Origin of the sequence: Methylobacterium indicum, assembly GCF_017347565.1 — a bacterium.
Classification (GTDB): Bacteria; Pseudomonadota; Alphaproteobacteria; order Rhizobiales; family Beijerinckiaceae; genus Methylobacterium; species Methylobacterium indicum.
This window is the reverse complement of the sequence record NZ_AP024145.1, coordinates 3,672,501-3,787,843: the sequence shown is the minus strand read 5'-3', so window position 1 is coordinate 3,787,843 and position 115,343 is coordinate 3,672,501. Positions and strand designations below refer to the sequence as shown.

Sequence of the window (115,343 nt, the reverse complement as noted above, 5' to 3'; positions counted from 1 at the left end):
TGCCGGGCACGGCCTGACGGTCGACAGCGTCGGCCCGGTGGCGGCCCTGCCGCAGGTGCGCGAGCTCAACATCGGCCACGCCCTGATGGCCGAGGCGATCTTCGACGGGCTGCCGGCGGCGATCCGGGCGATGCGGGCCGCGATGGACGCCGCCCGCGTCGCGAGCGCCGCATGATCGTCGGCATCGGCTCCGACCTCTGCGACATCCGCCGCATCGAGCGCTCGCTCGAGCGCTTCGGCGACCGCTTCACCCACCGGGTCTTCACCGAGGGCGAGCGCGCGCGCAGCGACCGGCGCGCCGCCCGGGCGCCCTCCTACGCCCGGCGCTTCGCCGCCAAGGAGGCCTGCTCCAAGGCGCTGGGCACCGGCATGAGCCACGGCGTGTTCTGGCGCGACATGGAGGTGGTGAACCTGCCGGGCGGCCGCCCGACGCTGCGCCTCACCAACGGCGCGGCGGACCGCCTCGCCGCCCTGATGCCGCCGGGCCACCGCCCGGTCGTCCACGTCACGCTCACCGACGATCCCCCGCTCGCCCAGGCCTTCGTCATCATCGAGGCCCTGCCCGAGGGGCAGGCCCCGGCCTGAAGCGGCGCGCCGTCGCCGGAGGCCGAGGGCCGAACGGACCGATTCGCCCCGTCCGCCGCGCCGCGTTGCGGGCGGGCAAGCGTTGGTCTAGACCCCCCGCACCGCGCAAAAAGCCGGCCGCGTGCCCTCGGCGGGTGCCCAGGCGTATTCTGCACGGACCGCCGGAGAGACGAGCATGGATCGCGCACGCACGGACCAGGACCTGAAACGCGGCAAGGAGGCCGGCCTCTGGGACTCGATCAAGGAGACCGTGAAGGTCGGCGTCCAGGCGCTGCTGATCGCCCTGGTGGTCCGTACCCTGCTGTTCCAGCCGTTCAACATCCCGTCCGGCTCGCTGATCCCGACCCTTCTGATCGGTGACTACCTCTTCGTGTCGAAGTACTCGCTCGGCTACTCGAAGTACTCGCTTCCCTTGAGCGAGTACCTGCCGTTCGAGGCCAAGGGCCGGATCTGGGGGGCGGAGCCCAAGCGCGGCGACATCGTGGTGTTCAAGCTGCCGAAGGACAACGCCACCGACTACATCAAGCGGGTGATCGGCCTGCCGGGCGACCGGATCCAGGTGATCGAGGGCGTGCTCAACATCAACGGCCGGCCGGTCAAGCGCGAGCGCATCGCCGATTATTCGACCACCGACGCCTTCGGCCAGCCGACCCTGGTGCCGCAATACCGCGAGACCCTGCCCAACGGCGTCACCCACGAGATCATCGAGCGCGACGGCGACCGCGGCCTGTGGGACAACACGCAGGTCTACACCGTGCCGGCGAACCACTTCTTCATGATGGGCGACAACCGCGACAACTCGACCGATTCGCGCGATCTCGGCAATGTCGGCTACGTGCCGTACGAGAACCTGATCGGCCGGGCCGAGGTGATCTTCTTCTCGATCGACGAGGGCGCGGCCGCCTGGCAGATCTGGAACTGGCCGTGGACGGTGCGCTGGAACCGCATCTTCAAGCCGATCCACTGACGGGAGTCCGAGCGTGAGCGACGCCGAGCCCGCACCGCAGGCCGATACCCGGCTCGAAGCCTCCGTCCCGGCATCCGGGACGGGCGAGGCCCCGCCGCGGCGCAAGCGCGGCATGCGGCGCCGGCCCGACCTCTCGGTGCTGGAGGAGCGCATCGGCCACCGCTTCGCCGACCGCGACCTCCTGGTGCGGGCGCTGACCCATGTCAGCGCGACGAACGGGAAGAACAGCTACCAGCGCCTGGAATTCCTCGGCGACCGGGTGCTCGGGCTCGCGGTGGCCGACGGGCTCTACAACGCGCTGCCGGGGGCCGACGAGGGCGACCTGTCGCGTCGCCTGTCGAGCCTGGTCCGGCGCGAGAGCTGCGCTGCCGTCGCCACGGCCTGGGATGTCGGCCCGCACCTGAATCTCGGCGGCGGCGAGGTCCATGGCGGCGGACGCCGCAACGGCGCGATCCTCGCCGACGTCTGCGAGGCGATCCTGGGCGCGATCTTCCTCGATGCCGGCTACGGCGCCGCCAAGGCGGTGATCGACCGCGCCTTCGAGGCCGACCGCCAGACCGAGGGCACCCGCAGCCGCGACCCGAAATCGGCGCTCCAGGAATGGGCGCAGGCGCAAGGGTGGCCGACCCCGACCTACGTCGTGGTGGAACGGTCCGGGCCCGACCACGCGCCGCAATTTCACATCGAGGCCCGGGTCACCGGGACCGCGCCCGGCCTCGGCATCGGCGGCTCCAAGCGGCTGGCCGAGCAGACGGCCGCGCGCGCGCTCCTGGTGCGCGAGGGGCTGTGGACCGGGGACGAGCCCGGGGAGCAAGCAGAATGATCGACGACGACACCACCCCCGATGCCGGCCCCGACGCGGCCGGCGCTCCCGAGAATGCCGCGCCCGACACGGCGCCGCCCAAGGACACCCGCGCGGGCTTCGTCGCCCTGATCGGCGTGCCGAATGCCGGCAAGTCGACCCTGCTCAACAGCCTCGTCGGCACCAAGGTGTCGATCGTCTCGCGCAAGGTGCAGACCACCCGGGCGCTGGTGCGCGGCATCGCCATGGAGGGCAACGCGCAGATCGTCCTCGTCGACACCCCCGGCATCTTCGCGCCCAAGCGCCGGCTCGACCGGGCGATGGTGACCTCGGCCTGGAGCGGCGCGGCGGATGCCGACGCGGTCTGCCTGCTGATCGACGCCCGGAAAGGCGTGGACGAGGAGGTCGAGGCGATCCTCACCCGGATGCCGGAGCTCAAGCGCCCGAAATACCTGGTGCTCAACAAGATCGACCTGATGGCCCGCGAGCGGCTCCTGGCGCTCGCCGCCGCGCTCCACGAGCGGGTGAAGTTCGAGCGCATCTTCATGATCTCGGCGCTCACCGGCGACGGGGTCGACGACCTGCGCCGCGAGCTCGCCGGCCGGATGCCGCCGAGCCCCTGGCTCTACCCCGAGGACCAGGTCTCCGACGCGCCGCTGCGGATGCTCGCCGCCGAGATCACCCGGGAAAAGATCTACGACCGGCTGCACGAGGAACTGCCCTATTCCTCGACCGTCGAGACCGACCAGTGGCAGGTCCGGCCCGACGGTTCGGTACGGATCGAGCAGACGATCTTCGTCGAGCGCGAGAGCCAGCGCTCGATCGTGCTCGGCAAGGGCGGGCAGACCATCAAGGCCATCGGCCAGGCCGCGCGGATCGACATCGCGGAGGCGGCCGAGACCAAGGTCCATCTCTTCCTGTTCGTGAAGGTGCGGGAGAACTGGGCCGACGACCCGGAGCGCTACCGCGAGATGGGCCTGGAATTCCCCCGCGGCTGAGGTGACGGACCCAATCGCCCGGCCGGGCGTCTACGGCCATCCGCCCGCCGAGCTCGCCGCCGTCCCGGACGGCGCGGTGCAGCTCTCCCCCCTGGTCCCCGGAGGCGAGTCCCTCGAGGACCTCGCCCCCGGCGCCCTCGACAGCCTGACCGTGCTGGCCCCGCCCGGCACCTTCGAGCGTCGCCACACCCTGGCGCTGGCGCTGCGGGCGCTTGCGCCCGGCGGGGCGCTGACCGTGCTCGCCCCGAAGGACAAGGGCGGCTCGCGGCTCGCCCGCGAACTCTCGGGCTTCGGCTGCGCCCTCGACGAGAGCGCCAAGAGCCACCACCGCATCGTCCGCACGGTGCGGCCCGACGCGCCGACCGGGCTCGACGAGGCGATCCGCGAGGGCGCGCCGCGGCGCGACGACGGTCTCGGCCTGTGGACGCAGCCGGGCATCTTCTCGTGGAACCGGATCGACCCCGGCACCGCCCTGCTGATCGACACCCTGCCCGCCCTGTCCGGGCGCGGCGCCGATCTCGGCTGCGGCCTCGGCATTCTCGCCCATGCCGTGCTGGCCTCGCCCAAGGTGACGACGCTCGCCCTCGTCGACAACGATCGCCGGGCCGTCGAGGCGTCCCGGCGCAATGTCGACGATCCGCGCGTGACGGTGACATGGGCCGATGCCCGCGCCGCGAATGCGGTGCCGGAGCGCCTCGACTTCGTGGTGATGAACCCGCCCTTCCACGACGGCGGCGCCGAGGACCGGGCGCTCGGCCAGGCCTTCATCCGCCGCGCCGCCGCCGCCTTGCGGCCGGGCGGCACGCTGTGGCTCACCGCCAACACCCACCTGCCCTACGAGGCGACGCTGGGAGAGGTGTTCAAGGAGGTGACGCAGCGGGCCGCCGCCCACGGCTACAAGATCCACGAGGCGCGCAAATGAGCGCCAAGGGCAAGGTGGCGTCGGCCCGGCTCGACCGGCTGCTCGCCAATCTCGGCTACGGCTCGCGCCGCGAGATCCAGATGCTGGCCAATGCCGGCACGATCGTGCTCGACGGCGCCCCCTTGCGCGACGCCGACCGGCGCATCGCCCTCGACCCGGACCTGCCGTCCCGCCTCACCGTCGGCGGCAAGAACCTCGACCCGCTGCCGGGGCTCGCCCTGATGCTGCACAAGCCCCTCGGCGTCACCTGCTCGCACAAGGAGGCGGGCGCGCTGGTCTACAGCCTGCTGCCCCCGCGCTGGCGCCGCCGCGAGCCGCCGCTCTCCACCGTCGGCCGCCTCGACAAGGAGACCTCCGGCCTGCTGCTGCTGACCGACGACGGCGCGCTGCTGCACCGGATCATCTCGCCGAAGGCCAGCGTCTCGAAGCGCTACCAGGTGACCCTCGACCGCCCGTTGCGCGGCGACGAGGGTGCGATCTTCTCCTCCGGCACCCTGATGCTGGAGGGCGAGGAGAAGCCGCTCCTGCCGGTCGCGCTCGAGGTGCACGGCCCGACGAGCGCCGCCGTGACCCTGACGGAAGGGCGCTATCACCAGGTCCGGCGGATGTTCGCGGCGGTCGGCAACCACGTCACGGCGCTCCACCGCGACCGGGTGGGGGCGCTGGACCTGCCGGCCGACCTGGAGCCCGGGCAGTACCGGGTGATGGGGGAGGGGGATGTGGCGCGGGTGTTCGGGCAGGGGTGAGCGGGTAATGCCCGTTCGCTGAGGCCGTGGACGCCGGGAGGCCGCGGTTTCTGTCTCGCTTCGACGCGCCAGCTGGCTTGCCGCATCTCTCCGATCGGTTTTGTCGGACGCGACCCGTGGCAGAGCCGGGGTTCGACCACCCGAACGAGCGGCCTGTGCGATGCCGCACCAGGCCGCAACGTTGGCTGCTGCCAAGTATCCAATAATCATTGCGCCGCTGCCGCAGCCCGTTCATCCATACGACATCGCTCCCGGCCCGAGGACGACGATGTCGAGCGGCACCGCGACATTCTGGATCATCATCGCTGTCGTGAGCGCCTCGTTCGGTGCCCTGCACGGGTTTCTGTTCGGCGACGGACCGAAGCTCGCGGGCCTCCTGTATGGGACCTGCATCGGCCTTCTCACCATCGCCTACCAGCGGGGCGTCTTCCTTGCCGGCTACAGCGAGCGGCTGCGGCGGCTGCCGACGCCGGCCTATATCGTGGCCGCCGAGATCAGCCTGGTATTCGTCATCGTCGCCGGGATGGCCCTGACCGGGCTCGTCCTCCGGACGCTCGGCATCGTCGACAAGCCGCTCATGGAGGCGATCACTCCGAAGCTCTCGACAATTCCCTTCGCGCTGGTGATGTCGGCCATCATCGTCTCGGTCCTGCGGGTGCGCGACCTGATCGGCGGCGAGACGTTCCTGAACCTCATCCTTGGACGCTATCACCGCCCGGTCCGGGAGGAGCGCATTTTCCTGTTTCTCGATCTCGCCGGCTCGACGGCCTACGCGGCACGTCACGGCGATCTCGCCGCGCAGGAACTGCTCAAGGCGGTGTTCTCGGCGATCGCCGAGCCGGTGCGCCGGTATCGTGGTCAGGTCGACGACTATGTCGGCGATCAGGTGATCGTCTCCTGGCCGCTCGCGCGAGGCATCGAGCAGGCACGATGCGTCGCTTGCGTCTTCGCGATCCATCGAGCCCTCGACGACGATCGGGCGCGCTGGCTTGCCCGGTTCGGTCTGGTGCCCGAATTGCGCGCGGCGCTGCACGGCGGCAGCGTGGTGACGGCGGAAGTCGGCGTCGACCGGCACAAGATCGCGTATTTCGGCGATGTCATGAACGCGACCGCCCGGCTTGAGGGCCTGTGCCGGGAGACCCAGCGCGCCGTGCTGATCTCGGAGGCCGTCCTGGCCCGGCTGCCGGTCCTGCCCGAGGGCATCGAGGCCGAGGCGCTCGGTTCGTATCACCTTCGGGGGCGCAGCGAGACGATGGCGGTGCATGCGCTCGCGGACCGGCGCAGGCCGCTTTTCGTCGGCGCCCGTGCGGAGGTCGATGCCGACCGCCGGGCGGCAGGACGGGTCTACGCGGCCCTGCGCGGCTGAGGCGCGTCGCCCCCGGCAGGGCTGCATCGGCCCGCATGGCAGGCCGATGCGTCCTACACGGCTCTACCCCAGGGTCGTCAGATCCTGAAACCAGTGCTGGGCCTGGGTGTACCCCTTCACCTTCCCCGAGAGCGCGTGCGGGTTGGTGTCGTGCACGACCCAGACCTGCACGGCGTCGTCCACCACGATCTCGTGGATGCGCGCCAGCATCTTGTCCTGCTCGGCGGGGTCGAAGCTCGCCCGCACCGCGTCGCAGAGCGTGTCCACCTCCGGGTTGCGGTAGTGGCTCCAGTTCACGCCGGTCGGGGCGACCTGCTTCGAATCGTAGAAGCGCAGGATCGCGTAGAGCGGATCCGAGGTGACGTAGGCGATGTTGCTGCCGGTGACGCCCTTCAGCGACGGGTCGGCGGCGCCCTGGCGCCAGGCGGTGTAGGCGACCTCGAGCTCGACCGCCCGGAACTCGACCGCGAGCCCGACCTCGGCCCAGCTCTGCTGCACGAACTCGTTGATCGGCAGCGACAGCATCTGTCCCGAGCCGCCGGTCGGGATGAGAAAGGTCGTGCGCAGCGGGTTCCGCACCGAGTAGCCCGCCTCCTGCACCAGCTTGCGCGCCTGGTCGATGTCATACCCGATCTTGAAGCCCGGCTTGCCGAACCACGGGCTCGACGGCTGCACCTGTCCCACGGCCGGCGTGGCGAGGCCGCCCATCAGCGCGGCGACGCCGTCGCGGTCGATGGCGAGGTTGGCGGCCTTGCGCAGGCGCAGGTCGCGCCACGGGCTGCCCTCCAGCATCGACAGGTGGTAGTTCCAGACATGCGGCGTGTCGTTGCCGGTGACCCGCATGCCGGCACCCTTGAGGCGCGGCACCGCGTCGGGGGCGGGCAATTCGATCAGGTCGGCATTGCCGGAGAGAAGGGCGTTCGCCCGCGCCAGATCCTCGGGAATGCAGGCGAGCGTCAGCTTGGCGAGCCGCGGCATCCGCTTGGCGTTCCAGTGGGTCTCGTTCGGCACGAGGTCCAGGCGCACCCGCGGCACCAGGGCGGCGAGCCGGTAGGGGCCGGTGCCGGAGGGCTGGAAGGCGAATTTCGTCCAGTCCCGCCCGACCGCCTCGTACTGCGCCGGCGACGAGATCAGGAACCACAGCATCTGGTAGGGAAACAGCGCGTCGACCGCCTTGGTGGTGACCTGCACCGTCATGGCGTCGAGCTTCTTGTAGGACGCCACCGAGGGCAGGCGCGGGCGCACCTGCGAGGCCTGGCGCTGGTCGTAGTGGGGCGCCTTGGCGTCGAGCACCTTGTCGAAGTTCCAGATCACCGCGTCGGCGTCGAAGGCCGAGCCGTCGTGGAACTTGACCCCCTCGCGCAGGCGGAAGATCCAGTTGCGGCGATCCGCGGCGTCGCTCTCCCACGCGGTGGCGAGCCCCGGCACCAGCTTGCCCGGCCGGTCGGCGACGTCGAGCTCCCAGGCGACCAGGGGATCGTAGAGGGTGAGCCCGGTGAACTGGTAGCCCCCCGCGCCGCGGTCCGGCTGGCCGGTGGTGAGCGGCAGGTCGAACAGCGAGATGCCGTAGGTCAGGCTGCCCGACGGCGCCCCCGCCGGGCCGGCCGGGGCGGTCCCTTGCGCGAGCGCGGGACCGGTGGGGCCGAGGGCCGCGAGGGCCGAGGCTCCGGCGAGCAGCTGGCGGCGCGAGAGGGAGGCGTGACTCATCGATGGACCCCGGCAGGCGCGCGGCCCGTCCGGCCGCGTTACGCGCCTGACGTCTGCAAGGAGCATGCAAGGTCATAGGGATGCGCCGCGGGCGGAGCGGCGAGGCGCCACCCTTGGAATCACTCGCATAAAGACATCTTTATATCTTGATTGCCTCCCCGCCGGCCGGCTGCTATAGGCGCTGCCGAACCGGACGACACGGGAGACGGACCAATGCCGAGCGCGCAGGACTACATCGTCAAGGACATCGCCCTGGCCGATTTCGGCCGCAAGGAGATCGCGATCGCCGAGACCGAGATGCCCGGCCTGATGGCCGTGCGCGAGGAATACGCCGCGAGCCAGCCGCTGAAGGGCGCCAAGATCGCCGGCTCGCTGCACATGACGATCCAGACCGCGGTGCTGATCGAGACCCTGAAGTCTCTCGGCGCCGACATCCGCTGGGTGTCGTGCAACATCTACTCGACCCAGGACCACGCCGCCGCCGCCATCGCCGCCGCCGGCATCCCGGTCTTCGCCATCAAGGGCGAGACCCTGAAGGATTACTGGGACTACACCGCCAAGCTGTTCGAGTGGCATGACGGCGGCATGCCGAACATGATCCTCGACGACGGCGGCGACGCCACGATGTTCGTGCATCTCGGCCTGCGCGCCGAGAACGGCGACACCGCCTTCCTCGACCAGCCGGGCTCGGAGGAGGAAGAGATCTTCTTCGCGCTCCTCAAGCGCATGCTGGCCGAGAAGCCGAAGGGCTGGTTTGCCGGCCTCGCCGAGTCGATCAAGGGCGTCTCGGAGGAGACCACCACCGGCGTGCACCGCCTTTACCTGCTCGCCAAGGAGGGCAAGCTCCTCTTCCCGGCGATCAACGTCAACGACGCGGTCACCAAGTCGAAGTTCGACAACCTCTACGGCTGCCGCGAGTCGCTGGTCGACGGCATCCGCCGCGGCACCGACGTGATGATGGCCGGCAAGGTCGCGATGGTCGCGGGCTTCGGCGATGTCGGCAAGGGCTCGGCCGCCTCGCTCCGCAACGCCGGCTGCCGCGTGCTGGTCTCGGAGGTCGATCCGATCTGCGCGCTCCAGGCCGCGATGGAGGGCTACGAGGTCACCACGATGGAAGATGCCGCGCCGCGCGCCGACATCTTCGTGACCGCCACCGGCAACAAGGACGTCATCACCCTCGACCACATGCGGGCGATGAAGGACCGGGCCATCGTCTGCAACATCGGCCACTTCGACAACGAGATCCAGGTCGCGGGTCTCAAGAACCTGAAGTGGCAGAACATCAAGCCGCAGGTCGACGAGATCGAGTTCGCCGACGGCCACCGCATCATCCTCCTGTCGGAGGGCCGCCTGGTGAATCTCGGCAACGCCATGGGTCACCCGTCCTTCGTGATGTCGGCCTCGTTCACCAACCAGACGCTCGCCCAGATCGAGCTCTGGACCAACCCGGGCAAGTACGAGAAGAAGGTCTATACTCTGCCCAAGGCCCTCGACGAGAAGGTCGCGGCGCTGCATCTCGAGAAGATCGGCGTCAAGCTGACCAAGCTTCGCGACGACCAGGCCGCCTATATCGGCGTGAAGGCCTCCGGTCCGTTCAAGCCCGAGCACTATCGTTACTGATCGACGTCGAACCGTCGAGCCATCGAAGGGGAGCCCGGCCGAGAGGCCGGGCTCTTCTTTTTGCGTGTGCGATTGCCTTCACCGGTTGTGTGTTGATTGTCCTATGTAATGTTCCGCCTTTGTTCTGTTATCGGTGTGGCATTTCTGTGCTCTTGACGATGCTCCGCGCGGGCATCGCCCGCCTCGCCGCAATTCACCCCTTCCGGGCCGAATCCGCCGCGCGCTAAACTCGGGGCGAATCTGTGGTGAGGGGTGCCGATTCGCGGTCGCGGGCGGTCCCGGCGTTCATCAGGCGTAGCGTTGAGGTCGCAAGGCGTGCCGGTCCGGTCGAGGGCCGGCGCGCCGGTTCGCGTGGAGACGGACGGGTCATGGGGGTTGGACGAACGTCGCGGCGGCTCGGCGGCCGCGCGGGCGCCGGCATTTTGGGCGGCGCGCTCGGCCTTGCCGCCGCCGCCCAGGCGGCGGAGACGGCCCCGGGGCTGCACGCGCACAACGCCGTGGGCTTCGCGGTGCTGATCGGATTGACGATCTTCGCCACCATCCTGTCGCTGCTCTACCTGCGCGAGCGGGCCCGCTGGACCCGGCGCGAGCACACCCTGACGACCGAGCTCGCCGAGCTGCGCGGCGCCCACGACCGGGCCGACCTGCTGCTCGGCTCCGAGCCGCAGGTCGTCGTGACCTGGGATTCCCGCGGCGAGCCGCGGATCGAGGGCGATGTCGGCATCACCGCGGACGGGGCGCGGCAGGGCTCGCCCCGCCGGGTGCTCGCCTTCGGGTCCTGGCTCGTGCCCGCCGACGCCGCCGCCCTCGACGCCGCGGTCGAGGCCCTGTGCGGGCGCGGCGAGCGCTTCCGCCGCACCGTCCACACCCTCCAGGGCCGCACCGTCGAGGCGCAGGGCCAGGCGGTCGGCGGCCAGGCGCTGCTGCGCCTGCGCGAACTCACCGGCGAGCGGCGCGAGCTGGTCGAGCTGCGCGCCACCCTGGAGGAGGCGCGCCACGGGCTGTCGGCGCTCGCCGGCCTCCTCGACGCGATTCCCCAGCCGGTCTGGCGCCGGGGCCGCGACGGGCGGCTGGCCTGGGCCAACGCCGCCTACGTCACCGCCGCGGAGGCCGGCGACGTCGCCCATGCGGTGCGGGAGGGCGCCGAGCTGCTCGAGCGCTCCGCCCGCGAGGAGGCCGAGCGCCGCCGCGCCCGCGGCGCCGGCAACCCGCTCCGGGTCTCGGCCGTGGTGGCGGGGGCCCGCCGCATCCTCGACGTCACCGAGGTCGCGACCGAATCCGGCACCGTCGGCATCGCGGTCGACGTCTCGGAGCTCGAGAGCGTGCGCGCCGACCTGCAGCGCCAGATGGACGCCAACGTCCGCACCCTCGACCAATTGCCCACCGCCGTCGCGATGTTCGACGCGCGCCAGCAGCTGATCTTCCACAACGCCGCCTATCGCCAGCTCTGGGACCTCGATCCCGGCTTCCTGGAGAGCCGGCCCCTCGACGGCGAGATCCTCGACACCCTGCGCAACGCCCGAAAATTGCCCGAGCAGGCGGATTTCCGCAGCTGGAAGGCCGGGGTGCTCGCCGCCTACCGGGCCGCGGAGGCGCAGCAGAACTGGTGGCACCTGCCCGACGGGCGGACGCTGCGCGTCCTGGCCGACCCGAACCCGCAAGGGGGGCTGACCTACCTGTTCGAGGACGTGTCGGAGCGGGTCCACCTCGAATCGCGCTACAACGTGCTGATGCAGGTGCAGAGCGAGACGCTCGACACCCTGCGCGAGCCCGTGGCGGTGTTCGGCACCGACGGGCGGCTGAAATTCGCCAACCGCGCCTTCACCCAGGTCTGGCGCATCACCCCGGAGATCCTGGAGGTCCAGCCCCATATCGACCAGGTGATCGCGGTCTGCCGTGCCTTGAGCCCGGCCGAGGAGCCCTGGACCCAGATCCGCGAGGCGGTGACCGGCCTCGTCGATGCCCGCCACGGCCTGACCTGCCGGCTGGCGCTCGCCGACGGCACCATGCTCGACTGCGCCGCCGAGCCCCTGCCGGACGGGGCGACGCTGCTCACCCACATCGACGTGACGGCGAGCGTCAACGTCGAGCGGGCGCTCACCGACAAGAACGAGGCCCTGGAGCGCACGACGCGGCTCCGCGACGAGTTCGTCCACCACGTCTCCTACGAGCTGCGCTCGCCGCTCACCAACATCATCGGCTTCACCGAGCTTCTCGGCGACGAGACCGTCGGCGCCCTCAATCCGCGCCAGCGCGAATACGCCGACCACATCATGCGCTCCTCGGCGGCGCTCCTCGTCATCATCAACGACATCCTCGATCTCGCCTCGATCGATGCCGGCTCGATGGAGCTGACGCGCGAACGGGTCGACGTGCAGACCACCATCGCGGCGGCGGTCCGGGGCATCGGCGACCGGCTGGCCGAGGCCGACATCGCCCTCGTCCTCGACGTGCCGGCCGACATCGGCAGCTTCGTCGCCGACGGCAAGCGCATCCGCCAGATCCTGTTCAACCTGCTCTCGAACGCGGTCGGCTTCTCGGCGCCGGGCCAGCAGGTGCGGGTCTGCGCCCGCAAGGACGGCGAGAGCCTGGTGCTGGAGGTGACCGACCAGGGCCGCGGCATGCCGCCCGAGGTGATGGCGCGGGTGTTCGAGCGCTTCGAGAGCAACACGCTCGGCACCCGCCACCGCGGCGTCGGCCTGGGATTGTCGATCGTGCGCTCCTTCGTCGAGCTGCATGGCGGGCGCATCGACATCGCGTCGGCCCCCGGGGCCGGCACCCGGGTCACCTGCACCTTCCCGGTCGGCGACGGCGAGGCCCACCTGGCGGCGGCCGAATAGGCCGCGCGGGCCGAATGGGCCGAGTAGGCCGAACGGGCCAAACCGGCCCGCGGGAGGGTCGTCCCGGGCGCATCGTCGCGGGGGGCCGGGGAGGGCCGGGAAAGTTTAAGGTTCATGCGCTATCACCGGCGGGATTGGCCCGGGACGGGCGCGTGAGCGAGGATGGCGGAGTGGACCAGGAGGGCATGGCCGAGCGCACACCCTGGGAGATCGTGCTGCCGGACGAGAGCGCGACCGAGGATCTCGGCCGCTTCCTCGCCGAGATCCTGCGGCCCGGCGATCTGGTGGCGCTCTCCGGCGGGCTCGGCGGCGGCAAGACGACGCTGGCCCGGGCGATCATCCGCGAGATCGTCGGCGATCCCGAGCTCGAAGTGCCGAGCCCGACCTTCACCCTCGTCCAGCCCTACGAGGGCCGGAACGGGCAGGCCGTGGTCCATGCCGACCTCTACCGCCTGCGCGGGCCCGACGAACTGGTCGAGCTCGGCTTCGACGAGATGACCGAGCGGGCGATCGCGCTGGTCGAGTGGCCCGACCGGCTGCCGCCGCGCCACGGCCCGACGCTCGCCATCGACCTCTCGCTCAAGCCCGAATTCGGCGACGACGCCCGGCTCGTGCGCCTGATCGGCGGCGGGGGCCTCGGCGGCCGCCTGATGCGGGCCCGGGCGCTGCGCGTGCTGCTCGACCGCTCCGGCTGGGGCGAGGCCGAGCGCACCCACATGCAGGGCGACGCCTCGAGCCGCGCCTACGAGCGCCTGACCAACCCGGACGGCGCCAAGGCGGTGCTGATGATCTCGCCGCCCAAGGCCGACGGCCCGCCGGTGCGCGACGGCAAGCCCTACAGCGCCATCGTCCATCTCGCCGAGAGCGTGCACGCCTTCGTGGCGATGGATCGGGGCCTGCGGGCGCTCGGCCTCTCGGCCCCGAAGATCCTGGGCGAGGACCTGGATGCCGGCCTCCTGATCCTCGAGGATCTCGGCAGCGAGCCGGTCGTCGACCAGAACGGCCCGCGGCCCGAGCGCTACGCCGAGGCGGTCAAGGTGCTGGCGCGCCTGCACGGCACCACCCTGCCGACCGTGCTGCCGGTGGCCGAGGGCCGCGACCACGAGGTGCCGCCCTACGACCGCGAGGCGCTGCTGTTCGAGGCCGAGCTGCTGCCCGAATGGTACGCGCCCTTCGTCGCCAACGCGCCGCTGGCGCCGGATGCCCGCGCGTCGTTCGTGGCCGCCTGGAGCGAGGCGCTGGCGGGGCTCGAATCCGAGGCCCGGACCTGGACCCTGCGGGACTACCACTCGCCGAACCTGATCTGGCTGCCCGAGCGCGACGGGATCGAGCGCATCGGCGTCATCGACTTCCAGGACGCGGTGCTCGGCCACCCGGCCTACGACGTCGCCTCGCTGCTGCAGGATGCCCGGGTCGATGCCAGCGCCGAGTTCGAGCTGCGCCTGCTCGGCCTCTACGCCCGCGAGCGCCGGATGCGCGACGCCGAGTTCGACATGCAGGGCTTCGCCCGCGCCTACGCGGTGCTGGCGGCGCAGCGGGCGACCAAGATCCTCGGGATCTTCGCCCGCCTCGACCGGCGCGACGGCAAGCCGGGCTACCTCGCCCACCTGCCGCGCATCGAGGGCTACCTCGCCCGCAACCTCGCCCACCCGGCGCTCGCCGGCGTCCGGGCCTGGTACGCGCAGCACCTGCCGCGCCTCTGCCCGGCCGAATCCTGACCGATCCTACGAAGCGCCGCCCCGATGACCGACACCCCGCCCCCCGCCGTGACGCGCGCCTTCGTGCTGGCCGCGGGCCTCGGCAAGCGCATGCGCCCGATCACCGCGACCACGCCCAAGCCCCTGGTCGAGGTCGCCGGCAAGTCGCTGGTCGATTACGCCCTCGACCGGATCGCCGAGGCCGGCATCCCCGAGACGGTGGTGAACGTGCACTACCTCGCCGACCTGATGGAGGCGCATCTGGTGCGCCGCCGCGGCGGCCCGGCCATCACGATCTCGGACGAGCGCGACAAGCTCCTGGAGACCGGCGGCGGGGTGAAGAAGGCGCTGCCGCTCCTCGGGACGGCGCCCTTCATGGTGCTGAATTCCGATTCGTTCTGGCTCGAAGGGCCGCAGCCGAACCTGCGCCGCCTCGTCGCCGCCTGGGACCCGGAGCGGATGGACATGCTGCTCCTTCTCGCCTCCGCCGCCACCAGCCTCGGCTATGACGGGCCGGGGGACTTCCACATGGACAAGGAGGGGCGGCTCGCCCGCCGGGCCGAGCGCGAGGTCTCGCCCTTCGTCTATGCCGGCGTCGCGATCCTGAAGCCCGAGCTCTTCGCCGACACGCCGGAGGGCTCGTTCTCCCTCAATCTGCTGTTCGACCGTGCGATCCGGGCCGAGCGGCTGTTCGGCCTGCGCCTCGACGGGCAGTGGCTCCATGTCGGCACCCCGGAGGCCCTGCGCGAGGCCGAGGAGCGGGTGAAGGCGAGCGCGACGCAGCCGTGAGGGGGCGGAGGCGTGTCCATTCGCAGCAGCCGGTCGTGTAAGGGCACGGGCCCATCTCCGATCCCCGCGGGCGGCAGGGCTGTTCGAGGGAAATTCCTTTTAAAATCAAGCGGGGGATCCCCTCTCCCGTATGGGAGAGGGGTAGGGGTGAGGGTGACACGCCTCCGACGAGAGCTCGGACCGTTGTGCTAGCCGCTCAACGCTTGGTGCTGAACTGAGAACCGTAGCACCCTCACGCGGGATCTTCGATCCCCCGGCCCCTCTCCCACACCTTGCAGCGATACCGGGCAAGCCCGGCATCGCCTGGAGAGGGGAGGCGCGCCACTCCTTTTCCCGGAAAGCCTTGCGCCCGCGGGGAGAGGGGAGACCCGCGCCTTGTCCGGTGACTGTCGGAGCCTGCGATCTCACTGGATCGCGCCGCCGATGCCCCCCACCAAACGGGACCCCGCCATGACCCCCGGCTTCTCGATCGGCCCCCTCGACGACCTCGGCGCGGTGCTGGCGCTCAACGCCGCCCATGTCGCCGAGACCTCGCCTCTCGACGAAGCGGCCCTGCGGGCCCTCCGCGACCAGGCCTGTCTCGCCGCCGCCGTCACCGGGCCCGAGGGCCTGTCCGCCTTCCTGATCGCCCTCGACCAGGATGCCGCCTATGCCAGCCCCAACTTCCGGTGGTTCCGGGAGCGCTACCCCCGTTTCGTCTACGTCGACCGGATCGTGACCGCCCCGGCGGCCCGCGGGCGGGGGCTGGCGCGCGCGCTCTACGAGGAGCTGTTCGCGCGGGCTCACGCCGAGGGCCACGTCCGCATCGCCTGCGAGGTCAACTGCCTGCCGCCGAACCCGGGCTCCGACGCGTTCCACGCCGCCCTCGGCTTCTCGGAGGTCGGCCGCGCGGAGATCCATGGCGGGGCGAAGACCGTGCGCTACCTCCTGCGCGAGGCCGCCCGGTGAGGGAGGGGCACGTCTTCACCATCGCGCCGGGGCTGCCCTTCCTCGACACCCTGGCCGAGGCGCTGCTCTCGGGCCGCCTCGTCGGCGACCTTGCGGGCGGGCCGTTCGGGCTCGCCGCGGTCACGCTCTACCTGCCGACCCGCCGTGCCGCCCGGGCGCTGGCCGCGATCCTCGCCCGCGAATGCGGCCCCGCCGCCCTGCTCCCCCGGATGGTGCCGCTCGGCGAGGCCGACGAGGCCGAGCTCGACCTGCTGTCGGCGCCGCCGGGCGAGCGCCGCGAGGAGATCCTGCGCCCGCCCATCCCCGCCCTGGAGCGCCGGCTGATCCTCGCCCGCCTCGTCCAGGCCTGGGCCGGCACCGTCGACCGCCAGCTCCTGCCGCTCGGCGACGAGGTGCCGTTCCGGGTGCCGTCCTCGCCGGCCGACGCGGTCGGGCTCGCCGCCGACCTCGAAGGGCTGATGGATTCGCTCACCGTCGAGGGCCTGCCCTGGGACGACATCGCGGGCGCCGTCGAGGCCGAGCATTCGCGCTATTTCTCCCTCACCCTCGATTTCGTGCGCATCGCCGCCGAGCACTGGCCCAAGATCCTGGCCGATCGCGGGGTGAGCGATCCGGTCGAGCGCGGCCGCGCCCTGGTGCTGGCGGAGGCCGCGCGCCTCGTCCGCGAGCGCCCGGCCGACCCGGTGATCGTCGCCGGCTCGACCGGCTCGGTGCCGGCCACCGCCCGGCTCATCACCGCCATCGCCGGCCTGCCCCGCGGCGCCGTGGTGCTGCCGGGTCTCGACCGCGACCTCGACGAGACCGGCTGGACCGCGATCGACCCGGCCGGCGACGGCGAGGCGGCGGCCCATGCCCACCCGCAGGCGGTGCTGCACCGCCTGGTGGGCCCGGGCTTCCTCGCCGTGACGCGCGCCGACGTCGTGCCGCTCGGCACGCCGGATCCGGCCGCCGCGGCCCGGGCCGGCCTCCTGTCCCAGGCCCTGCGCCCGGCCGAGACGACGGATGCCTGGGCCGACCTCGACCCGGCTCTCCGCGAGCGGCTGGCCCGCGACGGCGCCGCCGGGATCCGGGTGGTCGAGGCCGCCGACGAGCGCGAGGAGGCGCTCGCCATCGCGGTCGCGCTGCGCGAGGCGCTGGAGCGGCCGGACCGTACCGCCGCCCTCATCACGCCCGACCGCGCCCTGGCGCTGCGCGTCGCCGCGGAACTCCGGCGCTGGGGCATCGTCGCCGACGATTCGGCCGGCGAGCCGCTCGCCCGCAGCCCGGCCGGGCGCCTCGCGCGGCTCGCCGCCGACGTCGCGGTGCTCGACGCCAAGCCCGAGCGGGTGCTGGCGCTCCTCGCCCATCCGCTGGTGCGCCTCGGGCTCACCCGGCCGGAGATCGAGCGGGCGGCGAGCGCGCTCGAGATCGGTGTCCTGCGCGGTCCCGCCCCCGCCAAGGGGTTCGACGGCATCGCCGACGCCCTGCGGCTCGCCCGCACCGAGGAGCGCCCGCACGATCCCCGCCCGCGCCGGCGCCTGACGCCCGAGGATTGGGAGGCGGCGGACGACCTGCTGCTGCGCCTCACGGTCGCCTTCCGCGATTTCGTCGCCGACGAGGACGATTCCCCCGACGACCTCATCGCCGTCGCGAGGAACCACCGGGCCACCTGCGACCTGCTGATGGAGGGGCCGGAGGAGGAGACCGACGACGCGCCCGATGCCGACGAGCCGGATGCCTCGGTGGCGGTGCTCGACGCGCTCTTCGACGACATGGAGATGGCCCAGCCGGGCCTGCTCGCCGGCCGCTTCTCCGACTACCCGGCCTTCTTCACCGCGCTCGCCCGGGAGCGGGTGGTGTCCCGGCGCAACGCCAGCCCGCATCCGCGCCTGCGCATCCTCGGCCTCCTGGAGGCCCGGCTCCTCACCGTCGACCGGGTGGTGCTCGGCGGCCTCGACGAGGGCGTCTGGCCGCCCAAGGCCGAGACCGACGCCTTCCTCAACCGGCCGATGCGCGGCCGGGTCGGTTTGGCCCCGCCGGAGCGCCGCCTCGGCCAGACCGCGCACGACTTCGTCCAGGCCCTCGGCTGCCCGGACGCGATCGTCACCCGCGCCCACAAGCGGGAGGGCGCGCCGACGGTGCCGTCGCGCTTCCTCCAGCGCCTGCGCGCCTTCGCGGGCGAGGCGGCCTGGGCCGGCCTCGTGACGGGCGGGCAGCGCTTCCGGTCGCTCGCGGCCGCCATCGATGCCGGCACCGGCCCCGAAGACCTTCCCGTGCTGCCGCGCCCGCGCCGCCCGGCGCCCCGGCCCGACCCCGCTCTCTTCCCGCGCTCGCTCAGCGTCACCGAGATCGAGACCCTGGTGCGCGATCCCTACGGGATCTTCGCCCGCCACGTGCTCGGCCTCGACGCCCTGGAGCCGGTGGCGGTGCAGCCGAGCGCGAGCGACCGCGGCACCATCGTGCACGCGGTGCTGGGCGGCTTCGCCGAGCGGTTTCCCGAGGGCCTGCCGGCCCTGGACGAGGCCGAACAGGTCCTCTACGCGCTCGCCGCCAATGCCTTCGCGCCGATCTCCGACGCCTACCCGGAACTCTACGCCGAGTGGTGGCCACGCTTCGTGCGCCTCGCCGAAGCCTTCCTGGCCTGGGAGGCCGAGCGCCGGCCCGGCCTCCGGCGGGTCGAGCCCGAGGTCGGCGGGCGCTGGGCCCTCGCCATCCCGGGCGGCCATGTCCTGACCCTGCGCGCCCGCGCCGACCGGATCGAGACCCGCCGCGACGGCGGCCACACCATCATCGACTTCAAGACCGGCCAGCCGCCGAGCGCCCGCGAGGTCTTCGCCGGCTTCTCGCCCCAGCTGACGCTGGAGGCCGCGATGCTGCAGGCCGGCGCCTTCCGGGGCCTGGCGGCGGCCGCCGACACGCCCGACCTCCTCTACATCCGCGCCGGCGGCGGCAAGACGCCCCTCGATCCCGCACCCCTGAAGCCCCCGCGGGGCGACGGGCGCAGCCTGCCGGAGCTGGTCCAGGCCCATGTCGCGGGCCTGCGCCAGCTCGTCGGCGCCTTCATGGCCGGCGAGGCGTCCTACCTGTCGCGGCCCTACCCGAAATACGCCAAGGCGTATTCGGATTACGACCACCTGGCCCGGGTGCGGGAATGGTCGCTGGTCGAGGGGGAGGAGTGATATCGACGGTCGCCGAAAGCGGCCTTCGGTGCCGTTCACGGTCCGCGACGCCGACGGAGGCGCATGCCGAGCGGCCGGCGTTCCGTGATGGATCAGTCCTGTTCCGGGCCCGGTACGGGCCTGCACCCCTGCAGCGAAGCTGAGGGAGATCCGGGATCCAGCACGAAAAATCGCGAAGCGTCCGTCCGTCAGTCATGGTGCATCATGCAGAGCCGCTTCGCGGCACGTTCTCGCGCTGGATCCCGGATCTCCTTCCGCTGACGCTTCAGTCGTCCGGGAAAGGGTCGAGCCATCATGGAACGCCGGCGCGCCGGTACGCACGGTCGCCAGCGCAGTATACCGTGACCCTCTTACCTCGGCATTCGCCAAGCAGATTTGCTCAAACCGGATCTCACTCCGGGTCCCGCCCCGGAAAGACCGCGAACCCGTCCGCCCGCACCTGGTCGAGGATCGCCCGGTAGGCCCGCTCGCACGCCATGCCGGGGGCGATCCGGCCGTACTGCACCGCCTCCTGGGCGCTGCGCTCCGGCACCGGAGCGCTCCGCTCCGGCACCAGCGCGATCGGGGCGGCGGCCGGGGTGAGCTGGGCGCCGCGGCCCGAGACCAGGGTGGTGAGGATGCCGAACAGCTCGCCCCGGATCGTCGGCCGGCCCAGAACGGCGAGGCGGTACTGCCCCTGGAACTCGGTGACGAGGTAGATGTGGCCGGACTGGTTCGGGACCGCGACCGTGCCCGACTGGGCGAAGGGTGCGTCGAGCCGCTCGGCCTCGCGGAAGACGAGCCGGGCGCTGCCGGCGTCCCAGGCGATCTCGGTCACGTAGGCGAAGATGGCCCCCGCCTGCCCGAAGGACGGCCGGAGCGTCAGGTAGCGCCCCTCCAGGAAGGCCACCGCCGCCCGCGTGTAGGAGCCGAAGGCCTCCGGCGCCTCGCGGGGCGGGGCCTCCCGCCGCGGGGCGGCTTGCCGCAGGGACAGGCCGAGGGCCTCCTCCAGGCGGATCGTCGTCGCCAGGGTGAAGGGCCGGCGGCCGGACAGGGCCTTTTCCAGGGTCGAGATGCTGATGCGTGCCGCATCCGCCAGGGCGAGGCGCGACATCCGCCGCCGGGCCAGGGCCTCCCGCACCGCGTCGGCGACGGCCCGGCTCTGCCCCTCGGGCAGGGCGGCCTCGTCGGTCTCGCTCGCGATCTCGGGCGGCATGCGGTTTCGTCCCGTGGAGCCCGTGCGGGCCCCGGTCGGAGGCCGGGCCGATCCCGGACGGATCCGCACGAAACCGCACGGCCGGGAAACCGTCAAGGTGCGCCGCGTCATGGCGATGACCCCTCACGCTGGACCTTCGGGGGATCCTCGGCGACCGCCTCGACCACCAGGCGCTCGGGCCCCGATACCAGGGCGTCGAGGGGCCAGCAGGTCACGAGCGCCAGATGCCGGCCCGGGGTTGCCGGATCGAGGCCGGACGCGTCGAAGCGCACGATCCGCCGCCCGGTGACCCGGAAGCGCACGATCCTCCCGCGCACGGTCTCCACCTCGACCGGATCGCCGGGCTTCAGGTCGCCGAGGCGGCGGAACTGGGTGTCGCGGTGGGCGGCGTAGACCGCGACACCCGGCTCCCCCGCCTCCGGCGTGCCCTCGACATGGCCCGGCCCGAAGGCCAGCGCCTGCCCGCTCGACCCGGCCAGGGCGATGTGCGTCTCCCCGAGGGTCGGGAAGGTCAGGCGGGCGACCGGCACCGTGTCGGCGGCGGGCCAGGGGCGCACCGGCGCCCCCGCCTCGAGGCCGCGGGCGAAGGCGCGGGCGAGCAGCGCCTGCGCCAGGGCCGCCTTGGCGGGGATCCAGGCGCCCTGCGCCGCCAGGATCAGGCCGCCCGATGCGAGGGCGGCGGCGAGGAGCCGGCGCGTCCTCACGGCGCGACCCGCCGGCCGCGCAGGAGCAGGGCGAGGCCGAGGAGCCCGGCGCCGAGCATCAGCCGCAGCTCGAAATCGGTCGCGGTCTGCGGCAGGGCGATCGACCCGGCGGCCGTGGGGGTCAGCGCGGCCTTGCGCAGGATCGGGGCGGGGCCGGGCGTCCGCGGCTGGTCCGTGCCGAACACCGCCTCGAAGTCCCAGCCCGCCGGCAGGTTGAGCGGCAGATCGGTGCGGGCGAGGCGCGCGCCCGCAGGCCGCCGCGGCGTGGCGTCGATCGCGACGAGGGAGGTGAGCCGCGTCGTCAGGCCGTGGTCGAGGGCGAGGCGCAGGATCGCCGCGTCGGCCGCCTCCGGGGTCATCCGGCCGGTGATCCGTGCGGTCTCCGCCTCGCCGATCCGGGCCCGGGCCCAGACCTTGCCGATGCCGGCGCCGTCCTCGGCCTGAGACAGGTCCAGCACCGTGCGCCAGGGCCGGCCGCCGATCCGGCCGGTGAGGGTCAGGGTGCCCCTGGCCTCCCGCAGGCGCGCCGCGATCGTCACCGGCTCGCCGCGATAGAGGTCGGGCAGGGCGGTCGGGGTGGCCTCGGCCGGTTCCGAGAAGGTCGCCGCGAGGTCGGTGACGACCGGGCTCTCGAGCTTCGCCAGCAGCTCGCGCATCCAGTCGGCGACCTGGTCGACCGAGCCGATCAGCGTGACGGTGCCGCGGCCGAGCTCGGCGGCGTGGCGCATCAGGTGCCCGTTCGGGGCCGAGCCGATGCCGACCATGAACAGCCGGGTGCGTCCGCGCCCCTCGGCGATGGCCGAGAAGATCCGGCCCTCGTCGCCGATCGCCCCGTCGGTGAGGAACACGACCTGGCGCACCCGCCCGGTCTCCTCCGGGTCGGCGTCCCGCAGGGCCGCCTTGAGCGGCGCCAGCATCTCGGTGCCGCCCCGCGCCTCGAGCCCGGCGACGAAGCTCTTGGCCTGCGTCAGATGCGCCTCGTCGGCGGTGACGAGGTCGGGAAACACCGTCTCCATCGTATCGTCGAAGCGGATCACGTTGAAGCGGTCGCCCGGGCGCAGGCGGTCGAGGCCGACGAGCAGGCTCGCCTTGGCCTGGCGGATCGAGGTGCCGCCCATCGAGCCCGAATTGTCGATGACGAAGATCACGTCCCGCGGCAGCGCCGCCGCCTGAGCCGTCGAGACGGGCGGGGTCACGACCGCCAGCACCGCGTCGGCCCCCGCGACGTGCTCGCGGAAGAGGCCGAGGCCGGGGCTCGTGCCGGGAGCCGGCGTCCAGGTCAGCTCGAAGTCCCGGTTGGCCGCGGTGGCGCCGTCGCGCAACGCGATGCGGCGCTCGCGCTCGGAGGACGCCTCGACCGCGATGGCGTGGGTCGCGCTCTCGACCCGGCCGAGGGGAAAGCCGGCCTTGAGGTCGATCGAGAGGGTCAGCGGGTTGACCGGGGCGTGGCGGGCCGGATCGAGCACCGGGGCGGTGATCGCGTCCCGGTCGGGCACGGGATCGGCGGCGGGGCGGCCGCCGGCCGCCTCCTGCACGGCGGGCGGGGCCGGGTTGTAGCGCGGGGCGGCGACCGTCGGCAGGCGCAGGGAATAGGTGTCGCCGGAGCGGCGCACGCCCTGCTGGTACTGGATCTGGACCAGCACGGTCTCGCCCGGGCCGATATTGGCGACCGCGTTGGTGAAGAGGTTCGGCCGCTGCTGCTCGACGAGCGCGGCGGCCTTGCCCTCGGCCCGGGCGGCCTCGTAGTCGCGCCGCGCCGCCTCGCGCTCGCGGATGTCGGCGACGATCACCCGGTCGCCGACGACGAGGCGCATCGCGTCCACCGCCGCGTCCTCCGGCAGGGGAAACAGGTAGGTGCCCTCGACCCAGTCCGAGGTGGTGTTGCGGAACGCCTGGGTGATCGTCGCCCGCGCGGTCGGCCCGCTCACCGTGATCGCCGCGTCGGCGGCGAGCCGCGGCGCGGCGACCGGCGCGCCGTTGCCGTGGCGCAGGAGCAGGGTGCCGGCCTCCTCGGCCTTGGCCGGCATCCCGCCGAGCAGCGCCAGCACGGCGGCGACGAGCGGGCCGACGAGGAGGTTGCGGGGCATCGGGCGCGGGATCGACACGGGTATCACGGGAAGCCTCCATCCATGATCGACCGGCTCGGGGACCGGTCGATCAGGAGGCTCGCGCAGAGCCGAAAGCGTCGCCACGGGACGCTTCGCCCAGTGTCCGGCCGCACCCGGACGGGGGCGTCCGCGGCGGTGCGGGCGCGGGCGCGGCGGCGGCCGGGCGGTGAGGTGTCGTGCGGATCCGTGCGGGGGAGGGCGGGTCCGGCGAGGGTCAGGCCGCCCGCACGGTGGCGAGGAAGCGCGCGACCTCGGCCGAGAGGTGCTCGGACTGGCGCGACAGCGCGGAGGCCGAGGTGAGGACCTGGCTCGCCGCCGCGCCCGTCTCCTCCGCCGCGCCCGCGACGCCCGCGATGTTGCCCGTCACCTCGCCGGTGCCGGCGGCCGCCTGACCGACGTTGCGGACGATCTCCTGGGTCGCCGCGCCCTGCTCCTCCACCGCCGCGGCGATCGAGGTCGCCACGGCCGAGATCTCCTCGATCCGCGCGGTGATCCCGCCGATCGCCCCCGCCGCCTGACCGGTCGAGGCCTGGATCGCCGCGATCTGGGTCGTGATCTCCTCGGTGGCTCGTGCCGTCTGGCCGGCGAGTTCCTTGACCTCCGCCGCCACCACCGCGAAGCCGCGGCCCGCCATGCCGGCCCGGGCCGCCTCGATGGTGGCGTTGAGCGCCAGCAGGTTGGTCTGGCCGGCGATGGACGAGATCAGCCCGACGACGCTGCCGATGCGGGTCGTCGCCTCGGTCAGCGCCCGGACCTGATCGGCGGTCTGCCCGGCTTCCGCGACCGCGGCCCGGGCGAGCCGGGCCGAGCCGTCGACCTGGCGGCCGATCTCGGCCACCGAGGCGCCGAGCTCTTCGGCCGCCGCCGCCACCGTGCCGACATTCGACGACGCCTCCTCGGCGGCGGCCGCCACGGCGGTGGATTGGGCGGCGGTCTGGGTCGCGGTCGCCGTCATGGTCTGGGCGGTCGCCTGTAACTCCGTCGCCGAGGCGGAGACCATGCCGACGATGCCGCCGACGGCCTGCTCGAAGGCATCCGCCATCTGGCGCATGCCGGCCTTCCGCTGCGCCTCGGCCGAGTCGCGGGCGAGTGCGGTCTCCTCCTCGAGCTGCCGCGTGCGGATCAGATTGTCCTTGAACACCTGCACGGCGGCGGCCATGGCGCCGATCTCGTCCCGGCGGGCCTTGAACGGAACGTCGACCGTCGTGTCTCCGGTCGCCAAGCTGCCCATCATGCGGGTGATGCGCCCGAGCGGCACCGAGATGCGCCGCATCCCGTACAGCGTGGCACCGAGGCTGACGGCCAGCGACAGGATGATCGCGATCCAGGCCGCGATCGTGGCGTCGCGGGCGGCCACCACGCTCTCGTTCGCGTCCCTCTGCGCGCCGCTGTCGTTCAGCTTCACGTCGCGGTCCAGGGCCGCGCTCATCGCATCGTAGAGCGCCAGGTTGTCCTTGCCGATCAGGGTGACGAGGGCTTCGTCGGTCTTGTCGGAGGCGACCAGGCCCCTGATGGCATCGCTCGCCGCCTTGTACCTGTTCCAGCCGGCCACGAATTCATCGTACACAACTTGTTCATCCGCGGAAGAGATCAGCGGTTCGTAACGGGTGCGCGCCTGGGCGACGTGATCCAGGCTCTGCTCGTACTGGCGCAGATGCTCGGCCAGCAGTCGCGGATCGTGTGCCGCCGCGACGAGGCGATACTGCTTGATGCGCACCTGGTCGATCTGAGCGCGCATCTCGTTGATCGCGATGACCGAGGGCAGCCAGTTCGTCGAGACTTCGACGACGCTCCGGCGGATGGTCCCCAACTCGGAGATCGACAGCGCGCCCTGCGCGCCGGCGATGACGGCCACGCCGGCGAACAACCCGGCGAGGGTGGACTTGATCGAGAACGGCATGGACGGGGCGGGCGCGTGGATGGCCGATCGATGCGCCGCGCGCGCCCTCGATCAGGGTCGGGATGCCCGCAGCCGAACACCCTGGTATTAACAAAACCTATTGTTACAATGTTTCTGAATTTAACCGCGATCGATGTCGCTGAGATATTCTTGTCGAGTAAGTGTAGCAAAACGAACTGTTTTTATTTCGATATCCCTTGCGGTCTAGCCCGGCGCCTAGGTCCCGCCGGGGAAGGGATCGAGTTTTGGGTTGTAGGCAGCAAAAATACACGGAATGAGTGTGGGCGCGGGCGCCACTGCGACAAAAGAGCAGATGCAGAACTTATTTCAGGCGTCGCATCGCGCCGACCGCTGCGTCGCGCCCCGATGGAGCGAATCCCCGATCCGCGAGGGACGTACCGACCTCCGGCGGATGACGTATGACCCGGGATGAGGCCGGACGGAATTCGTCCGCTGGCCCCGAAGACGACGGCGATCGATGCCGTCTGCCTTGTCCCACCGCCGTCGCGCCGGTTCGACCCCGTACCGCTCCGAGGCGGATGGCCGGGGAGGGGACAGCCCCAGCCCCGGCTCCCCGGCGTCACGCCGCGGCGCGGTAGCCTTCGGCGCCCGCCAGGCTGGCGGACGGGTCGAGGCGCCCGGTCGCCCGCACCATGCCGTCGGCGCCGTCCAGCGTCCCCGGCACGAGGTCGAGGGCGAGGAAGCGCTCCGGCGCGTAGGGGCCGGGCAGCCGCAGGCCCCCGACCCGCTCGCGGGTGAAGCCGAACCGGGCGTAATAGGGCGCGTCGCCCACCAGGATCACGGCGCGGTGGCCGAAGGCGGCGGCGCGGGCAAGCGCCGCGCGCATCAGCCTGTTGCCGATGCCGAGGCCGTGGAGCGCCGGATCGACGGCGATCGGCCCGAGCATCAGGGCGGGCGTGCCGCCCGCATCGACGTCCCACAGCCGCACGGTGGCGACCAGGCGATCCTGCATCTCGACCACCAGGGCGAGGCCGTCCGACGGCAGGCGGCCCTCGCGCAGGCGCTCGCAGGTCTTGGTGAAGCGGGCCTCGCCGAAGCACGCGTCGAGCAGGTGCTCGCGGGCGGCGACATCGGCGGCGCGCTCGTCGCGGATCTGGATCATGGCCGTACCCTCCCGAGACTGACAGAAGACGGGCAAAGGACAGCCCTCGCACCCGCCGCATCGGCGGGCCGTCCGGGACTTGCGGATGGGTGGTGAAGAGAGGCGTCGAAGCGCCGGGCTCCCGGTAACGGCGAGCCCGGCGCTTCGTTCCGTAGGGTCAGCCCCGTTTTCGGCGCCGGCCCCGATCAGAGTCCCGGCTCAGATCACGTAGGACTGGAGCGGCGGGAAGCCGTTGAACGCCACCGCCGCGTAGGTGGTGGTGTAGGCGCCCGCGCCCTCGATCAGCACCTTGTCGCCGATGGCGAGCGAGACCGGCAGCGGGTACGGGGTCTTCTCGTAGAGCACGTCGGCCGAGTCGCAGGTCGGGCCGGCGAGCACGCAGGGGACCGTGCGGTCCTCGTCGTGCTCGGTGACGATGCGATAGCGGATCGACTCGTCCATCGTCTCGGCGAGGCCGCCGAACTTGCCGATGTCGAGATAGACCCACCGCACCTCGTCGGCGGCGTCCGACTTCTGCGAGACCAGCACCACCTCGGCCTCGATCATGCCGGCATTGCCGACCATGCCGCGACCCGGCTCGATGATCGTCTCGGGCAGCTGGTTGCCGAAGTGCTTGGTCAGCGCCCGGAAGATCGCGTCGCCGTAGGATTCCACGCCCGGTACCGCCTTGAGGTATTGGGTCGGGAAGCCGCCGCCGAGGTTCACCATCGAGAGATGGATTCCGCGATGCGCGCACTCGCGAAAAATCATCGCGGCCGAGGCGAGCGCCCCGTCCCAGGCTTCCGTGTTGCCCTGCTGCGAGCCGACATGGAACGACACGCCGTAGGCGTTCAGACCCGCGCGATAGCCGTGCTCGAGCACGTCCACCGCCATCTCGGGCACGCAGCCGAACTTGCGCGAGAGCGGCCACTCGGCCCCGGCGCCGTCGCACAGGATGCGGCAGAACACCTGCACCTCCTCGCGGGCGACCTTGACCGCATCGGCGGCGCGGGCGATCTTGTCGACCTCGGCCTGGCAGTCGACGGCGAAGAGCCGCACGCCGAGCTGAAGCGCGCGGGCGATGCAGCGCTCCTTCTTGATGGTGTTGCCGAACGACACGCGGTCGGCGGTGGCACCGGCGGCCAGCGCCATCTGGATCTCGACCACCGAGGCGGTGTCGAAGCAGGAGCCCATCTCGGCGAGCGCGCGCAGCACCTCGGGAGCCGGGTTCGCCTTGACGGCGTAGAACACCCGGGTGTCCGGCAGGGCGCGGGCGAAGGCGGTGTAGTTGTCGCGCACGACGTCGAGGTCGAGTACCATCACGGGACCCTCGTCCCGGCCGAGCTCGCGGCGCACGCGCAGGAAATCGCGGATGCGATCGGTCATGATCAGCCCCACCAAAGGTTCGAGAGGGCTCCCGCGGGAACCCGAAGTCGAGATCAAGACGGCGCGCGTCGGCCGTCCGGCGTCAGGGGGCGATGCGGCGCGGCGCGGACGTGCTGTGGAGACACGCCGTACGACGCGGGCGCAGAGCACCCGGAAGCTGCCTTTGCTTGGAACGGGGAAACCCGATCCGCACTCGGGGCAAGGAGAAACAAGCCTCTTCGGTGTCGGCCTTTGGAGGGCCGACGAGACCAAAAAAGCCCGTTCGTCGTTGCTTTAAGCTGCGTCCCCCGTGGAGAGCGGGGTTCGCCGGTTTTGCCTCCGGCTGCCGGTTGTTGTCGGGGTCCGGTGTCGCCACCTGGATGCCGGCCGGAGGGATCCACCCTTCCCGGCCATCGATCCTTTAAGACCCCTGGCGGCTGTCCGGCCTCTTGTCCGGATGCCCACCAACCGGCACGCGGCCACAGGCACGTGCGAAATTGGGCAAGGCGGTAGATACGGATCGTGCCCCTCGGCCGCAAGCCCCGGGATCCGGATTTTCGCCGGATTTCCCCGGCGTGGCCTGGGGGATACAGCGCGGGACGCTGCGGCGTCCCTTCCATGACGACACCGTCATGCCGCGGGGCCTTCTCAAGCGGCGCCGGACGCGCCATTCAACCCGGCGACAGAAAGCGGCTCGCGTTCAGGACGCGCGCCCTATCCTCCGGGACACCATGACGATCTCGCCCTCGCGCCGCGCGCTCCTCGCCGGCCTGCTCTCCTCCGCCGCCCTCAGCCGGGCGGCCTCCGCCCAGGTCGGGCCGACCCAGCCCGGCCCGAGCGCCCTGCCGCCGCCGGAGCCGGCCCCGGCGCCCTCCGGCCCGCCGCGCTTCCGCTTCGACGAGGTGGTGCGCCGGGCGCGGGCCCTCGCCGGCGCGCCCTTCGAGGCCAATGTCGCGCCGCTGCCGGCGCCGCTCGCTTCCCTCGACTACGACGCCTGGCGCGACATCCGCTTCCGGCCCGACAAGGCCTTGCTGGGAGACCAGGACGGGCCGTTCCGGCTCCAGCTCTTCCACCTCGGCTTCCTCTACACCCGCCCGGTGGTCGTGAACGTAGTGCGGGACGGGGTGCCGACGCCGGTGCCCTACCAGCCCGCCCTGTTCGATTACGGCCGCACCACCATCGACAAGCCGCTGCCGGTCAATCTCGGCTTCGCGGGCTTCCGGCTGCACTATCCCCTCAACAAGCCGGGGGTGCTCGACGAGCTGATCTCGTTCCTGGGCGCCAGCTACTACCGCTTCCTCGGCCGCGACCAGCTCTACGGCCTCTCGGCCCGGGGGCTCGCCGTCAACGTCGAGAGCGTCGGCGGGCCGGAGGAATTCCCGGTCTTCCGCGAGTTCTGGATCGAGATGCCGCCGAAGGGCGCCGACCGGGCGGTGATCTACGCCCTCCTCGACGGGCCGTCCTGCACCGGAGCGTTCCAGTTCCTGGTCTATCCGGGCGACGAGACGGTCGTCGACGTGCGCTGCACGCTGATCCCACGCCGGGAACTGGCGACGGTCGGCATCGCGCCGCTCACCTCGATGTTCTTCATCGGCGAGAACGACCGCCACCACTCGGACGATTACCGCCCCGAGCTGCACGATTCCGACGGGCTCCTGATGCAGTCGGGCGGCGGCGAGTGGATCTGGCGGCCCCTGCGCAACCCCAAGGAGCGCTGGATCTCGGCCTTCGAGGACCGCAACCCGAAGGGGTTCGGGCTGATGCAGCGCGACCGGGTGTTCGAGGACTACCAGGACCTCGAAGCCTATTACCACCGCCGCCCGGGCTACTGGGTCGAGCCGCAGGGCGAGTGGGGCGAGGGCACGGTGCGCCTCGTCGAATTGCCGACCGAGAACGAGACCCACGACAACATCGTGGCCTCCTGGCAGCCCAAGCAGCCCTACAAGCCCGGCGAGGCGGTGGAGCTGTCCTACAAGATCCGGTCGCTCGCCGAGACCGACGACCTGCATCCCGGCGGGCGGGTCGTGAACACCTACGTCGCGCGCACGACCGCCAGCGGCGGCACGGCGGATGCCAGCGAGCCGCGCACCCGGCGCTTCCTCGTCGACTTCTCGGGCGGCGACCTCGCCTACTGGCTCACCGATCCGAAGGCGGTCGAGATCGTGCCCTCGACGACGGCGGGCAAGATCATCGCGGTCTCCCTGGTGCCGAACCTGCACGTGAAGGGGTTTCGCGCGGCGATCGACGTGCGGCTCGACGGGGCCGGGCAATCGACGGAATTGCGCGCCTTCCTGCGCGCCCGCGGCCAGACGCTGACCGAGACCTGGACCTATCCGTGGAAGGCCGCGTGAGCGCTCGCCCCGCTCACGCATCGGCCGTCACCATCCGGCCGGCGATCCGGGAAGACCTCGACGCCCTGATGGCGCTCGAGGTCGCGGCCTTCGCCACCGACCGGGCGGAGCGCCGGGCGATCCGCCACGCCATCGGCTCGCCGTCGATCTCGCTTCTGGTCGCCCTCGACGGCGCGGTCCTGGTCGGCGCCGCCACGATCGAGCGGCGCCGGGGCAGCCGGCGCGCCCGGCTGTCCTCGATCGCGGTGGCGCCGAGCCGCGCCGGCACGGGCCTCGGCCGGGTCCTCCTCGCGGCGGCCGAAACCGAGGCCTTGGCGCAGGATTGCGACCGGCTGCGGCTCGAGGTCCGCGAGGATAACGGCGCCGGCATCCGCCTCTACGAGCGGAGCGGCTACCGCCGCTTCGAGACCGTGCCGGACTATTACGAGGACGGCACCACCGCCTGGCGCTACGAGAAGCCCCTCGCCGGGGAGGGGCGTGGCGGTCCCGCACCTGACCCATCCTGATACAACCACGGAACGAGCGGGCCGGCGGCGCTACCACTGTTCGCTCTTGACGCTGCGGAATGTGCCGATCCGATATGGTTTCTGATCGGTTACCGTTGGCATGCCGCACGCACAGATCCCGGGGACCGAGGCACAGGATGCCTCACATCGGGATGAGGTGCCGCCATGGCCACGACGAACGCCGAACTCCGTCGGACGATCTTCGCGCAGCGGAGCGGGATGTTCAGGGCGTCGGCGCCCGCCATCGTGCCCGACCGGTTCTCTCAGCGTTTCGAGCCGGATTCTCGACGTCCGGCGCACGGGCTGGACGGCTTCGCCGACCGTCCCGACACGCGCGAGGTGCGTACCATCGAGATCGTCCTCGTGTCGGATCGACGGACCGGGGGCGGCTGGCTCCGGGGGCTCGGGACCGCCGCGAAGATCCTGGCGGTACCGGCCGTCATCGCCGGCGCGCTCCTCGCCGAGCCGGTCTACGATTGCCGCAAGCAGAAGAGCTACGGGATGCTGTATTACGGCACCACCGTGCAGATGTGCGTGAGCGAGCGCCTGTCCGGCCGCTTCGGCGGCGTGCAGGCGGCCGTAGACCGGACGATACGGGCGATGTGAGGGACGCGACCTCTTCCCCGCCGAGCAGGTCTGTCTGGGGTCAGGAACAGGCGCGGGAAATATCCTCTCCCCGCGGGCGGGGAGAGGACTTCACCCCCCTCGTCGGGGGTGAAGTGAGCGCAGGCGAAAGCCGGAGCGAGGGTGAGGGGGTGTGTCCGGAAGAGCCTCCTTCGGAAACACCCCCTCACCCTCGCGGCGAACCTGCGGTTCGCGGCTCCCTGAGCCCCTTCGGAGCTCAGGCCTCTCCCCGCCCGCGGGGAGAGGAGATGTCCCGCGCCTCCCCGTTTCCCGGACAACCCCGCCTACGGAGGGGAGGGGGCAGGCGCATGGCGGAGAGAGGCTTGGGAGAGAAGCCTCGGGGCCCGTTCACTCGTCCGCGGCGAAGCGGCCGTGGCAGTGCTTGTACTTCTTGCCCGAGCCGCAGGGGCAGGGCTCGTTGCGGCCGACGCGGCCCCAGGTGGTGGAATCGTCGGGGTTGCGCTCCAGCACCGGCGCATCCGCGGCGAGGGCCTGGCCGGCGAACTCGTAGGCACCGCCGCCGCCGCCCGCCGCGCCCTCCGCGAAGGCGAACTCGTTCTCGCCGGTGACGGGGTCGAGGTGCTGGGCGAACATCGGCGGCAGGCTCGGCTGCTCCGGCTCCTGGTACATGATCTCGACCCGCATCAGCTGGCCGGTGACCTGCTCGCGCAAGGAGCCGACGAGGCTGTTGAACAGGTCGAACGCTTCCGACTTGTACTCGTTGAGCGGATCGCGCTGGGCGATGCCGCGCCAGCCGATCACCTGGCGCAGGTGGTCGAGGGTGACGAGGTGCTCGCGCCAGAGGTGGTCGAGGCTCTGGAGAAGCACCTGCTTCTCCACGTAGGCCATCACCTCCGGGGTGTTGCGGGCGGTGCGCTCGGCATAGGCCTCGTCGGCGGCCTTGCGCAGGCGCTCGCGGATCTCCTCGTCGGCGATGCCCTCTTCCTTGGCCCAGTCCTCGACCGGCACGTCGAGGTTGAGGTCGCGGGTGATGCTCTCGCGCAGGGACGCGATGTCCCACTGCTCCGGATAGGCGTCCTCCGGGACGTGGCGCGCCACCACGTCGTCGATCACGCCCTGGCGCATCTCGTCGACGGTCTCGCGCACGCTGTCCTGCGCCATGAACTCGCGGCGCTGCTCGAACACGACCTTGCGCTGGTCGTTCATGACGTTGTCGTACTTGAGCACGTTCTTGCGCATGTCGAAGTTGCGGGCTTCGACCTTCTGCTGCGCCTTGGCGATCGCCTTGTTGATCCAGGGATGGATGATCGCCTCGCCCTCCTCGAGCCCGAGGCGCTGGAGCATGCCGTCCATGCGGTCGGAGCCGAAGATCCGCATCAGGTCGTCCTGAAGCGAGAGGTAGAACTTCGAGCGGCCGGGATCGCCCTGGCGGCCGGAGCGGCCGCGCAGCTGGTTGTCGATGCGGCGGCTCTCGTTGCGCTCGGTGCCGACGATGTAGAGGCCGCCGGGCAGCGCCGTCTTGCGACCGGCCGCCGGGTCGGCGGGCTCGCCGGAGGCCAGGACCTTGGCGCGGTTCTGGTCGATCTCGGCCTTCAGGGTCGCGATGCGGGCGTCGCGCTCCGGCCCCTCAGGGACGTTGGCGAGCTCCTGCTCGATCCGCATGTCGAGGTTGCCGCCGAGCTTGATGTCGGTGCCGCGGCCGGCCATGTTGGTGGCGATCGTGATCGCGCCGGGCACGCCCGCCTCGGCCACGATGTAGGCTTCCTGCTCGTGGAAGCGGGCATTCAGCACCGCGAAGCGCTTGGTCACCCGGCCCTCGCGGGCCGCCGCATAGACGTCCTCCAGCGCCGACGGGTCGCTGTAGTCGAGCGGGGTGTAGCCGTGCTTCACCAGGAGGCCGGCGATGTGCTCGGAGCGCTCGATCGAGCCGGTGCCGACCAGCACCGGTTGCAGCCGGGCATGCGCCTTGTCGATCTCCTTGATGATCGCGGCGTATTTCTCGTCGACGGTGCGATAGACCTCGTCGTCCTCGTCGACGCGCTCGACCTCCTTGTTGGTCGGGATCTCGACCACTTCGAGGTTGTAGATCTCGTGGAACTCGTCCGCCTCGGTCGAGGCGGTGCCGGTCATGCCGGCGAGGTGCTTGTAGAGGCGGAAGTAGTTCTGGAAGGTGATCGAGGCCAGCGTCTGGTTCTCGGGCTGGATCTCGACCCGCTCCTTGGCCTCCAGCGCCTGGTGCAGCCCTTCCGAGTAGCGCCGGCCGGGCATCATGCGGCCGGTGAACTCGTCGATGATCACCACCTCGTCGTTGCGGACGATGTAGTCCTTGTCGCGGGTGAACAGGGTGTGGGCGCGCAGAGCCTGGTTGACGTGGTGGACCAGCGTGACGTTGTGGGCGTCGTAGAGGTCGCCCTCCTTGAGGATGCCGGCCTCGCGCAGCAATTCCTCGATATGCTCGTTGCCGTTCTCGGTCAGCGAGACGGTGCGCTGCTTCTCGTCGAGGTCGTAATCCTCGCGCACCAGCCGCGGCATCACCGCGTCGATCATGGTGTAGAGGTCGGAGCGGTCGTCGATCGGACCGGAGATGATCAGCGGGGTGCGCGCCTCGTCGATCAGGATCGAGTCGACCTCGTCGACGATCGCGAAGTTGTGGCCGCGCTGGACCATCTGGCCCAGCTCGTACTTCATGTTGTCGCGAAGATAATCGAAGCCGTACTCGTTGTTGGTGCCGTAGGTGATGTCGCAGGCATAGGCCGCCTTGCGCTCGGCATCGTCGAGGCCGTGCACGATGATGCCGGTGGTCAGCCCGAGGAAGCGGTAGACCCGGCCCATCCATTCCGCGTCGCGGCGGGCGAGGTAGTCGTTGACCGTGACGACGTGGACGCCCTTGCCCGACAGGGCGTTGAGATAGGTGGCGAGCGTCGCCACCAGGGTCTTGCCCTCGCCGGTCTTCATCTCGGCGATGCCGCTCTCGTGCAGCACCATGCCGCCGATCATCTGCACGTCGAAGTGGCGCTGGCCGAGCACGCGCTTGGCCGCCTCGCGCACCGTGGCGAAGGCCGGGACCAGGATGTCGTCGAGGGTCTTGCCGGCGGCGAGCTCGGCCTTGAGCGCATCGGTGCGGGCGCGCAGGGCCTCGTCGGACAGGGCGGCCAGCTCGGGCTCGAGGGCGTTGATGGCCTGGACGCGGGGTCGGTATCCCTTCACCCGGCGGTCGTTGGACGACCCGAAGATCTTCTTGGCAAGGGAACCCAGCATCGTGAACCTGCGATCGATCGTAGCGGTAGTGGCGCGCGCCGCGGGCGCCTTATAGGCCCATATAGGGAGCCGTGCACCCAAAAGGCAGTCGTCGCCCGGCACGAGCGTGGCCGTGCGGCGAAAGACGGGGGGAGGGGACGGCCGGCGCCGCTTGATTCCCGCCCCGGCACCGCCCTAGCTGCCGTGCTGCGATCAGCAGGACGACGGCCGGCGGGGAAACAACCGCGGCCCGGGGAGGAACACCATGACACGCTTGAGCCGGGCGCTCGCCCGCACCACCGCCCTCGCCGCCGGACTGGCTTTCGCCGTTGCGGCCCAGGCCCAGACCGCCGCGCCCAAGGGCGCCTCCGACGGCGTGGTGAAGATCGGCATCCTCAACGACCAGTCCGGCGTCTACGCCGATTTCGGCGGCCGCGGCTCGGTCGAGGCGGCCAGGATGGCGGTCGAGGATTTCGGGGGCAAGGTCCTCGACGTGCCGGTGCAGATCGTCGACGCCGACCACCAGAACAAGCCCGACATCGCCTCCAACATCGCCCGGCAATGGTACGACACCGACAAGGTGGACGCGATCATGGAGCTGACCACCTCCTCGGTGGCGCTCGCCGTGCAGGGCCTGTCGAAGGAGAAGCGCAAGATCACCATCGTGGACGGCGCCGCCACGTCCGATCTCACCGGCAAGCAGTGCACGCCCTACGGCTTCCACTGGGCCTACGACACCCACGCGCTCGCGGTCGGCACCGGCGGCTCGCTGGTCGAGACCGGCGGCGATACCTGGTTCTTCCTCACCGCCGACTACGCCTTCGGCACCGCGCTCCAGGCCGACGTGACGCAATACGTCACCCAGAAGGGCGGCAAGGTCGTGGGTGCCGTGCGCCACCCCTTGAGCGCCCAGGACTTCTCCTCGTTCCTGCTCCAGGCGCAAGGGTCGGGCGCCAAGATCATCGGGCTCGCCAATGCCGGTCTCGACACCTCGAACGCGATCAAGCAGGCGGCGGAATTCGGCATCGTCCAGGGCGGACAGCGCCTCGCGGCGCTGCTGTTCACGCTCTCCGAGGTCCACGGCCTCGGCCTCAAGGCGGCGCAGGGCATCGTGCTGACCGAGGGCTATTACTGGGACCTCGACGACCAGGCCCGGGGCTTCGCCAAGCGGTTCATGGCCAAGACCGGCAAGATGCCGAACATGATCCAGGCCGGCACCTACTCCTCGGTCCTGCACTACCTGAAGGCCGTGAAGGCCGCGGGCACCGACGACACCGACGCGGTGGCGGCCAAGATGCGCGAATTGAAGGTCGACGATTTCTTCGGCCGCGGCGGCACGGTGCAGGCCAATGGCCGCATGGTCCACGACATGTACCTGTTCCAGGTCAAGTCGCCGGCCGAGTCGAAGGCGCCGTGGGACTACTACAAGCTGCTGGCGACGATTCCGGGCGACAAGGCGTTCCTGTCGGCGAAGGCCAGCGGCTGCCCGCTGACGCAGTAAACGTCGACATTTCAGCAGCGGCATTTCCGCTTCACAGGGTCGTCCCGGGGCTCGCCGAAGGCGAGAGCCCGGGATCCAGAACCGCTGGTGATGCAGGATGAGGCGGAACGCGTCGCGCTCTATTCCGAGCGTCTTGCGTTTCTGGATTCCGGGCTCCGCTGACGCGGCCCCGGAATGACGCGGAGGATGCGAGAACCGCCGCGCCGAACAAGGAGGGGCGCCCCGTCCGGGACGCCCCGATCTATCACGCGATGTACTGGCCGCCGTTGATGGTCAGCGTCGAGCCGGTGATGAAGCCCGCCTGCTCGCCGGCCAGGAACTCGACCGCGCGGGCGATCTCGTCGGCCTCGCCGAGGCGGCCGACCGGGATGTGCGGCAGGATCTTGGCCTTCAGCACCTCTTCGGGGATCGCCTTGACCATCTCGGTGGCGATGTAGCCGGGCGCGATCACGTTGACGGTGATGCCCTTGTTGGCGTTCTCCTGCGCCAGGGCCTTGGCGAAGCCGATCACGCCGGCCTTGGCGGCGGAGTAGTTGGTCTGGCCCATCTGGCCCTTCTGGCCGTTGATGGACGAGATCAGGATGATCCGGCCGAAGCCCCGCGAGCGCATGCCGTCGATCAGCGGACGGGTGCAGGTGAACATCGAGTCGAGGTTGGTGCGGATCACCGCCTGCCACTGCTCGAAGGTCATCTTGTGGAACATGCCGTCGCGGGTGATGCCGGCATTGTTGACCAGGATGTCGATCGGGCCGAGTTCGGCTTCCGCCGCGCGGATGCCGGCCTCGCAGGCCGCGGCGTCGCCGACGTCGAACTTGAAGACCGGGATGCCGGTCTCGCTCTTGAAGGCCTGTGCGGCCTCGTCGTTGCCACCGTAATTGGCCGCGACCTTGTATCCGGCCTCCTTCAGGCCTTTCGAGATCGCAGCGCCGATGCCGCGCGTGCCCCCGGTGACCAGTGCGACGCGTTCTGCCATGTGCCCTCTCCTTGATGAGCGTTCGAGCGATCCGTCCCTCGGCGCGGTTCCGTGGTACTTTACGGAAAGCGGCCGATCCACAACGAAGGCGGGTGCTGTCCCGCTTCTTTAAGTACTAACTGTAACAGGGCGGCCGGGCTCCCGGCCGCCCTCCGTCGCGCCGCTAATATTTCAGCGCGACTTGAGCGATCGAGCCCGTATCAGCGCTCGAGGCACATGGCGACGCCCATGCCGCCGCCGATGCAGAGCGTGGCGAGGCCCTTCTTGGCGTCGCGGCGCTGCATCTCGTGCAGCAGGGTCACGAGGACGCGGGCGCCCGACGCCCCGATCGGGTGGCCGATGGCGATGGCGCCGCCGTTCACGTTGACCTTCGCGTCGTCGAAGCCCAGGTCCTTGTTGACCGCCAGCGCCTGGGCGGCGAACGCCTCGTTGGCCTCGATCAGGTCGAGGTCGGAGGCCTTCCAGCCGGCCTTCTCCAGCGCCTTGCGCGAGGCCGGGATCGGGCCGGTGCCCATGATCTTCGGGTCGACGCCGGCGGTGGCCCAGGAGGCGATGCGGGCGAGCGGCTTGAGGCCGCGCTTCTCGGCCTCGGCCGCCGACATCAGCACCAGGGCGGCGGCGCCGTCGTTGATGCCCGACGCGTTGCCGGCGGTGACGGTGCCGTCCTTCGAGAAGGCGGGCTTGAGCTTGGCCATGCCCTCGGGGGTCGCGCCCTCGCGGATGTACTCGTCGGTGTCGACCACCACGTCGCCCTTGCGGCCGGGCACGGTGACGGGGGCGATCTCGTCCTTGAAGCGGCCGTCCTTCTTGGCGGCCTCGGCCTTGTTCTGCGAGCGGGCCGCGAAGGCGTCCTGCTCCTCGCGGGTCAGCTGCCACTGCTGGGCGATGTTCTCGGCGGTGTTGCCCATGTGGTAGCCGTTGAAGGCGTCCATCAGGCCGTCCTTCAGCATCGTGTCGACGAGCTTCAGGTCGCCCATCTTCTGGCCGCCGCGCAGGTACTGGGCGTGCGGGGCCATCGACATCGATTCCTGGCCGCCGGCCACGATGATGTCGGCGTCGCCGTTGGCGATCTGCTGCATGCCGACCGCGACGGTGCGCAGGCCCGAGCCGCAGAGCTGGTTGAGGCCCCAGGCGGTCTTCTCCTGCGGGATGCCGGCGGCCATGGCGGCCTGGCGGGCCGGGTTCTGGCCCTCGCCCGCGGCCAGCACCTGGCCGAAGATCACCTCGTCGACCTCCTCGGGGGAGACCTTGGCGCGCTCGAGCGCCGCCTTGATGGCGACCGCGCCGAGCTTGTGGGCCGGCACGGTGGCGAAGGCCCCGTTGAACGAGCCGACCGGGGTGCGGGCGGCCCCCACGATGACGATATCTGCCTTCTCAGCCATGCGCCTCTCCTGACCCTCTCCCAGCGTCGCGGGCCGCCGCCGGCGCGATGACCCGGCGGCCGCGCACCCCGCGCGCTTTGGGGTTGGATGAAAGCTTTGCCCTCCGGGAAGTCAAGGCGTGCGCCGACCGTTATCGCGCTGGCAGCGCGGCCAGTTTGCGTGGACGGCGCGCAGATTGCTGTTTTCGCCGGCACACGAAGGCTTTAAGGTCGAACCATGAGACACGGTGAAAATTCGGCTCGCCCGGCGCCGTCCAGTTCCCGCCGGGTTCGCCAAGAGGGAGACAACGTACCGATGGCGGAGAGCGGCAAGTCGACACCCACCGTCATCAAGAAGTACGCCAACCGGCGTCTCTATCACACGGGCACCTCGACCTACGTCACCCTCGAGGACCTCGCCGCGATGGTGCAGGCCGGCGAGGACTTCGTGGTCTTCGATGCCAAGTCGGGCGAGGACATCACCCGCTCGGTGCTCACCCAGATCATCTTCGAGCAGGAGAACAAGGCCGGGGCCGAGAACCTCCTGCCGGTGGCCTTCCTGCGCCAGCTGATCCGCTTCTACGGCGACAGCATGCGGGCGATGGTGCCGAGCTTCCTCGAATACTCGATGGACCACCTCACCCGCGAGCAGGACGGCCTGCGCGAGAAGATGTCCCAGACCTTCGGGCCCACCGCCTTCCAGCACGCCATGGAGGAGCAGGTGCGGGCCAACATGAGCTTCTTCAGCGACGCCATGCGGATGTTCACGCCGTTCGGCCCGGGCGGCCAGCAGCCCGCCGGCGACAAGCCGGCCGAGGCGCCGGCTCCGGCGGCCGCGTCGCCCAAGGGCGAGCTCGACGACATCAAGCGCCAGATGGCCGAAATGCAGAGCCGGCTCGAAGCCCTCGCCAAGAAGTAACGCGAGAATGCGGGGGAGGGTGGAACACGGCAGGGCGCTTGCGACGTTGACGGCGCGTTAGCCCGCGGAGCCCGCGCCATGTCCCAGCCCGACACGATCGTCCCGGATCCGGATTCGCCCGGGCGGGCCCTCGTCCCGATCGAGACCTCCGCGCCCGTCCCGGCGGTGCCGGCCCGTCCCCTCGCCACCTTCCTGGTTCAGCTCATCGACGGGCCGGACGGGGGTTTGCGGCCCTCGCGGCGGCACCGCTCGCAGGTGGCCTCGGCCTGCTACGCGGCGGGCGGCGATCGCTGAGCCGGCATCCGGCTCTTTCGGACCTCACGCCCGCCCTGTCCCGGGCGTTGTCGGCAAGTCGCCCTCCTGTCGTGCACCGTCGTCGTCGACGGACGACGCTGGCCACTCGCTCTCCTCCCGCTCCAGCAGCGCCATCAGCGAGCGCAGGGTCGGGCTGGCCTGCCCCGACCAGACGAGGTGGGTGCGGCTGAGCCGCAGGCCGTCCGGCAGGGGGTGGCGCGCGACCGCGGTGGCGAGCACGGCATGGTCGAGCACCGCCGCCGGCACGATCGCGGCCCCTGTCCCGGCGGCCACGCAGGCCACGATGGCGTGGTACGAACTCATCTCCAGGATCCGGTCCGGCGACCGGCCCGCCTCGGCGAGCCACGCGAACAGGCGCTGGCGATAGGAGCAGCCGTGCGGGAACGCCACCACGGTCCGGGCCCGCTCCGGCTCCGCACCCACGCCGCTCGCGGTGATCGGCACCAGCTCCTCGTCGAAGGCCGGCACCGACGACAGCGGGCCGTGCTCGAACGGCTCGGACAGGAAGGCGGCCTCGACCTCGTGGCGCTCGCGCTGGCGCAGCATCGCCCGGGTGGTGCCGGTCTTGCGGCTCGATCGTCACGCCGAGAGGATCGGCGGAAGCCGGGCCCCGGCGGCGCTCTCGATCGAGCCGAGCCGCAGCACGCCGCGCATCTCGCGCTCTCCGCCCTGTGGCTGTGGCGGGCCGGGCGCCGCCCGGCCTGAGACGGGCCCCAAACGAGAACGGCGCCCGCGAGGGGCGCCGTCATCCCGTGCCGGTCGTCGGCGGCGCATGAGCGCCGCCACACCGCATCACGCGTCGGACTTGACCTTCAGGACCTGGCGACCCCGGTACATGCCGGTCTTCAGGTCGATGTGGTGGGGGCGGCGCAGCTCGCCGGAATCCTTGTCCTCGACGTAGGTCGGGGCCTTGAGGGCGTCGGCGGAACGGCGCATGCCGCGCCGCGACGGGGAGGTCTTTCGCTTCGGAACGGCCATTGGAACTTGTATCCCGTGCAACAAAACAGGCGCGAAGCTGCTCCCGGGCGGAGCCGCCGCGCGCGTCGCGATCCTGATCGGAGCGGGGTCTATAGAGGAGACGCGCGGTCCTGGCTAGGGGACCGATCCCAGAAATCCGCTCGAGCCCTCATACACCCATTAAGCTGCCGTTCAACGGCGAAGGTCGCATGATGGGTCCAGCCGCTCCGGACAGCCCAGGCCCGGGCCCCTCAGGGCGGCACGATCGGAGCTCTTCCCGATGACGCGCTTTCCCCGCCTGACCCGCGCCCTGGCGCTGACCGCCCTGCTGGCCGCGGGCCCCGCTCTCGCCCAGACCCCGGCACCCTCGACCCCGACGACGCGGCCCGCGCCCGCCACGACGGCCCCCGCGGCGCCGGTCGCCCCCAAGGCGCCCGAGGTCCCGAAGGCGGCGCCTGCCGCGCAACCGGCGCAAGCCGGCAAGCCCGCCCTCATCGACCTCAACAGCGCCTCGAAGCAGGAACTCGAGACCCTCAAGGGCATCGGCGCGGCGCGCTCCGAGGCGATCGTCAAGGGCCGGCCCTATCGCGGCAAGGACGAGCTCCTGTCGAAGAAGATCGTCCCGTCGAACGTCTACGAGGACATCAAGGACAAGGTCATCGCCCGCCAGAAGTCCTGACCGCCCGGTTTCCCGGCGCATCCCTGGCGCATCCTCGGGCCCGTCCTTGCCGGCCCGGGGGAGCGGTGCTAGGCGCCGGGGCAACCCCTCTCGACGTTGCCCCGGACGCGCCTCCCATGCCCCATCGCCTGCACCGCGGCGACCTGCCCGACGATTACGTGCCGGGCCCGGCCATCGCGGTCGACACCGAGACCCTCGGCCTCCAGCCCCACCGCGACCGGCTCTGCGTGGTGCAGATCTCCCGCGGCGACGGCGAGGTCGACCTGGTGCAGATCCCCAAGGCCGGCCCCGAGCCGGTGGTGCTCAAGCGGGTCATGGCCGACCCGGCGGTGACCAAGATCTTCCACTACGCCCGCTTCGACCTCGCGGTGCTCTACCATCGCCTCGGCGTGATGCCGGGGCCGGTCTACTGCACCAAGATCGGTTCGCGGCTCGCCCGCACCTATACCGACCGGCACGGCCTGAAGGACCTGGTGCGCGAGCTCCTCGGCGTCGACCTGTCGAAGCAGCAGCAATCCTCGGATTGGGGCGCCGACACCCTGACCCAGGCGCAGATCGACTACGCGGCCTCCGACGTGCTCCACCTGCACGCCCTGCGCACGCGCCTCGACGCGATGCTGGCCCGCGAGGACCGGACCGCCATGGCGCAAGCCTGCTTCGACTTCCTGCCGACCCGTGCCCGCCTCGACCTGCTCGAATGGGACGAGACGGACATCTTCGCGCATAGCTGAGCGGACCTGGCGAAACGCGCGCCGCTGCCGCCCCGCCGGATGCCGACGGCGATCGGCGGTTTCGCGGGAGACGCGGAGTCGAGACAGAAGCCTGGCCGTTCTGTTAACCTTCCGGCCATAACTTCGACACCGGACCGGGGCAGGGGTGGGGCGTGTCCCGCGCACCCCGCCCGGGTCTCGGCATGATGCAGGTGGCCACAACCTTGCTCGACGCGGTCCCGTCCCCGGCCGGCCCGGCCCTCGATTCCCGGCGCCTGCGCGCCCACACCCGCGCCCGCCGGCACAGCGCCCAGGTGCGCTGGCTGCGCCGCGCGATCCCCCTCGGCGCGGGGGCGGCCGGGCTCGCCATCGTGGTCGGCACCTGGCTCAACCCCTTCGCCGATCTCGGCGTCTCGGTCAGCCTCGGCGCGATCGGCGTCTCGGGCTCGAAGGTGACGATGGAGAGCCCGCGCCTCTCCGGCTACCGCTCGAAGGACAACCGCCCCTACGTCGTCACCGCGAAGGCCGCGCTCCAGGACGTGCGCAAGCCCTTCGTGATCGAATTGCAGAACATGCTCGGGCGCCTCACCACCGACGAATCGGGGGGGCTCGCCCATATCGAGGCGACGGCCGGCATCTTCGACACCCAGAAGGAGGCGCTGGAGCTGAGCCAGCACATCCGCCTCTGGACCGACAAGGGCCAGGAGGCGCGCCTCACCTCGGCCCATGTCGACTTCAAGGCCGGCGCCATGTCCTCGCGCGAGGCCGTCACCGTCACGATGCCGACCGGCTCGATCCGGGCCGACGGCCTCGAGGTGACCGAGAGCGGCAAGACCATCTCGTTCGTCGGCAACGTCAAGGCGGTCTTCTCCAACCACGCCCCTTCCGAGACCTCGGAGCAGGATCCGCCGCTGCGGACCACCGAGGCCCAGATCAAGGACGATTGAGCCCGTGCCCCGTCTCCCGGCCCTCGCGGCGCTCGGCTGCCTCACTGTCGCCGCTCTCGCCCTCCCGTCCGTGCCCCGGGCCGAGACCCCGGCCGCGCCCGCCGCCGAAAAATCCGCCACCAAGAAGAAGGAGGCCGGCTCCGGCTTCGGCGCCTTCGGCAGCGGCGGCGGCAAGGAGCCGATCAAGATCGACGCCGACCGGCTCGACGTGTTCGACCGCGAGAACAAGGCGGTCTTCGCCGGCAACGTCGTGGCGGTGCAGGGCGAGAGCACCATCCGCTGCTCCAGCATGACCGTGCACTACCAGCGCAAGGAGAAGGAGCCGAAGGGCAAGGCCGAGGCCAAGGGGTCGGACGGCAAGGGGCCCGACGCGAAGGCGTCCATTGCCCAAGCCGTGGACGCGAAGCCCGCGGAGGTAAAGCCCGTCGAGAAGCCCGTGAAGGTCGAGGCGAAGGCCGAGCCCAAGGTCGAGAAACCCGAAAAATCGTCCGATCCCACCGACGGCAGCGCGATCCGCCAGGTGGTCTGCGCCGGCCCGGTCACGGTGGTGTCGAAGGACCAGGTGGCGAGCGGCGACAACGCGGTGTTCGACCGGGTGGCGAACCGCGTCGTGCTCACCGGCAACGTGGTGCTGAGCCAGTGCCAGAACGTCACCCGCGGCTCGCGCCTCGTCTACGACATGAATACCGGCCGGGCGAACATGGACCCGGTCGCGGGCGGCCGCGTGTCGGCGATGTTCGTGCCGGGCGGCAAGGACGACAACGCCAAGGGCAAGCAGGCCGGCTGTGCGCAGCCGCCGGGGCAGGCGGGGAAGGCGGCGCCGAAGCCGCGGGGGTAGATGGGAGTTGAGGCGGATTGATCCTTGCCGCGGCCCTAGGCTCTGAACGTAATCAGCTTGAAGCCGGCAAGGGCTGCTGATGTCGCCGAGTTAAGGTTCGATAGACGAAATCTGGCGTCTCAGCTATTATAATGCTCTGTTATGAATGGTCTGAGCAAGACAAATTTATTATTAAACTCATTGTGCTGGCTTCGGATATTCAATATTTTGAATTCGGAAATATTTATAATGTATTTTTGAGATTGCTGAATGTTTTATTGTCTTGCTCCCTTCAATGAATAATTTTTCCCTAACTTCCCCTGACGCCACATAACGGCGCCGTCAACGACGTAACGCTCTTGCATTCTCGCTACAAATTGCGCTTACTCAGCCTATGGATAATATACATGGTCGTGTTATGGCTGGGCAGCCAAAAGATACCGCATCGGATCGCGATCAGAAGATCAAGGCCGCCGACGGGTTGAGACAAGAGATGGAGGTGCTGGCTTTTAGAGCACGCGATCTCATACTCGCGCAGCCGCCCATCACGCTTTTGAGCTATATTTTATCGCGATTCCACGTGGCTTTGTTGAGCCAAAGCACCGCTGGAGACACCGAAAATTCACCTCCTCGGCAAGAAATTGTAAAAAAATATCAACTTGCCCTTGAATACATGCACGCAGTCTGGAGTTGTCATTCGCATCTGATTGATAATGCGCAGGCGATCGATGAAGAAAAAGTCATCGAGCTTATGGAAATTTTGGCCGAACTCGAAAATAAAACCCTTTTTTATTCTATGGCAAGTGCTGCTGCCCGGGTCGACGATGGTAAAGGTGGGTATTCAGCTGATACCGAGTTCCACGCAAAAATATCATGGAGCCTAATTCGTGGCCATCGCTACCAAGTGCTTTAGGAGGAGTTTTTTCGTTTCGCACTTGAGCCACACAGTGATGCATTAAAGACAGCGTATGGTGTCGATTATGATGAGATTGCAGCAGGTATTCAGCGAATCGCGGATACATTTCGGTCTGGCGTCAGCAGAGCCGCAGAGGGAATACATGCCGCGATGGAAAAGATTCACGCTATAGCGGAGGCGCGCGGCGAAGATACAAAGACATTAATAGGACGAATGAAGATTGAAGAACCGGAATTATCTGCAAAAATTATCTACCAAATTCAGGGTGTTATTTTTGGCGGTGTGTGCAATCTGAGCCGACATTCTGGGCTTCCGGCTGCTCTGCTTGACGATATTTCATATATACCTGGCGAGAACACAAAATTTTTTGCCGAAGGCGAGTTTGCGGGCACACCAATGCGGACACTGCCAGCTCGAATCAAGCCAGGAATCAAGCTTGGAGGCGAGGTCTATGCAACCGACGGTCAGTTCGTTCGAGATTCCGCGTATCGCGCCATTCAATGGGGGTTGTGGAAACGATTGCCGTATCGCGATGATTGGATTAGCCGGCAAGGTCGCCGCGTTGAAGAAGCTTATACAAAAATATTCTCTCGGCAGCTACGAGATAGTAAATCATTCGAGAGCGTATATTACAAAGATGTGGCAACGGGCGAGTGGGCTGAGTGCGACTTACTACTGCTAGTTGATGACGTTCTGCTTGTAATTGAGGGCAAGGCCGGGGTGATGCCAATGCAGTCCCCTGCTACGAATTTTGCGAGCCATGAGCGAGTGATTAATGAACTTATTGGCAAGGCTTATAAGCAGTGCGCACGTTTCATCAATTATTTGGCAAGCGCGCCAGAGGTACCGCTGTTCTTGCTGCGCAATGGTGCGCACGTCGAGATAGCTAGAATCAAGCGCGATAAATTTCGGATAATTCTGCCGATCGGCCTCACGATCGAGGCCTTCACTCCGTTCTCAGCAATGGCCAAGGAACTGCCAGACATTACTCCGATCCTTGGAGCGCATCCTTTCATATCCATGTCCGTTGACGATTTGTTCGTTATCAATCGATTTCTGCCTACTACCGGCCAGCTAATTCATTATTTAAGTGTTCGTCAGCAGGTCGCAGGCATACCGAAGGCCATGTTGTTTGATGAAATCGATCATCTTGGTGCGTATGTTGTTCGCAATAGATTTGATATCGACTTGCGCAAACAGCTAAAAGACACTGATCAGATAATTTGGACTGCTTTCAGTGATATTGTGGATCGCTATTTCGAGAACGAGAACTGGGCCGAGCGCCCGGTGCCAACACAGTCTATGCCTGTCGGCCTAATTCGTATACTTGAAGCTATCGACCGGCGTCGACCCGTCGGATGGCTGCGGATTGATGCCATGCTCCGCGATTACGATCAGACGAGCCAGGAGGATATAGCACTCCTTCTTGAGCAACTTGAACCCACACTACGTGAGCACCCAACACGCCAATTTCTTGTAGGGAGCGATACCCCCTACAGATCTGGCTCTGCCGCGTGAGAATGGAACCGAGCGTTGAGGAAATCAAGTTCCAGGCGCAAGTTGCTTGTGCTGTTCTCAAAAATGATTCGACAAATATTTTAATTTTAAGCTACAAAAAATTTGATGAGATTGACGGTGTCCAGCATCAAAGTGTAAGATCTGCATCAATCCTGCAAGTTGACTATACTAAAATCCAGGCCGAGGCTGCTCGCCAGCGTCGAAGGACAATATTGCCTGGGCAGATGATTAAGAAGAATAAGGGTCGTAAAAAACCGGACAGAGGTAAATAGCTGACCATGTATTTGAGCTTGTATGCGACGGTGGTATGGAGGCCCGGTGGTTATCCCACCGGGCCGCCTCGTCTTACATCAAGCCGACACCAACGGCGTCCCCGTCTCCGCCGCGCTGTCGCCCTCGGGCGTCAGCACCTCCTGCCCCTGGGCCTCCACCACCGCCGCGGCGGTGATGTTGACGATGCCGCGCGCCGTCACCGACGGCGTGAGGATATGCGCCGGCTTCGCCGGGCCGAGGAGCAGCGGCCCCACCGGCAGCGCGTCGGCCAGGGTCTTGGAGAACTGGAAGGCGATGTTCGCCGCATCCAGGTTCGGCATGATCAGCACGTTGGCCTCGCCCTTGAGGCGCGAGCCCGGCAGCACCTTGTCGCGGATCGCCTGCGACAGGGCGGTGTCGGCCGCCATCTCGCCGTCGACCTCGAGGTCGGGGGCGCGCTCGCGCACCAGCGCCAGGGCCTGGCGCATCTTGCGCGACGAGGCGGTGTCGAACGAGCCGAAATCGGCATGGCTGACGAGCGCGATCTTCGGCGACAGGCCGAAGCGGCGGGCGGTGTCGCCGCAGGCGATGGCGACGTCGGCGATCTCCTCGGCGCTCGGATCGGGCCTCACGTGGGTGTCGGCCAGGAAGTAGGCGCCCTTCGAGGTGACGATGAGGCTGAGCGCCGCGAAGTCCCGGGCGCCCGGCGCGAGCCCGATGATGTCGCGGATCACCCGGAGCTTGCTCTCGAAGCGGCCCTCCAGGCCGCAGATCAGCGCGTCGGCCTCGCCGCGGCGCACGGCCAGCGCGCCGATCACCGCGTTGTTGGTGCGCACCAGCGTGCGGGCGCCGTCCGGCGTGATGCCGCGGCGTCCGGCGAGATCGATGTAGGTCTGGACGTAGGTGCGGTAGCGCGGATCGTCGTCGGGGTTGATCAGCTCGAAGTCGCGGCCGGGCTGGATCGCGAGGCCGAAGCGCTTGAGGCGGGTCTCGATCACGTTCGGGCGGCCGATCAGGATGGGCTTGGCCAGCCCCTCCTCGACGATCGCCTGGACGGCGCGCAGCACCCGCTCGTCCTCGCCCTCGGCGTAGACGACCCGGCGGGGATCCTGCTTGGCCGCGGTGAAGACCGGCTTCATGATGAAGCCGGAGCGGTGCACGAACCGGTCGAGGGACTCGGCATAGGCCTGCACGTCCGGCAGCGGCCGCTTGGCGACGCCGGATTCCATCGCGGCCTGCGCGACGGCGGGGGCGATGCGCAGGATCAGGCGCGGGTCGAACGGGCTCGGGATCAGGGAGTGGGGGCCGAAGGGCCGCGCCTCGCCGCCATAGGCGCGGGCGACGACGTCGGACGGGGTCTCGCGGGCGAGCCCCGCGATCGCCTTGACGGCCGCCGCCTTCATCTCCTCGTTGATCGTGGTCGCCCCGACGTCGAGCGCCCCCCGGAAGATGTAGGGGAAGCACAGGACGTTGTTGACCTGGTTCGGGAAGTCGGAGCGCCCGGTGCAGATCATCGCGTCCGGCCGCTTCTCCTCGGCGAGGTTCGGCATGATCTCCGGATAGGGGTTGGCGAGCGCCATGATCAGCGGCTTCTCGGCCATCCGCTCCAGCATCTCGGGCTTGAGCACACCGCCGGCCGAGAGGCCGAGGAAGACGTCGGCGCCGGGGATCACCTCGGCGAGCGTCCGGGCCTGCGTCTCCTGGGCATAGACCGACTTCCAGCGGTCCATGAGCGTCTCACGGCCCTTGAAGACCACGCCCTCGATGTCGGTGACGAAGATGTTTTCGCGCCGCGCCCCCAGCGAGACGAGCTGGTTGAGGCAGGCGAGCGCCGCCGCCCCCGCGCCCGAGGTGACGATCTTGACCTCGGCGATGTTCTTGCCGGCGAATTCGAGGCCGTTGAGGACGGCCGCCGCCACGATGATCGCCGTGCCGTGCTGGTCGTCGTGGAAGACCGGGATGTTCATCCGGGCCCGGCAGCGCTCCTCGACCTCGAAGCACTCCGGCGCCTTGATGTCCTCGAGGTTGATGCCGCCGAAGGTGGGCTCGAGCGCCGCCACCACGTCGACGAGCTTGTCGACGTTCTTCTCGTTGAGCTCGATGTCGAACACGTCGATGCCGGCGAACTTCTTGAACAGGACCGCCTTGCCCTCCATCACGGGCTTGGAGGCGAGCGGGCCGATATCGCCGAGCCCGAGCACCGCGGTGCCGTTCGACACCACCGCGACGAGGTTCTGGCGCGCGGTCAGGGTCGCGGCCTCCTCCGGATCGGCGGCGATCGCCTCGCAGGCGGCGGCGACGCCGGGGGAGTAGGCGAGCGCCAGGTCGCGCTGGTTGCCGAGCGGCTTCGTCGGCTGGATCTCCAGCTTCCCGGGTCGCGGATGACGGTGGTAGAACAGCGCGCCGCTCTTCAGATCGTCCGAAATGTTGCTGCTCACCGCGCTGTCTCCCCGGGTCGCCCGAAAAGTCGGGCTTGCCATCCTGTCCGCGGCTCGCAAGCGAGTCCGCGGGTGATGGGTTTCCTGCACCGCCTGCGGCAGGGGCGCAACCCTCACAACGAGACGCGATTGCATCTGGCCAAGCTCGTGGCCCGCCATGGCTTCCGGGTGGCGCCGTTCTCCTACGGCAGGCCGAAGGTTCGCTTTCCGGAATCCGGCGCACGACTGACGATCGGCCCCTATTGCTCCATCGCCGACAAGGTCGAGATCCTGCTCGGGGGCAACCACCGCACCGACTGGGTCTCGACCTATCCGTTCGCCGCGATGACGGGCCTGTGGCCGGACCTCGACGCGCCGGACGGCTACCACGCCTCCCGGGGCGACGTCGCGATCGGGGCCGATGTCTGGCTCGGCTCGGGCTGCCTGATCCTGTCCGGGGTCACGGTCGGCCCCGGCGCCGTCGTGGCGGCCCACGCGGTCGTGACCCGGGACGTGCCGCCCTACGCCATCGTGGCCGGCAACCCGGCCCGGGTGATCCGCCACCGCTTCTCGCCGGAGATCGCGGCGGCCTTGGTCGAGACCGCCTGGTGGGACCTACCGCCGGAGCGGGTGCGGGCCCTGGTGCCGCTCCTCCAGAGCGGCGAGGCCGAGGCCCTGGTGCGGGCCCTGCGGGACGGGCAGGCCCCGCCGGGGGAGGGGGCCCGGTCCGGCAGGCGGGGCGTGGAATAAGAAAGGGGAGGCCGTGCCGGTCTCCCCGCGTCCTACGTCCGGGTCGCTCCCTCAGGCCGACCGGCGCAGCGGGTAGGACGGCATCGGGACCTCCGCCGGGGCCCGGTCCTGGGCGACGATCACCTCCGGCACCCCGGCCGCCTCGGCGGTATCGAACAGCCCGACGAGGCGCGGGTCGTCGGCCTCCGCATTCGAGGCGATCACCACCGCGTCCATCCAGGCGCCGAGCGCGCTCACCATCGACCGGGTCTCGGCCGAGAAGCCGTCGTTGAGGGAGGCGATCACCCAGTCGTAGGCCTCGCCGAGGGCGTCGAAGGTGAGGCCGAGCGCGTCGCCCCCGTCGAGCAGGGCCGAGGCCTCGCCGCGGCCGCGGCCGATCAGGTTGAGGCGCGGGCCGGCCTCGCGCCGGATCGCCGCGGTGAAATCGGCCCGGCCGGCGACGAGATCCGTGAGGCCCGGATGCGCGTCCGCCGATCCGTCGAGGCGCACCAGCAGGGCGCGGCCGTGCAGGGCGGCGGCGCGGCCGAGGCTGCGGGCGAGGTCGTCGAGGTCGGTCCCCTCGCCGGTGCCGACGAGGAGCACCCGCCGGCCGCCGCCCGCGGTCTCGACCGCGTCGAGCCGGGCCACCAGCACGTCGAGGTCGTAGCGGGGCTCGGATGCCGCCCGGGCAGCGGGAGCCGGGGCGACGGCGGGGGCCGGGGCGGGTTGGGCCGCCATCGCCGGGACCGGAGCGGCGGGCAGGAGCGCCGGCTCCGCGAACAGGCGCTCGGCGGAGGAGTGCGGCGCGGGAGCCGGTGCGGGCATCGGATCGGCCTGCGCGGCGGCCTCCCGGACCGGGGCCGGCTCGGGCTGCGGGGCCGGCGCCACGGGCAGCGGCGCGGCCTCGATCTCCGGCTCGGCCGGGAGGCTGGCGGCGACCCGGGCCGCCGGCTCGGGCATCGGATTCATGACGACCGGGGCATCGGTCTCCGACTCCGGGCGGCGCACCGGCGGGCGGCCGCGGCCGCGGCCCGGGGGATCGCCGGCGAGCAGCGCCTTGGCGACGACCCCGCCGATGGCGAACAGGAACGCGATCACCGTGGCGAAGAGGATGATCGGCAGCTTCTTGGGGAAGGACGGCAGGTCGGGTACCACCGCGCGGGAGACCACCCGGGCATCCGCCGGGGCGGCGCTCGCCGCGTCGCGGGCCGCGGCCTCGCGGAACCGGCCGAGATAGGATTCGAGCTGCTCGCGCTGGGCCTTCGCCTCGCGCTCCAGCGCCCGCAATTCGACCTCGTCGCCATTCGCCTTGGCGACGATGGTGCGCTGGGCGTCCACCGCCGCCTGCAGGCTCTCGACCCGGCTGCCGGCGATGCGGGAATCGTTCTCGAGGGTACGCACCGCGCGGTCGGCGGCGGCCCGGATCTGCGTCTCCAGGCCCTCGAGCTGGGCGCCGAGCTCCTTCATCCGCGGGTGCTGCGGCAGCAGGGTGCGGGCCTCCAGCGCCAGCTGCGCCTTCAGGCCGATGCGCTGCTCGACGAGGCGGCGGATCAGCTCGTTGTTGGCGACGTCCGGAATCTCGAAGCTGCGGCCGTCCTTGAGCATCTCGCGGATCAGCTTGGCCTTGGCGACGGAATCGGCCTGGGCGGCGCGGGCCTGGGTCAGCTGGGTCGAGAGCTCGGCGAGCTGCTGGGCGGCGAGCGGCTGGTTGGCGGTGCCGCCGCTGCCGATGAGGCCGTTGCGGGCGCGGAACGCCTCGACCTTGCCCTCGGCCTCGGCGACGCGGCTGCGCAGGGCGTCGATGTTGGAGCCGAGCCAGGTCGAGGCGTAGCGCGCGGTGTCGACCTTGGCGGCGGCGAGGGAGGAGAGATAGAGGTCCGAGATCGTGTTGGCGGCCTTCGCGGCCAGCTCGGGGTCCTTCGAGCGGAACTCGATCGTCAGGATGCGCGACTTGCCGGCCGGGTAGACCAGCAGCCGCTCGAAGTATTTTTCCAGCACCCGGTCGACCGGCTCGCGGTCGAGGGGGTTCTGGGCGAGGCCGAGCATCACCAGCACCTGCTGGAGGCCGCCGACGCCCTTCACCATCGGGTCGAATTCGGGGTTGCCGACGAGGCCGAGGCTCTTGATCGCCTCGCGGGCGATGTCGCGCGACATCACCACCTGGACCTGGCTCGCCACGGCCTGCTCGTCGATCGGCTGGGGCAGCTCGCCCCGGTCCTGCTGCAGGCGCGTCAGCGCGCTGTCGCGGCTCTCGAGCAGGAGCTTGGCCTCCGCGGTGTAGCGCGGCGTCACGACATGCACGAAGACGACGGCGAGCCCGAAGGCCGCGACCGTCGGCAGCAGGATCACCAGCCAGCGCCGCCGCAGCAGGCGGCCGACATCGCCGAGAGTCAGGCCGTCCGAGGACGCGCTGTCGGCGTCCTCCCGGGGCGCGAGGTCGGGGCGGGCCTCGTCCGGGCCCTTGCGGCTGCGCCCGGCCAGGCGGTCGGGCAGGCGGGCACGCGACCGCTCGGCGAAGGGGAAGGCGCGGGGCATGGCGGACCGTCTGTCAGGACGCGGAGAGAGACGGCCCGTGGACGGGCCGCGCCGCGATAACACCCGATTAAGGTTGCCGACAAGTTAAGGCATTGGCGGCGCGGACGATCCGGTTCCGTACGCCCTGTCCGGGTGAGACTTCATTAACCATGCCGCCCTAGACCTCGGGCATCAGACCTCGCCGACACGATCTGGACTGGCCGGAAGCGATGAACCGACGCGCCCTCCTCACCGGCATGGTGACCACCGTGGCGACCACCCTGGCGCTCGGGGGCTGCCTGCGGCCGGAATACCGCACCGCTCTGCTCGACGAGACGGGAACGGGCTCGGTCGGTGCCGCCTATTCCCTGGCGGCCGGCGACAAGCTGCGGGTGATCGTCTTCGGACAGGACAACCTCTCGAACATCTACGCGGTGGACGGCGCCGGACGCATCGCCCTGCCGCTGATCGGCCCGGTCAAGGTCGCGGGCGGCTCCACCGCCCAGGCCGCCCGCGCCATCGAGGCGCGCCTGCGCGACGGCTTCGTGCGCGAGCCCCACGTCACGGTCGAGGTCGAGGTCTACCGGCCGTTCTTCATCCTGGGCGAGGTCACGACCTCGGGCCAGTACCCCTATGTCAGCGGCATGACGGTCGAGACCGCGGTGGCGATCGCGGCGGGCTTCGGGCCCCGCGCCGCCCGCGACTACGCCGTCGTCACCCGCGAGGGGCCGACCGGCCTCGTCTCCGGCATCGTGCCGATGACCTACCCGGTGCGCCCCGGCGACACGATCGTCGTCAAGGAGCGCTGGTTCTGAGGAGTGCCCGTGCTCCTTCCCCCGCCCTGCGCGCCGGCAAGGTCTGGGACGCGACAGGCCATCCTGCGATCTCGACTTCCACTGACCAGCGGTTAACCACGCGCCCGTCGATCCGGGTACGGACAAAACTTTCGACCGGACTTTAACCGGCCGGGTACGGTCCCGGGGCGAGATGGAGGCTGCCGCGCGCCGCGGCGCCGTCATCGAGCCTGAGGACACGCCCGTGGCCGCCTCCCCACTCCGCCTCGTCGCCGGTCCCGCTCCGCGGGACGCCGCGCTCCGGGATGCCGCCCCGCTCGCGGCGGCCGCGCCGCGGGAGCGCATCCTGCACGTCTTCCGGGCCCCGGTCGGGGGCCTCTTTCGCCACGTCGTCGACGTCGCCCGGCTCCAGGCCGCGGCCGGCCACGATGTCGGACTGTTCTGCGATGCCAGCACCGGCGGTGCCCGGGCCGAGGCCGCCCTGGCGGATCTCGCCCCGCACCTGACCCTCGGCGTCACCCGCCTGCCGATGCGCCGCAACCCGCATCCGAGTGATCTCTCGGCGCTTGCCGCCCTCTCGCGGCTCGCGCGCCGCGCCGCGCCGACCGTGCTGCACGGGCACGGCTCGAAGGGCGGCCTGTTCGCCCGCCTGGTCCCGGTCGGGTCGGCCTTGCGTCCGGTGCGGGCCTACACGCCGCATGGCGGCAGCTTCAACTACCGCCCCGGCTCGGCGCTCCATCGCCTCTACATGCAGGCCGAGCGCGTGCTCACCGCCCGCACCGACGTTTTCCTGTTCGAGAGCGACTTCATCGCCGGGCGCTACCGGGCCTATGTCGGACCGACGACGCGGCTGGTGCGGATCGTCCATAACGGCATCGCCGCCGAGGAATTCGCCCCGATCGACCGGGCGCCGGACGCCCTCGACCTCGTCTATATCGGCGAGCTGCGCGAGGCGAAGGGCGTCCCGGTGCTGTTCGAGGCCCTGGCGCGCCTGCGCCGCGAGCGCGGACGGCGCCTGACCCTGCTGGTGGTCGGCTCGGGGCCGGACGAAAATACCCTGCGCACGCGGGTCGCGGCGCTGGGTCTTGCCGAGGACGTGCGCTTCGAGCCGCCCCAGCCGATCCGCGCCGCGCTGAGCCGCGCCCACGTGATGGTGGTGCCCTCCCTCGCCGAATCGCTGCCCTACGTGATCCTGGAGGCGGCGGCGGCGGCCCAGCCGATGGTCTCGACCGATGTCGGGGGCATCCCGGAGATTTTCGGGCCCGCCGCCCCCGCCCTGGTCCCGCCGAACGACGCCGCCGCCCTCGCGGGCGCGATCCTGCGCAAGGTCGATCAGAATCCGGAGGCGCGCCGCGGCGAAGCGGCGGGCCTGAGCGCCTTCATCCGCTGCCGGTTCTCGATGGACCAGATGGCCGAGGACGGGCTCGCGGGCTATGCCGCCGCCCGCCAGCGGATCGTCGGAGCGTGAGGGAATCCCCGCCCCGGGATCGATCGATTTTTAGCGATTCGATCGCGGGCCCCTTAATGCTTTTGTCAGTGCCCACGGGCGATCCTCCTTTTCCCACCTAGATCGATGCGGGGGTCTCCTCCGCGAGCCGTGACCGGAACCGTGCCATGAGTGCGTTCGACGTCCGCGACATCCTCAAGACCGTGGCGGCCGACCAGGGCGGCCCGCTCGGCCGCGCCGGCCACGAGCGCGAGGCCGTGCCTCCCGCCGAGACCGTGGCGCCGGTACGGCCGGACCCGGCGGTGTCGCCGGTGGTGTTCACCGGCTGCGTCCGGGCGGTCGAGTTCGGCCTCGTGGCGCTCGCCGGCCTGTGCGCCCAGCGCTGGCTCCTCGCCGGCGTGGTGCCGCTCCATCTCGGCTACGTCGCGGCGATCCTGGGACTCGCCGGCCTCAACGTGCTGGTGCTGCAGGCGCTCGGCGCCTACGGGATCCGGGCGTTTCGGGCCTTCTTCAGCGTCGGTGCCCGGGTGGTGCTCGGCTGGTCGCTGGTGATGCTGCTCGCCGCCACGGTCCTGTTCTTCGCCAAGCTCGGCGACAACTACTCGCGCCTGTGGCTCGGCACCGTCTATGGCGGCGGGCTGGCGCTCCTGGTGGCCGAGCGGCTCGTCCTGTCGCTGGTGGTGAGCGCGCAGATGCGCCGCGGCCGCTTCGACCGGCGCGTCGCGGTCGTGGGCGGCGGCGAGCCGGCGGAGGCCCTGATCCGGGCGATCGAGGCGCAGGGCGATTCCGGCCTCAAGGTCGTCGGCCTGTTCGACGACCGCAACGACGGCCGCTCGGCCGACGTGGTCGCCGGCTACCCGAAGCTCGGCACCGTCAGCGACCTCGTGACCTTCGCCCGGCGCACCAAGGTCGACCTGATCGTCTTCACCCTGCCGATCTCGGCCGAGGCGCGCATCCTCCAGATGCTCGCCAAGCTCTGGGTCCTGCCGGTCGACATCCGCCTCTCGGCCCATGCCTCGAAGCTCCGGCTCCGCCCGCGCAGCTACTCCTATCTCGGCTCGGTGCCGGTGCTCGACGTGTTCGACCGGCCGATCGCCGACTGGGACGTGGTGGTCAAGGGCGTGTTCGACCGGGTGGTCGGCGCCGTGCTGCTGCTGCTGCTCTCGCCGGTGATGCTCGGCGTCGGGCTCGCCGTGAAGCTGACCTCGCGCGGCCCGGTCTTCTTCCGGCAGAAGCGCCACGGCTTCAACAACGAGATCATCGACGTCTACAAGTTCCGCTCGATGTATACCGACCAGTGCGACTATACGGCGAGCAAGATCGTCACCAAGGGCGACCCGCGGGTGACCCCGGTCGGCCGCTTCATCCGCAAGAGCTCGCTCGACGAGCTGCCCCAGCTCATCAACGTGGTAAAGGGCGACCTGTCCCTCGTCGGGCCGCGCCCGCACGCCCTCCAGGCGAAGGCGGCCAACACCCTCTACGACCAGGTCGTCGACGGCTACTTCGCCCGTCACAAGGTCAAGCCCGGCATCACCGGCTGGGCCCAGATCAACGGCTGGCGCGGGGAGACCGATACCAGCGAGAAGATCCAGCGCCGGGTCGAGCACGACCTGTACTACATCGAGAACTGGTCGGTGTTCTTCGACCTGCAGATCCTGGCGATGACGCCGCTGGCGCTGTTCAAGACCGAGAACGCGTACTGACGAAAGACGACGGTCGCGGCAGGGGCGGGGCCGGGGAGAGGGGAGACCTCGTCCCGGCCCCGCCCGTTTGCAGTGTCACTCCGCCGTCGCGGTCACGGTCAGGCGGTCGAAGATCTTGCCCGGGCTCGGGGCGGTGCTGAAATCCATCAGCCCGAGGCCGGCCGGGTCCTTGGCGGCGGCGCTGACCGAGAGGCGGCCGGGCTTGACCACGAAGCGCGACACCGCCTGGCCGAGGGCCTTGGCGGAGGGCGAGCCGCCGAGCACGGCCGGGATCCCCAGCATCGCGGCCGTGCCGTATTCGCGCTGCAGCTCCTCCGGCTTCAGGCTCTGGGCCTTGGCCTGCTGGTCGACGAAGCGCTGGAACAGGCCGCCATTCTCCAGGGTGAGCCCGAGGGACTTGGCGCTGGCCCCGAGCAGCGCCAGGGACGAGACCATCGGCTCGGGATCGAACACCTCCTTGCCGATCCCGCCGATCGTGCCGGTGATCCGGGCGGTACCCATGTCCTTGCCGGTCAGCGTCACGTCGCGCAGGGTCAGCTCGCGGGCGGCCTCGTCCCAGCGGGCATCCACGATGCCCGAGAGATCGAGGCTGGCGTAGCCGAGCCCGGCGAGGTCGGCGAGGAGCGGCGCCGTGGTGCCGGGCGGGATCGCGCCGGTGAGGCCGTCCACGGTGAGGCGCGAGGCGGTCGGCACCCCGTCGCGCGGCTCGCTCATCGCGAGGCTGCCGCTGCGCAGGGCGAAGCGCAGCGGGCCCGAGGCCTGGAGCGGGTCCGCGCCCGGAGCTTGGGCCGGGAGATCGACGTCGAGGTCGTTGACGGCGATGCGGGCCAGCGCCGGGGCGTAGCGGCGCAGCTCGGCCGGATCGAGCGGCCCGGCCGCGGCGCGGCGCAGGCCGTCCAGCACCGGCTTGAGGGACAGGCCCGACAGGGTCAGCCCCTTGAGCGCGACGCGGCCGGCCGGCGCCTCGACGGCCAGGCCCTCGGCTCGCATCTCGCCGAGCGCGGGCTGGCCGGCCTTGACCTCACCGGCCTTGCCTTCGCCGACCTTGGCCTCGCCGTCCGGCGCATAGGTCAGGCGCGCCAGGCTCGCCTGGACCGGCATCGGCTTGGCCCCGGGGCCGCCCGGGGAAGCGGCCGGCCCGCCCGGCACCGCCAGGGTGATGCCGCTGATCTCGAGGCCGCCGATGGCAACGCCGTCCATCAGGTCGGCGGCGAGGCCCGCCATGCGCGCGCGCTCCGGCGCGTCCTTCCGGCCGGCCCCCTCCGCCAGCGCCCGGGCGGTCTCGCCCCACGGGATCGTCGTCGGCCGGCCGGTGAGGTCGCGGGCATCGATGCGGGCGATGCGGAACGCCGCTCCGTCGGGGCCGGAGAGCGCGATGTCCTCGGCGGTGACGCCGGCATAGACCCGGACCGGTGCCGCGTCGGGCCCGCCGGGCTCGGCGAGGAGGCGCGCGAGGCCCGGCAGGTCGAGCTCGCGGATGCTCAGGCGGCCATAGGCGCCGGCCGCGTCCGGCCCGGGACCCTCGACCGTCAGGGTGGCGCCGCCGGCCTCCAGGATGCCGATCCGGCCCGCCGTCACGTCCCGGGCCACGACGTCGTGGTAGACCGCGACCTGCACCCGCCCGCCGGCCGGCTGCTCGACCCGCAGGACCGGAATCACGATCTCGCGGGCGTCGAGCTTGTCGAGGCGCGTGCGCCACGGCGCGGGGCCGGCCGGATCCAGGATCGCCCGCGCCTCGTCGCGCGACAGCGCGGTGCCGCGCAGCTCCACCTTCGGCGCCTTGAGGGTGACGGGGCCGAGGGGCAGCACCACCTCGTCGAGGGCGACCGCTCCGGCCTGTCCGGCGCTCGGCGCGGGATTCTGGGCGAGCGCCGGGGTGGCGAGGAGCGGCACGGTCGCCGGCAGGGCGGCGGCCAGCGTCGCGCAGGCGACGACACCGAGCGCGGCCCGGGCCACGCCCGTTGTCAGTGAGCGGGTCATGGCGGAACGTCCCGGAAGAATGGCAGGCGAGGTTACAGGGAGAACGAGGTACCGCAGCCGCAGGAGGCGGTGGCCTGCGGGTTCTCGATCTTGAACGACTGGCCGATCAGGTCGTTGACGAAGTCGATCGTCGCGCCCTCCATGTACGGCAGGGAGGTCGGGTCGACCAGCACGGTCGCGCCGTCGCGCTCCACCGCGAGGTCGTCGTCGGTGCGGTCCTTCGCGATGTCGAAGGCGTACTGGAACCCGGAGCAGCCGCCGCCATTCACGCTGATGCGCAGCATCGAGCCCGGAGGCTCGGCGCCCATGATCTCGTTGATGCGGCGGGCGGCGCGGGACGTCAGGGTGATCGGGGTCATCGACGGCTTCTCGGGTGGGGGTCCGGCGTGCGATGGCAACATAAGAAGTGGGGCCGTGCGCCGCAACCGCGGCGCGGGCGTGGGACGGGATGCCGCCGGTGCGGCGCAAAACGGCGCGAGGGGGAGCGAACGTGAGACGGACAGGCGAGCGCTGGCGGGCCCCCTACGGCAGCGACCCTGCCGCGTCGCGCGGACGGCTGATCGCGGAACCCGCCTCGCCGACCCGCAGCGACTTCCAGCGCGACCGCGACCGGATCGTCCACTCGGCCGCCTTCCGGCGGCTCAAGCACAAGACGCAGGTCTTCGTCCACCACGAGGGCGACCATTACCGCACCCGCCTGACCCACACCCTGGAGGTGAGCCAGATCGCCCGGGCGCTCGCCCGCGCGCTCGGCCTCGACGAGGACCTGGCCGAGGCGCTGGCGCTGGCCCACGACCTCGGCCACACCTGCTTCGGCCATACCGGCGAGGATGCGCTGCACGCCTGCATGGCCCTGCATGGCGGCTTCGACCACAACGCCCAGGCCCTGCGGCTGGTGACCCGGCTCGAGCGCCGCTACGCCACCTTCGACGGGCTCAACCTGACCTGGGAGACCCTGGAGGGCCTCGTCAAGCACAACGGCCCGCTCCTGACCCGCGACGGGCGGCCGACGCCGCATTATGCCGAGGGTGGCATCCCGGTGGCGATCACCGAGTACAACGCCCTCAACGACCTCGAACTCGCGACCTTCGCGGGGCCCGAGGCCCAGGTCGCGGCGCTCGCCGACGACATCGCGTACGACGCCCACGACCTCGACGACGGATTGCGCGCCGACCTGTTCGGCCTCGACGACCTGAACGAGGTGCCGTTCCTCGCCGGCCTCCTCGACGAGATCCGCACCACCTATCCGGGCCTGGAGCGCTCGCGGGTGGTCCACGAGCTCGCCCGCCGGGTCATCACCCGCTTCGTCGAGGACGTCATCGCCGAGGCCGAGCGGCGCCTCGCCGCCCTGCAGCCGGCGGATGCCGCCGCGATCCGCCACGCCGCCGCCCCGGTGGTCGCCTTCTCCGAGCCGATGGCGGCGGCCGACCGGGACATCAAGACTTTCCTGTTCGCCCGGATGTACCGCCATCCCGGCGTGATGGCGGTGCGCCGCCGGGCCGCCGCGATCGTCGAGGATCTCTTCTCCACCTTCCGCCGCGACCCGACCCGGATGCCCGAAGAATGGAGCGCGGGCCTCGTCGGTCCCGACGACCCCCGCACCCCCCGCCGCGTCGCCGACTTCATCGCCGGCATGACCGACAACTACGCGGTGAGCCAGCACCGCCGGCTCTTCGCCGAGACGCCGGACCTGCACTGGGTGATCTGGCCGGGGCGGGAGGGGGGAGGGGAGTAGCCGGGCGCGACGGGTCTCACGCCGTCGCGATCACCTTCTGGAGGCAGACGGCATTCGTGTCGCGGTAGCCGAGGTGGTCGTAGAATCCGAGCACGCCCTCGTTCTCCCGGCGCACCAGGAGCTGCACCTTCCAGACGCCCCGCGCGGCGAGCCACGCCTCCGCCGCCGCGACCATGGCGCGCCCGAGCCCGCTGCCCTGATGCTCGGGCGCCACCGCCACGTAGTAGAGCCAGCCGCGGTGCCCGTCCTCGCCGGCCATCGCGGTGGCGGCGAGCGACCCCTCCACCTCCGCCACAAGGACGGTGCCGTGCGGCCCCCGCCGGGCGAAGGCGATGTCGGTGGCCGGGTCGTTCCAGGGCCGCGCCACGCCGGCCGCGTGCCACAGGGCGATCACCGCCGGCACGTCGGCATCCTCGATGGGGCGGATCGTCGGCGTCATGCGGGGTCCTTCTCGTGGCCGGGCGGGTCCCTTGCCAGGACCGTGTGACGGGAGGATGCAGGCCGCTACACCATCGCAGGAGCCGCCGGAATGCCCCGACTGATCGACCTTTCCATCGCGATCGAGAACGACGTGCCGGCCGACCCGCCGTTCCAGCGCCCGACCGTGACATACATGGACCACGCGACCTCCGCCCCGATGGTCGCCGGGCTGTTTCCGGGCCTCGAGCCCGAGGACCTGCCGGACGGCCAGGGCTGGGCGGTCGAGAGCGTGCAGCTCACCACCCATAACGGCACCCATCTCGACGCGCCCTGGCACTACCACCCGACCATGGATGGCGGCGCCCGGGCGATCACCATCGACGAGGTGCCCCTCGACTGGTGCTACCGGCCCGGCGTGAAGCTCGATTTCCGCCACCTGCCCGACGGCCACGTCGTGACCCCCGACGAGATCGACCGCGAACTCGCCCGCATCGGCCACGTTTTGAAGCCCTTCGACATCGTGCTGGTGAACACGGGCGCCGGCGCCCGTTTCGGGCAGGCCGACTACGTCGATTCCGGCTGCGGCATGGGCCGGGCCGCGACCCTGCACCTGACCGGGCAGGGCGTGCGCGTAGTCGGCACCGATGCCTGGAGCTGGGACGCCCCCTTCTCCCACACCGCCCGCCGCTACGCCGCCACCGGGGACGCCAGCCTGATCTGGGAGGGCCACAAGGCCGGACGCGAGGCCGGCTACTGCCAGATCGAGAAGCTCGCCAACCTGGAGGCGCTGCCGGCGACGGGTTTCACGGTCGCGTGCTTCCCGGTGAAGATCAAGGGCGCCTCGGCGGGCTGGACCCGGGCGGTGGCGATCCTGGGGGAGTAGCGTCGGGCAACGTGAGACGCCCCGCGGGACCGCCTCACCCGCCGGGGGCGAACAGGTCCCGCTCCGCCTCGACCGCCGCGTAGATGTGCTCCGCCACCGCCCGGATGCGGGCGAGGTCGCGGCTGTCGGCGTGCATCATCAGCCAGAAGCTGCGGGTGAGCGACACCGCGTCCGGCAGCACGCAGGCGAGGTCCGGGCGTCCGGAGGCCATGAAGCAGGGCAGCACCGCCAGGCCGAGGCCCGCCACCGTCGCCTGGAGCTGGGCGTTGAGGTTGGCGCTGCGAAGCCGCGCCCCGGCCCCGGGGGCGACCTGCTGCAGGTAGTCGAGTTCCGGCGAGTAGAGCAGCTCGTCGATGTAGCCGACGAAGCGGTGGCCTTCGAGGTCGCGCCGCTCGCGGATCGGCGGGTGCCGGGAGAGGTAGGCCGGGGCGGCGTAGAGCTTGAGCGCGTAGTCGGTGAGCTTGCGCCCGACGATGCGGCCCTCCGGCGGCAGGCTCAGCCCGATGGCGATGTCGGCCTCGCGCTTCGACAGGCTGAACAGCCGGGCCGTCGCCACGAGCTCGATGTCGAGCTGAGGGTGGCGCTCGATCAGGCCGGTCAGGCGGGGAGCCAGGAAGGCGCTGCCGAAGCCATCCGGCGCGCCGATCCGCACCGTGCCGACCAGCTGCGAGGCCGCCTGGCCGATCGCCGCCTCGCCGTGGATGATCGCCGATTCGATCCCGTCGGCGGTGGCGACCAGCGCCAACCCGGCTTGCGTCGCGGTGTAGCCCGAGGCCCGGCGATGGAAGAGCTTTTCGGAGAGGCGCCGCTCCAGCCGGTCGATCCGCCGGATCACCGTCGCGTGGTCGACCCCGAGCCGGCGTGCCGCCGCCGAGACCGTGCCGGCCCGGTGCACCGCCAGCACGAAGCGGTAATCGTCCCACACGTCGCCCCTCGTCCCGTCCGGTTCCCGCATCCGCGCACACCCGTTCCGCTCCCACGCCCCTTCCGCTATGCGGATCGCCAGGGCAAGGTGGCCCCAAGACATCTGATCCAGGGAGGATCCCTCATGGCGCGCGAAGTCGGGCACTTCATCGGCGGCGAGCACGTTTCCGGCCGCTCGGGCCGCTTCTCCGACATCTACCAGCCGATGACCGGCGAGGTGATCGGGCGCCTGGCGCTGGCGAGCCGGGACGAGATGCGCGCGGCGATCGAGAACGCCGCCAAGGCGCAGATCGGGTGGGCCGCCACCAACCCGCAGCGCCGCGCCCGCGTGATGATGCGCTTCCTCGACCTCGTCGCCCGCGAGATGGACAGCCTCGCCGACCTGCTCGCCCGCGAGCACGGCAAGACCATCCCCGACGCCAAGGGCGACATCCAGCGCGGCGTCGAGGTGGTGGAATTCGCCTGCGGCATCCCGCACCTCCAGAAGGGCGAGTACACGGAAGGCGCCGGTCCCGGCATCGACATCTACTCGATGCGCCAGCCGCTCGGGGTCGTCGCCGGCATCACGCCGTTCAACTTCCCCGCCATGATCCCGATGTGGAAGTTCGCGCCCGCCATCGCCTGCGGGAACGCCTTCATCCTCAAGCCGTCCGAGCGCGATCCGGGCGTGCCGATGCGGCTCGCCGAGCTGATGATCGAGGCGGGGCTGCCGGCCGGCATCCTCAACGTCGTCAACGGCGACAAGGAAGCCGTGGATGCGATCCTCGACGACGACATCATCCAGGCGGTCGGCTTCGTCGGCTCCTCCGACATCGCCCAGTACGTCTATGCGCGGGCGACCGCGACGGGCAAGCGCGCCCAGTGCTTCGGCGGCGCCAAGAACCACATGATCATCATGCCGGACGCCGACATGGACCAGGCGGTCGACGCCCTGATGGGCGCCGGCTTCGGCTCGGCCGGCGAGCGCTGCATGGCGGTGTCGGTGGCGGTGCCGGTCGGCGAGAAGACCGCCGACGCCCTGATGAGCAAGCTGATCCCGCGGGTCGAGAGCCTGAAGATCGGCCCGTCCACCGATCCGAGCGCCGATTACGGCCCGCTCGTCACCAAGGCGGCGCTGGAGCGGGTGCGCAACTACGTGGAGATCGGCGTGAACGAGGGCGCCAAGCTCGCGGTCGACGGCCGGGCCTTCAAGATGCAGGGCTACGAGAACGGCTTCTACATGGGCGGCTGCCTGTTCGACCACGTGATGCCGGAGATGCGGATCTACAAGGAAGAGATCTTCGGGCCCGTGCTGTCGGTGGTGCGGGCCAAGGACTACGCGGAGGCCCTGCGGCTCCCCAACGAGCACGAATACGGCAACGGCGTCGCGATCTTCACGCGCGACGGCGACGCGGCCCGCGACTTCGCCGCCAAGGTCCAGGTCGGCATGGTCGGCATCAACGTGCCGATCCCGGTGCCGCTGGCCTACTACACCTTCGGCGGCTGGAAGCGCTCGGGCTTCGGCGACCTCAACCAGCACGGGCCGGACGCGGTGCGCTTCTACACCAAGACCAAGACGGTCACCCAGCGCTGGCCGTCGGGGGTGAAGGAAGGCGCGCAGTTCTCGATGCCGGTGATGCAGTAACGCCTGTCAGGCGTTCGGGAGCCATCCGGGCTTTCCGCGAGTGGCACGGGTTTCCCCTCTCCCCGCGGGCGGGGAGAGGCCTTCACCCCCCTTGTCGGGGGTGAAGGGAGCCCACAGGGCGAGGGTGAGGGGGTGGTGCCGGAAGAGCTTCATCCGGAAACACCCCCTCACCCTCGCTCCGGCTACGCCTCCGCTTGCTGCGTCTCCTGAACGGAGACACAGCCCTCTCCCCGCCCGCGGGGAGAGGAGAAACCCGCGCCAGTCCGAGGCCGGGTACAGACAATAATCAACACAGAACGGGAGGAACCGCCGCCATGACCCTGTTCACCCTCCCCGAGGACCAGATCGCCATCCGCGACATGGCGCGCAGCTTCGCGGCCGAGCGGATCGCCCCGCACGCCCTCGACTGGGACGCGCGCAAGCATTTCCCCCTCGACGTGCTGCGGGAGGCCGCCGCCCTCGGCATGGGCGGGATCTACGTGTCCGAGGAGCATGGCGGTTCGGGGCTGACCCGGCTCGACGCCGCCCTGATCTTCGAGGCCCTGAGCCTCGGCTGCCCGACGGTGGCGGCCTTCCTGTCGATCCACAACATGGCCGCCTGGATGATCGACCGGTTCGGGTCGGAGACCCAGCGGGCGCGCCTCCTGCCGGGCCTGTGCCGGATGGACCAGGTCGCCGCCTATTGCCTGACCGAGCCGGGTTCGGGCTCGGACGCCGCGTCGCTGCGCACCACCGCGCGGCGCGACGGCGACCACTACATCCTCGACGGCGCCAAGCAGTTCATCTCCGGGGCCGGCGCGGCCGATTGCTACGTGACGATGGTCCGCACCGGCGAGGCGGGGCCGAAGGGCATCTCGACCCTGGTGGTGCCGTCCGACGCGCCCGGCCTGTCCTTCGGGCCGAACGAGCGCAAGATGGGCTGGAACGCCCAGCCGACCCGGGCGGTGATCTTCGAAGGGTGCCGCGTGCCGGTCGAGAACCGCCTCGGCGAGGAGGGGATCGGCTTTCGCATCGCCATGGCGGGGCTCGATGGCGGCCGGCTCAACATCGGCGCCTGCTCGCTCGGCGGCGCACAAGCGGCGCTGGACAAGAGCCTCGCCTACATGGCCGAGCGCAAGGCCTTCGGGAAGCGCCTCGACGAGTTCCAGGCGCTGCAATTCCGCCTCGCCGACATGGCGACCGAACTGGAGGCCGCGCGTGCGCTCCTCTACGGCGCCGCAGCCAGCCTCGACCGCAAGGATCCCGACGCCACCCAGCGTTCGGCCATGGCCAAGCGCTTCGCCACCGATACCGGCTTCCGGGTCGCCAACGAGGCGCTCCAGCTCCATGGCGGCTACGGCTACCTGTCGGAATACGGGGTGGAGAAGATCGTCCGCGACCTGCGGGTGCACCAGATCCTGGAAGGCACCAACGAGATCATGCGGGTGATCGTGGCGCGGGGCCTGGTGGGGAACTGAGGCATGACCGCGTCAGGCGGGACGCGCCGCGAGGGCCCGACTGACCCCCTCGGGATCGTGCGCGATGACGGTCAGGTAGGCCTGGGCGGGCTGATCCGGAATTGTGCGGCCCTGCTCCCAGTCCCGCAGAGTGCCGAGCGGGATGTGATAGCGCGCGGCGAATTCTTCCTGGGTCAGCGCCAGGGCCCGCCGCAGCGTGCGGATTCGGGGCACGCGCCGGGCGCTGGCCGCGCCCTCCGGGCTCGTCGGGCGCGCGTCGGGATCGGCCGCCGCGGCGCTCGCAACCTGCTCATCGCTCATCGGCCGCAGCGGTGCCGGTGCGAACGGTGTCTCGCTCCCGTCCGGGTGGCACCGCACCACACTGCCGTCAGGCCGAATTCTCGCGGAAATAACGGTCTCGCTCATGTCGCTCTGCCCGTCGCGCGGAGATCAGGCGGATCTCCTCCCCGCGTTCCGTATAGGTCACGAACAGGATGACGCCGTCACACATGCCGAGCATGTTGATGCGCTCCTCGCCGTAATCCTCCCTGTCGTCGATTTGCTCGACGGCGAAGGGATCCCGGAACGCCATCAGGGCGGTCTCGAACGCAACGCCGTGCCGGCGCAGGTTCGAATCCGCCTTCCGTTCATCCCAGGTGAACCGGTTCGCCATGGATGTACGGATTCTCCGTAGTCGCTTCAATCAACCACACGGCAAGACGGAAGACAACGATGACGCAGATCGCATTCCTGGGCCTCGGCAACATGGGCGGGCCGATGGCCGCCAACCTCGTCGCGGCGGGCCACGCCGTGGCGGGCTTCGACCTGATGCCCGACGCCCTCGACGCCGCCCGCGCGGCCGGGGTCACGGTGGCGTCGAGCACCGAGGCCGCGGTGGCGGGCGCCGAGATCGTCGTCACCATGCTGCCGGCGGGGCGTCACGTGCTGGCGGTCTACGACGCGGTGCTGCCGCACGTCGCCCCCGGCGCCCTGATGATCGACTGCTCGACGATCGACGTCGCCAGTGCCCGGGCGGCCCACGACAAGGCGCAGGGACGCGGGCTTGCAAGCCTCGACGCCCCGGTCTCCGGCGGCGTCGGCGGCGCCAAGGCGGCGACCCTGACCTTCATCGCGGGCGGCTCCCCGGACGCCTTCGCCCGGGCCGAGCCGATCCTCGCCAAGATGGGCCGCAAGGTCGTGCATTGCGGCGAGGCCGGCGCCGGCCAGGCGGCCAAGATCTGCAACAACATGATCCTCGGCATCTCGATGATCGGCGTCGCCGAGGCCTTCGTGCTGGCGGAAAAGCTCGGCCTGTCGCACCAGGCGCTGTTCGACGTCGCCTCGACCTCGTCGGGCCAGTGCTGGTCGCTCACCACCTATTGCCCGGTCCCGGGCCCGGTGCCGACCTCGCCCGCCAACACCGACTACAAGCCGGGCTTCGCCGCCGCCCTGATGCTGAAGGACCTGCGGCTCGCCCAGGAAGCCGCCGCGGGGGCCGGCGCCGCGACGCCGCTCGGCGCGCAGGCGGAAGCGATCTACGCCGCCTTCGAGGCGGCGGGGCAGGGCGGCACCGACTTCTCCGGCATCATCCGCCACCTGCGCGAGGCGGAACGCGACTAGAGCATTTTCCGACGAAGCGGATGCCGGCTCGTCGAGGACAATGCGGCTCAATCAAAGGCCTAAGCAGATTTCGCCGAAGTGGTTACCGGTTCGACGCCGAAAATCTGCGACAAAACAAGAACCTAAGCAGACTTGCGTTGGCCTTCCAACGCAAGTCTGCTTAGAAAGCTTCGCGATGGCAACGCGATCGTGAAGTGCTCCAGGCCGAAGAGGCGTCCGGCCGCCGCCGGGCTCCCGTCCGTCGGCTCAGAAGCCGAAGCTGACCTCGCGGCTGTTGCCGCGCTGCAGGTTGTGGAGGCGCGACAGGGCGAGGAGCGGGAAGAACAGCCGGTAGCCGTGGTACTTGAGATAGAACACCTTGGGGAAGCCGACCGCGTTGTAGGAGCGCTCCTGCCACTCGCCATCCGCCCCTTGCGTGTTCTGCAGATAGGCGGCGCCCCGCATCACCGCCGGATGGTCGGCCTGCCCGGCCGCCATCAGGCCGAGCATCGCCCAGGCGGTCTGCGAGGGCAGGCTCTCCGCGTTCTCGACGTAGCGGCGCAGGTCGTAGCTGCGCTCGTCCTCGCCCCAGCCGCCATCCGGGCGCTGGATCGCGACCAGCCACGCCACGGCCCGGCGCATCATCGGGTCGTCGTGCGGCACGCCGGCGGCGTTGAGGGCGCAGAGCACCGACCACGTCCCGTAGATGTAGTTGGTGCCCCAGCGGCCGTACCAGCTGCCGTCCCGCTCCTGCTCCGCCCGCAGGTAGGCCAGGGCCCGGTCGATGACCGGCCGGTCCTCCGCGTGGCCGAGCTGCGCCAGGAACGAGACGCAGCGTCCCGTCACGTCGGCGGTCGGCGGATCGAGTAGCGCGCCGTGGTCGGCGAACGGGATGTGGTTGAGGAACTCGCGGTCGTTGTCGGCGTCGAAGGCGCCCCAGCCGCCGTTCCGGCTCTGCAGCCCCACGATCCAGCCCCGCGCCTTCTCGATCGCCTCGGCATGCTCGGGCCGGCCGTTGCGGTGGAGCAGCATGGCGACCACGGCGGTGTCGTCCACGTCGGGATAATGGTCGTTGCGGTACTGGAAGGCCCAGCCGCCGGCTTGCGCCTCCGGCCGGGTCACCGCCCAGTCCCCCCGCACGTCGGTGATCTGGCGCGCCGCCAGCCAGTCGCAGGCCGCGTCCAGTTCCCGGGTGCCCTCGACGCCGCCGCTGCGCAGCGCCTCGATCATCGCGTGGCCCGACAGGCTGGTGTCCCAGACCGGTGAGACGCAGGGCTGGCAGTAGACCTCGTCGTCCGTCTCCACGAGCAGCTTGTCGATCGACCGCCAGATCGTGACGTGGCGCGGGTCGTCGGCGGGGCAGCCGAGGGCGTCCATCATCATCAGGGCGTAGGCCATGGCCGGGTAGATCGCCCCGAGGCCGTCGTCACCGTTCAGGCGCTCCTCCACGAAGGCGATGGCCTTGGCGATGGCGCTCCCCCGGGCGATCCTCGAGAAGGCGGGCTCGGCCCAGCGCAGGATCGTGTCGATCGCCTTGAACGCCACCCCCCAGCGCGAGCGGTAGGGGCCGCGGATCCAGTCGTGCACCTGCTCCGGCGGCGTCCGGAAGATCTCCGCGAAGGTCACGCCGCGCGGGTTGCGGGCGCGCGGCTTCACCGCCTGGAGCACGAGGAGCGGCACCACGCAGGTACGGGCCCAGTACGACATCGCCCAGATGTTGAAGACGAACCAGCGGGGCAGGTGCATGATCTCGACCGGCATGACCGGCACGCCGCGCCACGGCAGGGCGCCGAACAGCGCCAGCTGGATGCGGGTGAAGACGTTGGCGCGCTCGGCCCCGCCATGGTCGAGGATGGCGCGACGGGCCCGCACCATGTGGGGCGCCTGCGGATCGTCGCCGATGGCCTTGAGGGCGCAATAGGCCTTCACGCTGGCCGAGAGGTCGAAGGCCCCGGCATGGAACATCGGCCAGCCGCCGTGCTCGCCCTGGATGCGCCGCAGGTAGGTGCCGATCCGGGCCTCCCGCTCGGGCGTGATCCGGTCCATGTAGTGCTCGAGGAGCACGTACTCGGCCGGGATGGTGGCGTCCGCCTCCAGCTCGAACACCCAATGCCCGTCGCGGTTCTGTCGGCGCTGCAGGGCGCGGCCGGCGCCGGCGATGCTGCGCAGGATCTCGGCCGCGGAGAAGCGGTGTTGGGTCGTCATCGTCATGCTCGTGAGCGGCCGCGAAGCGGTTCGAGGGGTGGGGCGCGCCCGTCAGTCAGGCGCGGGTGAGGGAGAGGAGCCGCTCGACCACGGCGGCGCGGTGCTCCGGGCTCATCGGGTAGAGCCCGCAGGCCTCCGAGACCCAGAGGCCGTCGGCGGCGAGGCGCAGCAGGCTCGCCTGGACCGGATCGGCCTCGGCGAGGTCCTGGGCGATCAGCCGCTCGGCGACCTCCTGCCAGCGGCGCATCAGGGCCGGATCGAACAGGAAGGCCGCCGCGACGACGACGCCGAGCCGGCTCTCCTCCGCGGCGGAGTTGGCGGAGGCGTTGATGAAGGCGCGGGTCCGCCGCCCGCGCGGATCCGGGTCGTCCGCCGCGAAGCGCTCCATCTCGGCCTCGAAGCGTTCGACCAGATCGGCCATCAGGACCGTGAGCAGCTCCGCCTTGGTGCGGAAATGGTGCAGGAGGGCGCCCTTGCTGGCGCCCGCCTGCCGGGCCACCGCCTCGAGCGTCAACGCCTGCACGCCGTCCTGCAGGATGATCTGCGCCGCGGCCCGCAGCAGGCTCTGCTTGAGGTCGGCCGCCTTCTGGATCTGTGCCGGGGAAACACCCATGTATAACGAACTACCGTCCGGACGGTCTCCCGTCAAGCTCGGCCATTGGATCGAGGTCGCCGTGCCGGTGGGCGTGCCGCCCGCTCCTGAACTGGGGAGCGGAACGCAAAAACGGCCGCCTGGCGGGTGCCGGCGACCGTCGAAGGGAGCGGGCCCGTACCGGGCCCGCCATAGCGGCTCAGCCGATCCGGGCGGATCAGAGGCCGTTGAACTTGTAGCTGAAGCCGGCGCGCACGAGGTTGCCCTCGGTATGGAAGCGCGAGGTGTAGGAGCCGCGCGGCTGGGCGCCGACGCCCCCGTTCACCGCGAGGCCGGTGTTGTTCACCAGCACGTTGCGGCTGCCGAGGTCGTAGTGCAGGTACTCGGCCTTCACCGTCACCGCCTCGGACTTCACGCCGATGAGGCTGAGCACGCTGAAGCGCGAGAAGATCGAATCGGTCGGCAGGGCGTACTCGATGCCGCCGCCATAGGCGTAGCCGGTCGCGATGTCGTTGTAGCGGCCGGTATAGGCCAGCGCGAGCGGCGGGGTGGCGCCGGCCGTGGTGTAGAAGTTGGCGCGGTAGTCGACGCCGCCATAGGCGAAGCCGCCCATGCCGTAGACGAAGACGCGGTCGAAGGCGTAGCCGACGCGGCCCACGACGGTGCCGAGCCAGGACAGCTCCTGACGGAAGGCGCTCGGGTCCGAGAAGCCGTTATTCGCGGCGAGCTGCGGGCCGAGGTAGAAGGTGTTCTTGTGGATGTCGTTCCAGGCCCAGTCGGCCTGGACGCCGACCACGAAGCCCGAGCCCGGCGTGAACTGGTAGTTGTAGCCGAAGCCGCCGCCGATGTTGGCGAGGCCGTCCTGCTCGTTGCGCACCACCGGCGGGCGGCGCAGGGTCGCGACGTTGCCGATCGTGTTGGTCGGCGCGAAATCGTTGCCGAGCGTGGTGATGCGCTGGCGGTCGGTGAAGGTGTAGTCGGTGTGCAGGCCGCCGTAGAAGCCGGTCCAGGTGAAGACCGGGACGGGGGTGAAGACCGGCGGCGGGGCGACGCGGCGCGGCAGGTCGGCGGCGGCGGCCGCCCCGGCGAGGAGGGTCGCGGCGGAGCCGGCGAGCAGGAAGGACTTGAGCACTGGACCACGCCTCGGTTGAACGGATATGTGGCGCCACGCTAGCTTGGGCGTGGCCGAACGCCTATGACCGCCGCGCCACACCGGTCGCGGCACCGTCGAGGTTTGCTGAATTTTTTCCGGATCGCGCCGCGGCGGCGCGGCCCCGTCACCCGGAGCACCGATGCGCGTGGGAAAGCGGCCGACCGCCGGAGGCGTCGCGTGAGCGCCCGGTCCCTGATGATCCAGGGCACCGGCTCGGATGTCGGCAAGTCGCTGATCGTTGCCGGGCTCGCCCGCCTCTATGCCCGCCGCGGCCTGCGGGTCCGGCCGTTCAAGCCGCAGAACATGTCGAACAACGCCGCCGTCACGGCCGATGGCGGCGAGATCGGCCGCGCCCAGGCGCTCCAGGCCCGGGCCGCGGGCGTCGCGCCCTCGGTCCACATGAATCCGGTGCTCCTCAAGCCCCAGAGCGAGATCGGCTCGCAGGTCGTGGTGCAGGGCCGCATGGTCGGCACGGCCCGGGCCCGGGAATACCAGGACTGGAAGCCGCGCCTGCTCGCGGCGGTCGTCGAGAGCTTCGGGCGCCTGCGGGCGGAATCCGACCTCGTGCTCGTCGAGGGCGCGGGCTCGGCCTCCGAGGTCAACCTGCGCCGGGGCGACATCGCCAATATGGGATTTGCCCGCGCCACCGGCACCCCGGTGATCCTCCTCGGCGACATCGACCGCGGCGGGGTGATCGCGAGCCTCGTCGGCACGAAGGCGGTGATCGACCCGGAGGATGCCGCGATGGTCCGCGGCTTCCTCGTCAACCGCTTCCGCGGCGACCCCGCGCTGTTCGCCGACGGGATGGAGCTCATTGCCGCCCGCACCGGCTGGGAATCGCTCGGGCTGATCCCGCACTTTCCCGAGGCGGCGCGGCTGCCGGCCGAGGACGTCCTGGGCCTCAAGGGCGCCGAGCGGCCGGGGGGCAAGGTCGTGGCGGTGCCGGTCCTGCCCCGCATCGCCAATTTCGACGACCTCGACCCCCTGCGGGCCGAACCCGGGGTGAGCGTGGTCCTGGTCGAGCCCGGCCGGCCGATCCCCGCCGGGGCCGACCTCGTGCTGCTGCCGGGCTCGAAGACCACCATCCCCGACCTCGCCTTCCTGCGTGCGCAGGGCTGGGACGTCGACATCCTGGCCCATCGCCGCCGGGGCGGGCGGGTGCTCGGCCTGTGCGGCGGCTACCAGATGCTCGGCACCTCCCTGAGCGACCCGCACGGCATCGAGGGCCCGCCCGGCACGGTGGCGGGCCTCGGCCTCCTCGACGTCGCGACGGTGCTCACGCCCGAGAAGCGGCTGGCGGCGGCCCGCGGCGTCAGCCTGCCGGACGAGACCCCGTTCACCGGCTACGAGATGCATGTGGGCGAGACCGCCGGCCCCGACGCGGCGCGCCCGCTCGTGCGCCTCGCCGACGGCCGACCCGACGGCGCGGTCTCGGCCGACGGGCTCGTCTGCGGCACCTACGTGCACGGGCTCTTCGCCGACGAGGGCCAGCGCGCCCTGTGGCTGTCCCGCCTCGGCGCCGCGCCGGGGCCGGAGGCCTACGAGGCGGTGATCGAGCGGGTGCTCGACCGGCTGGCCGACCATCTCGCGGCCCATGTCGACGCCGACCGGCTGCTCGCGCTCGCCGGCTGACCGTCCGCCCCGTCCGAACCGCCAACGCCGGCTGCACCTTACGAAATCGTCATCTGCCGCTCAGCATCGGTTCAGCCCGCGCGGCGCGTCATGGCGGCCGGCCCGCGAGGGGTGGGCGAGGGTACGGGGCATGACGGTCGATCCGCGCCGGACGGCGCTCGCCCTCGGTCGGTTCGGGCTCGGCGCGCGCCCGGGCGATCTCGCTTCCGCGGAGCCGATCCGGGACGCCTTGCGCCGGGAGGTGACGGCCGGCGCAGTCGCCGTGCCGAGCGGGCCGGACCTCGAAGCCGCGCCGACGCTGCTCTCGGCGCTGCGGGCCGAGGAGCAGGCACGCAAGCTCGCCCGGGAGGGCGCGCCGGAGGCGAGCCTGCCGGAGGGCCCGCCGGCGCCGCCGATCCAGGAGCGCGCCTACCGGGCCGAGGTCGCGGCCCGCCTCGCCCTGGCGCAGGGCGCGCCGATCGGGTTTGCCGAGCGCCTGGTCTGGTTCTGGGCCAACCACTTCACCGTCTCGGTGGCGCGGGGCCCGCGGCTGCGGGTCAGCGCCGGAGCCTTCGAGCGCGAGGCGATCCGCCCGCACGTCTTCGGGCGCTTCCGCGACCTCCTGCTCGCCGCCGCCACCCATCCGGCGATGCTGATCTACCTCGACAACGTCGCCTCGGTCGGCCCGAACTCGCCGGCCGGCCAGCGTCGGCAGAAGGGCCTCAACGAGAATCTCGGCCGCGAGATCCTGGAGCTGCACACCCTCGGGGCCGGGGGCGGCTACGGCCAGGACGACGTGACGGCGCTCGCCCGCATCCTCACCGGCTGGTCGCTCACGCGCGAGGGCAATGCCGAGGGCCTGCCCGGCGCGACCGCCTTCCGCCGCGGCGAGCACGAGCCCGGCGCCGTGACCCTGCTCGGCCGCACCTACCTCGATGTCGGGCCCGAGCAGCTGCGGCTCGCGCTCGCCGACCTCGCCGCCCATCCGGCCACCGCCCGCCACGTCGCCCTGCGGCTCGCCCGCCACTTCGTCGCCGACGATCCGCCCCCCGCCCTGGTGGCGCGCCTCGCCCAGACCTTCCTCGACCAGGACGGCGACCTCGCCCGCGTGTCGCTGGCGCTGGTCGAGGCGCCGGAGGCCTGGGATCCGGTGCAGCGCAAGGTGCGCTCGCCGCAGGAATTCATGGTCGCGGCGATGCGCGGGCTCGGCCTCGCGCCGGACCCGCGGGTGGTGATGGCGGGGCTCGCGAGCCTCGGCCAGCCCTATTGGGCGGCCGCGGCCCCGAACGGCTACCCGGACGAGGCGGGCGCCTGGGCCTCGCCCGAGGGATTGCGGGCCCGCCTCGACCTCGCCGCCCGGGCCGGCCAGCTCGCCGCCGGCACCGATCCGCTCGCCCTCGCCGATGCGGTGCTCGGCCCGCTCGCCACCGACGAGACCCGCACGGCGCTGCGCCGGGCGGAGAGCCGGGCGCAAGGGATCGCCCTGCTGCTGATGGCGCCCGAGTTCCAGCGACGGTGACACCGATGAGCAACCACGCCGACCTCTGCGAGACCCATCCGAGCCGCCGCCGCATCCTCGGCACCGCCGGCGCGCTGTTCGCCTGGAGCGCGATCCCCCGCACCGCCACCGCCGCCCCGGGCGCCCGCGACGCCCGCCTCGTCGTGGTGGTGCTGCGCGGCGCCCTCGACGGGCTCTCGGCGGTGGCGCCGCTCGGCGATCCCGCCTACGCCGACCTGCGGCCCGGCATCGCGCTCACCCGCGACGGGCCGGCACCAGCCCTGCCCCTCGACGGCTTCTTCGCCCTGCATCCGGCCCTGCCGACCTTCGCCCGGCTCTACGCCGCCCGGCAGGCGCTGGTGGTCCATGCCTGCGCCACCGGCTACCGCGAGCGCTCCCATTTCGACGGTCAGGACGTGCTCGAGAGCGGCCAGCCCGGCCCCGGCCACACCGCCAGCGGCTGGCTCAACCGCCTCGTCGCCGCCCTGCCGGCCGGGGAGGGGATCGCGCCCCGCACGGCGCTCGGGGTCGGGGTCGTGCCGCCCCTGATCCTGCGCGGGCCGGCCCCGGTCCTCGGCTGGGCGCCGCCGCGGATGCCGCGGGCGAGCGACGAGCTCGCCCGGCGGGTGCTCGCCCTCTACGAGGCCGGCGACCCGGCGCTCGCCGCCTCCCTCGCCCGCGGCCTCGACGTCGATGCGCTCGCCAAGGGCGGATCGAAGGAGGGCGGACCGAAGGAGGCCGGGGGGCTGCGCGGCCTCGCCGAGGGTGCGGCCCGGCTGGTCGCCGCCGACGACGGCCCGCGCATCGCCGCCCTCGCCCTCGACGGCTGGGACACCCACGCCAACGAGGGCGGCGCCACCGGCCGCCTCGCCGGCCTGCTCGGCGGGCTCGACGGGGTGTTTTCCGCCTTCGCCGAGGTGCTGGCCCCGCGCTGGGCCGACACCGCGATCCTGGTCGTCACCGAGTTCGGCCGCACCGCCCGGGTCAACGGCACCACCGGCACCGACCACGGCACCGGCACGGTGGCGTTCCTCCTCGGCGGCGCGGTGCGCGGCGGCCGGGTGCTGGCCGACTGGCCGGGCCTCGCCCCCGCGCAGCTCCACCAGGGCCGCGACCTCGCCCCGACCACCGACCTGCGGGCGGTCGCCAAGGGCCTGGCGGCGGACCTGTTCGGCCTCTCCCCGGCGGTGCTGGCGCGCAGCGTCTTTCCCGGCACCGAGGCATTGCGGCCGGTGGGCGGGCTGGTGGTCTGAGGGGGGAGGCGGATCGGGCCGAAACCTGAGGCTCGGTTACGCCTTCTGCGCGGCGAGCCGAGCCCCCAGGCCGATGAACAGGACGCCCATCGCACGCTGAAGCCACAGCGCCACCCAGGCGCTGCGACGAAGCCTCGTCGTGATCCGCGCCGCTCCGGCGACGAGCCCGAGGTTGATGACGACCGCCACCATGTTGCTTGTCACGCCGAGCAGGACGAGTTGCAGCGTGGCATGCCCGGCCTGCGCATCGATGAACTGCGGCAGCAGCGCGACGTAGAAGATCGCGACCTTCGGGTTGAGGACGTCGCTCCAGAATCCCTGCCAGAACACCGCCCGCAGGCTCCGCCCGCTCATCTCGCTGCCCGTGAGCGTCGTCATGGGGGTGCGGCTCAGCAGGGCGCGGATGCCGAGATAGCAGAGATAGGCGGCGCCCACCCATTTCACGACGGTGAAGGCCGTCGTCGATGCCAGGAGCAGCGCGGACAAGCCGGCGACGGCTGCGGCGAGATGCACGTACGAGCCGGCATTGATCCCGAGGACGGCCATGCTCCCCGCCCGGCGGCCCTGCACCACGGTGCGGGTGAGCATGTAGGCCATGTCCGGTCCCGGCACGAGAACCAGGACGATGGAGGAGGCGACGAAGAGCAGGTAGGCGTGAAGGCTCATGCCGGGGAGAGTGCCGCTTTCCCGCGCCGCTGGAAACCCCTTCCGGCCCCGAGGCAGCCCCCCTACCGGAAGGTCTTCCTCGGATCGAAGGCGTCCCGCACCGCCTCGCCGGCGAAGATCAGCAGGCTCAGCGTCACCGCGATGACGGCGAAGCCCGTCAGGCCGAGCCATGGCGCCTGGAGGTTGGCCTTGCCCTGCGCCAGCATCTCGCCGAGCGACGGCGAGCCCGGCGGCAGGCCGAAGCCCAGGAAGTCGAGGGAGGTGAGCGTCGTGATCGAGCCGTTCAGCACGAAGGGCAGGAAGGTCAGCGTCGCCACCATGGCGTTGGGCAGGAGGTGGCGGAACATGATGCGGGCGTTCGAGAGCCCGAGCGCGCGGGCCGCCCGCACGTACTCGAAGTTGCGCGCGCGCAGGAATTCCGCCCGCACCACGCCGACGAGCGACACCCAGGAAAAGAGCAGCAGGATCCCGAGCAGCACGAAGAAGCTCGGCGTGATGATCGACGAGATGATGATCAGGAGATAGAGCGACGGGATCGCGGTCCAGATCTCGATCACGCGCTGGAACACGAGATCGACCCAGCCGCCGAAATAGCCCTGGACCGCCCCGGCCAGCACCCCGATGACCGAGGAGACCAGCGCCAGGGTGAGGCCGAACAGCACCGAGAGGCGGAAGCCGTAGAGTAGCCGGGCGGCGACGTCGCGGCCCTGGTCGTCGGTGCCGAGCCAGTTCCACTCGATGTCGCGGCAGGTCGTGCCGCCGGTCTTCGCGGCGACGGTCTTGCACTGCGCGTCCGTGAGCAGCCAGGTCGGCGGGGCGGGGGCCGGCACCGGCAGGTCGAGGTTGTGGGTGTTGTACGAGAAGCGGATCGGCGGCCACAGGGCCCAGCCGTGCTCGGCGATCTCCTTCACGATCACCGGGTCGCGGTAATCGGTCCGGGCGAGGAAGCCGCCGAACTTCTCTTCCGGGTAGTCGACCACGATCGGAAACAGGATCTCGCCCTTGTAGGAGGCGACGATCGGCCGGTCGTTGGCGATGAACTCGGCGAACAGGCTGGTGACGAAGAGCAGGCAGAACAGCACGAACGACCAGTAGCCGCGCCGGTTCGCCTTGAAGTTCGCCAGCCGCCGCCGGTTGAGCGGCGACAGCCGGCGGTGTCCCATCGCGCCGGGGAGCGGCAGGCTGACCGGCGCGGCCGCCGGCGAGGTGACGGGAATCGCGTCGAGCTCGGGGGTCGGAGGGCGCTGGTTCATGCGGCGTCCCCCGGGCAGGCGGTCGAGAGCAGTCGAGGCAGGATCAGTCGATCCGCGTCGCGGTGACGTCGATCACGCTGGGCTTGAGCGACCCGCTGCGCTCGAGGTGACGGCGCAGCAGCACGACGTTGCGGCGGTTGGCCTTGAAGGCGGCATCGAACAGGTCGCCCACCAGCGGCACCGCGCCGACCACGCCGTCGATCGCCACGTTCGCCGCCATCCGGGCGATGAGCCAGCGCGGCGCCCCGAGGCGGCGGGCTTCCCAGACGATGTAGGACGAGATCGCGGTCGTGATCGCGTCGCCGATCACCGGGATCAGGCCGACGATCGCGTCGAGCCCGATGCGCCGGTTGCCCGGCAGCAGGATCGCGGTGTCGAGGATGTGAGCCAGCAGCTCGAGCCGCGCCATCACCTGCTCGGGCGTCGAGCCGGCCATGGCCTGGCCCGCCTTGGCGCGCAGCCCCATCGGGTCGTCCTGCGGGAAGCTCTTTTCCTGAAATCCACCCGCCTGGAACTCGGCCCCGGGGCCGAAGGAACCGGCCCCGGTGCCGAAGGAACCGGCCCCGGTGCCAAAGGAACCGGCCCCGAAGGGCGGGACGTGGCCGGCCGTCTGCGAAGAGGTCATCCCGGGGCTCCGGAGCGTGTGCGTGGTGCTCATGCCCCAGGATGTGGCCCCGGCCTGCCTGTTCAACAAGGAGGCTCCGCATCAGGCGGCGCGCCCGGGCGCGAGCCCGCGCAGGCGCTCCAGCGCCCGGTCGAGGGTATCGTCGCGCTTGGCGAAGCAGAACCTCACGATGTTGCGCACCGGCCGGTGAGCGTAGAAGGCGCTGACGGGGATCGCCGCGACGCCGTGCTCCCGCACCAGCCGCTCGCAGAACGCCACGTCGTCGCTCTCGCCGAGCGGCGCGATGTCGAGGTTGAGGAAGTAGGTGCCGGCCGAGGGCAGCACCCGGAAGCCGAGCTCCGTCAGCCCGTCGGCGAAGCGGTCGCGGGCCCGGGCGAAGTCGGCCCGCATTCCCTCGTAATAGGCATCGTCCTTGGCCAGCCCGTAGGCGACCGCGGCCTGGAGGTTCGGCGGCGTCGTGAAGGTGAGGAACTGGTGCGCCTTGGACAGCCCCCGCATCAGCCGGGGGGCGGCCATCACGAAGCCGACCTTCCAGCCGGTGAGGGAGAAGATCTTGCCCGCCGAGCCGATCTTCACCGTGCGCTCGCGCATGCCCGGGAAGGCCATCAGCGGCCGGTGGCGGCGCCCGTCGAACACGACGTGCTCCCAGACCTCGTCGCAGACGGCCACGGCGTCGAACCGCTCGCAGAACCCGGCGAGCAGGGCCAGGTCCTCGTCGGGGAAGACCGTCGCCGAGGGGTTGAGCGGGTTGTTGAGCAGCACGACCTTCGTGCGCGGCGAGAAGGCGGCGGCGAGCGCCTCCTCGGTTAGCCTGAAATGCGGCGGCGTCAGGGTGACGAAGCGCGGCACGCCGCCGGCCCGGCGCACCAGCGGCAGGTAGGCATCGTACATCGGCTCGAACAGCACGACCTCGTCGCCGGGCTCGATCAGGGCCATCAGGGCGCCGGCGAGCGCCTCGGTGGCGCCCGAGGTCACCATCACCTCCGCATCCGGGTCGAGGTCGAGCCCCTGCCAATGGGCGTAGTGCCGGGCGATGGCCCGGCGCAGCTCGGGCAGCCCCATCATCGGCGGGTACTGGTTCCAGCCCTCCACCACCGCCTCGGCGGCCTTGGCGCGCACATCCGCCGGGCCCGGATCGTCCGGGAAGCCCTGACCGAGATTCACGGCGCCGGTCTCGCGGGCGAGCGCCGACATCACCTCGAACACGGTGGTCGGCAGGTCGGCGAAGATGGGATTCATGCGCGGGACGAAGGGGTTCGAGGGGAAAGGCGCCTCGCTACCACGCCGGGCGGCCGGACGGAACCGAGGGCGATCGTCACCCTCCCGGCCGACCGCTGCCGGTTCGCGTCAGGGGCTGTCCGTCTCCGACGCGCCGCCGGCCTGGCGGCGGGCGGCCTCGTCCTCCTCGGCCTTCCGGCGCGCCGCCTCCGCCGCGCGGGCGGCCTCCACGCGGGCAGCCTCGGCAGCCTTGGCGGCTTCCGCGGCCCTCGCTGCTTCGGCGGCCCTCGCCGCCTCCGCTACCCTCGCCGCCTCGGCCGCTCTTGCCGCCTCGGCCGCTCTCGCGGCTTCCGCGGCCCTGGCGGCTTCCGCCCGCGCCGCCTCCTCCGCCCGCTGCCGAGCCTGGCGCGCCTCCTCGAGGGCCCGGGCGCGGTCCATCTCCAGGCGGCTGCGGCGCCGGGCGAGCTCGTTGCGGTCGGACTCGACGGTCTCGATCTTGTCGAGTTCGCGCTGCAGCACCACCGCCGCCAGCACGTTGGAGAGCGGCACGAGGTCGAGGTCGCGCTGCGGCTTCGCCAGGGGGCCGGCGAGCGCCAGGCCCAGCGTCGGGGCCGGCGCGGTCCAGGCGCGGGGCGTCGCCGTTGCGGTGAGCGTGCCGCGGGCGTCGAGGCGCCACGCCTTGGCGTCGACCTGCACCAGGCCGGTCCAGGTCGCGGGGCCGAGATCGAGGGTCAGGCCGCCGGTGCGCAGGACCCCGCCGACCACCGAGGCCGGCACCGAGACCGGCCCGGCCGCCACCAGCGGCCCGCGGTCGAGTTCCTCCGCCACCACCTGGGCGACGCGGCCGGAGCGCAGCGGGTCGTCCTCCGACAGGAGCCGGGTCAATGCCCGCGACACTCCCGCGGGGTCGAGGTCGCGCACGCTCAGGCCGGCGAGCTCCAGCGCCCCGCTGCCGGCGAGGTTGCCGACGAGGGCGGCTTGGCTGTCGCCCGCCGCGCCGAGCCGCAGCCGCAGCGTGACCTGGCCCTTCACCGCGTCGCCGCCGGTGAGCGCCGGGAGGGAGGCCGCCGTCAGGCCGCCCTCGGCGGCGAGCGTCGCCTGCCCGCCCTGGCGCGCCAGGGTGGCGCTGCCGGTGAGCCGCCCGCCCGCCAGCCCGCCGGTGAAATCGCGGATGGCAAGGCCGTCGGACCCGAAGCCGAGATCGAACCGCGCCCAGTCCGACGCGAGGCCGCGGCCGAGATCGAGGCGGCGCACCGTCATGGCGACGTGACCGGTCGCGGGCGGCGCCGGAGCCGGTCCGAACCGGGCGCTGGACCAGCCCATGGACGACGCATCCTGCCCGGCCGGGGCCGTCCCGCCGTTCAGGACCAGCGCCTCGGCGAGCCAGGGCAGGGCGAGCGTCTCGACGGCCACCGTGCCGGCGACGTCGCCCCCCGCGTTGCGGGTCAGCGTCGCGTCGACCGCGGATCCTCCCACGGTGCCGGTCACCGCGAGGCGCGGGGTCTCGCCGGTGCGCGACAGGCCGAGGGTCACCTTGGCCGGCACCGGCTCCCGCGGAGGGACGGCGCGGCCGAAGAGGCCGGCGAGCGGCCGCAGGTCCGCGCTCGCCACGGTGAGGGCGCCGTCCTGCGGCGGCCCGCCGGCGGCGGGCAGCACCAGGGCCCGGGCGGTGCCGACCGTCGCCCCGGCGATCTCGCCGTCGAGGGTCAGGCGCAGCGGGCCCTGCGCGCCGTCGCGGCGCCCCGCCATGTGGACGCTTGCCGGGCTCGCGAGGGCCGGATCGCTTGCCCGGTCGAGCCAGCGGCCGGAGGGCACGCCGTCGAGGCGGAGGTCGAGGTCGTCGAGCCGCCCGGCATGGGCGGCGAGAGACAGGGCGAGGCGCCCGCCGGCCGCAGTGCCGCGGGCCTGGCCGCGCAGGCGGTCCTGGTCGGTGCCGGGTTCCCGCTCCAGCGTCACGTCGAGGGCGACCGGACCGTCGCGCAGGAAGCCCGGCACCAGCCGCGCCTCGTCCACGAAGGTGTGCGCCAGGAGGTCGACGAGCGGCGCGGCGACCGGGGCGCTCACCTGCCCGGCGATGCGCCCGGCGCCGTCGGCGCCGATCCGGCCCGACAGGCTCGCCCGGGCCCCGGCGAGGTCGCGGACCTCCAGGCTGTCGAGGCGGATCGCGGCGCCCTCCGATTGCAGGCTGGCGGCGATCTCGCCGGTGCGGGGGCCGGCCGGGCCGTAGCGCAGGTCGCGGGCGAGCAGGGTCAGCCCGACATCGTGGTCGTGCAGGGCGGCCACCGCGCCGCGCATCGGCGGCAGCTCCGCCACGTCGAGGCCGTCGGCGATGATCTGGGCGTCGAAGCGCGGGCGGGGCTGGTCCGGCCCGGCCGGGCTGTAGCGGGCCGACCCCGTGATCCTCGCGCTGCCCAGCGCCACCCGGGCGTTGCGCAGCGACAGGACCGGCAGGGCCGCCGCCACGTCGGCCTCGGCCGAGAACGGCCGGCCGTCGAGGAGCCCGGCGAGGGGGCCGCCGAGGCCGAGCCGGTCGAGGAGGCGGGCGAGGCGGTCGGAGGCCGGCGCATCGAGGGCGACGTGGCCCGAGAGGCCGCCGCTCGGCGTCACGTCGCCGGAGAGCGCCAGACCCAGGCCGCCCGCCGCCGTGCCGGCGAGCCGCCGCAACGCCACGGCGCCGGAGGGCCGCAGGACGGCGCTCAGGGCCGCGCCGGCCCATTCCTCGCGGGCGAGCGTCAGGCTGTCGACCGCGACGTCGAGGGACAGGGTGCCCGGCAGGGCGCCGGGCGACAGGCCGCGGCCGAGGAGCGACTGGCCGGCGCCGCTCATCAGGAAGCCGTCGAGGTCGAGGCGGCGGGCCTCGAGGCTCAAGGCGGCCCGGGCGCCCGCGAGGTCGAGGCTGCCCCGGCCGGTGAAGCGCAGGGGCGCCTCGCCCGGAACCTCGAGGGTCAGGGCCTCGAAGGTGGCGAGCCGGCCCTTCGCCTTGAACCCGCCCTGGACCGAGAACGGCAGGGCCGCGCCCGCCGCCTGGGCCGGCGGCCCCACCACCAGGCGGGCATTGCCGGCGGCCTCCGGCACGCGGCCGCCCTCCGGCCCGGGGACGAGGCTCACCCGGGCGTCGAGATCGAGCCGGGGCACCGTGTCGCCGCCGGCCCCGAGCTTCACCGGTACCGCCCCGTCGGGGCCCGGCTCGCCGGTGGTGACGCGGAACGGCACCCCCTCGACGCTGCCCTCCGCCCGCCACGGGCCGGTCAGCCGCGGGGCGGAGAGCCGGACGGTCTCGGCATAGACCTGGTCGGTGCGCCCGGTCGCCGCCACCCGGGTGGTGACGAGGAGCTGGGCCACCCGCAGATCCTCGACCGCGAGGTCGTGGCCCTCGCCCGCGAAGTCCGGCAGCGCCAGGAGGCCGCCGGCCTCGGTCGTCGGCAGGGTGACCTCGCCGCGGCCGATCCGGGTCTCGGTGAAGCGGATCTCGCCGGAGAGGAGCGGGGTCAGGGCGATCTCGGCCTTGACGAAGCGGGCGTCGAGGGAGGGCCGGTCGCGCCCGCCCGTCAGCCGCAGGTGGTCGACCCGCAGGCGCGGCGAGGGCAGCAGGCGGATCTCCAGGCGGCCGTCGCTGCGGACCTCGAGCCCGAGCGAGCGGCTGAGCGCCGCGTCGAGGGAGCCGCGATAGGCCTCCCACGGGATGAAGGGCGGCGCGACGAGCGCCGCGGCGAGGATCAGGATGACGAGGCCCGCCAGGGCGGTCAGGATGTCGCGCACCGTGCTGTCCGTGCCGCCCCGCGAGGAGAGCGCCGCCCCATGTTCGTCCGACGGCCCGACGGGCCGTACCCCGATGACAGGGCTAGCATATCGGCATCGGAAACGAGGGCGAAATCCGGCGGGATCACGCAGCGAGAGCCCGCCCCCGATGCGCCCGTGCCACGCTCGGGCCCCGCCTGACAGGGCGGGGCGACGCTGCTAGAGCGGCGGCGTGACCCAATCGACGGACCCGATGCGCTACTATCTCGGCCTCGCCACCACCTTCCACGACCCGGCCCTCGCCCTGGTCGGGCCGGACGGCACGGTGCTCTTCGCCGAGGCGACGGAGCGCTACCTGCAATACAAGCGCGCCCCGAACTGCGAGCCGGATTCGGCGCCCCGCATGGCCGGCCTGCTCAAGGCCCACCTGCCGCCGGGCGCCGAGCTCGTGGTCGCCACCACCTGGGGGCCGGATTTCAGCCGCTACCTTGCCGACCAGGCCGGGACCGGCGCCTTCGGGCTCGAGGCGCTGAAGGCCCATTCGCCGGCCCTCAACCGCTCGCTGGTGCCGGAGCGGGCCGAGCGCACCTTCATCGCCGAGCTGGCGCTGGCGCAGGGGCGGGCGGGCTACGGCACGCTGCTCGGCCTCGACCGGGCCCATGGTGGCCGCTCCACCATCGCGGGACTCAGGCGCTACCCCCACCACCTGACGCACGCCGCCTACGGCCTGTGGGGCTCGCCGTTCCGGGACGCGACCTGCCTCGTCGTCGACGGCATGGGCGAGACCGGTGCCTCGGCGATCTACCGGATGGAGGCGGGGCGCCTCGTCGAGGTCAAGCGCCATCGCGGCCGCGAATCGGTCGGCTTCTTCTTCGGCTTCGTCACCGATCTCGCCGGCTTCGACCAGGCCAAGGGCGAGGAATGGAAGATCATGGGGCTCGCCCCCTATGGCCGGCAGGATCCCGAGCTGATGGCGGCCCTGCGCCGGCTCTACCGGATCGAGAACGGCCGCCTGCGCTTCTCGGACGCCGCCACGGTCCAGGCCGTGGCCGAGGAGATCCGCGCCCGCCGCCCGGCGGAGGCCGACGAGGACGGCTGGGCCGATCTCTCGGCCTGCGGCCAGGCGATCTTCTCGGAGATGATGGACGTGCTCGTCGCCGAGGCCTGGCGGCTCTCTCCCCACGAGAATCTCGTCGTCACCGGCGGCTGCGCGCTGAATTCCTCCTATAACGGCCGGCTTCTCGGACGCAGCGACTTCCGGCGCCTCCACGTCCCGTCGGCGCCGGCCGACGACGGCAACGCGCTCGGCGCGGCCTGGCTCGCGTTCCAGGAGGATCACCCGGACTGGACCGGGCCGGGCGTGCTGGCCACCCCCTATCTCGGCTCGCGGGTCTCGACCGAGCCCCTGGAGCGGATGGTCGGCTGGGAGCCCCGGCTGCGCCATCTCGGCCATGACGGGGTGACGCAGGCCGCCGCCGACATCCTGGCGGCGGGCGGGCTCGTCGGCTGGGTGCAGGGGCGGGCGGAGTTCGGGCCCCGCGCGCTCGGCAACCGCTCGATCCTCGCCGACCCGCGCCCTTCCGACGCCAAGGCGATCCTCAACGGCAAGGTGAAGTACCGCGAGGCATTCCGCCCCTTCGCGCCCTCGATCCTGGCCGAGGCCGGACCCGACTGGTTCGAGGATTACCAGGACAGCCCCTACATGGAGCGCACCCTGGTCTGGCGGCCGGAGGTGCGGGACAGGGTGCCGGCGGTGGTGCACGAGGACGGCACCGGCCGCCTCCAGAGCGTGACCGAGGCGCGCAACCCGGCCTATGCCGCCCTGATCCGCGCCTTCGCGGAGCGGACCGGCGTGCCGATCCTGCTCAACACCAGCTTCAACGTGATGGGCAAGCCGATCCTCCACACCGCCGAGGACGCGATCCTGATGTTCGCCACCACCGGCCTCGACGCCGTGGTGATCGAGGACTGGATCCTGGTGAAGGACGGGGTGACGATATGAAAAGGGCCGGCCCCGTCCCCGGGTGCCGGCCCTGACAACCGTGCGAGGTGCCTGCGGTTACTCACAGACCTCGACGCGCTTGTAGGTGAAGGATTCGTCGTCGAGCCACACCTTGCGGCGCTCGAAGTGGCAGATCGGGCCGCGGCGCGGGCGCACGTACACGGTCTCGGGCTCCTCGACATAGACCCGGCGCGGCGGCGGCACCGCGTAGGCCGGGGGCGGCGGGGGGGCGGCCTGGGCGCCGTTCATGATCGCGCCGGCGGCGACGCCGCCGAGGATGCCGGCCGCCGCGCCGCCGATGATCGCCGCGCCGACATTGTCGCGGGCCTGGGCCTGGGGGGCGGCGGTGACGAAGAGGGCGGCGGCGAGCGCCGCGCCCGCGCCGAGGCGCGGAAGGCCGTGAGAGGTCAGAGCGCGCACGCTGAGGGTCTCCGAAGAATGTGGGCGCGAGGATGCGAGTGAGTGCTTAACGAAGTGCCAAGCTTGCCCGCCCGATCGAGCACCGGACGGTGCGGCCCGGGGCCGACGTGAGCCTCGCGCCGTCGGGTCGAAGAGGTGACGGCGGTTTGCGGCGATTTCCGGGTAAGCCGGAGCTTCCGGAGGGTGTGTGTATTTCAGGCCACGGTGACGATCGCCGCCGGTCCTGCGCATACGAAAGAGGACCGCCCCCGGGGGGCGGTCCTCTCCTTGTCGGTCGGTCCTTACATGTTCATCAGGGCGCTGGCGGTGCCGAAGGCCGTCATGGCGAGGCCGCCGGCCAGGACACCGATCATGCCGTAGGACACGGCGCGCAGAAGCTTCATCTCACTCATTGATGGGTCTCCGTTAGCAGCGGTGGCCGCCCGAGGTCTGGCCGTACTGCTTGACCGGGAAGTTCTGCTGGTTGGCATTGCCCTCCGAGGCCGAGCTCATCGGGCAGGCGCCGTAGAACGGCACGCTGGTGTTGGCCGAGCCGATCGCGCCGATCGAGCCGGTGGTCTCGACGTCGCGCGGGGCGAACGGGTTGGCCGGGGAGTTCGCGCTGAATGCCATGGCGGACGAGATCGGGGCGACGCCAAGGACAAAAGCGGTGACGACAGCGGCGATACGGGTCTTCATCTGGTATTCAGGCTCCTGTGTGCGCTGCGGACCGGGATCTGTGGCCCGCTCTCTTGCGGTGACTGGAATATAGGCGGGCGTGCTGCGGTGCGATGTGTTCTCGCGCACGCGGCATCGTGGAATAAGAATCTGGGGTGAGGCGCCGGCTGACGCGGTGGATCCGTTCACGTTTTCGCAAGGATCGTGCGGGGGCCGCGGCGCGCGGCCGTGATCGGCCGGGCGGTGGCGCGCCTCCCGTCGCCCACGGCAGCGCTGTTTGGAGAAACTCTTGCAGTCAAGGCGCGGCCTCCCCTCTCCCCTGTGGGAGAGGGGAGGCGTGCCACCTTCCTCCGACAGCCCTGGCGTGTCGGGGAGCCCGCAGGGCGAGGGGCGGGCTACGCCGTCCCGTCGTGCCCCACCGGCGGCACCGCGGCGATGCCGGCGCCCGCGGCCCAGGCGGCGAGGTCCTGCTTGCGGATCGCCGCCGCCATCATGTCGGGGAAGAGGTCGGGCGTGCAGGCGAAGGCCGGCATGCCGAGGCCGGCGAGGCGGGCGGCCAGCGCCCGGTCGTAGGCCGGTGCGCCCTCGTCGGAGAGGGCCAGCAGGGCCACCGCCTGGACGCCGGTGGAGACGAGGTGGTGCGCCTGGGCCAGCAGCCCGGCCTCGACCCCGCCCTCGTAGAGGTCGGAAATCAGCACCAGGATGGTGTCCTCGGGCCGGGTGATGCGCGACGCGCAATAACCCATCGCCCGGTTGATGTCCGTGCCGCCGCCGAGCTGGACCGAGAACAAGACCTCGACGGGATCGTCCAGCTCGTCGGTGAGATCGACCACTTGGGTGTCGAACACCACGAGCCGGGTCGAGACCGCGGGCAGCGAGGCCATCACCGCCCCGAAGATGCTCGAATAGACCACCGAATTCGCCATCGAGCCGGACTGGTCGATGCACAGGATCACGTCCTTCAACGAGCCGCGGCTCTTGCGGCCGTGGCCCAGCCGGGTCTCCGGGATGATGGTGCGGTACTCGGCCTGGTAGTGGCGCAGGTTCGCCCGGATGGTGCGGTGCCAGTCGATCTCGGCGTGGCGCGGCCGGCGGTTGAGGCTGGCGCGGTCGATCGCCCCGGTGACCGCCTGACGGACCGGCTCCTCCAGCCGCTTCATCAGCTCGTCCACCACCTTGCGCACCACGAGGCGGGCGGTCTCCTTGGTGCGCCCGCCCAGCAGGCCGCGCAGCGAGATCAGGGTCGAGACGAGGTTCACGTCGGGCTGGAGCGCTTCGAGCATCTCCGGCTCGGTCAGCATCCGCTTGAGGTCGAGCCGCTCGAAGGCGTCGCGCTGCATCACCTGCACGACCGAGGCGGGGAAGTAGTCGCGGATGTCGCCGAGCCAGCGCGGCACGGAGGGGGCGGAAGCCCCCAGACCTCCCTTGCGGTCGGAATCGTAGAGGGCGCCCAGCGCCCGGTCGAGATGGAGGTCGCGCTCGCCCAGCGAGCAGCCGGTGCCCTCCGCCGCGCCCCCGCCGAGGACGAGGCGCCAGCGGCGCAGGCGGTCGGTCTCGCTCATGCCGTGTCTCCCGTCGTCGTGGCAGGCCCGAGCAGCAGGCGCAGGATCGGCAGCACGGCCGAGGCGCGTGCCGCGTCGAAGCCCTCGGGCCCGTCCGCGCTCCCCGCACCCGGGCCGCCGCCCCGCGCCAGCGCCTCGCCGATCGCCCGGCGCTCGGCCGGGGCCAGCGTCGCGAAGGTGCGGCGCACCAGCGGCAGCAATTCGGTGAACAGGGCCTCGTCGAGGCCGGCGAGCCAGTCGTCGACGATGCCGAGCAGGCCCTGGCCGTGGATCAGGACGGGGCCGCTCTCTTCCAGGAAGCCCTCGATCCAGGCGGCGGCCGGTGCGGCCCCGGCGGCCCGCGACAGAGCCAGGCGCAGGCGGGTACCGGCCTCCTCGGCCGCGATGGCGCGGTCGTCGAACAGGAGCCGCACGGCCCGCCCGACGACGCGGCCATGGACGTGCTCCTGGTCGGCGAGCGACCGTAGGGCGTCCTGCCAGGTCGCCTTCAGCTCCGGGTCTTCGAGAAGCGCGACCGCGCCCGAGACCGCGACGATGCGCGTCTTCGCGGTATGCGCGGCATCGTCGTCGAGGCTCTGGCAGGCGGCCACGAGGCCGGCGGCGGCCCGGGGCACCAGGCCCCGCACCACGGCGAGAACCGGCTCGGTGTCGGAGGAACGCACCGAGCCGTAGCGGGCGAGCTCGGCCAAAGCCGGCAGCGCCTCCATGAGGTCGAACACGTCGGCCGAGACCGCGGCGCGGTCGTCGAGCGCCCGGGTCACCTGGGCGGTCGCCTCGGGCAGGTCGGCGTCGAGCAGCGTGCCGATCAGGCCCGACAGGTCGGAGACGCGCTGCGCGCCCCGCGCCCGGCCCTTCACCCGGGAGGCGGCGGCCTCCGCGATCGTGCCGCCCTCGGCCGAGGCCGCGACCAGCTCCACCACCCAGTCGGGCTGCCAGGCGAGGAACCACGCCTCCTTGAAGGTGCCGCGCCCGCGCGCCTCGCGCCGCGTGCCCCAGGGCACGCCGATCAGCGCCAGCCGGTTGAGGAAGTGGCTGCGGGCGAGATCCGTCTCCTTGCGCAGGTCGAGGACGAGGTCGCCGGCGGACGCGCCGGGCTTCAGCCGCAGGCGCTTGCACTGCGCCTCGAAGTCGGCCTCCACCGGCGTGCCGGGGCAGTCGGGCGGGGTGGCGCCCAGCCGCTCGCCGATGACGAGCTTGCGCCGGATCAGCCCCATCGGCCCCGGATCGGCAAAGCAGAGGGTCGCCTGCGTCGCCTCGTCGAGGTCGTCCAGGGAGGGGCGGGAACGCCCCCGGAACGCCGCCAGCGCCTCGGCGAGGCGCGCCGCCTCGATCACCGAGGCCGGCGAGGCGTCGAGATCTTCCTCCCGCAGCAAAGCGGCGGCGCGGGCGAGCCAGCGGGCGGCGACCCGGCCCTCGTGGTGCCAGAGCGTGTCGTACCATTCCGGCGACAGCACCCCGGCGCGGTAGCCGGAGGCGGTGGCCAGCCGCTCGTAGGACCAGGGCGCCCAGGCGGCGGCGACCTTGGTCTTGGGCAGGCCCTTCAGGGTGGCGGTGTCGGCGCTCGCTTGGCCCTTGGCGTCGTGGCGCGCCAGCGCCGGGACGTGCCAGGCGCCGCACACCACGGCGATCCGCGAAAAATCCTCCTTGGCGGCCTTGCGGATCGCCACCCGCATATGGGCCTCGCGGGCCTCCTCGCGGATTCCGTCCTCCGGGTCGGGTCCGTCGCGCAGGGCCGCCATCGCCTCGGCGATCGCCGCGAACACGTCGCCGTCGGCGCCGGCCCGGCTCTCCACCAGGGCGTCCCACCAGCGCTCGCCATCCGGATAGCCGGCGGCGGCGGCGAGTTCCCCGAGGGGGTCGCGGCGGATCGCGGCCGGGGCGGGCAGGGTGCCGGCGGGATCCTCCGCCGCCTCGGCGACCGGCTCGGCCTCGATCGGCGCAGCCTCGCTCTCCGGCGGCGCACCGAACCCGTCGGCGAGCTGGATCGCGTGCGGCAGGTCGATGAAGCGGATCGCGGCGCCCGCCGTGAGCCCGTGGCGCATCGCCACCCATTCCGGCGAGAAGGCCGCGAAGGGGAAGAACGCGCAGTCGCGCGGCCGGTCGGGCCGGTAGACGAGGAGCGCCACCGGCGGCGCCATGCCCTCGTGGGCGGCGAGGGGGATCAGCGCGTCGGCATCCGGCGGCCCCTCGATCAGCAGGCAATCGGGTGCGAAGTCCGCGAGCGCCGCCTGGAGCGAGCGGGCCGAGCCGGGGCCGTGATGGCGGATGCCGAAGAGGCGGATGTCGGGCATCGTCGCGGGGAGCCTGTTTGACCGATCGTGCGGAGCGTCCCGCCCGCCGCCTCATCCTGAGGTGCTGGCGATCGAAGATCGCATTCGACCGGAGGGAGCCTCGAAGGAGGGTTCCAGGGATCGCCGAGGCTTCTGGAGCCCTCCGTCGAGGCCAACCGATCTCCGATCGGCCGGCACCTCAGGATGAGGGTCGGGGCGGGAGAGATGATGGGAGGCTGCCGAACGGATAGCGATCGCGCAGCCTGCGAGGTCACGCGCTGGCGCGGGCGGCCTTGTAGAAGTCCTTCCAGCCGTCGCGTTCCTTGACGACGGTCTCGAGGTATTCGCGCCAGACGATCGCGTCCTGGACCGGATCCTTCACCACCGCGCCCGAGATGCCGGAGACGAGGTCGCGCGCCGAGAGGCGGCCGTCGCCGAAATGCGCGGCTAGCGCCAGCCCGCTGCCGACGACGCTGATGGCCTCCGCCGTCGAGAGCGTGCCGGAGGGCTGCTTCACCTTGGCCTTGCCGTCCACCGTCACGCCCTCGCGCAACTCGCGGAAGATCGTGACGACGCGGCGGATCTGGTCGGCGCCGGGCGGCTCGGCCGGGATCTCGAAGGCGCGGCCGAGGGAGGCGACGCGACTCTCGACGATCGCGATTTCCGCCTCGATCGTCGCCGGGGGCGGCAGCACCACGGTGTTGAAGCGGCGCTTGAGGGCGCTCGACAATTCGTTGACGCCCCGGTCGCGGTTGTTGGCGGTCGCGATGAGGTTGAAGCCCTTCTGGGCCGGCACCTCCTCGTTCAATTCGGGGATCGGCAAGGTCTTTTCCGACAGGATGGTGATGAAGCTGTCCTGGGTCTCCGAGGGGATGCGGGTCAGCTCCTCGACCCGGGCGATGCGGCCTTCGTTCATCGCCCGCATGATCGGCGAGCCGACCACCGCCTCGCGGCTCGGCCCCTTGGCGAGCAGCAGCGCGTAGTTCCAGCCGTAGCGGATCGCCTCCTCGCTGGTGCCGGCGGTGCCCTGGACGATCAGCCGCGAGGTGCCGCAGATCGCCGCCGCCAGATGCTCGCTGACCCAGCTCTTGGCGGTGCCGGGCACGCCCAGCAGCAGCAGCGCCCGGTCGGTGGCGAGGGTGGCCACCGCCACCTCCATCAGGCGCCGGTCGCCGATGTATTTCGGCGTGATGTCGAGACCCGAATCGAGCCGGCCGCCCATCAGGTAGGTGACGACCGCTTGCGGCGACATCTGCCAGTTCGGCGGGCGCGGCCGGTCGTCGGCCGTCCGCAGGGCGGCGATCTCCTCGGCGAAGGCGTCCTCGGCGGCCTGGCGCAGCTGCGCCGCCTTCGATCCGGCGGCGTGACTTCCCGTGCTCTTGGATCCGGTGCTCGACGTCATCCTCGGGCGGTCTCCTCGGTCGGGGTTTCGAATTCGCGCCGCATCGCGACGCGCAGATCCAGGGTCTCGGAGAGGGCGGTCACCTGCGGGCGCAGGCGGTCGCCCTCCTGTTCCGGCAGCCGGGCGGCGAGGGCCGCCGCGCTCGCCGCGATGGCCTCGCCCGGCCAGAGCCGCTCGCCGAGGCGGCCGATCACCCAGGGCTTGGCGAGGTCGCGGCGCAGGTCGTCGGAGCCGCGGACGACGAAGGCGAGCCAGTCGATCAGCGCGGCGCTGAACCGCTCCGAGAAGCTCTCGGGCCCGCTGCCGATCATCGCCAGGACCACCTCGATCTTGCGGGCGCGGATCAGCTCCGTCACCGCCGCCTCCCACTCCGCGTCGGGCAGGAGGTCGACGGCCCGCACCCAGCGGCCGATCACTTCGTTGGTGCGCCGGACGCCCGCCACCTTGCCCTCGTAGGCCTCGGCCAGGAGCCCGATGGCGGCTCGGGTCCAGTCCGGGTCGCGCTCGCGCGCGATGGTCTCGAACAGCCCCTTCAGGATCGGCTCGGACCACTCGCCCCGCAGCGCGAGTTCGAGCCACAGCCGCGGCGGGTGGCCCGCGAAGGCGCGCAGCGGCGTGCGGGCCAGGATGTCGCGCAGGAGCCCGGCCCGGATGCCGCCGCCACGCTGCTCCCACTGGTTCGGCGTCACCCCGTCGCGGGCGAGCGTCGGCGAGTCTTCCGGCAGGGTCACGACGAGGTCGTGCGTCGCGCTGCGCAGAAGGCGCGTCTTGGTCTCGATCACGAGCGCGGTCGCCGCCCGCATGGCCATGCGCGAGGCGTAGAGCGAGCCGGGGAGAAGCGGCAGCAGGCGCTGCGCCGCCTCGCGCACGCCGCCGGCCCGGTCGTCGAGGCAGGCTTCGAGGAAGGGCTCGTCGGCCGGCGACAGGCCGGTGGCCAGCGCCCCGACCAGGGCCTCGCGCATGTCGGCCTTCTCCTTGCGGAAGACCGGCTCCAGGGCGGCGCGCGCACCGTCCGGGTCGCGGGCCCGGAAGGCCGCGAAGGCGGCGCGGCGCTCCGCGAGGCTGCCGGCGGTCCAGTCGTCCGGCGCCTCGTCCGATTCGTCCTCGGGTGCCTCGCCGCAGGCGCCGGCGAGCCAGGCGAGTTCGGGCCCGACGACGGCCCGGGCCGTCTCCGGCAGGGTGCGGACCTGGAGCATCAGGGCCTGGTGCAGCCAGGCCGGCGGGCGCATCCGCGCGGCGGCGGCGAGGTCGAACCACTCGCGCAGGCGCTCGCGGGCGGCGTGGCCGCCGCCGAGGAGGCCGTAGAGCCGCATCGCCGCGGCCGGCGGGCAGTCGCGCCCGGCCGCTTCCCGCGGCGCCAGCGGTGCCATCGCGTCGGGCGCGAGGTCGAGCCCGGCGAGATGATGGAGGCCCTCTGCCGCGAGCCGCGCCAGCAGGGCCGCGCCGGGATCGGGCTCGGTGATAAGGTCCGCGAGCGGCCCGGGCGGAGCGGGCGGCGCCCGCTCGGCGCCGAGGAGGGCGGCGGCGAGGATCGGCTCCCAGCCGTCCGCGGCGATCACGGTCGCGTCCATCACGCCACCTGCAGCAGCACCGGCTGCGACGCCTGGGCCGGCATCGCGTAGAGGCGGCCTTGCGCCACGAGGGCCAGCGGCGCGACCCCGTGGCCGTCATGGAGGCCGAACAGATCGAAGGGGCGTCCGCCCGCGACGGCGATCAGGCTCGGCAGGCGCGGATCGGCCCGCAGCGGCAGGCAGCCGGTCTCGTCGCCGACCGCGAAGGCCGGGGCGGCGCCGGCCGGGCCCGGCAGCCGGCCGAGGCGCATGCCGGACAGCCGCACCGGCCAGCTCTCGGTCCAGGGTGCCTGCGCCAGCACGCCCGCGAAACCGTCACGCGCTGCCGCGACGCTGCCGCCTCCCGGCAGGATCGCGGCGGCGGCCGGGCCGGCGCGACCGTCCCGGAAGACGGCGCGCAAGGCCGGTGCGCCCGGATGGAAGACGAGTGCGCCGGAAAAATCCTGGCCGGCGGCGGGGGCCGGTGGCAGGGGCGAGCCGGCGGTCCCGTAATCGAGCACCTGCGCCACGGCGCCGCTGCGGCGGCCGACGAGCCAGACCGCGCGGGCGGTGAGCTTGTCCTCCTCCTCGACCGTGTGGGCGAGGACCGCCCAGGCGTCGACCTGGTCGGGCCTCGCCGCGATCTCCTCGGCGGTGACGGGATAGCCCAAGGCTGCCCGGAGGCCCGCCGCCTGCTCCGGCGAGAGCGCGTCGAGGCGGCGCGCGGCCCGCGCCAGGAGGGCGATGCGCCCCAGCGCCAGGCCCAGGGCCGCCTCCGGCCGGGCGGCGCCGGCCTGCGGGCCCGCCGCGATCAGGCCCGGCAGGGCGCGCACCCGGCGGGCGAGGCCGGGGGCCTGGCCGTCGACGAGGCGCCCGGCCATGCGGTCCCAGAAGGCGTAGGGCTCGGTGCGGGCGGCCGCGAGCCCGCGGCGCATCAGGTCGCGCAGCCAGAGATCCAGTTCGTCGAGGGCGGCCGCGACCTTGTCCTCGCGGGCCTGGCGGCGCCGGGCCTGCGCCTTCCCGTCGACGGGCTTGGCCGGCTCGGCGGCCCGCGTCTCGGCCGCGGCGGCGCGGCTCTCGCGGCCCTTGGCCCAGGCGGCGACCCAGTCCGGCGCCTCGGCCTCCGGCAAGGGGGCCGCGGCATCGACCAGCATCAGGCCCAGCGCGTGCTTGCAGGGAAATTTCCGGCTCGGGCAGGTGCATTTCGAGGCCGGCCCGGCGAGGTCCGCGACGGTGCGGTAGGGGCTGGCGCCGCTGCCCTTGATCTCCCCCCAGATCACCGATCCGGCCCGGCCGAGGCCGCTCCATTTCGGCGGCTTGGCCTGGTCCTGGCCGGCCTTGCGGCTCGCGGCGTCGGGGGCGAGGTCGAGGATCTGTGCAGTCGTCAGGCTCATGCGGCGGGTCGTCTCTCCGTCGATGCACCGTGTCGGGCGTGCGGCACAGTCTGCACGAAACGATGTCGCGAGCAAGCTTGGCCTTAAAATGCAAGGTCGCCCGTCGATAAACTTTAAAGCAGTTCCAGGAATGATCTGTTGGGAATGATCGGCACGACGATTGCCGGCTAAGGCAGGTGGCTATCTGTCGGGCGATTGTCTTGCGCGCGTCTGATGACGACGATCCGAGCCATGGACGTCGCCGGACCACGGCGGTCGATCGAGGGGACGGCCCGGTGGGCCGCCCCCTTCACGCGCGCCGTCACGCGTGGCGGAAATCCGCGATCGCCGCCGGCGCCGCGGCGTCGAACCCGACGATCGAGAATGCGCCGCCAGATGCTCGTCGGCTCCCCGCAACGCCGTCCCGGCTCGACGGGCCGGCGGGTGCGCCCGCGACCGCTCGCCGGCACCCGGCGACGAGAGCACGGCACGATCGCGCTGCCATCGCGTAGCGCTCTCGGTCACCGAGACGGCTGACTCTTCTGCGACGAACCGGCACCCGCTTCGTCAAAAATGCTCTCGACGTCCGAGACGGGTCGCGATCCGCGACGGGGATGTCCGCATCGCGAAGGAGGCCATCGGAGGTCGTGCGACCCCGGCGGACGTCTTGCGCTGGATCAAGGTCCGGGCCCGGGCCCGGCGCGAGACTGGTCGCGGCCCGGGGGAGCCCGGGCGCATCGTCACGCCGGAGGTCGTCATGACGCTCGCCACCCTCATGGTCTCTGTCGATCTCGGCGCGGCCGCGGCGGATCGCATCCAGCTCGCGGCCGGCCTCGCCGCCCGCTTCGGGGCACGACTCTCCGGCGTCGCCGCCTGCCCGGTGCCGATCCCGATGCCGGTGGGCGAGGCGCTGCTTCTCGCCGACGACCTCTATGCGAGCGAGGAGGAGCGGGCCCGCGAGCACCTGGCCGGCGCCAAGGCGCTGTTCGAGCGGGAGGCCGGCGGGATCGCCGCGCGATCCTGGCACGCGGGCCTCGGCTCGCCCTCGGCGTTCCTCGCCGAGCAGGCGCGCGGCGCCGACCTCGTCCTGGTCGGGCGGCAGGGGCCGTCCGACGGGGATCCGGGCCCGCTCGGGGTCTCGGCCGGGATCGTGCTCATGGAGGCCGGCCGCCCGGTCCTGGCGGTGCCGCCGGGGCTCGAACGGCTCGACGCTCGGCGCGTCGTCGTCGCCTGGAAGGACACCCGCGAGGCGCGCCGCGCGGTCCGGGACGCGCTGCCGTTCCTCGCCGGCGCGGAGCGGGTCCACGTCGTCGCCGTCGGGGCGGAAGCGCGTCGCGGCGGCGCGGAGGGCGTCGTCGCCTACCTGTCCGCGCACGGCATCGCGGCCACCGCCCACCTCTTGCCGGGGGAGACGCTCGGCGCAGCCGATTCCCTCCTCGGATTCGCCGCCCTTGAGGAGGCCGACCTGATCGTGATGGGCGCCTACGGCCACTCGCGCCTGCGCGAATGGGCTTTCGGCGGCGCCACCCGCGATATCCTGCGCACCACGCCGATCTGCTGCCTGGCGAGCCATTGACGCACGACCTCAAGCCCCTCGAACGCTGAGCCGGCGGAGGCCCGATGATCCCGCGCGACCTCCTCGTCTCCTTCGGGGCCGATCCGGCCCGCCATCTACCAGTCGACCCGAAATCCCGCCGGCCCGGGCTTCAAGTCGATCCCCATGCCTTGACTGTCGGAGAGCCGCGCGCAAGCTTCCGGTACCGCGCCGATCGACCAAGAGCGCGCCCGAGGGAGTGAGACCATGCTGACGCGCCGCGGCTTTGCCGGGCTGGCCTCCTGTGCCATCTGCAGCCTGACCGGGTTTCTCGCCACCGATGCCGGGGCGCAGACGGCGCCCCCCGCCGCTACGCCGGGGGTGACGCGCAAGATCCTCGGCCGGAGCGAAGGGCCGGCGCCGGGCTATGTCACGATCACCGCCGAGGTCGAGATCGCGCCCGGCGTGCTGGTCGGCCGCCACACTCATCCGGGAATCGAATCGGGCTACATCGTCGAGGGCGAGATCGAACTGCCGATCGAGGGCCAGCCGACCCGCGTGCTCAAGGCCGGCGACGGGTTCCAGGTGGCGCCGGGCGTGCCCCATGGCGGTTCGAAGAGCGGCGACCGGCCGGTGCGCCTCGTCAGCACCTACATCGTCGAGGCGGGCAAGCCCCTGGCCTCGCCGGCCTGACGCCCTGGCTGCGCCGGTGCCGGTGGGGTAGGGGTGGGGACGGCCGTCCGCGGCCGGCCCTGCCCGAGTCACGCCCCGCCGCATGCCGCTCTCCCCCCTGGCCGCCATCCTCCTGGCCGTTTTCCTGGCCGCCGCCCTGTCGGCCGGCCTGATCGTGGCGCTTCGCCCGCTCCTGCTGCGCTACGCCCTGGCGCGGCCGAACGCCCGGTCGAGCCACCGGGTCCCGACCCCGCAGGGCGGCGGCATCGCCGTGGTGGCGGCCGCCCTCGCGGTGCTGCTCGGGTTGTCCGGCGCGACGGGGGCCGAGATCCCGGCGCTCGCCGCCGGCACCCTGGCGCTCGCGGTGGTCGGCGCCGTCGACGACATCCGGCCCCTGTCGGCGGGTTTGCGCCTGCCGCTCCAGGCGGCCTGCGTCGTGCTGGTTCTCTCGGCCTCCGGCGGTGCGCCGCTCGTCCCGGCCCTGCCGTCCTGGCTCGAATACGGGCTCGCGGTCCTGGCCGGGCTGTGGTTCGTCAACCTCGTCAACTTCATGGACGGGCTCGACTGGATGACGGTGGCCGAGATGGTGCCGGTGCTCGGCGCCCTCACGGTGTTCGGCCTTGCCGGGCACCTGCCGGGCGAGGCGACCGTGGCGGCCGCCGCCCTGCTGGGCGGGCTCCTCGGCTTCGCGCCGTTCAACCGGCCGGTCGCAAGACTCTTCCTCGGCGATGTCGGCTCGCTGCCGATCGGCCTCCTCGTCGCCTGGATCCTCTACCGGCTCGCCGGGGAAGGGGGCTTGGCCGCCGCGATCCTGCTGCCGCTCTACTACCTCGCCGACGCGACCCTGACCCTGGGCCGCCGGGCGCTCGCGGGCGAGCCGGTCTGGCAGGCCCATCGCAGCCACTTCTACCAGCGCGCCACCACGAACGGCCGCGCGGTGCCGGTCGTGGTCGGCGCGGTGTTCGGGCTCAACCTCGCCCTGGCGCTGCTGGCCGGCATCACCCTGGCGGCGCCGGGCTGGCCGGTCTCCCTGGCGAGCCTCGCCCTCGGTGCCGGGCTCGTCGCGGCCCTGCTCCGGCTCTTCGCCCTGCCCGCCACCCGGACGCCCCCCGCATGACCGCACCCCTCGTCGCGCTGACCGGCTCGACCGGCTTCATCGGCCGCCACCTCCTGACGGCGCTCGCCGCCCGGGGCTACCGGGTGCGGGTGCTGCTGCGCCGCCCCGTCGACCTGCCGCCGGGGATCAGCGGCGCGGTGGTCGGCGACCTCGCCCGGCCGCAGAACATGGCGGCGGCCCTCTCCGGGGCCGACGCGGTGGTGCATTCCGCCGGCCTCGCCCACGCGATGTCGGGGGCGCCGGAGGACGATTACCGGACCCTCAACACCGAGGCGACGCGGGGTCTCGCGCAGGCCGCCGCCCGCGCCCGGGTGCGCCGCTTCGTGTTCCTGTCCTCGATCCGGGCGCAGTCCGGCCCTTGCGCCGACGGCGTCCTCACCGAGGCCGACGCCCCGGCCCCGACCGATGCTTACGGCCGCTCGAAGCTCGCCGCCGAGGAGGCGCTCGCCGGGATCGACATCGATTACGCCGCCTTGCGCCCGGTGCTGGTCTACGGGCCGGGCCAGAAGGGCAACATGGCGGCGCTGATGCGGCTCGCGCGCATGCCGTACCCGCTCCCCCTCGGGGGGCTGTCCGGGCGGCGCTCCCTCGTCTCGGTCGAGTCCCTCGGCGACGCGGTCGATGCGGTGCTGCGGGCGCCCGGGCCGCTGCGCCGGCCGCTGATCGTCGCCGAAGCCGAGTCGGTGAGCGTGCCGGAGATGATCGGGGCCCTGCGGGCCGGGCTCGGCCGCCGGCCCGCCCTCGTGCCGGTGCCGGAAGCCCTCCTCGGCGCCGCCCTGGCCCTGACCGGGCGGCGCGACCTGCGCGAGCGGCTGGCCGGTTCGCTCGTCGCCCGGGCGGCGGGCCTCGCGGCGCTCGGCTGGAGCGCGCCGGTCGAGACCCGGCGCGGCCTGGAGGATCTGGCGCGGGCCGGCGGCTGACGGCCGGCCCCGCGCCGGACGGATCAATCCTCGGCGTCGTCCTCGTCGTTCTGGCGGATGCCGTAGCGGTTCTCGAGGTTGACGCTCGGGCGGGGCGCCTCGCGGGGAGACGCGTCCCGGGGCGCGTAGTCCCGCGGGCCGTCCGGGCCCAGCGAGCGGGGCGGGCGGGCCGGGCGCTCGCCCTGGTCGCGGCCGATGCGGGGAATCAGCTGCACGATGTCGACGAAGTCGTCGGCCTGGCGGCGCAGCTCGTCGGCGACCATCGGCGGCTGGGTCTGCACCGTCGAGACCACGGTCACCCGCACGCCGCGGCGCTGCATCGCCGCCACCAGGGGCCGGAAGTCGCCGTCGCCGGAGAACAGCACCATGTGGTCGATATAGGGGCTGAGCTCCATGGCATCGATCGTCAGCTCGATGTCCATGTTGCCCTTGATCTTGCGCCGGCCGGTGGAGTCGGTGAACTCCTTCACGGGCTTCGTGACGACCCGGTAGCCGTTGTAGTCGAGCCAGTCGATCAGCGGGCGGATCGAGGAATATTCCTGATCCTCGACCAGGGCCGTGTAGTAGAACGCGCGCACCAGATTCTCGCGCGCCTTGAAATCGGCGAGGAGCTTGCGATAATCGATGTCGAAGCCGAGGGCCTTGGTGGTCGCGTAGATGTTGGCGCCGTCGATGAACAGGGCGCTCCGTGACGTATTGGGCATTCGATGTCCTTGAAAGGTGCGGTACGGCCGCACGAAAAGAATGACTTGCGAGTAAAGCCGCTACGAGCAATGCACTGCCCCCGGAGTATTGAGGGCAGGGACAAACCGCGTGGGTGCCGCACACCGGGCAACGGCCGCAATCCGGCCAGCTAAGGACGCGCCGCCGCGCCTGTCAAGCGACGGCGCGGCGGCACAGCGGGGACAAGCCGGTTCTAGCCCGCCGGCAGGGCGCGGCTGCCGGGCTTCACGGCGGGGATCGCGGCGAGTTCGGGCGGCAGCTGGTCGGCCGGGTAGTTCGGGATGTCGAGGGTGACGAGGGCGACGAGCGGCATGCCGAGATCGGCCTTGCCGCCCGAGCGGTCGATCAGGCAGGCCGCGCCCACCACCTCGCCGGGCTCCTGCGTCAGCGCCGCCAGGCACTCGCGGGAGGACAGGCCGGTGGTGACGATGTCCTCGACCATCACCGCCCGGGCGCCCTTCGGGATCGTGAAGCCGCGGCGCAGGGCGAAGGGCTTGCCGGGATCGCGCTCGACGAAGATCGCCTTGGCGCCGAGCGCCCGGGCGGTCTCGTAGCCCGGCACGATGCCGCCGATCGCCGGCGAGACGACGTAGTCGACCTGGCCGTACTGCGCCTCGATCCGCTCGGCGAGCGCACCGCAGACCCGCGCGGTGCGCACCGGATCGGTGAAGATCGCCATCTTCTGCAGGAACACGGCGCTGTGCAGCCCGGAGGAGAGCACGAAATGGCCCTCCAGCAGGGCGCCGGCGGAGCGGAATTCGGCGAGGACGTCGTCGGAGGTCATGGAAGCCTTCAGCGGTCGGCGGGGATCACTGAGCCGGGGCTTGTGGCAGCCTGCCGGCCCCGGTGCAATCCTGCCCGTTCGCTCGTCTCACCCGTTCACCCGGTCGACCCGGCTGACCACCCGCTTGGCCCTGAGCTCCGACACGATGGCGTTGAGGTGCTTCAGGTCCCAGACCGCGAGGTCGATCGTCACGTCGGTGAAGTCCTGGGTCCGGCGCTTCATCGAGATGTTGTCGATGTTGCCGTCGTGATCGGCGATCACCTGGGCGATCTGGGCGAAGCTGCCGGGCTCGTTGATCGATTGCAGGGCGAGCCGGGCCGGGAAGCGCTGGTTGGAGGCGCCGTCCACGTCCCAGCGCACGTCGAGCCAGCGGTCGGGCTCGTTGTCGAAGGCGGCGAGCGCCGGCGACTGGATCGGGTAGATGGTCACGCCCTCGCCCGGGGTGAGGATGCCGACGATCCGGTCTCCCGGCACCGCACCTCCGTCGGGGGCGAAGCGCACCAGGAGGTCGCGGTCGAGGCCGCGGATCGGGATCGCGCCGTCCTCCGGAGCCGCGCCGCCGGGGCCGGCTTCCTTGCCGCCGGAATCCTTGCCGGCCGCGTCCTTGCCCGGCCAGGTGAGCCGCACCGTCTGGTCCTTGTCGAGGGACAGGCGCCCGGCGCCGGTGACGTGCGGCCGCGGACCGGTCGGGGCAGGCTGGCTCGCCGCGCGGCGTTCGTCCTTGTAGTCGGGATAGACCGCCTTCACGACGTCGCCGGAGAACATCTCGCCCCGGCCGACCGCCGCGAACACGTCCTCGGTCGACTGGCGGGCGAGGCGGGGCAGGGCGCCGCGCAGCTTCTCGTCGGAAAAATTCTTGCCGGCGCGCTCGAAGGCGCGGTCGAGGATCTGGCGCCCGAGACCCGCATATTGCCGGCGCACCGCCGAGCGGGTGGCGCGCCGGATCGCGGCGCGCGCCTTGCCGGTGACGACGAGGGATTCCCAGGCCGCCGGCGGGATCTGGCCGTCGGCCCGCGCGATCTCGACCTCGTCGCCGTTCTGCAATTCGGTCAGCAGCGGCGCGATGCGGCCGTTGATCTTGGCCCCCACCGCGGTGTTGCCGACGTCGGTATGGACCGCGTAGGCGAAGTCGATCGGGGTGGCGCCCCGGGGGAGCGCGATCAGCCGGCCCTTCGGGGTGAAGCAGAAGACCTGGTCCTGGAACAGCTCGAGCTTGGTGTGCTCCAGGAATTCTTCCGGGCTGTCGCCCTCGGCGAGCAGCTCGATGGTGCGGCGCAGCCACTGGTAGGCGCCGCTCTCGGTCGCGAGATGCGGCGCGCCGTCCTTGTAGAGGGCATGCGCGGCGATGCCGTACTCGCCGATCTCGTCCATCGCGGTGGTGCGGATCTGGAGCTCGACGCGCTGGCTCTTCGGTCCGATCACGGTGGTGTGGATCGACCGGTAGTCGTTCTGCTTGGGGGTCGAGATGTAGTCCTTGTAGCGACCCGGCACCATCGGCCAGGTCGTGTGGACGACGCCGAGCGCCCGGTAGCAGGTATCGACCGTGTCGACGATCACCCGGAAGCCGAAGATGTCCGAGAGCTGCTCGAACGCGACCGACTTGCGCTCCATCTTGCTCCAGATCGAGTACGGGCGCTTCTGCCGTCCCTTGACGGTCGCGGTGATGCCGGCATGCGCCAGCTTGGCGATCAGGTCGCGCTCGATGCTCTCGACGAGGCGCTCGGATTTCGCCGAGAGGTCGGCGAGGCGCTTGGCGATCGTCGCGTAGACGTCGGGCTTCAGGTTGACGAAGGAGAGGTCTTCCAGCTCCTCGCGCAGCTCCTGCATGCCCATGCGGCTCGCCAGCGGCGCGTAGATGTCGAGGGTCTCCTGCGCGATGCGGGCGCGCTTCTCCGCCGGCATGTGCTGCAGGGTGCGCATGTTGTGCAGCCGGTCGGCGAGCTTGACCAGCAGCACCCGCACGTCCGCCGCGATGGCGAGCAGGAGCTTGCGGAAGTTCTCGCCCTGCGCCGCCCGCTTCGAGACGAGGTCGAGTCGCTTGATCTTGGTGAGCCCGTCGACGAGCGTGCCGATCTCCGGCGAGAAGACCCGGTTGATCTCGTCCAGGGTGGCGGCGGTGTCCTCCACCGTGTCGTGCAGCACCGCCGCCACGATGGTGGCATCGTCGAGCCGCAGGTCGGTCAGGATGGCCGCCACCTCGAGCGGGTGGGCGAAGAACGGGTCCCCGGAGGCGCGCTTCTGCGTGCCGTGCGCCCGCATCGCGTAGACGTAGGCCCGGTTCAGCAGCCCCTCGTCGGCGCCGGGATTGTAGGCCTTGACCCGCTCGACGAGCTCGTACTGGCGCATCATCCGCCGTTGGTCTCCTTGCAGCGCGCGACGGGTGCCGGGCCTTGGGGCCCGGCGCGGGGGCGTCGCGGCGTACCGGATCCTGATCCGGTTGCGCTGAACGCCGACGACGCTTGTGGAGGTCCGGATGGGAATATCGAGCCGAACGTGCGGTCGCGCCAGCCCCTAAACGTCGCGGCAGCCCCGCTTTCACGGGCGGCGGACACGAAAAAACCCGGCCTCTCGGCCGGGTTCGGGACTCGTTGCCGGGACGATGCCGTCCCGCCGGGGCGCGAACCGCCCCCGCGGGGGCGTCAGTCGCCCTCTTCTTCCGTCTCGGTCGGGGGCGCGAGGTTCTCGAGGCCGCGCAGCAGGTCCTCTTCGCTCATCCGGTCGAACTGGATGTCGTCGCCGTCGCCCGAGGCCTGCGGCGCCACCGCGGCGGCGGCCGGCGAGCTCGACAGCAGCGGCACCGTCTCGGCCTCCGGCTCGTCGACCTCGACGTATTTCTGCAGCGAGTGGATCAGCTGCTCCTTGAGGTCGTCCGGCGTGATGGTCTCGTCGGCGATCTCGCGCAGGGCCACGACCGGGTTCTTGTCGCGGTCGCGGTCGATGGTGAGGGGAGCGCCGGAGGAGAGCAGGCGAGCCCGGTGGCCGGCGAGCAGCACCAGCTCGAAGCGGTTCTCGACCTTGTCGATGCAGTCCTCAACGGTGACGCGAGCCATGCGCGACCCCTTCCTTGGTCAAACGAAAATCTCGGAGTAGCGGCCTCCCTACACGACATGCCGTTTTGCAACAAGCGCTTGGTGGGGATGGGGACGGCGTGGGTCTGTGCAGGGCGGATGGGTACAGTCAATGGCGCGGGTTTTTCCCTCCCCCCTCTGCGGGGGAGGGTGCCCCGCGGATGCGGGGCGGGAGAGGGGAACCACGCTTCAGAATATGGCAGAGCCTTCGTGAAGGGCGCCCACCTGGAACAGCGTCGCGCCACCCCTCTCCCGGCTCACTGCGTTCGCCACCCTCCCCCGCAGAGGGGGGAGGGGGAAACCCGCGCCGTGTCTTCTTGTCGAACAGCCCGGCCTCCGCAGAGACCCATGCGAGCGATCATGTCCGGCTCGCACGATTCCCCCGAACGCGGCGATGAATTTTTACGGTCCGGCCACGCTTGACTAGCGCCTGCCGCTCTGCGACTGGCGCCGCCCAATCGCTGCGTCCCGCAGCCGCATCGACTCAATTCAGGGCAGGAAACACCCGCACGTGTCGCGCGCCTTCATCTTTCCGGGCCAGGGCAGCCAGGCCGTCGGCATGGGCTCGGCCCTCGCCCAGGATCACGCCGCCGCCCGCGCCGTCTTCGCCGAGGTCGACGAGGCCCTGGGCCAGAACCTCTCGCGCCTGATGTTCGAGGGCCCGGCGGAGGAGCTGACCCTCACCGCCAACGCCCAGCCGGCCCTGATGGCGTCCAGCATCGCGGTGCTGCGGGTGCTGGAGGCCGAGCGCGGCCTCGACCTCGCCCGGGACGTGGCGTTCGTGGCCGGTCACTCGCTCGGCGAGTACAGCGCCCTCGCCGCCGCTGGCAGCCTGTCGCTGGCCGATGCGGCGCGCCTGCTGCGCCTGCGCGGCGAGGCGATGCAGAAGGCGGTGCCGGTGGGTTCGGGCGCCATGGCGGCGCTGCTCGGCCTCGACGTCGAGGCGGCGGCCGAGGTGGCGGCGCAGGCCCGCGAGGGCGACGTCTGCGACGTGGCGAACGACAACGGCGCCGGCCAGGTCGTGGTGTCGGGCCACCGCGCGGCGGTCGAGCGGGCGGTCGCCCTGGCGCAGGGCCGCGGCGCCAAGCGCGCGGTGATGCTCAACGTCTCGGCGCCGTTCCATTGCGGCCTGATGGCGCCCGCCGCCGAGGCGATGCGCGAGGCGCTCGCCCGCGTCGACCTGCGCCCCGCCAAGGTGCCGGTGATGGCCAACGTGCTGGCCGCCCCGATCGCCGAGCCGGCGGCGCTCCGCGACGCCCTGGTGGAGCAGGTCACCGGCACCGTGCGCTGGCGCGAATGCGTGGCGGCCATGGCCGCGGCCGGCGTCGACGCCTTCTACGAGATCGGCACCGGCAAGGTGCTGTCGGGCCTCGTCAAGCGCATCGCGGCGGGCTCCTCGGCCACGCCGGTCGGCACCTCGGCCGAGGTCGCGGCCTTCACGCTCTGAGAAAGTGACCAGCATGTTCGATCTCGGCGGCCGCAAAGCCCTCGTCACCGGCGCCACCGGCGGCCTCGGCGGCGCCATCGCCCGCTCCCTTCACGCCCAGGGCGCCCACGTGGCGATCTCGGGCACCCGGCGGGAGGCCCTGGAGGCGCTCGCGGGCGAGCTCGGCGAGCGGGTCCACGTCCTGGAGGCCAACCTCTCCGACACCGCGGCGGTCGAGGCCCTGGTGCCGGCGGCGGAAGCCGCGCTCGGCGGGCTCGACGTGCTCGTCAACAATGCCGGCATCACCCGCGACAACCTCTTCCTGCGCATGAAGGACGAGGAGTGGGACAGCGTGATCGCCGTGAACCTGACGGCGGCCTTCCGGCTGTCGCGGGCGGCGGTGAAGGGCATGATGAGGCGTCGCTACGGCCGCATCGTCAACATCGGCTCGGTGGTGGGCGCGACCGGCAATGCCGGGCAGGGCAACTACGCCGCCGCCAAGGCCGGCCTCGTCGGCCTCACCAAGGCGCTGGCCGCCGAGGTGGCGAGCCGGAAGATCACCGTCAACTGCATCGCGCCGGGCTTCATCACCTCGCCGATGACCGACGTGCTGAACGACAAGCAGCGCGAGGGCATCCTCGCCACGGTGCCGATGGGGCGCCTCGGCGAGGGCGCCGAGATCGCGGCCGCCGCCGTCTACCTCGCCTCCGACGAGGCGGCCTACGTCACCGGGCAGACGCTGCACGTCAACGGCGGCATGGCGATGTACTGACGGCGATCGACGGCGTCGGACCGGCGGGTTGTCCCCAGGGCACGGGGCCCATTCCTCCGGCGGGGCACGGTTCCTTAACCGGAGCTGAAGCGGGCCTCGCCAGGGCGGAATCCCTGTGTTAAGCACCCGCCGGCCGTGCAAGGGGATTGACGGACCGGCCGTCCGCGGCTTTTCCACGACACGCGCGACCGGTGCGCCGGCCGCATGACGAACTCTCCCCGGGGCTCCGCCCGCACGCGGCGGCTCCGAACAGTTCCACGAGCAGTAACTTAAGGACCTACACGATGAGCGATATCGCGGACCGGGTGAAGAAGATCGTCGTCGATCACCTGGGCGTCGAGCCCGAGAAGGTGACCCCGAACGCGAACTTCATCGACGATCTGGGCGCCGACAGCCTCGACACCGTCGAGCTGGTGATGGCGTTCGAGGAAGAGTTCAACGTCGAGATCCCGGACGACGCCGCCGAGACGATCCAGACGGTCGGCGACGCGATCAAGTTCCTCGAGAAGAACGCCGGCTGATCGCCGCGATCCTCCGCTAACAGGTAGAACGCTTCCGTCATGGGATCGGGTCGGGATAACGCGATGCGTCGAGTCGTCGTCACGGGCCTCGGAATGGTGTCGCCGCTGGGAAGCAGCGTCGACGTCACGTGGAGCCGCCTCATCGAGGGGCAAAGCGGTGCCGCCCGCGTCGAGGCCTTCGACGTCTCGGATCTGGCGTGCAAGATCGCCTGCTCGATCCCGCTTGGCGACGGCAGCGACGGCACCTTCAATCCCGACACGTGGATGGAAGCCAAGGAGCAGCGCAAGGTCGACCCCTTCATCGTCTACGCGATGGCGGCGGCCGGCCAGGCGCTCGACGACGCCGACTGGCACCCGACCTCGCACGAGGATCAGTGCGCCACCGGCGTCCTCATCGGCTCCGGCATCGGCGGCATCGGCGGCATCTACGATGCCTCGGTGACGCTGTTCGAGAAGGGGCCGCGGCGGATCTCGCCGTTCTTCATCCCAGGCCGGATCATCAACCTGGCCTCCGGCCAGGTCTCGATCGCCCACGGCCTGAAGGGCCCGAACCACTCCGTGGTGACGGCCTGCTCCACCGGCGCCCATGCCATCGGCGACGCCGCGCGCCTCGTCGCGCTCGGCGACGCCGACGTGATGCTGGCCGGCGGCGCCGAATCGCCGATCAACCGGCTCTCGCTCGCGGGCTTCGCCGCCTGCCGGGCGCTCTCTACCGGATTCAACGACGAGCCGCAGCGCGCCTCCCGCCCCTACGACCGCGACCGCGACGGGTTCGTGATGGGCGAGGGCGCCGGCGTGGTGGTGCTCGAGGAGTACGAGCACGCCAAGGCCCGCGGTGCCAAGATCTACGCCGAGGTGATCGGCTACGGCCTCTCGGGCGACGCCTACCACATCACCTCGCCCTCGCCGGACGGCGACGGAGCCTTCCGCTGCATGAGCGCGGCGGTCAAGCGCGCCGGCATCACGCCCTCCGAGATCGACTACATCAACGCCCACGGCACCTCGACCCCGCTCGGCGACGAGCTGGAGCTGAAGGCGGTCGAGCGCCTGCTCGGCAACGCCACCGACGTGGCGATGTCCTCGACCAAGTCCGCCACCGGCCACCTGCTCGGCGCCGCCGGCGCGATCGAGGCGATTTTTTCCGTGCTGGCGATCCGCGACGGCGTGGTGCCGCCGACCCTCAACCTCGACAATCCCTCGGTCGAGACCGCGATCGACCTCGTGCCGCACAAGGCGCAGAAGCGGAACGTCGACATCGCGCTGTCGAACTCCTTCGGCTTCGGCGGTACCAACGCGTCGCTGATCCTGCGGCGGGTCTGACGACCTTTTGCTCGCGCGAGGCGCATCCAAGATATTCCTCGCGCGGCACCAGGCGGATACGACTTTCCAGGTCGACAAACCCGGCTTCGCCCCGGCCATCCATCGCATGCGAAACGGCTCCCGGACCCCAACGCCCGGGAGCTGCTTTTCTTTTAGTCAGAAGATCCGCGTGACGGGCTGCCCGGGGATGACCTCGGGCTTGGGTAGGCACGCCGACTTCCCTTTGTCGCCGCACACTTTCATGCGCTCGGCAAAGAGTTCCAGCTCCTTGAACGGACTGTAGACGAGCCCGTCGCCACATTGCTCGGGATCGGTAAGCCCGGCCTGTCCGATGGCGGGATTGATCCGTGTCGTCTTTGTCCCGAGCTGGCTCGCCGTCATCACGAAGCACCGCGTGCGGTTGGGGCCGTTCGGATTGATGAATGGATTGATCCGGGCCGAGTAGGCAGCCCGGACCGGGAACCGGACGACGACGGATACCGCCGACCCGAAGAGCGTAGGCCCGTAGTAAGGAGGGCTGATCTCGGGGCGGCCCGCGCCATCCTCCATGTACCCGTCGAGCGCGATTTCACCCAGAAGGCGCCGATAATCATGCGGCAGCTTTGGTGCATCCGGCGGAATTTCGGGAGGTTGCCGAATTGTGATGGGCGACGGTCCCGTGTTGGTTGACGTCTGACAAGCCGAAAGTGTCGCTCCCGCCAGCAGGCAGGCGATGATCAAGGGTGTCGTGCGCATCGTCGAGTGTAGATCCCGGCAGGAGGGAAAAAAGTGCGGTCCCTCTCGGCGACCTCAGGGGCGCTCGCCGGCCCAGCTCGACGGATCACGGTCGTCGATTGCGCCCCGTCGCGAGAAAAAACCATAAGTTACATCTCTTAAGGCCGAGCTTGTCGCAAGGGAAGATGTTTCCTGTCGGTTTCGCGAGATACGTCGGTCACCTCAGTCCCGGTCCCGTGCGGCGAGGTTCGCGCCCGGGCGATGCGGTCCCGAGGTGCCCCATGCCGGTCCAGGACGTCGGTGAGAACGGATCTCGCCCCGGTGCGCGCGGCTCCATTTCGCCATAAAAGTTGCTAGGGTCTCGGTCGATTTCCGCCCCATCGGGCCGGCATGCGCGTCCACCGGCCGGTTCCCGGACGCGCCACGACAGGACCGCCATGTTTCGCAGATCGAAGACGCAGGCTCCGGCGCCGAGCGCGCCGGAGCCGGTCAGCCAGCCGAACCGGCTCGCCCCGCGCAGCCCGAGCGAGGCCATCAAGCCCACCGCCGCCCCGCCCCCGCCGGAGAAGCCGGTGCGCGAGCGCGGCGGCCTGCTCTCGGCGGTGAGCGGCCTCCTGACCCTGTTCGTCATCCTCGGCCTCGGCGCCATCCTGGGGATCGTGGTCCTGGAGCGCCAGACCAACGAGGCGGGGCCGCTGCCCGCCGACAAGGTCGTGGTGGTGCCCCGCTCCAGCGTCGGCGAGATGGCGGACCTGCTCCAGCGCGAGGGGGTGATCGGCCATCCGATGCTGTTCGAGCTGACCGCCCGCTTCGGCCGCAAGGCGGCGCTCAAGGCCGGCGAGTACAACTTCAAGGCCCATGCCAGCATCGACGACGTGGTCGACGTGCTGGTGCAGGGCCGGCCGGTCCAGCACGCCATCACCTTCCCGGAAGGCCTGACGAGCGAGCAGATCGTCGCCCGCCTCAACGACAACGACGTGCTCACCGGCGACATCAACGAGACCCCGCCCGAGGGCTCGCTCCTGCCCGACACCTACAAGTTCGAGCGCGGCGATTCTCGCCAGAAGATCCTCAACCTGATGCGCACCAAGCAGCGTGAGGTTCTCAACCAGATCTGGGCCCGCCGCTCGCCGGACGTGCCGGTGCGCACGCCCCAGGAGATGGTCACGCTGGCCTCGATCGTCGAGAAGGAGACCGGCCGGGCCGACGAGCGGCCCCGCGTCGCCGGGGTGTTCGTCAACCGGCTGCAGAAGCGGATGCGGCTGCAATCGGATCCCACCATCGTGTACGGGCTCGTCGGCGGCCGCGGCACCCTCGGGCGCGGCATCCTGCGCTCCGAGATCGACCGGGTGACGCCCTACAACACCTACGCGATCGAAGGCCTGCCGCCGGGGCCGATCGCCAATCCGGGCCGGGCGGCGCTCGAGGCGGTGGCGAATCCGTCCCGCACCAAGGAGCTGTTCTTCGTCGCCGACGGCACCGGCGGCCACGTCTTCTCCGAGACGCTGGAGGCCCACAACCGCAACGTCGCCCGCTGGCGCCAGGTCGAGAAGGCCAAGGCCGCCGCCGATCCGGCCTCGACGGTCGGCGTCGACAAGGTCGAGCCGCCGGCGCAGGCCGATCCGGCGGCCGCGGGCGCCGCCCTACCCCCGCGCACCGCCCTGCCGGGGGCGCCGCTCGCCTATGACGGCTCCGACGCGACCGCGGCCTCCCGCTCGCGCGCCTTCGACGCCTCGGAGGGGACGGCCCGCGACCCCCTGCGCAACAAGACCTTCGATCTGAACTCGCCCAAGACCGTCCCGGTCCTGCGCAACCCCTGAGCGCGCACACGATGACCATCGCCAGCATGACGGGCTTTGCCCGCGAGGCCGGAACCACCGGGCCCACGCATTGGGCCTGGGAGCTCAAGAGCGTCAATGGCCGCGGCCTCGAGGTCCGGGTCCGGGTGCCGGCGGGCCTCGATTCGGTCGGAGAGGAGGCTCGGGCCGGAGTGCAGAAGCGTCTCGGCCGCGGCACCTGCCACCTCACCCTGACCCTGTCGCGGGCCGAGGCCGCGCCGCGGGTGCGCATCAACGAGGCCCTGCTCGCATCCCTGGCCGAGGCGGTGACCCGGGTGCCGATGCCGCTCGGCATCACGCTGCCCTCCGTCGACGGATTGCTCGGGATCCGCGGCGTGATCGAGGTCGAGGAGGAGGCGAGCGACGACGAGGCCCTGCGGCGCGACCTCGCGGCCGCCGCCCTCCGGCTCGTCGACGCCTTGGCCGAGGGCCGCCGCGCCGAGGGGCGGGCACTCGCGGCGGTCATCGGCGGACAGCTCGCCGCCATGGCGGACCTCGTCGAGGCCGCGGAGGCCTGCCCCGCCCGCCAGCCGGAGGCCGTGAAGGCCCGTCTCGCCGCCCAGGTCGCGGCCCTGATGGAGGCCGGCAGCTTCGATCCGGCGCGCCTGCACCAGGAGGCCGTCCTCCTCGCCGCCCGCGCCGACGTCCGGGAGGAGATCGACCGCCTGCGCGCCCACCTCGCCGCCGCCCGCGAGCTGCTCGCGGCCGGGGGCGCCGTCGGCCGACGGCTCGACTTCCTGGCCCAGGAACTCGGCCGCGAGTCGAACACCCTCTGCGCCAAGGCCAACGACGTCTCGCTCTCGCGCATCGGCCTCGACCTCAAGGCGGTGGTCGAGCAGTTCCGCGAGCAGGTGCAGAACATCGAGTAGGGCCAACCATCGGGGCGGCCGGCTTGTCCCGTCCCGCCCGCATCTCTCCGGTTGCGCGTGCGGCGGACCGGCGGCATTGGGATGGAACGGATGGGCGGGCCTGCCTCGCGGCGGGACGAGACGGACGGCGACTGGCGCGTCCGGACCGGCGACAAGGGTGATGCAACGCGATGGTGGCGAAGGTGGGCTCCGAACTCCTGAAGGCCCCGGTGGCGCGCCGGGGCCTGGTGCTGATCCTGTCCTCGCCCTCGGGGGCGGGCAAGACCACCCTGACCCGGGCGCTGGCGCAGCGGCCCGAATGGGGTCTCGAGCTGTCGGTCTCGGTCACCACCCGGGCGCGCCGCCCCTCGGAGATCGACGGCCAGCACTACCGCTTCATCGACCGGGACGCCTTCGAGCACCTGCGTGAGCGCGACGACCTGCTCGAATGGGCCGAGGTCCATGGCAACTATTACGGCACGCCGCGCAGTCCGGTGGAGAAGGCGCTGGCCGCCGGCCGCGACATGATCTTCGACATCGATTACCAGGGCACCCGCCAGGTGCGGGGCAAGCTGCGCGACGACGTCGTCACCATCTTCATCCTGCCGCCCAGCATGGCCGAGCTGCGCCGTCGCCTGGAGCGCCGGGCCGAGGATTCCGCCGAGACGATCGAGCGCCGCCTGCTCAATGCCCGCACCGAGATCGAGCGCTGGTCCGAATACGATTACGTGCTGGTCAACGACGACCTCGACCGCTCGTTCAAGACCCTGGAGGCGATCCTCGCCGCCGAGCACCTGCGCCGGGAGCGTCAGGTCGGCTTGTCCGGCTTCGTGAACCGGCTCCTCGCCGAGGACGGCGCTCCGGGGGCCTGACGGCCCGGAACGACCTGACGCGCGGGAACGAATCGTTCACGATCGAAGTTGCCCGGAGGCACACCGCGCCGTCGCCGCTCTGCCGCGCCGTGCGGTCCGAGGGGAAGACAGATGCGTGAACTGACCTGCGACGTGGCGGTCATCGGGGCCGGCACGGCCGGGCTCGCGGCCTACGATGCGGCCGCCAAGGCCGGCGCCCGCGCGGTCCTGATCGAGCGCGGCCCCGGCGGCACCACCTGCGCCCGGGTCGGCTGCATGCCCTCGAAACTCCTGATCGAGGCGGCAAGCGCCGCGTACGACGCGCGCCACGCGGGCGTCTTCGGCGTCGAGGTCGGCGAGGTCCGGATCGACGGCGCCGCCGTGATGCGGCGGGTGCGGGCCCTGCGCGACGATTTCGTCGCCTCCGTCCTCGACGGGCTCGACCGCATCCCGGACGAGCAGCGCGTCTCCGGCACCGCCCGCTTCGCCGACCCGGCGACGCTGCTGGTCGACGATCATACCCGGATCGTTCCGGGCGCGGTGGTGATCGCGACGGGGTCGAGCCCGAGCCTGCCGCCGCCCCTGCATCCGATCGCGGACCGGGTGCTCACCACCGACACCCTGTTCGAGATCGAGACGCTGCCGGATTCCCTCGCGGTGCTGGGCGCCGGCGCCGTCGGCCTCGAACTCGCCCAGGCCATGACCCGTCTCGGCGTACGGGTCACCCTCCTCGATCCGGCCGACGCGGTCGGCGGCATCCGCGATCCCGAGGTCGGGGCACGCGCCGCCGCGCTCCTCTCGGCCGAGATCGACCTGCGGCTCGGCGCGACCGTCGAGACCGCGGAGGCGCAGGGCGACGGCGTGCGGCTGACCTGGCGCCTCGCCTCGGGCGAGCGGGGCGAGGGCACCTTCGCGCGGGTGCTCGCCGCTGCGGGACGCCCGCCGAACCTGTCCGACCTCGACCTCGCGGCGGCCGGGCTCGACGACCCGGAGGAGGACGGCCTGCCGGACTTCAACCCGCGCACCCTGCAATGCGGCACCCTGCCGATCTTCATCGCGGGCGACGCCAACCACGAGCGGCCGGTGCTGCACGAGGCCCAGCGCCAGGGCTGGATCGCCGGCGGCAACGCCGCGCGCTTTCCCCAGGTCGAGGCGCCGCCGCCCTGGCCGGCCTTCAGCCTCGTCTTCACCCATCCGCAGATCGCCGCCATCGGCCGCGCCTTCGATCCCGAGGCGGCGCGCGACTGGGTGATCGGCGAGACCTCGTTCGCCGACCAGGGCCGCGCCCGGGCGATGGACCGGGCCGAAGGGCTGATCCGGGTCTATGCCGAGCCGGACGGGCGGCTCACCGGCGCGACGATGGTGGGGCCGGGCGTCGAGCACCTCGCCCACCTGATGGCGGTGGCCGTGCAGGAGGGATGGACCGCGGCGACCTTCCTCGACCGGCCCTTCTACCATCCGACCCTGGAGGAGGGGTTGCAGACAGCCGTCAGGGCGGTGGCCGAGCGCACCGGCGGTACCCGGTGACGGAGCCGCCCCTCACGTGTGGGCGATACTCCGTTGCGGTTTCGTTCAGATTCGGAATCCGATAGGATGCGCGACCCGTCGCTGGACGCGCGACCGTTTCGGGCCGTCGATACCTTGGAATTCCCGTGATCGTGCCCGACCAGACGACGTCTCCAGCGATCGACCTCGACGCGCTCGCGCCGCACGAGCTCGATGCGCTCCAGCAGGGCGTGATCCAGATCGACGGCCGGGGCGTCATCCATCTCTACAACCGCGCCGAGAGCTTGTTTTCGGGCCGGCGGCCGGAGCGGGTGATCGGTCGCAACTTCTTCACCGACGTCGCCCCCTGCACCCACCTGCCGCACTTCTACGGCCGGTTCCGCGAGGGGCTGCGCCGGGGGCGGCTCGAGGACACTTTTTCGTTCGTCTACGGCTTCGACCCCAAGCCGATGCAGGTGCGGATCACCCTGCGCGACGCGGCGGTGCCGGATCGGTACTGGATCATCGCCGAGCCTGTGGAGGCCCTCGAGGCCGGGCACCGGCGCGATGCGGTCCAGGCGGCCGTGAACCAGCGGGTGCGGGCCGAACCGGTCGATCCGAGCCTGTGCGAGCGCGAACCGATCCACATCCCAGGGGCGATCCAGCCCCACGCCGTGCTGGTCGCCGCCGATGTCGACAGCCTCGCGGTGGTGGCCTGCAGCGCCAATGTCCGCGATGCGCTCGACCGCGACCCGCTCGGCCTGCCCCTCGATACGGTGCTCGGCGCCGGCCTCACCGGCCGGATCCGCGACGCTCTCCAGGGAGAGGGGGTTGATCCCGGCCGCACCGTGCGCGAGCGCGTGATGCTGTCCGCCGGCCTGCCGGTCGATGCAATGGCTCACCGCAACGGCGAGCGCATCGTCGTCGAGCTCGAACTGGCGCCGGCGCACCCCGAGGATTTCCGCGCCGCCAGCCAGCTCGACATGGAGCTCGCGGTCGGCCGGCTGCGCGGCGCCGATTCGCTCGAGGGCGCGGCCCAGGTGGCGGCGCGGGAGACCCGCGCGCTCACCGGCTTCGATTGCGTGCTGGTCTACCGCTTCGACCACGACTGGAACGGCGCCGCGATCGCCGAGGACAAGGACCCCGCCTGGAGCCGCAGCCTGCTGGGCCTGCATTTCCCCGCATCCGACATCCCGGCCCAGGCCCGGGCCCTCTACACCCGCTCGAAGAGCCGCTTCGTCATCGACCGCGACTACGTGCCGGTGCCCCTGGTCGCGACCCCCGCGACCGCCAACGCGCCGGTCGACCTCACCTTCGCCCAGTCCCGCAGCCTGTCGCCGATCCATCTCGAATACCAGCGCAACCTCGGGGTGAACGGCTCGATGTCGGTCTCGATCCTGGTCGAGGGGCGGCTCTGGGGGTTGATGATCGGCCATCATCGCCGGCCGCATTACGTCGCGCCCGAGACCCGCGCCGCCGCCACCGTGCTGGCCGACGCCTTCGCGATGCGGGTCTACGAACTCGAGAGCCGGCGCCTGTGGCAGGAGCAGCAGGCCCACCTCGCCCTCGAGAGCGAGCTCGTGCGCGAGCTCGCGCGCTCCGACGATTTCGTCAGCGCCCTCACCGAGAATACCCACACCCTCCTCGACCTGTTCGATGCGCGAGGCGCCGCCACGGTCTCGCAGGATTCCGTGCGCTGCCTCGGCGAAACTCCGCCGGCCGACGCGATCCGGGCGATCGCCGCGTGGCTGCGCGAGACCCTGCCGGCGGACCGCACCAGCTACGCCACCGCCGAGTTTCCCGCCGCGCACCCGCCGAGCGCCCCCTTCGCGGCCTGCGCCAGCGGCCTGCTCGCGGTCTTCGTCGATCCGGAGCGGCGCCACCTGCTCCTGTGGTTCCGTCCCGAGACGCCGAGCACCGTCACCTGGGGCGGCGACCCGCGCAAGCCCGTGCTCGCCGGCAGCGGGCCGGTGGCGGTGCTGCCCCGGCGCTCGTTCGAGCGCTGGGTCGAGGAGCGGCGCGGCACCTCGGAGCCGTTCGCGGCTTGGCAGGTCGGGATCGCCGAGGCGCTGGCCCAGGCGGTGGAGGGCGTGGTTTTGCGCCAGCAGCGCAAGATCAGCGAGCTGACCGGGCTCCTCGCCGACAAGGAGCGCCTGCTGGCGCAGAAGGACCTGCTCACCCGCGAGATCGACCATCGGGTCAAGAACTCGCTCCAGATCGTCTCGGCCTTCCTGCAGATGCAGCGCCGCCAGGTGACCGATCTGGCCTCGCAGGCGGCTTTTGCCGAGACCGCGGCCCGGGTGATGAGCGTGGCGCGGGTCCACGACAGCCTCTACCAGGCCGAGAGCGTCGAGGAGGTCGATCTCGGCCAAACGATCGAGAATCTCTGCGCCGACCTCGCCGGTATGGCGGGGGAGGGACATGCCGTCGACCTCGAGGCCGAGCCCGGCCTGATGGTGCCCTACCGCAAGGCGGTGGCGCTCTCGCTGATCGCCACCGAGCTGATCACCAACGCCTTCAAGTACGCCTACGCGGAGGCCGGCGGGCGCATCGCCGTGAGCGTCGCCGGCGAGGCGGAGGGGCGGATTCGCCTCTCGGTGTGCGACGAGGGCCAAGGTCTCCCGGTCGGCTGGTCGGATGCGCCGGCCCGCGGCACAGGCCTCGGCATGAAGCTGGTCCGGGCGATGCTCGACCAGATCAACGCCCGGCTCGAGGTCGAGAATCGCCCCGGCGCCTGCTTCACGGTCACGGCGTGACCGATACCGGGGTGATCGACATCCACGCCCGCCTGCGCGCCGAGACCCGGGAGGCGCACGAGGCGATCGAGCGCGACCTCGCATGGGAAACCCGCGTGTCGACCCGGGAGGGCTATCGTGGGTTGCTCGCCCGCTTCTGGGGATTTCACGCCGCCTGGGAGCCGGCCCTCGCCGAGGCTCTCGCCGACGACGCCTTCTTCGCTCCGCGCCGACGCCTCGATCGCCTCACCGAAGACCTGCGCCATCTCGGCCTCGACGACGCGACGATCCAGGCGCTTCCGCGCCCCTCGGCGCTGCCGCCGCGCGGTCGAGCCGAAGCGTTCGGCAGCCTGTACGTTCTCGAAGGCTCGACGCTCGGCGGCCAGGTCATCGCCCGCCACATCGTCCGCCAGTTCGGCCTCTGCGGCGACGAGGGCTGCCGCTACTATCGCGGATACGGCCGCGACACCGGCGCGATGTGGAAGGCCTTTCGCCTGCGCCTCGCCGAGGAGGCCGAGCTGTCCGAGCCCGACGTCATCGTCGCGTCCGCCAACCGAACCTTCGACGCGATGCGGCTCTGGCTCTGCGCCTCGTCCGGCCGCGCGTGACGGCAGGGGAGGGGGCTCTGGTCGCCGTCCTGTCGCCGAACCTTCATGAAACCGGTTGACGGGCCGAATCGGTGGGCCTATACGACCACCCA

94 protein-coding genes (1 of these 94 only partly in view) are annotated in these 115,343 nt (G+C 71.6%); 54 read left to right on the top strand and 40 right to left on the bottom strand.

Annotation, left to right across the window (positions count from 1 at the left end; translation table 11 throughout):
* From miv_RS17685 to miv_RS17650, 8 genes are all read left to right on the top strand, one after another.
* On the top strand, positions 1-175 hold the final stretch of the coding sequence (locus tag miv_RS17685) for a pyridoxine 5'-phosphate synthase (protein ID WP_207177954.1). It extends 584 nt beyond the left edge of the window; 175 of the gene's 759 nt are visible here — the last part of the coding sequence; its start codon lies off the left edge, out of view; the stop codon is at positions 173-175.
* Entirely contained in the window at positions 172-585 is a 414-nt protein-coding gene (gene acpS, locus miv_RS17680) for a holo-ACP synthase (RefSeq protein WP_048427154.1), read from the top strand. Before miv_RS17685 ends, acpS begins: the two co-directional genes overlap by 4 nt.
* 175 nt (positions 586-760) lie before the next feature.
* Entirely contained in the window at positions 761-1,552 is a 792-nt protein-coding gene (lepB, locus tag miv_RS17675; RefSeq protein WP_048427153.1) for a signal peptidase I, read from the top strand.
* 112 nt (positions 1,553-1,664) lie between these two features.
* Positions 1,665-2,375 (top strand): ribonuclease III, encoded by a 711-nt coding sequence (gene rnc / locus miv_RS17670; RefSeq protein ID WP_207183534.1) that lies wholly within the window; start codon positions 1,665-1,667, stop codon positions 2,373-2,375.
* The gene (gene era, locus miv_RS17665) at positions 2,372-3,352 is read left to right on the top strand and encodes a GTPase Era (RefSeq protein ID WP_048427152.1); all 981 of its coding nucleotides are present in this window, start codon (positions 2,372-2,374) and stop codon (positions 3,350-3,352) included. The genes rnc and era overlap by 4 nt, the downstream gene beginning before the upstream one ends.
* Position 3,353: 1 nt before the next feature.
* On the top strand, positions 3,354-4,274 hold the full coding sequence (locus miv_RS17660; protein WP_207177953.1) for a class I SAM-dependent methyltransferase: 921 nt from the start codon (positions 3,354-3,356) through the stop codon (positions 4,272-4,274).
* Positions 4,271-5,020, top strand: a complete 750-nt coding sequence (locus miv_RS17655) for a pseudouridine synthase (RefSeq protein WP_207177952.1) — start codon at positions 4,271-4,273, stop codon at positions 5,018-5,020. Before miv_RS17660 ends, miv_RS17655 begins: the two co-directional genes overlap by 4 nt.
* A gap of 268 nt (positions 5,021-5,288) precedes the next feature.
* Entirely contained in the window at positions 5,289-6,386 is a 1,098-nt protein-coding gene (locus tag miv_RS17650) for an adenylate/guanylate cyclase domain-containing protein (RefSeq protein WP_207183533.1), read from the top strand.
* Between the two features lie 63 nt (positions 6,387-6,449).
* On the opposite strand, the gene miv_RS17645 is transcribed toward miv_RS17650, so the two are convergent.
* Positions 6,450-8,093, bottom strand: coding sequence for an ABC transporter substrate-binding protein (locus tag miv_RS17645; RefSeq protein WP_048427151.1), 1,644 nt, complete (start codon positions 8,091-8,093; stop codon positions 6,450-6,452).
* A gap of 213 nt (positions 8,094-8,306) precedes the next feature.
* Here miv_RS17645 and ahcY point away from each other — a divergent pair, with 213 nt between their 5' ends.
* The 6 genes from ahcY to addB all read left to right on the top strand — a co-directional run bounded on the left by ahcY (position 8,307) and on the right by addB (position 19,145).
* Entirely contained in the window at positions 8,307-9,713 is a 1,407-nt protein-coding gene (gene ahcY / locus miv_RS17640; RefSeq protein WP_048427150.1) for an adenosylhomocysteinase, read from the top strand.
* A gap of 368 nt (positions 9,714-10,081) precedes the next feature.
* Positions 10,082-12,553 carry a sensor histidine kinase gene (locus miv_RS17635; protein ID WP_207177951.1) on the top strand — a complete coding sequence of 824 codons (2,472 nt, stop codon included), beginning with the start codon at positions 10,082-10,084 and terminating at the stop codon, positions 12,551-12,553.
* A gap of 185 nt (positions 12,554-12,738) precedes the next feature.
* Complete coding sequence (gene tsaE, locus miv_RS17630; RefSeq protein ID WP_179945935.1) at positions 12,739-14,271, top strand: tRNA (adenosine(37)-N6)-threonylcarbamoyltransferase complex ATPase subunit type 1 TsaE; 1,533 nt, start codon at positions 12,739-12,741, stop codon at positions 14,269-14,271.
* A gap of 24 nt (positions 14,272-14,295) precedes the next feature.
* On the top strand, positions 14,296-15,039 hold the full coding sequence (locus tag miv_RS17625; RefSeq protein ID WP_207177950.1) for a nucleotidyltransferase family protein: 744 nt from the start codon (positions 14,296-14,298) through the stop codon (positions 15,037-15,039).
* A gap of 450 nt (positions 15,040-15,489) precedes the next feature.
* Complete coding sequence (locus miv_RS17620) at positions 15,490-15,987, top strand: GNAT family N-acetyltransferase (RefSeq protein WP_207177949.1); 498 nt, start codon at positions 15,490-15,492, stop codon at positions 15,985-15,987.
* The gene (gene addB / locus miv_RS17615; protein ID WP_207177948.1) at positions 15,984-19,145 is read left to right on the top strand and encodes a double-strand break repair protein AddB; all 3,162 of its coding nucleotides are present in this window, start codon (positions 15,984-15,986) and stop codon (positions 19,143-19,145) included. The genes miv_RS17620 and addB overlap by 4 nt, the downstream gene beginning before the upstream one ends.
* A gap of 391 nt (positions 19,146-19,536) precedes the next feature.
* On the opposite strand, the gene miv_RS17610 is transcribed toward addB, so the two are convergent.
* From miv_RS17610 to miv_RS17585, 6 genes are all read right to left on the bottom strand, one after another.
* Complete coding sequence (locus miv_RS17610) at positions 19,537-20,340, bottom strand: helix-turn-helix domain-containing protein (RefSeq protein WP_207177947.1); 804 nt, start codon at positions 20,338-20,340, stop codon at positions 19,537-19,539.
* A gap of 107 nt (positions 20,341-20,447) precedes the next feature.
* Complete coding sequence (locus tag miv_RS17605; RefSeq protein WP_207177946.1) at positions 20,448-21,044, bottom strand: class GN sortase; 597 nt, start codon at positions 21,042-21,044, stop codon at positions 20,448-20,450.
* The gene (locus tag miv_RS17600) at positions 21,041-23,131 is read right to left on the bottom strand and encodes a marine proteobacterial sortase target protein (RefSeq protein ID WP_207177945.1); all 2,091 of its coding nucleotides are present in this window, start codon (positions 23,129-23,131) and stop codon (positions 21,041-21,043) included. The genes miv_RS17605 and miv_RS17600 overlap by 4 nt, the downstream gene beginning before the upstream one ends.
* 235 nt (positions 23,132-23,366) lie before the next feature.
* Positions 23,367-25,052: a methyl-accepting chemotaxis protein gene (locus tag miv_RS17595; protein ID WP_207177944.1), complete on the bottom strand. Its 1,686-nt coding sequence runs from the start codon at positions 25,050-25,052 to the stop codon at positions 23,367-23,369.
* A gap of 580 nt (positions 25,053-25,632) precedes the next feature.
* Positions 25,633-26,175 carry a GNAT family N-acetyltransferase gene (locus tag miv_RS17590; protein WP_048425691.1) on the bottom strand — a complete coding sequence of 181 codons (543 nt, stop codon included), beginning with the start codon at positions 26,173-26,175 and terminating at the stop codon, positions 25,633-25,635.
* A gap of 198 nt (positions 26,176-26,373) precedes the next feature.
* Positions 26,374-27,540: a type III PLP-dependent enzyme gene (locus miv_RS17585; RefSeq protein WP_048425706.1), complete on the bottom strand. Its 1,167-nt coding sequence runs from the start codon at positions 27,538-27,540 to the stop codon at positions 26,374-26,376.
* 710 nt (positions 27,541-28,250) lie between these two features.
* Between miv_RS17585 and miv_RS17580 the strand changes: the two genes are divergently transcribed.
* The 3 genes from miv_RS17580 (at position 28,251) to miv_RS17570 (ending at position 30,982) form a co-directional block, all read left to right on the top strand.
* Positions 28,251-29,870, top strand: a complete 1,620-nt coding sequence (locus tag miv_RS17580; protein ID WP_048425692.1) for a glucan biosynthesis protein G — start codon at positions 28,251-28,253, stop codon at positions 29,868-29,870.
* Positions 29,867-30,376 carry a GNAT family N-acetyltransferase gene (locus tag miv_RS17575; protein ID WP_244748569.1) on the top strand — a complete coding sequence of 170 codons (510 nt, stop codon included), beginning with the start codon at positions 29,867-29,869 and terminating at the stop codon, positions 30,374-30,376. The genes miv_RS17580 and miv_RS17575 overlap by 4 nt, the downstream gene beginning before the upstream one ends.
* A gap of 165 nt (positions 30,377-30,541) precedes the next feature.
* Positions 30,542-30,982, top strand: coding sequence for a hypothetical protein (locus miv_RS17570; protein WP_207177943.1), 441 nt, complete (start codon positions 30,542-30,544; stop codon positions 30,980-30,982).
* A gap of 366 nt (positions 30,983-31,348) precedes the next feature.
* On the opposite strand, the gene secA is transcribed toward miv_RS17570, so the two are convergent.
* Entirely contained in the window at positions 31,349-34,219 is a 2,871-nt protein-coding gene (gene secA / locus miv_RS17565) for a preprotein translocase subunit SecA (RefSeq protein ID WP_207177942.1), read from the bottom strand.
* A 244-nt stretch (positions 34,220-34,463) separates the two neighbouring features.
* Here secA and miv_RS17560 point away from each other — a divergent pair, with 244 nt between their 5' ends.
* The gene (locus tag miv_RS17560; RefSeq protein ID WP_048425696.1) at positions 34,464-35,699 is read left to right on the top strand and encodes an ABC transporter substrate-binding protein; all 1,236 of its coding nucleotides are present in this window, start codon (positions 34,464-34,466) and stop codon (positions 35,697-35,699) included.
* A 244-nt stretch (positions 35,700-35,943) separates the two neighbouring features.
* Here miv_RS17560 and phbB read toward each other — a convergent pair whose 3' ends face one another.
* On the bottom strand, positions 35,944-36,672 hold the full coding sequence (phbB, locus tag miv_RS17555; RefSeq protein WP_048425697.1) for an acetoacetyl-CoA reductase: 729 nt from the start codon (positions 36,670-36,672) through the stop codon (positions 35,944-35,946).
* 200 nt (positions 36,673-36,872) lie between these two features.
* Entirely contained in the window at positions 36,873-38,054 is a 1,182-nt protein-coding gene (locus tag miv_RS17550) for an acetyl-CoA C-acetyltransferase (protein ID WP_048425698.1), read from the bottom strand.
* 294 nt (positions 38,055-38,348) lie between these two features.
* Here miv_RS17550 and phaR point away from each other — a divergent pair, with 294 nt between their 5' ends.
* Both phaR and miv_RS17540 read left to right on the top strand, forming a co-directional pair.
* Positions 38,349-38,951, top strand: a complete 603-nt coding sequence (gene phaR, locus miv_RS17545) for a polyhydroxyalkanoate synthesis repressor PhaR (protein WP_048425699.1) — start codon at positions 38,349-38,351, stop codon at positions 38,949-38,951.
* Between the two features lie 78 nt (positions 38,952-39,029).
* A complete protein-coding gene (locus tag miv_RS17540) occupies positions 39,030-39,245 on the top strand; it encodes a hypothetical protein (RefSeq protein WP_048425700.1) in 216 nt (71 codons plus the stop codon).
* Positions 39,246-39,269: 24 nt separating this feature from the next.
* Here miv_RS17540 and miv_RS17535 read toward each other — a convergent pair whose 3' ends face one another.
* Complete coding sequence (locus tag miv_RS17535) at positions 39,270-39,812, bottom strand: LysR substrate-binding domain-containing protein (RefSeq protein ID WP_244748568.1); 543 nt, start codon at positions 39,810-39,812, stop codon at positions 39,270-39,272.
* Between the two features lie 246 nt (positions 39,813-40,058).
* Positions 40,059-40,244 carry a 50S ribosomal protein L32 gene (gene rpmF, locus miv_RS17530; protein ID WP_048425702.1) on the bottom strand — a complete coding sequence of 62 codons (186 nt, stop codon included), beginning with the start codon at positions 40,242-40,244 and terminating at the stop codon, positions 40,059-40,061.
* A gap of 259 nt (positions 40,245-40,503) precedes the next feature.
* On the opposite strand from rpmF, the gene miv_RS17525 reads away from it, so the two are divergent.
* From miv_RS17525 to miv_RS17495, 7 genes are all read left to right on the top strand, one after another.
* Positions 40,504-40,902, top strand: coding sequence for a ComEA family DNA-binding protein (locus miv_RS17525; RefSeq protein ID WP_048425703.1), 399 nt, complete (start codon positions 40,504-40,506; stop codon positions 40,900-40,902).
* Positions 40,903-41,018: 116 nt separating this feature from the next.
* Positions 41,019-41,633, top strand: a complete 615-nt coding sequence (locus tag miv_RS17520; RefSeq protein WP_207177941.1) for a ribonuclease D — start codon at positions 41,019-41,021, stop codon at positions 41,631-41,633.
* A gap of 185 nt (positions 41,634-41,818) precedes the next feature.
* The gene (gene lptC, locus miv_RS17515) at positions 41,819-42,559 is read left to right on the top strand and encodes an LPS export ABC transporter periplasmic protein LptC (protein ID WP_207183531.1); all 741 of its coding nucleotides are present in this window, start codon (positions 41,819-41,821) and stop codon (positions 42,557-42,559) included.
* 70 nt (positions 42,560-42,629) lie between these two features.
* The gene (locus tag miv_RS17510) at positions 42,630-43,397 is read left to right on the top strand and encodes an LptA/OstA family protein (protein ID WP_207183530.1); all 768 of its coding nucleotides are present in this window, start codon (positions 42,630-42,632) and stop codon (positions 43,395-43,397) included.
* 397 nt (positions 43,398-43,794) lie between these two features.
* Positions 43,795-44,289: a hypothetical protein gene (locus tag miv_RS17505; RefSeq protein ID WP_207177940.1), complete on the top strand. Its 495-nt coding sequence runs from the start codon at positions 43,795-43,797 to the stop codon at positions 44,287-44,289.
* Between the two features lie 153 nt (positions 44,290-44,442).
* Entirely contained in the window at positions 44,443-45,810 is a 1,368-nt protein-coding gene (locus tag miv_RS17500) for a hypothetical protein (protein ID WP_207177939.1), read from the top strand.
* Positions 45,811-45,812: 2 nt separating this feature from the next.
* A complete protein-coding gene (locus miv_RS17495; protein ID WP_207177938.1) occupies positions 45,813-46,082 on the top strand; it encodes a hypothetical protein in 270 nt (89 codons plus the stop codon).
* Positions 46,083-46,160: 78 nt separating this feature from the next.
* On the opposite strand, the gene miv_RS17490 is transcribed toward miv_RS17495, so the two are convergent.
* Entirely contained in the window at positions 46,161-48,500 is a 2,340-nt protein-coding gene (locus miv_RS17490; protein ID WP_280529450.1) for an NADP-dependent malic enzyme, read from the bottom strand.
* Between the two features lie 84 nt (positions 48,501-48,584).
* On the opposite strand from miv_RS17490, the gene miv_RS17485 reads away from it, so the two are divergent.
* Complete coding sequence (locus miv_RS17485; protein WP_280529474.1) at positions 48,585-49,229, top strand: CatB-related O-acetyltransferase; 645 nt, start codon at positions 48,585-48,587, stop codon at positions 49,227-49,229.
* A 51-nt stretch (positions 49,230-49,280) separates the two neighbouring features.
* Here miv_RS17485 and miv_RS17480 read toward each other — a convergent pair whose 3' ends face one another.
* The gene (locus miv_RS17480; protein WP_207177936.1) at positions 49,281-51,743 is read right to left on the bottom strand and encodes a GumC family protein; all 2,463 of its coding nucleotides are present in this window, start codon (positions 51,741-51,743) and stop codon (positions 49,281-49,283) included.
* Positions 51,744-51,952: 209 nt separating this feature from the next.
* Between miv_RS17480 and miv_RS17475 the strand changes: the two genes are divergently transcribed.
* The 3 genes from miv_RS17475 to miv_RS17465 all read left to right on the top strand — a co-directional run bounded on the left by miv_RS17475 (position 51,953) and on the right by miv_RS17465 (position 55,666).
* Positions 51,953-52,537 carry a polysaccharide biosynthesis/export family protein gene (locus miv_RS17475; RefSeq protein WP_048431567.1) on the top strand — a complete coding sequence of 195 codons (585 nt, stop codon included), beginning with the start codon at positions 51,953-51,955 and terminating at the stop codon, positions 52,535-52,537.
* A gap of 172 nt (positions 52,538-52,709) precedes the next feature.
* A complete protein-coding gene (locus miv_RS17470) occupies positions 52,710-53,984 on the top strand; it encodes a glycosyltransferase (RefSeq protein WP_207177935.1) in 1,275 nt (424 codons plus the stop codon).
* Between the two features lie 146 nt (positions 53,985-54,130).
* Entirely contained in the window at positions 54,131-55,666 is a 1,536-nt protein-coding gene (locus miv_RS17465) for an undecaprenyl-phosphate glucose phosphotransferase (protein ID WP_058618989.1), read from the top strand.
* Between the two features lie 75 nt (positions 55,667-55,741).
* Here the strand turns inward: miv_RS17465 and miv_RS17460 are convergent, their stop codons facing one another.
* Both miv_RS17460 and erpA read right to left on the bottom strand, forming a co-directional pair.
* A complete protein-coding gene (locus miv_RS17460; RefSeq protein WP_207177934.1) occupies positions 55,742-57,646 on the bottom strand; it encodes a hypothetical protein in 1,905 nt (634 codons plus the stop codon).
* 32 nt (positions 57,647-57,678) lie between these two features.
* Entirely contained in the window at positions 57,679-58,005 is a 327-nt protein-coding gene (gene erpA, locus miv_RS17455; protein WP_048429502.1) for an iron-sulfur cluster insertion protein ErpA, read from the bottom strand.
* 89 nt (positions 58,006-58,094) lie between these two features.
* Here erpA and miv_RS17450 point away from each other — a divergent pair, with 89 nt between their 5' ends.
* Complete coding sequence (locus miv_RS17450; RefSeq protein ID WP_058618987.1) at positions 58,095-59,381, top strand: deoxyguanosinetriphosphate triphosphohydrolase; 1,287 nt, start codon at positions 58,095-58,097, stop codon at positions 59,379-59,381.
* 16 nt (positions 59,382-59,397) lie between these two features.
* Here the strand turns inward: miv_RS17450 and miv_RS17445 are convergent, their stop codons facing one another.
* Positions 59,398-59,820 (bottom strand): GNAT family acetyltransferase, encoded by a 423-nt coding sequence (locus miv_RS17445; RefSeq protein WP_048429504.1) that lies wholly within the window; start codon positions 59,818-59,820, stop codon positions 59,398-59,400.
* Positions 59,821-59,910: 90 nt separating this feature from the next.
* On the opposite strand from miv_RS17445, the gene miv_RS17440 reads away from it, so the two are divergent.
* Positions 59,911-60,684 carry a cyclase family protein gene (locus miv_RS17440; protein ID WP_207177933.1) on the top strand — a complete coding sequence of 258 codons (774 nt, stop codon included), beginning with the start codon at positions 59,911-59,913 and terminating at the stop codon, positions 60,682-60,684.
* Positions 60,685-60,718: 34 nt separating this feature from the next.
* Here miv_RS17440 and miv_RS17435 read toward each other — a convergent pair whose 3' ends face one another.
* Positions 60,719-61,639: a LysR family transcriptional regulator gene (locus tag miv_RS17435; protein ID WP_207177932.1), complete on the bottom strand. Its 921-nt coding sequence runs from the start codon at positions 61,637-61,639 to the stop codon at positions 60,719-60,721.
* Positions 61,640-61,732: 93 nt separating this feature from the next.
* Between miv_RS17435 and miv_RS17430 the strand changes: the two genes are divergently transcribed.
* Positions 61,733-63,232 carry a CoA-acylating methylmalonate-semialdehyde dehydrogenase gene (locus miv_RS17430; RefSeq protein WP_207177931.1) on the top strand — a complete coding sequence of 500 codons (1,500 nt, stop codon included), beginning with the start codon at positions 61,733-61,735 and terminating at the stop codon, positions 63,230-63,232.
* A gap of 314 nt (positions 63,233-63,546) precedes the next feature.
* The gene (locus miv_RS17425; RefSeq protein ID WP_207177930.1) at positions 63,547-64,689 is read left to right on the top strand and encodes an isobutyryl-CoA dehydrogenase; all 1,143 of its coding nucleotides are present in this window, start codon (positions 63,547-63,549) and stop codon (positions 64,687-64,689) included.
* 12 nt (positions 64,690-64,701) lie between these two features.
* On the opposite strand, the gene miv_RS17420 is transcribed toward miv_RS17425, so the two are convergent.
* Together miv_RS17420 and miv_RS17415 are read right to left on the bottom strand one after the other, a co-directional pair.
* Positions 64,702-64,989 (bottom strand): helix-turn-helix domain-containing protein, encoded by a 288-nt coding sequence (locus tag miv_RS17420; RefSeq protein ID WP_048429511.1) that lies wholly within the window; start codon positions 64,987-64,989, stop codon positions 64,702-64,704.
* A 67-nt stretch (positions 64,990-65,056) separates the two neighbouring features.
* Positions 65,057-65,341, bottom strand: a complete 285-nt coding sequence (locus miv_RS17415; RefSeq protein WP_207177929.1) for a BrnT family toxin — start codon at positions 65,339-65,341, stop codon at positions 65,057-65,059.
* 59 nt (positions 65,342-65,400) lie between these two features.
* Here miv_RS17415 and mmsB point away from each other — a divergent pair, with 59 nt between their 5' ends.
* Complete coding sequence (mmsB, locus tag miv_RS17410) at positions 65,401-66,288, top strand: 3-hydroxyisobutyrate dehydrogenase (protein WP_207177928.1); 888 nt, start codon at positions 65,401-65,403, stop codon at positions 66,286-66,288.
* A 246-nt stretch (positions 66,289-66,534) separates the two neighbouring features.
* On the opposite strand, the gene shc is transcribed toward mmsB, so the two are convergent.
* The 3 genes from shc to miv_RS17395 form a co-directional block, all read right to left on the bottom strand.
* Positions 66,535-68,472 (bottom strand): squalene--hopene cyclase, encoded by a 1,938-nt coding sequence (gene shc / locus miv_RS17405; RefSeq protein WP_207177927.1) that lies wholly within the window; start codon positions 68,470-68,472, stop codon positions 66,535-66,537.
* Between the two features lie 55 nt (positions 68,473-68,527).
* The gene (locus miv_RS17400; protein WP_207177926.1) at positions 68,528-69,085 is read right to left on the bottom strand and encodes a TetR/AcrR family transcriptional regulator; all 558 of its coding nucleotides are present in this window, start codon (positions 69,083-69,085) and stop codon (positions 68,528-68,530) included.
* Between the two features lie 196 nt (positions 69,086-69,281).
* Positions 69,282-70,196: an outer membrane protein gene (locus tag miv_RS17395; protein ID WP_048429515.1), complete on the bottom strand. Its 915-nt coding sequence runs from the start codon at positions 70,194-70,196 to the stop codon at positions 69,282-69,284.
* A gap of 216 nt (positions 70,197-70,412) precedes the next feature.
* Here miv_RS17395 and miv_RS17390 point away from each other — a divergent pair, with 216 nt between their 5' ends.
* The 3 genes from miv_RS17390 (at position 70,413) to miv_RS17380 (ending at position 74,579) form a co-directional block, all read left to right on the top strand.
* A complete protein-coding gene (locus tag miv_RS17390) occupies positions 70,413-71,849 on the top strand; it encodes a cobyric acid synthase (protein WP_207183528.1) in 1,437 nt (478 codons plus the stop codon).
* A gap of 130 nt (positions 71,850-71,979) precedes the next feature.
* Entirely contained in the window at positions 71,980-73,347 is a 1,368-nt protein-coding gene (locus tag miv_RS17385; RefSeq protein ID WP_207177925.1) for a DUF1800 domain-containing protein, read from the top strand.
* Between the two features lie 5 nt (positions 73,348-73,352).
* Complete coding sequence (locus miv_RS17380; RefSeq protein WP_207177924.1) at positions 73,353-74,579, top strand: DUF1501 domain-containing protein; 1,227 nt, start codon at positions 73,353-73,355, stop codon at positions 74,577-74,579.
* Between the two features lie 36 nt (positions 74,580-74,615).
* Here miv_RS17380 and miv_RS17375 read toward each other — a convergent pair whose 3' ends face one another.
* From miv_RS17375 to miv_RS17355, 5 genes are all read right to left on the bottom strand, one after another.
* A complete protein-coding gene (locus miv_RS17375; RefSeq protein WP_207177923.1) occupies positions 74,616-75,245 on the bottom strand; it encodes a LysE family translocator in 630 nt (209 codons plus the stop codon).
* A gap of 62 nt (positions 75,246-75,307) precedes the next feature.
* The gene (locus tag miv_RS17370; protein ID WP_207177922.1) at positions 75,308-76,498 is read right to left on the bottom strand and encodes an ABC transporter permease; all 1,191 of its coding nucleotides are present in this window, start codon (positions 76,496-76,498) and stop codon (positions 75,308-75,310) included.
* Positions 76,499-76,541: 43 nt separating this feature from the next.
* Positions 76,542-76,964: a DUF4112 domain-containing protein gene (locus miv_RS17365; RefSeq protein WP_207183527.1), complete on the bottom strand. Its 423-nt coding sequence runs from the start codon at positions 76,962-76,964 to the stop codon at positions 76,542-76,544.
* Positions 76,965-77,204: 240 nt separating this feature from the next.
* Complete coding sequence (locus miv_RS17360) at positions 77,205-78,362, bottom strand: aminotransferase (RefSeq protein ID WP_207177921.1); 1,158 nt, start codon at positions 78,360-78,362, stop codon at positions 77,205-77,207.
* Between the two features lie 108 nt (positions 78,363-78,470).
* On the bottom strand, positions 78,471-82,100 hold the full coding sequence (locus tag miv_RS17355; protein ID WP_207177920.1) for an AsmA family protein: 3,630 nt from the start codon (positions 82,098-82,100) through the stop codon (positions 78,471-78,473).
* 232 nt (positions 82,101-82,332) lie between these two features.
* Here miv_RS17355 and miv_RS17350 point away from each other — a divergent pair, with 232 nt between their 5' ends.
* Positions 82,333-84,081 carry a carbamoyltransferase family protein gene (locus tag miv_RS17350; RefSeq protein ID WP_207183526.1) on the top strand — a complete coding sequence of 583 codons (1,749 nt, stop codon included), beginning with the start codon at positions 82,333-82,335 and terminating at the stop codon, positions 84,079-84,081.
* A gap of 57 nt (positions 84,082-84,138) precedes the next feature.
* On the opposite strand, the gene miv_RS17345 is transcribed toward miv_RS17350, so the two are convergent.
* The 7 genes from miv_RS17345 to miv_RS17315 all read right to left on the bottom strand — a co-directional run bounded on the left by miv_RS17345 (position 84,139) and on the right by miv_RS17315 (position 93,336).
* A complete protein-coding gene (locus miv_RS17345; protein WP_207177919.1) occupies positions 84,139-84,501 on the bottom strand; it encodes a hypothetical protein in 363 nt (120 codons plus the stop codon).
* Between the two features lie 405 nt (positions 84,502-84,906).
* Positions 84,907-85,179, bottom strand: a complete 273-nt coding sequence (locus tag miv_RS17340; protein WP_048430861.1) for a hypothetical protein — start codon at positions 85,177-85,179, stop codon at positions 84,907-84,909.
* 374 nt (positions 85,180-85,553) lie between these two features.
* Positions 85,554-86,720: a VWA domain-containing protein gene (locus miv_RS17335; RefSeq protein ID WP_207177918.1), complete on the bottom strand. Its 1,167-nt coding sequence runs from the start codon at positions 86,718-86,720 to the stop codon at positions 85,554-85,556.
* Positions 86,717-89,011, bottom strand: coding sequence for a DUF5682 family protein (locus tag miv_RS17330; protein ID WP_207177917.1), 2,295 nt, complete (start codon positions 89,009-89,011; stop codon positions 86,717-86,719). Before miv_RS17330 ends, miv_RS17335 begins: the two co-directional genes overlap by 4 nt.
* 250 nt (positions 89,012-89,261) lie before the next feature.
* Positions 89,262-90,392, bottom strand: coding sequence for an ATP-binding protein (locus miv_RS17325; protein ID WP_207177916.1), 1,131 nt, complete (start codon positions 90,390-90,392; stop codon positions 89,262-89,264).
* Positions 90,389-91,963, bottom strand: a complete 1,575-nt coding sequence (locus miv_RS17320) for a DUF5691 domain-containing protein (protein WP_207177915.1) — start codon at positions 91,961-91,963, stop codon at positions 90,389-90,391. Before miv_RS17320 ends, miv_RS17325 begins: the two co-directional genes overlap by 4 nt.
* Positions 91,963-93,336 carry an SWIM zinc finger family protein gene (locus miv_RS17315; RefSeq protein ID WP_207177914.1) on the bottom strand — a complete coding sequence of 458 codons (1,374 nt, stop codon included), beginning with the start codon at positions 93,334-93,336 and terminating at the stop codon, positions 91,963-91,965. The genes miv_RS17320 and miv_RS17315 overlap by 1 nt, the downstream gene beginning before the upstream one ends.
* Positions 93,337-94,072: 736 nt before the next feature.
* Here miv_RS17315 and miv_RS17310 point away from each other — a divergent pair.
* The 4 genes from miv_RS17310 (at position 94,073) to miv_RS17295 (ending at position 97,558) form a co-directional block, all read left to right on the top strand.
* Positions 94,073-94,891: a universal stress protein gene (locus tag miv_RS17310; RefSeq protein ID WP_207177913.1), complete on the top strand. Its 819-nt coding sequence runs from the start codon at positions 94,073-94,075 to the stop codon at positions 94,889-94,891.
* A gap of 225 nt (positions 94,892-95,116) precedes the next feature.
* Positions 95,117-95,542 (top strand): cupin domain-containing protein, encoded by a 426-nt coding sequence (locus tag miv_RS17305; protein WP_048430868.1) that lies wholly within the window; start codon positions 95,117-95,119, stop codon positions 95,540-95,542.
* Positions 95,543-95,624: 82 nt separating this feature from the next.
* Complete coding sequence (locus miv_RS17300) at positions 95,625-96,638, top strand: MraY family glycosyltransferase (RefSeq protein ID WP_207177912.1); 1,014 nt, start codon at positions 95,625-95,627, stop codon at positions 96,636-96,638.
* Positions 96,635-97,558: an NAD-dependent epimerase/dehydratase family protein gene (locus miv_RS17295; protein ID WP_207177911.1), complete on the top strand. Its 924-nt coding sequence runs from the start codon at positions 96,635-96,637 to the stop codon at positions 97,556-97,558. The genes miv_RS17300 and miv_RS17295 overlap by 4 nt, the downstream gene beginning before the upstream one ends.
* 23 nt (positions 97,559-97,581) lie before the next feature.
* Here the strand turns inward: miv_RS17295 and miv_RS17290 are convergent, their stop codons facing one another.
* The 4 genes from miv_RS17290 to rpoZ form a co-directional block, all read right to left on the bottom strand.
* On the bottom strand, positions 97,582-98,262 hold the full coding sequence (locus miv_RS17290; RefSeq protein WP_048430871.1) for a LabA-like NYN domain-containing protein: 681 nt from the start codon (positions 98,260-98,262) through the stop codon (positions 97,582-97,584).
* 212 nt (positions 98,263-98,474) lie between these two features.
* Positions 98,475-99,065 carry an orotate phosphoribosyltransferase gene (pyrE, locus tag miv_RS17285; RefSeq protein ID WP_048430872.1) on the bottom strand — a complete coding sequence of 197 codons (591 nt, stop codon included), beginning with the start codon at positions 99,063-99,065 and terminating at the stop codon, positions 98,475-98,477.
* An 87-nt stretch (positions 99,066-99,152) separates the two neighbouring features.
* Complete coding sequence (locus miv_RS17280; RefSeq protein WP_207177910.1) at positions 99,153-101,414, bottom strand: RelA/SpoT family protein; 2,262 nt, start codon at positions 101,412-101,414, stop codon at positions 99,153-99,155.
* A gap of 290 nt (positions 101,415-101,704) precedes the next feature.
* Positions 101,705-102,115, bottom strand: coding sequence for a DNA-directed RNA polymerase subunit omega (rpoZ, locus tag miv_RS17275; protein WP_048430874.1), 411 nt, complete (start codon positions 102,113-102,115; stop codon positions 101,705-101,707).
* Between the two features lie 529 nt (positions 102,116-102,644).
* On the opposite strand from rpoZ, the gene fabD reads away from it, so the two are divergent.
* From fabD to fabF, 4 genes are all read left to right on the top strand, one after another.
* Positions 102,645-103,580 carry an ACP S-malonyltransferase gene (gene fabD, locus miv_RS17270; RefSeq protein WP_207177909.1) on the top strand — a complete coding sequence of 312 codons (936 nt, stop codon included), beginning with the start codon at positions 102,645-102,647 and terminating at the stop codon, positions 103,578-103,580.
* A 13-nt stretch (positions 103,581-103,593) separates the two neighbouring features.
* Positions 103,594-104,331 carry a 3-oxoacyl-[acyl-carrier-protein] reductase gene (gene fabG, locus miv_RS17265; RefSeq protein WP_207183525.1) on the top strand — a complete coding sequence of 246 codons (738 nt, stop codon included), beginning with the start codon at positions 103,594-103,596 and terminating at the stop codon, positions 104,329-104,331.
* A 284-nt stretch (positions 104,332-104,615) separates the two neighbouring features.
* The gene (locus miv_RS17260) at positions 104,616-104,852 is read left to right on the top strand and encodes an acyl carrier protein (protein ID WP_048430877.1); all 237 of its coding nucleotides are present in this window, start codon (positions 104,616-104,618) and stop codon (positions 104,850-104,852) included.
* 63 nt (positions 104,853-104,915) lie between these two features.
* Positions 104,916-106,172: a beta-ketoacyl-ACP synthase II gene (fabF, locus tag miv_RS17255; protein WP_048461184.1), complete on the top strand. Its 1,257-nt coding sequence runs from the start codon at positions 104,916-104,918 to the stop codon at positions 106,170-106,172.
* 156 nt (positions 106,173-106,328) lie between these two features.
* Here fabF and miv_RS17250 read toward each other — a convergent pair whose 3' ends face one another.
* A complete protein-coding gene (locus miv_RS17250; protein WP_207177908.1) occupies positions 106,329-106,907 on the bottom strand; it encodes a hypothetical protein in 579 nt (192 codons plus the stop codon).
* Between the two features lie 416 nt (positions 106,908-107,323).
* On the opposite strand from miv_RS17250, the gene mltG reads away from it, so the two are divergent.
* The 6 genes from mltG to miv_RS17220 all read left to right on the top strand — a co-directional run bounded on the left by mltG (position 107,324) and on the right by miv_RS17220 (position 115,251).
* Positions 107,324-108,706 (top strand): endolytic transglycosylase MltG, encoded by a 1,383-nt coding sequence (gene mltG, locus miv_RS17245; protein WP_048461183.1) that lies wholly within the window; start codon positions 107,324-107,326, stop codon positions 108,704-108,706.
* A gap of 11 nt (positions 108,707-108,717) precedes the next feature.
* Positions 108,718-109,593, top strand: a complete 876-nt coding sequence (locus miv_RS17240; protein WP_207177907.1) for a YicC/YloC family endoribonuclease — start codon at positions 108,718-108,720, stop codon at positions 109,591-109,593.
* Positions 109,594-109,763: 170 nt separating this feature from the next.
* On the top strand, positions 109,764-110,444 hold the full coding sequence (gmk, locus tag miv_RS17235) for a guanylate kinase (protein ID WP_207177906.1): 681 nt from the start codon (positions 109,764-109,766) through the stop codon (positions 110,442-110,444).
* Positions 110,445-110,555: 111 nt separating this feature from the next.
* Positions 110,556-111,950, top strand: a complete 1,395-nt coding sequence (locus miv_RS17230) for a dihydrolipoyl dehydrogenase (protein WP_207177905.1) — start codon at positions 110,556-110,558, stop codon at positions 111,948-111,950.
* A 128-nt stretch (positions 111,951-112,078) separates the two neighbouring features.
* Positions 112,079-114,664 carry a histidine kinase dimerization/phosphoacceptor domain -containing protein gene (locus miv_RS17225; RefSeq protein ID WP_207183524.1) on the top strand — a complete coding sequence of 862 codons (2,586 nt, stop codon included), beginning with the start codon at positions 112,079-112,081 and terminating at the stop codon, positions 114,662-114,664.
* Positions 114,661-115,251: a biliverdin-producing heme oxygenase gene (locus miv_RS17220; RefSeq protein ID WP_244748564.1), complete on the top strand. Its 591-nt coding sequence runs from the start codon at positions 114,661-114,663 to the stop codon at positions 115,249-115,251. The genes miv_RS17225 and miv_RS17220 overlap by 4 nt, the downstream gene beginning before the upstream one ends.
* Positions 115,252-115,343 lie beyond the last annotated feature (92 nt).

Coding starts and splice junctions, on each gene's coding strand:
- acpS (WP_048427154.1), top strand. CDS start 172: ATGATCGTCGGCATCGGCTCCGACCTCTGCGACATCCGCCGCATCGAG.
- lepB (WP_048427153.1), top strand. CDS start 761: ATGGATCGCGCACGCACGGACCAGGACCTGAAACGCGGCAAGGAGGCC.
- rnc (WP_207183534.1), top strand. CDS start 1,665: ATGCGGCGCCGGCCCGACCTCTCGGTGCTGGAGGAGCGCATCGGCCAC.
- era (WP_048427152.1), top strand. CDS start 2,372: ATGATCGACGACGACACCACCCCCGATGCCGGCCCCGACGCGGCCGGC.
- miv_RS17655 (WP_207177952.1), top strand. CDS start 4,271: ATGAGCGCCAAGGGCAAGGTGGCGTCGGCCCGGCTCGACCGGCTGCTC.
- miv_RS17650 (WP_207183533.1), top strand. CDS start 5,289: ATGTCGAGCGGCACCGCGACATTCTGGATCATCATCGCTGTCGTGAGC.
- miv_RS17645 (WP_048427151.1), bottom strand. CDS start 8,093: ATGAGTCACGCCTCCCTCTCGCGCCGCCAGCTGCTCGCCGGAGCCTCG.
- ahcY (WP_048427150.1), top strand. CDS start 8,307: ATGCCGAGCGCGCAGGACTACATCGTCAAGGACATCGCCCTGGCCGAT.
- miv_RS17635 (WP_207177951.1), top strand. CDS start 10,082: ATGGGGGTTGGACGAACGTCGCGGCGGCTCGGCGGCCGCGCGGGCGCC.
- tsaE (WP_179945935.1), top strand. CDS start 12,739: ATGGCCGAGCGCACACCCTGGGAGATCGTGCTGCCGGACGAGAGCGCG.
- miv_RS17625 (WP_207177950.1), top strand. CDS start 14,296: ATGACCGACACCCCGCCCCCCGCCGTGACGCGCGCCTTCGTGCTGGCC.
- miv_RS17620 (WP_207177949.1), top strand. CDS start 15,490: ATGACCCCCGGCTTCTCGATCGGCCCCCTCGACGACCTCGGCGCGGTG.
- miv_RS17610 (WP_207177947.1), bottom strand. CDS start 20,340: ATGCCGCCCGAGATCGCGAGCGAGACCGACGAGGCCGCCCTGCCCGAG.
- miv_RS17600 (WP_207177945.1), bottom strand. CDS start 23,131: ATGCCCCGCAACCTCCTCGTCGGCCCGCTCGTCGCCGCCGTGCTGGCG.
- miv_RS17595 (WP_207177944.1), bottom strand. CDS start 25,052: ATGCCGTTCTCGATCAAGTCCACCCTCGCCGGGTTGTTCGCCGGCGTG.
- miv_RS17590 (WP_048425691.1), bottom strand. CDS start 26,175: ATGATCCAGATCCGCGACGAGCGCGCCGCCGATGTCGCCGCCCGCGAG.
- miv_RS17585 (WP_048425706.1), bottom strand. CDS start 27,540: ATGACCGATCGCATCCGCGATTTCCTGCGCGTGCGCCGCGAGCTCGGC.
- miv_RS17580 (WP_048425692.1), top strand. CDS start 28,251: ATGACGATCTCGCCCTCGCGCCGCGCGCTCCTCGCCGGCCTGCTCTCC.
- miv_RS17570 (WP_207177943.1), top strand. CDS start 30,542: ATGGCCACGACGAACGCCGAACTCCGTCGGACGATCTTCGCGCAGCGG.
- secA (WP_207177942.1), bottom strand. CDS start 34,219: ATGCTGGGTTCCCTTGCCAAGAAGATCTTCGGGTCGTCCAACGACCGC.
- miv_RS17560 (WP_048425696.1), top strand. CDS start 34,464: ATGACACGCTTGAGCCGGGCGCTCGCCCGCACCACCGCCCTCGCCGCC.
- phbB (WP_048425697.1), bottom strand. CDS start 36,672: ATGGCAGAACGCGTCGCACTGGTCACCGGGGGCACGCGCGGCATCGGC.
- miv_RS17550 (WP_048425698.1), bottom strand. CDS start 38,054: ATGGCTGAGAAGGCAGATATCGTCATCGTGGGGGCCGCCCGCACCCCG.
- phaR (WP_048425699.1), top strand. CDS start 38,349: ATGGCGGAGAGCGGCAAGTCGACACCCACCGTCATCAAGAAGTACGCC.
- miv_RS17540 (WP_048425700.1), top strand. CDS start 39,030: ATGTCCCAGCCCGACACGATCGTCCCGGATCCGGATTCGCCCGGGCGG.
- miv_RS17535 (WP_244748568.1), bottom strand. CDS start 39,812: ATGCTGCGCCAGCGCGAGCGCCACGAGGTCGAGGCCGCCTTCCTGTCC.
- rpmF (WP_048425702.1), bottom strand. CDS start 40,244: ATGGCCGTTCCGAAGCGAAAGACCTCCCCGTCGCGGCGCGGCATGCGC.
- miv_RS17525 (WP_048425703.1), top strand. CDS start 40,504: ATGACGCGCTTTCCCCGCCTGACCCGCGCCCTGGCGCTGACCGCCCTG.
- miv_RS17520 (WP_207177941.1), top strand. CDS start 41,019: ATGCCCCATCGCCTGCACCGCGGCGACCTGCCCGACGATTACGTGCCG.
- lptC (WP_207183531.1), top strand. CDS start 41,819: ATGCAGGTGGCCACAACCTTGCTCGACGCGGTCCCGTCCCCGGCCGGC.
- miv_RS17505 (WP_207177940.1), top strand. CDS start 43,795: ATGGCTGGGCAGCCAAAAGATACCGCATCGGATCGCGATCAGAAGATC.
- miv_RS17500 (WP_207177939.1), top strand. CDS start 44,443: ATGGAAAAGATTCACGCTATAGCGGAGGCGCGCGGCGAAGATACAAAG.
- miv_RS17495 (WP_207177938.1), top strand. CDS start 45,813: ATGGAACCGAGCGTTGAGGAAATCAAGTTCCAGGCGCAAGTTGCTTGT.
- miv_RS17480 (WP_207177936.1), bottom strand. CDS start 51,743: ATGCCCCGCGCCTTCCCCTTCGCCGAGCGGTCGCGTGCCCGCCTGCCC.
- miv_RS17475 (WP_048431567.1), top strand. CDS start 51,953: ATGAACCGACGCGCCCTCCTCACCGGCATGGTGACCACCGTGGCGACC.
- miv_RS17470 (WP_207177935.1), top strand. CDS start 52,710: ATGGAGGCTGCCGCGCGCCGCGGCGCCGTCATCGAGCCTGAGGACACG.
- miv_RS17465 (WP_058618989.1), top strand. CDS start 54,131: ATGAGTGCGTTCGACGTCCGCGACATCCTCAAGACCGTGGCGGCCGAC.
- miv_RS17460 (WP_207177934.1), bottom strand. CDS start 57,646: ATGACCCGCTCACTGACAACGGGCGTGGCCCGGGCCGCGCTCGGTGTC.
- erpA (WP_048429502.1), bottom strand. CDS start 58,005: ATGACCCCGATCACCCTGACGTCCCGCGCCGCCCGCCGCATCAACGAG.
- miv_RS17450 (WP_058618987.1), top strand. CDS start 58,095: ATGCCGCCGGTGCGGCGCAAAACGGCGCGAGGGGGAGCGAACGTGAGA.
- miv_RS17445 (WP_048429504.1), bottom strand. CDS start 59,820: ATGACGCCGACGATCCGCCCCATCGAGGATGCCGACGTGCCGGCGGTG.
- miv_RS17440 (WP_207177933.1), top strand. CDS start 59,911: ATGCCCCGACTGATCGACCTTTCCATCGCGATCGAGAACGACGTGCCG.
- miv_RS17435 (WP_207177932.1), bottom strand. CDS start 61,639: ATGCGGGAACCGGACGGGACGAGGGGCGACGTGTGGGACGATTACCGC.
- miv_RS17430 (WP_207177931.1), top strand. CDS start 61,733: ATGGCGCGCGAAGTCGGGCACTTCATCGGCGGCGAGCACGTTTCCGGC.
- miv_RS17425 (WP_207177930.1), top strand. CDS start 63,547: ATGACCCTGTTCACCCTCCCCGAGGACCAGATCGCCATCCGCGACATG.
- miv_RS17420 (WP_048429511.1), bottom strand. CDS start 64,989: ATGAGCGATGAGCAGGTTGCGAGCGCCGCGGCGGCCGATCCCGACGCG.
- miv_RS17415 (WP_207177929.1), bottom strand. CDS start 65,341: ATGGCGAACCGGTTCACCTGGGATGAACGGAAGGCGGATTCGAACCTG.
- mmsB (WP_207177928.1), top strand. CDS start 65,401: ATGACGCAGATCGCATTCCTGGGCCTCGGCAACATGGGCGGGCCGATG.
- shc (WP_207177927.1), bottom strand. CDS start 68,472: ATGACGACCCAACACCGCTTCTCCGCGGCCGAGATCCTGCGCAGCATC.
- miv_RS17400 (WP_207177926.1), bottom strand. CDS start 69,085: ATGGGTGTTTCCCCGGCACAGATCCAGAAGGCGGCCGACCTCAAGCAG.
- miv_RS17390 (WP_207183528.1), top strand. CDS start 70,413: ATGATCCAGGGCACCGGCTCGGATGTCGGCAAGTCGCTGATCGTTGCC.
- miv_RS17385 (WP_207177925.1), top strand. CDS start 71,980: ATGACGGTCGATCCGCGCCGGACGGCGCTCGCCCTCGGTCGGTTCGGG.
- miv_RS17380 (WP_207177924.1), top strand. CDS start 73,353: ATGAGCAACCACGCCGACCTCTGCGAGACCCATCCGAGCCGCCGCCGC.
- miv_RS17375 (WP_207177923.1), bottom strand. CDS start 75,245: ATGAGCCTTCACGCCTACCTGCTCTTCGTCGCCTCCTCCATCGTCCTG.
- miv_RS17370 (WP_207177922.1), bottom strand. CDS start 76,498: ATGAACCAGCGCCCTCCGACCCCCGAGCTCGACGCGATTCCCGTCACC.
- miv_RS17365 (WP_207183527.1), bottom strand. CDS start 76,964: ATGGGGCTGCGCGCCAAGGCGGGCCAGGCCATGGCCGGCTCGACGCCC.
- miv_RS17360 (WP_207177921.1), bottom strand. CDS start 78,362: ATGAATCCCATCTTCGCCGACCTGCCGACCACCGTGTTCGAGGTGATG.
- miv_RS17350 (WP_207183526.1), top strand. CDS start 82,333: ATGCGCTACTATCTCGGCCTCGCCACCACCTTCCACGACCCGGCCCTC.
- miv_RS17340 (WP_048430861.1), bottom strand. CDS start 85,179: ATGAAGACCCGTATCGCCGCTGTCGTCACCGCTTTTGTCCTTGGCGTC.
- miv_RS17335 (WP_207177918.1), bottom strand. CDS start 86,720: ATGAGCGAGACCGACCGCCTGCGCCGCTGGCGCCTCGTCCTCGGCGGG.
- miv_RS17330 (WP_207177917.1), bottom strand. CDS start 89,011: ATGCCCGACATCCGCCTCTTCGGCATCCGCCATCACGGCCCCGGCTCG.
- miv_RS17325 (WP_207177916.1), bottom strand. CDS start 90,392: ATGACGTCGAGCACCGGATCCAAGAGCACGGGAAGTCACGCCGCCGGA.
- miv_RS17320 (WP_207177915.1), bottom strand. CDS start 91,963: ATGGACGCGACCGTGATCGCCGCGGACGGCTGGGAGCCGATCCTCGCC.
- miv_RS17315 (WP_207177914.1), bottom strand. CDS start 93,336: ATGAGCCTGACGACTGCACAGATCCTCGACCTCGCCCCCGACGCCGCG.
- miv_RS17310 (WP_207177913.1), top strand. CDS start 94,073: ATGACGCTCGCCACCCTCATGGTCTCTGTCGATCTCGGCGCGGCCGCG.
- miv_RS17305 (WP_048430868.1), top strand. CDS start 95,117: ATGCTGACGCGCCGCGGCTTTGCCGGGCTGGCCTCCTGTGCCATCTGC.
- miv_RS17300 (WP_207177912.1), top strand. CDS start 95,625: ATGCCGCTCTCCCCCCTGGCCGCCATCCTCCTGGCCGTTTTCCTGGCC.
- miv_RS17295 (WP_207177911.1), top strand. CDS start 96,635: ATGACCGCACCCCTCGTCGCGCTGACCGGCTCGACCGGCTTCATCGGC.
- miv_RS17290 (WP_048430871.1), bottom strand. CDS start 98,262: ATGCCCAATACGTCACGGAGCGCCCTGTTCATCGACGGCGCCAACATC.
- pyrE (WP_048430872.1), bottom strand. CDS start 99,065: ATGACCTCCGACGACGTCCTCGCCGAATTCCGCTCCGCCGGCGCCCTG.
- miv_RS17280 (WP_207177910.1), bottom strand. CDS start 101,414: ATGATGCGCCAGTACGAGCTCGTCGAGCGGGTCAAGGCCTACAATCCC.
- rpoZ (WP_048430874.1), bottom strand. CDS start 102,115: ATGGCTCGCGTCACCGTTGAGGACTGCATCGACAAGGTCGAGAACCGC.
- fabG (WP_207183525.1), top strand. CDS start 103,594: ATGTTCGATCTCGGCGGCCGCAAAGCCCTCGTCACCGGCGCCACCGGC.
- miv_RS17260 (WP_048430877.1), top strand. CDS start 104,616: ATGAGCGATATCGCGGACCGGGTGAAGAAGATCGTCGTCGATCACCTG.
- fabF (WP_048461184.1), top strand. CDS start 104,916: ATGCGTCGAGTCGTCGTCACGGGCCTCGGAATGGTGTCGCCGCTGGGA.
- miv_RS17250 (WP_207177908.1), bottom strand. CDS start 106,907: ATGCGCACGACACCCTTGATCATCGCCTGCCTGCTGGCGGGAGCGACA.
- mltG (WP_048461183.1), top strand. CDS start 107,324: ATGTTTCGCAGATCGAAGACGCAGGCTCCGGCGCCGAGCGCGCCGGAG.
- miv_RS17240 (WP_207177907.1), top strand. CDS start 108,718: ATGACCATCGCCAGCATGACGGGCTTTGCCCGCGAGGCCGGAACCACC.
- gmk (WP_207177906.1), top strand. CDS start 109,764: ATGGTGGCGAAGGTGGGCTCCGAACTCCTGAAGGCCCCGGTGGCGCGC.
- miv_RS17230 (WP_207177905.1), top strand. CDS start 110,556: ATGCGTGAACTGACCTGCGACGTGGCGGTCATCGGGGCCGGCACGGCC.